Origin of the sequence: Bradyrhizobium cosmicum, assembly GCF_032290525.1 — a bacterium.
Classification (GTDB): Bacteria; Pseudomonadota; Alphaproteobacteria; order Rhizobiales; family Xanthobacteraceae; genus Bradyrhizobium; species Bradyrhizobium cosmicum_A.
This window is the reverse complement of sequence record NZ_JASXTA010000002.1, coordinates 282,785-393,086: the sequence shown is the minus strand read 5'-3', so window position 1 is coordinate 393,086 and position 110,302 is coordinate 282,785. Positions and strand designations below refer to the sequence as shown.

Here is a 110,302-nt window from a genome sequence, read left to right as displayed (position 1 = left end):
GCAAATCCGGCAACACGCGCGTGCGCTTCAACATCGAGACCAAGATCGATCCGAACCATCCGGACGAAACGCTCGATCCGCAAGGTTTTGTTGCAAAACTGCTCGCCGTGATCGCGTTCGAAAAGTTTTCCGACCGCGTCATGATCCAGTCGTTCGACTGGCGGACCCTGCAGCTCGTCCAGCAGCAGGCGCCGAGCATCCCGACGGTGTATCTGACGCTCCAGCGCGGCTCGGGGCAGACCGTGGCACTCGACAAGGCCACCAGCTGGACGGCGGGGTTCAATCCAGCCGATCACGGCGGCTCGCTGCCGCGGACGATCAAGGCTGCGGGCGGCACGGTCTGGTCGCCCTATTTCGGCGATGTGACCGAGACGCTGATCGCGGAAGCCCATGCGCTCGACCTGCGCGTCGTGGTGTGGACGGTCAACAAGCGTGAAGACATGGCGCGCATGATCGAGATCGGCGTCGACGGCATCATCTCGGACCGGCCGGACCTGCTGCGAGAGGTCGCGGGCGAGAAGGGAATTGCGTTGCCGGCGGGAACGCCGGTTGTGCCGTAAGCCTTGGTCTCGTGTCCCGGACGCGGCGCGGCATGAAATGACGCGACGCAGAGCCGGGACCCGGAAGCTATGGGCCCCGGCTCTGCACGCACCGCTGAAGAAGCGCTGCGCTGCGTCGGGGGCACGAGAGCATTGGCGGCGCGAAGCCTACTCCCCGTCCCTCAGGCGCCGATACAGCGCGCCCAGGATATTGGAATAATCGTCGGTCCAGACCCGCACCCTGTCGTCGGCTTCGGTCCGCTCCCATGATTTGGAGGCGGCGAGCCGGCCGATATCGGCCTCCTCGCGCGCGGAGATGACGACGTCGGTCGAGAAGATGTAATCCCCGTCGCGCCCGGAATCCTCGTTGAAGACCCAGCTCTTCAGATCGTTGGCGTCGGCGATGCCGACCACGACGGTTTCCAGATCGAGGTGCCGGTTGGAGACGTGCATCACCACGGCGCCGTGCGGCGCCAGCTTGTCCTTGTAGATCTTCATCGCCTGTTCGGTGGCGAGATGGATCGGGATCGCATCCGATGAATAGGCATCGACGATGATCAGGTCATAAGCGCCATCCGGCTCCTTCGCGAAGGTGAGGCGGGCGTCGCCGATCACCGGCTTCAGACCCGGCATGCAGCTCGAGATGTAGCGGAAGTTCTTCGGGTCGCTCGCCGCGTCGACCATGGACTGGTCGATCTCGAAGAAGGTCCAGTTCTCGCCCGGCTCGGCGGCGCAGGCGAGCGTGCCGGAGCCAACGCCGATCGCGGCGACCTTCAGCGGCGCGCCCTTGCGCTCGCGGATCGCGGTGACGGCCTGACCGATGCCGCCGTCCTTGTGATAATAGGTGATCGGCTCGGGGCGGCCGGTAACCGGCGTGCCGTCATTGTTGCGGAAGCGCTCGGCGCCGTGAATGGTGGTGCCGTGCATCAGCACGTGGAAATAGCCGCCGGGCGTCACCACGATCTTGTGCACGCCGAAAAAGCTGCGCACCGTGGTGACGCGGCCTTCGTCCGCCGGGTAGATCCGGATCAGCGCCAGCGCGAGCACGACGGTGGCAAAGATCTTCCAGCGATCGGCATTGAGCGCGAGCGCCAGCAGTGCCGCGAACACACCGACGGCGCCGGCGACCCAGACGCGGTGATCCTCAAACCAGGTCGAGAGATTGCCGGTCGAATAGGACGGCGCAACGAGTGCTACTGCGAGCACCGCAAGCCCCAGCCAGTACCATTTGGCGATATTGGCCAGGCGCTCATTCGCGGACGGCCGGCACAGCGCGGCGAGCGCGACCAGGATCGGGTATTCGGCGATCCACGAGAAGGTGAATGGGGCAACGAGACCAGCAAAGAGACCGCCGACCATGCCGCCGAATGACAGCGCGACATAGAAGCCGGTGAGATATCTGGCGGCCGGCCGTGTCCGCGCCAGCTCGCCATGGCAGGCCATGGCGATAACGAAGAAGCACAATTGGTGGCCGCCGAGGGTCAGCAGCAGATTCCGCTCGCCGCCGAAGGCGAGCAGCAAGATGACGCCCGCGATCGCGACCGGCTGGAGCATCAGCATCCATTTGTGCGGCAGCAGCGGCCGCGACTGGAACACCACGACCCAGGTCAACAGGTACAGCGAGAGCGGCAGCACCCACAAAAGCGGCGCCGCCGCGACATCGGTCGAGATGTGCGCGGTCACGGCGATGAGCAGGCCGGACGGCACCGCGGCGAGGAAGATCCAGCGCAGCCGCGTCACCATATCAGGCGCGGGCGCGTTAACGTCCTCGGTTTGTGCGTCCGCCAGGAGAAGCTTCGGCGATCGCAGCAGCAGCACGCCGCAGGCGGCAATCAGGACGATCAGAAGGCCGTAGCCGCCGGTCCAGAGCCGGTTCTGCGTGTGCAGCGTGAATACCGGCTCCAGCAGGAACGGATAGGACAGCAGCGCGAGGAAGCTGCCGATGTTGGAGGACGCATAGAGAAAGTAGGGATCATGCCCGGCCGGATGGCCGGTGCGGACGAACCAGGCTTGCAGCAGCGGATTGTTGGCGGCGAGCGCAAAGAACGGCAGACCGATCGAGACCACGAACAGGCCGAGCAGCCAGACTGCATAGCCGGAAGCCGGCGGCTCGCCATAAGCAGTGGCGATACCGAGCGGCAGCGTGGCGAAGGCGAGGACGAGCAACACGAGATGCACCACCACCGGAACGATGCGGTTCCGGACCTGCATCAAGAGATGCGCATAGGCGTAGCCCGCCAGCAGCAGCGACTGGAAGAACACCATCGCCACCGACCACACCGCCGGCGAGCCGCCGAGCCGCGGCAGCACCATCTTCGTGAACAGCGGCTGCACCGAGAACAGCAGCAGTGCGCTGACGAAGATCGCGGCGGTGTAGACCGTCAGCAGCAACCGGTTGCGTGACGCGGACGGTTGCTCCGTGGCGGGTTGCACGATCGAATCCATGGAAGCTCCGGCTTAAGCCCCGGCGGGCGCCGGACGCGCGCAATGGAGCACAAGGCGCCTGAACGGGCAATAAAGGGGGTCGTGATGTTGCAGCGAGAAATGCCTGATATAGAGATGTCATTCCGAGGCGTCTCGAAGAGGCGAACCCGGAACCTCGAGATTCCGGGTTCGATGCTGCGCATCGCCCCGGAATGACGCCAGGGAAATCATGAGCGAAACCGACGTCGTCATCATCGGCGCTGGCCATAACGGCCTCACCTGCGCGGCCTATCTCGCGATGGCGGGACTGCGAGTGCGCGTGGTCGAGCGCCGCAAGGTGGTCGGCGGAGCCGCGGTCACCGAAGAGTTCCATCCGGGCTTCCGCAATTCGGTCGCAGCTTACACCGTGAGCCTGCTCAATCCGCAGGTGGCCCGCGACCTCAAGCTCGCCGAGCAGGGCCTGCGGATCGTCGAGCGGCGCGCGCAGAATTTCCTGCCCGCACCCGACGGCAGTTATCTCCTCACCGGCGAGGGGCGGACGAAAGCGGCCGTCGCGCGGCAGAGCCAACATGATGCAGACGCGCTCGACGGCTTCTCGCGCGAGCTGGAAGACATCGCCGACGTGCTCAGGCAGTTCGTGCTGCGCGCGCCGCCGAACCTGCTTGCCGGCATCGGCACGGCCGCAATCCGCGAGGCCGTGAACGCGCTCCAGAGCGCCAACATCCTGCGCGGGCTCACGCTGGAGAGAAGCCGCAGCCTGCTCGATCTCTTCACCCGCTCGGCCGGCGAGATGCTGGACGAGCGCTTCGAGCACGATCTGGTCAAGGCGCTGTTCGGCTTCGATGCCATTGTCGGCAATTACGCCAGCCCCTACGCGGCGGGCTCGGCCTACGTGATGCTGCACCATGCCTTCGGTGAAGTGAACGGCAAGAAAGGCGTCTGGGGTCACGCCATCGGCGGCATGGGTGCGATCACGCAGGCGATGGCGCGCGCCGCGCGCGACCGCGGGGTCGCGATCGACATCGATGCCGGCGTGCGCGAGGTGATCGTCGAGCGCGACCGCGCCGTCGGCGTGGTGCTGGAGAACGGCGCGACCATTCGAGCCAAATACGTCGCGGCCAACGTCAATCCAAAGCTGCTCTACACGCGGCTGATCGCAGCCGACGCCCTGCCGGCGGACTTCCTCGCCCGCATCCGACACTGGAAGAACGGCTCCGGCACCTTCCGCATGAACGTGGCGCTGGATCGCCTGCCCTCCTTCACCGCGCTGCCCGGCGAGGGCGATCATCTCACCTCCGGCATCATCCTGGCGCCCGATCTCGGCTACATGGACCGCGCGTACCTCGATGCGCGGGCGCAGGGCTGGAGCCGCGAACCTGTCGTCGAGGTGCTGATCCCCTCCACGCTCGACGACACGCTCGCGCCCACCGGCAAGCATGTCGCGAGCCTGTTCTGCCAGCACGTCGCGCCTGAACTGCCGGACGGCAAGTCGTGGGACGACCATCGCGAGGAGGTCGCCGATCTCATGATCGCGACGGTGGACAAATACGCGCCGGGCTTTGCAACGAGCGTGCTCGGCCGCCAGATCCTCTCGCCGCTCGACCTCGAGCGGCAGTTCGGGCTGCTAGGGGGCGACATCTTCCACGGCGCGCTGACGCTCAATCAGCTGTTCTCGGCGCGACCGATGCTGGGCCATGCCGATTATCGTGGGCCCCTGAAGGGGCTCTATCATTGCGGCTCCGGCGCCCACCCCGGCGGCGGCGTCACCGGCGCCCCCGGCCACAACGCCGCGCAGGCGATCCTGAGGGATCACCGCAGCCTATTCGGCAGCCGTGGATAGGTCTGTGGATACGTTGTGGGCAGGCTGTCGAGAAGCCTGTGGCAAAGCGGAGGGCGCCCAAGCCAGGCCGACCTGGAGATCCTGGGGAGATGCCGGTGGAGAACCGCAGGGATCAGCTGGGGATAAGCCTGTGAGCAGCCCTGAACAAACCGGCGGACGGCCTGTGGACACCGCCTGAGGCGCCGCCCGCCAAAACGACATCGCCCGCCAGGGGCAATTCCCGTGCGGGCGATCGTCTGGAAACAGCCTCTGAAGAAAAACAGCCTCCGCTGGGAAATGGAGGGCGGAAATTACTTCAAGGAGGTGCTAATCGAACCAAACTTGTCGTTCAGGCTGGTGCCCAGGCTGTTCACCACGGTGATGATCGCCAGCGCGATACCCGCTGCGATCAGGCCGTATTCGATCGCGGTTGCACCTGACTCGTCCGACCAGAACTTCAAAACCATGCGCTTCAAGACTCGCCTCCGTTTCAATTCAAAGATGCGTTGGCTGGATCCAACACCCGCAAACGTACGGGACACAACCTGCGGCCGGGTTAACTCGGGAACTGCAAGTTGTCGGAAAATTGGGAACAAAAGTTCCAAGGATTGAATGTAACGGAACCCTAGAATGCAGCTCTCCCCCACCCATCGTGCCAGCTTTTCAATCGGCAGCGAGGCCGCGGCCAGGCGCGTCGTCGATGTTCTTACGGAGGTCTTTTTCGATGGCGATACGGCAGTCGCCGCCTTTGAACGAGCGGATGGACAATGGGACGTCACGCTCCATTTCGCCGAGGCGCCCGACCAGGCATGGCTGCGCGAACTCGTTGCAACTTCAGCAGGAAATGAGATCGCCGACACGCTTCTGTTCGACATCGTCGAGGCCAGGGACTGGGTCAAGGCGAGCCTTGAGGATCTGGTCCCGGTGCCGGCCGGCCGTTTCGTCGTGCACGGCAGCCACGACCGCGACCGTGTGGCGCCGAACAAGCTCGCCATCGAGATCGAGGCGGCGCTTGCCTTCGGCACCGGCCATCACGGCACGACGCGTGGCTGTTTACTGCTGCTTGACCATGTCCTGAAGAGCTCCCGGCCGAGGCGCCTCCTCGACCTCGGTACCGGCACAGGTGTGCTGGGCATCGCCGCAGCGAAGGCCCTGCATCGCGCGGTGCTCGCCTCGGACATCGACCCGCCTTCGGTGCGGGTGGCGGCCGGGAATGCGACGCTGAACGAGGTCGGCAACCGGGTCCGGGTGATCCGCGCCACCGGCTTCGCTGCGCCGGATTTTGCCAGATGCGGCCGGTTCGACCTGGTGCTCGCCAATATTCTTGCCAACCCGTTAAGGCAATTGGCCGGCCCGATGGTACGGCATCTCGCCCCCGGCGCCCATGTCATCCTCTCGGGCCTGTTGACCCACCAGGCTCCCGCCGTGGTCGCCGCCTACCGCGCCCGCGGCCTCGTGCCGCTGCGGCACCTGCGAATCGAGGAGTGGAGCAGCTTGTTGCTGAAGAAGGTGGAGTGAGCGAGATGGTGGGCACGGCGCATTGCGCCTTTGCCCACCCTCCGGCATCGCCGATGTGGCGCTACGATGTGGCGCTACTTGGCCTCTTTCTCGTCACCCATCTTCGCTGAGCGCAAGGCACGTCTCGCGCGACGCGCGGCAAGACGGTCGATCATCTGGCTGATGAGACCGCGTGGCTTCTTCGGTATCGTCGCGGCCGGGGCGCGTCGCGCCGGCGGCGAAATCTTCTCAAACGTGAACGCCGGCATCGTGTGTCCCCTCGCCGTTGAGATGAACCACTTGCTCGAATTTTCCTGTTATCCGGACGAAGCGCAACTGCCGCATCCCGCACTCCACTCAATTCGAATGGAACTTATTCAAGCACAGTCCGTGCCAGATGCGACCTCAAATGCGTCTACATTGCGGACTGATCCTCATGATCCTAAAGTGATCCACCATGTTCGAAGCGCACTTTCAGACATTCGAGGAGCCCGAGGCCGGCGTCGCGTTGACGGCGCGGCTTGCCGCGCTCCGTGAAGAACTCGCCCGCCGCAAGCTGACCGGCTTCGTTATTCCGCGCGCCGACCAGCAGCAGAACGAATATGTTGCGCCCTCGGAAGAGCGGCTGGCCTGGCTGACCGGCTTTACCGGTTCGGCGGGATTGGCGGTGGTGCTGACGCACGAGGCCGCGGTCTTCGTCGACGGCCGCTATACGCTTCAGGCGCCCAAGCAGGTCGATACGAAAGCCTGGGCGGTGGAACCGCTGGTCGATCCGCCGCCGGAAAGCTGGGTGTCGACGCACCTCAAACCCGGCGACCGCCTCGGATTTGATCCGTGGCTGCACACGTCTTCGGCAGCCGAGCGCCTGTCTGCCGCCTGCACCAAGGCCGGCGCCGAGCTGGTCGCGGTCGACAGCAATCCGGTCGACGCGATCTGGCAAGACCGGCCGCAGCCGCCGCTCGCGCCAGTCGCGGTGCATAGCCTGCAAAATGCCGGGGTCGCCGAGGCCGACAAGCTGGTGCAGATCAAGAGCGAGATCGACAAGCTCGGCGTCGAGGCGCTGGTGCTGTCCGACAGCCATGCCGTGGCCTGGACCTTCAACATCCGTGGCGCCGACGTCGCCCATACGCCGCTGCCGCTGTCCTATGCGCTGGTGCCGAAGGACGGCCGTCCCACCATCTTCATCGATCATCGAAAACTCTCCAACCTCTCGCGCGACCATCTCGAGCAGTCCGCCGACGTGCGCGAGCCCGATGCGATGGCACCGACACTGATGGCGCTGGCGACAGGCGGCGCGGCCATCGCACTGGACAATGCCACCGCCGCCGACGCGCTCAGCCGGTTGATCGCGAGCGCCGGCGGCAAGCCGGTCCGCGGCAGCGATCCGATTGCACTGCTCAAGGCGGTCAAGAACCCGACCGAAATCAAGGGCACGCGGACGGCGCACCGGCGCGATGCGGTGGCGCTGGCGCGCTTCCTCGCCTTCATCGACCGTGAGGCGCCAAGCGGCAAGCTCACCGAGATCGACGCCGTCGAGGCGCTCGAGACGTTCCGCCGCGACACCGGTGCACTGAAGGACGTGTCGTTCCCGACCATCTCGGGCACCGGCCCGAACGGCGCCATCGTGCACTACCGCGTCACCCGCAAGAGCAACCGGCGGATCGCGCCCGGCGATCTCTTGCTGATCGATTCCGGCGCGCAATATGAAGACGGCACCACCGACGTCACCCGCACCATGGCCGTGGGCGAGCCGACGGCCGAGATGCGCGACCGCTTCACCCGCGTCCTGCGCGGCCACATCGCGATCGCGCGCGCAGTGTTTCCGGACGGCACCAATGGTGCCCAACTCGACACGCTGGCGCGGCAATATCTCTGGGCCGCCGGCGTCGATTTCGAGCACGGCACCGGCCACGGCGTCGGCAGTTATCTCTCGGTCCACGAAGGGCCCGCGCGGATTTCAAAGCTCGGCACCACGCCGCTGAAGCGCGGCATGATCCTGTCCAACGAGCCGGGCTACTACAAGACCGACAGCTTCGGCATCCGCATCGAGAACCTCGAGCTGGTGGTCGCCGCCGACATCGAGGGCGCCGAGAAGCCGATGAACGCGTTCGAGACGCTGACCCTGGCGCCGATCGATCGCCGCCTGATCGAGGTTGCGATGCTGAGCCGTGACGAGCTCGACTGGCTCAACGCCTACCATGCCCGCGTGCGAGCCGAGGTGCGGCCGGCGCTGGACGAGGCGACCAGGGCGTGGCTCGACCAGGCGACGGCGGAGCTGCAATAGCGCCGCGCATGGCGCTACGCGATTTGCGCAAGGCTGTTCCTGCACAATGACTGTCATGCCCCGCGCAGGCGGGGCATCCAGTACGCCGCGGCCTCCCGAGTCAGTCACTACTGCCTCTGGAATACTGGATTCCCCGCTTTCGCGGGGAATGACAGCGGAGGCCGGGGCGCTTATTCGCACCGTCATCATAACCGTCCCGGAATCCGTATAGCGGCATTCCGAAACGCCGATATCGGTCTTGCGCGAGCACGCTACAGTCCGATTCGGATTTCAGCGAGACGGACACGCGTGCACGGCATGATCAGCAGGCCGCCGGGAGCGGCGACCAACCTCGCGACGTCGCGCGTGGTGTTGCTGCTGCTGGTCGTGATGACCGGGATCGCGCCGATCTCGCTCTATATGTTGGTTCCGGCGCTGCCGGTGCTGGCGACAACATTCAGCAGCGACATCTCGATCGCGCAGATGACGGTGTCGCTCTATATGGTCGGCATCGCGCTGTCGCAGCTGATCATGGGGCCGCTGTCGGATCGCTTCGGGCGGCGCCCTGTGCTGCTCGGCGGGCTTGCGCTGATGGTCGTGGCCAGCGTTGCCTGCATCTTCGCGCAAAGCCTGCCGCAACTGATCGCCGCGCGCTTCTTCCAGGCGCTGGGCGGCGCTGCCGGCATGGTGGTGAGCCGCGCCATCATCCGCGACATCTACGAGCGCGACCGCGTCGCCTCGATGATCAGCCTCGTCATCGCCGCCCTGATGATCGGGCAGATGGTGTCGCCGCTGACCGGCGGCCTGATCGAGACCGCGTTCGGCTGGCGCGCGATCTTCTACGCCATCACCATCGGCGCGATCGCGGTCGCCGTCGGCATCGCGGTGGCACTGCCGGAGACACGCCGCACCCGCGCTGCCGGCAGCGGCTTTCGCGGCGACGTCGACATGCTGATCAGAAACCGCGCCTTCGTCGGCTATGTGATGTGCCAGGTGCTGGCCTCGCAGATCATCTTCACCTTTGCCGGCGGCGGGCCCTACATCGTGGTGACGCAAATGGGCCGGACCAGCGCCGAATACGGCGCGTGGTTCGCGACGTCAGGCTTTGCCTATCTCGTCGGCAATCTGCTCTGCGTGCGCTTTGCCCCCAGGCATTCGCTGGAGAAGCTGATCTGGTTCGGGCTGGCCCTTCAGCTCGGCGGCAGCCTGCTGAACCTGCTGTGGAGTTTTGCCGGTTGGAACGAGGCGCCCGCCTGGCTGTTCGGCACGCAGATGATCGTGATGGCCGGCAACGCCTTCGTGATGGCGAACTCAGCGGCCGGCGCAATCAGCATCCGCCCTGAAGCCGCGGGCACCGCGTCGGGCGCGATGGGCTTCCTCCAGCAGGGCATCGGCGCCTTGATGTCGCAATTCGGCGCCTATCTCGGCGGCCACTCCGCAACGACGCTGCCGCTGACCTCCGCGGTGCTCGCCATCTCGCTGCTCTGCGCCTGCATGATGATCTTCGTCGTCCCCCGCCGCGAGGTGGTCGTCAGCGAGACGCTGATCGAGCGGGCGGAAGAGGAAGAGAGCGGGATGATGTGAGGGGGCGGGACGCGTCAACAATCGCAGTGTCATGCCCGCGAAGGCGGGCGTCCAGTACGCCGCGCCTCTCGGTCCTATCACAGCTGTCTCGGAGTACTGGATCGCCCGGTCAAGCCGGGCGATGACAGCAGAGTAAAAGGCGCGAACGCCTCCTCACTCCCCGATCAGCTTCAGCCACTCGTCCTCGGTCAGCACCTGGACACCGTGCTTGTTGGCCTCGGCAAGCTTCGAGCCGGCGCCGGGGCCGGCGACGACGAGGTCGGTCTTTTTCGACACCGAGCCCGACACCTTGGCGCCAAGCCGCTCCGCGGTCGCCTTGGCCTCGTCGCGCGTCATCTTCTCCAGCGAGCCCGTGAACACCACCGTCTTGCCGGCAACGGCCGAATTGCTCTTCGGCTTCTCGGCATCGACGATCTCGACTTCCCCGGTCAGGCGCTCGACGATGCCGCGATTGTGGCTCTCGCCGAAATAATCGGCGATGCTCTTGATCACGGTGTCGCCGATCTGGTCCAGCGCGTCCATCTCGGCGATCGCCTCCTCGTCGCCCTTGGTGACCTTCAGGCAGGCGTCATGGAAGGCGTCCCACGAGCCGTAGCCGCGCGCCAGCGCCAGCGCCGTGGTCTCGCCGACATGGCGCATGCCGAGTGCATAGATGAAGCGCTCCAGCGCGATCCTGCGCCGGCTCTCGATGGCGCCGAACAGGTTGCGCACCGAGGTCGCGCCGTAACCCTCGATCTCCTCGAGCTTGAGTTTTGAATTGCGCTTCTCCAGCGTGAAGATGTCGGCGGGCTCCTTCACCCATCCTTCGTCGAAGAAGTACTGAAGCTGCTTCTCGCCGAGCCCGTCGATGTCGAAGGCGCGGCGCGACACGAACAGCTTGAGGTGCTCGATCTTTTGATAGGGGCAGGCGAATTCGCCGGTGCAGCGGGCACGCGAGCCCTCCTCGCCGGTTGCCGTCTCCTCGCGCGTGACGTCGGTATGCAGCGGACACGGGCATTTCTTCGGGAAGTGGAATTCCCTGGCGCTCTTCGGCCGCTTGTCGAGGACGACGTCGACCACCTGCGGAATGACGTCGCCGGCGCGCTGGATCACGACGGTGTCGCCGATCCTGATGTCGCGGCCCTCGCGCAGCACTTCGCCCTTGTTGCCGATACCCTTGATGTAGTCCTCGTTGTGCAGCGTGACGTTCTGCACGATCACGCCGCCGACGCCGACCGGCTCGAGCTTGCCGACCGGCGTGAACGAGCCGGTGCGGCCGACCTGGATCTCGATGTCACGCAGCACCGTCATGGCGCGCTCGGCCGGGAATTTGTGGGCGATGCCCCAGCGCGGCGTGCGCGAGACGAAGCCGAGGCGCTCCTGCCAGTCGATGCGATCGACCTTGTAGACGACACCGTCGATGTCGTAGTCGAGCCTGGCGCGCTGCTCCTCGATTCCATGATGGAAGGCGAGCAGCTCCTCGACGGAGTGACAGAGTTTCGTCAGCGGATTGGTCTTGAAGCCGCAGCGCTCGAACCAGCCGATCATGCCGCTCTGCGTCCCCTCCGGCATCGCGCTCATCTCGCCCCAGGCATAGGCGAAGAAGCCGAGCGGGCGCGAAGCGGTGATGGTTGGATCCTTCTGCCGCAGCGAGCCTGCAGCCGAGTTGCGCGGATTTGCGAAAATGGTGCCGCCTTCCGCCTTCTGCCGCTCGTTGAGCGCGAGGAACGCCTTCTTGGTCATGTAGACCTCGCCGCGCACTTCGCAGATATCGGGGACGTTGCGGCCCTTCAGCTTCTGCGGCACGTCTTCGAGCGTTCGGATGTTGGCGGTGACGTCTTCGCCGACCGCGCCGTCGCCGCGGGTCGCCGCGGTGACGAGCTCGCCGCCCTCGTAGCGCAGCGACATCGACAGGCCGTCGATCTTCGGTTCGGCAGAGAAGTTCACCTTGTCGTCGTCGAGCTTCAGGAAGCGCACGATGCGGCCGATGAAGTCGCGCACGTCCTCCTCGGCAAAGGCGTTGTCGAGCGACAGCATCGGAACGGAGTGCCGCACCTTCTTGAAGCGGCCCGACGGCGCCGCTCCGACCTTCTGAGAGGGCGATTCCGCGCTGACGAATTCAGGAAAGCGCTTTTCGATCGCATTGAGGCGCTGGCGCAGCGCGTCGTATTCGGCGTCCGTGACGCTGGGCGCGTCGTCCTGATAGTAGCGCTCGTTGTGCCCCTCGATTTCGAGCGCGAGCCGCATGTGCTCGACCTTGGCTTGCGCCTTGGTGAGCTCGGCGACGTCGCGAGGCGGTGTGGCTTTGGATTTTGCTGCTCTTGCCATTATACTTATGGTTGTATCTCGTCGTTCCGGGATGGTCCGAAGGACCAGACCCGGAACCTCGAGATTCCAGGCTCGCTCTTCGTGCACTCCGGAATGACAATTGAGAAAGGCTCGGGAGTCATGGCGTATTACGTCTATATCCTAGCAAGCCGGCGCGACGGAGCAATCTATGTGGGCGTCACCAATGACCTCATACGTCGTGTCTATGAGCATCAAATCAAAGCCGTTCCGGGCTTCACGGCGAAATACAACATCACTCGGCTGGTTTGGTTCGAGGCTTATGATGATCCAGTCTCGGCGATAACGCGCGAAATACAGCTGAAGAAGTGGAAGCGCACATGGAAGATTCAACTGATCGAGAAAGACAATCCGAAATGGGATGATCGTTACGAGTCGATCTGCAATTAACTCCGTCATTCCGGAGGCCGGCCCGCAAGGCCGAACTCGAATCTCGAGGTTCCGGGTTCGATGCTTCGCATCGCCCCGGAAAGACAAACCTAAGCCGTCGCCGCCTTCAGCAGCCGGTCCGCGGCTGCCCTCGCCTCCGCCGTGATCTCGGCGCCGGCGAGCATGCGGGCGATTTCCTCGCGGCGGTGGTCGGCGGCCAATGCGTTGACGCGGGTGGCGACGCGCTTGCCCTTGTCCAGCGCGTCCTTGGAGATCAAGAGATGCTGGTCGGCGCGGGCGGCGACCTGCGGGGCGTGGGTCACGGCCATCACCTGAACCTTGCCGGCGAGCCGCGCCAGCCGCCCGCCGATGGCATCCGCGACCGCGCCGCCGACGCCGGTGTCGATCTCGTCGAACACGAGCGTCGGCGCCGAGCCGCGATCGGACAGCACGACCTTGAGCGCCAGCAGGAAGCGCGACAGCTCGCCGCCGGAGGCGACCTTCATCATCGGACCCGGCTTGGTGCCCGGATTGGTCTGCACCCAGAACTCGACGCGGTCGAACCCTTGCGGGCCTGGAGCGGCCTCGTCGGTTGTGACCTGGGTCATGAATTTCGCGCGTTCGAGCTTGAGCGGCGCGAGCTCGGCATTGACGGCCTTGTTGAGCTTCTCGGCCGATTTCTGCCGCGCCAGCGACAGCTTCTTGGCGGCGGCGGCATAGCGCGCATCGGCCTCGATCGCGGCCTGCTCCAGCTTTTTCAGACGCGAGGCGCCGGCATCGATCAGAACGACGTCGGCAGCATATTTGGCGGCGAGCGCGGCGAGCCCGTCCACCGGCGTCGAATATTTGCGCGAGGCGGCGCGCAGCGCGAACAGCCGCTCCTCGATGCGTTCGAGCTCGGCCGGATCGAAGTCGGTTGCGGCCAGCGCCGCCAGAAGATGCTGGTCGGCTTCCTCCAGCGCGTTGATCGCGGTGTCGATCGCCCTCACGGCGGGCTCGACCAGCGCCGGCGAATTGACGCCGCGGCGCTCCAGCCGGCGCACCGCCGCCGACAGCGTCGCGACCGGCGAATGATGGCCGCCGACGGCCTCCTGCGCCTCGCGCAGATCGGAGGCGATCTTCTCGCCCTGCATCATGGTGGTACGGCGCGAGGCCAGCGAGGTCTCCTCGCCGTCCTTGGGCGCGAGCTGCTTCAGTTCGTCGGAGGCGTGGCGCAGATAGTCGGCCTCGCGCGCGGCGCGCTCCATGCCGGCGCGATGCTCCTCAAGCGCGGTGTTGGCGGTCCGGCGGGCGTCCCAGAGCGTTTCCACGGCCGTAACGTCCTTTTCCAGGCCGGCAAAGGCGTCGAGCAGGCGGCGGTGGGTGGCGGCATCGACCAGCGCGCGTTCGTCATGCTGGCCGTGGATCTCGACCAGGGCGGCGCCGACCGCCTTCAGGGTCTGCACGCTGATCGACTGATCGTTGATGAAGGCGCGGGTGCGACCGTCTGCAAGCTGCACCCGGCGCAGGATCATCTCGCCGGTATCGTCCAAACCGTTCTCGGCGAGGATCTTCGCCGCGGGGTGATTTTTGGGGATATCGAACACGGCAGTGACCTGCCCCTGCTCCGCGCCATGACGCACGAGACCGGCGTCGCCGCGGCCGCCGAGCGCCAGTGCAAAGGCATCGAGCAGGATGGATTTGCCCGCACCGGTCTCGCCGGTCAAAACCGCAAGACCAGTGGCGAATTCGATATCGAGCCGTTCGATCAGGACGATGTCACGGATCGACAGACGCGCCAGCATGGAACCAGATTTCCTAGCCGAGACCCATTTTCTTGAAGGTCCGGCTAATCCAGGACCCCTGATTCTCGCTCGGTTCGAGACCGCCGGATTTTACAAGATTATAGGCGTCCTTGTACCAGCGGCTGTCAGGAAAATTGTGCCCGAGCACGGCCGCCGCGGTCTGCGCCTCGCCGACGATGCCGATCGCCATATAGGCCTCGGTGAGACGGAACAGCGCCTCCTCGACGTGGCGGGTGGTCTGGTACTGCGTGACGACGGCCTTGTAGCGATTGATCGCGGCCGTGTAGTCCCGCTTCTGCATGTAGTAGCGGCCGACGTTCATTTCCTTGCCGGCGAGCTGGTCGCGCGCGCCCTCGATCTTGGCCTTGGCCGAGGTCGCATATTCCGAGTTCGGATATTTGCGGTTCACCTCTTCCAGCGCGGCGATCGCCTTCTCGGTGCGGGCCTGGTCGCGGCTGATGTCGGGGATCTGGTCGTAATGGGAGGCGGCGATCAAATACTGCGCATAGGCCGCGTCGGGGCTGCCCGGATGCAGCGTGACGTAGCGGGTGGCGGCGCCGATGCAGCCGTCATAATCGCCGCCCTGGTAGGACGCATAGGCCGACATCAGCAGCGATTTGCGGGCCCAGTCGGAATAGGGATGCTGGCGGTCGACCTCTTCGAACTTCTTGTTCGCCGCCTTCATGTCCTTCTTCTCGTTCATGAGGTACAGGCCCTCATTGTAGATCTTGTCGGCGGGCTCCTCGGCGAAGGTGTCGTCCTTGGCGGTGAACTTGTCCCAGAGCGCGCCGGTGCCGCAGCCGGCCAGCGGCAGCGCGAGCATGATGAAGGTGGCAGCGTGAAGCAGCCCACGGACTCGAGACGAGACCGGGAGATATCCGCGCGTCATACGCTGTGCCGACATGAGTTTAAGCCCTGACGCCCTGTAATGCGGTGTCCGCCAGCCCATGAACCCCGTCACGGGCGCGAAATGTAACCGTGGTGCCTGCCATGCGACCACGCCGGTGTAACCGAAAAACGATCTTGAACCAACCGGATAGGCAGGCATTTCGCCCGGATTAAGGCGAACGCGCCGCAATCCTACCCGATCATCGTTACCAGGAGTTTCCCGGAGAAAGCCGCCGAGCGCCAGCGGTAACGGGTCGTCCGTTCAGGACACATCCGGCCCATAGGCCGCGGCGATCCGGCCGCCGACGATGCCACGACCGGTTTCGGCCACCGGACGCGTGGTGCGGCGGGCCGCCTCGCCTTCGACCACCCGCCAGGCGGTACGGTCGGCGAGCAGCGCGGTCAGGACGGCATGGTTGAGCTTGTGGCCGCCACGCACCGAGCGGTAGGCGCCGAGCAGCGGCAGGCCGGCCAGCGCGAGGTCGCCGATCGCGTCCAGCACCTTGTGGCGGGCGCATTCGTCGGCGTAGCGCAGGCCCTCGGTGTTGAGCAGCCGCTCGTCGTCGAACACGACGGTGTTGTCGAAGGAGGCGCCGAGCGCGTAGCCCGCGCTCCAGAGCCGGGCGACGTCGCACATCAGGCCGAAAGTCCGGGCACGGCCGACTTCGCGGCGGAAGCGTTCCGGGCTCAGGTCGAAGCCGTAGCTCTGCTGACCGATGACGGGATTGCTGAAGTCGATCTCGACCTCGGCGCGGAACCCGTCGGCGTAGGGCCGGATCTCGCCGAAGGAGTCGCCGATCTTGACCGAGATCGGCTTCAAAACCTGAATGAAACGGCGCTGCGCCGGCTGGCTGACGATGCCGGCCTGGTCGATCGCCGCAATGAAGGCCGCGGCGCTGCCGTCCATGATCGGCACTTCCGGACCGTCGATCTCGATGGTGGCGTTGTCGACGCCCATGCCCCGTAGCGCAGCCAGCACGTGCTCGGCCGTGGATACCAGTGGGCCGCTGCGATCGCCGAGGACGGTGGCGAATTCGGTCGCGATCACCTGATCGGCGGTCGCCTGAACTTCGCGGTCACTTCCCTCAAGTCCGGTGCGGACAAAAATAAAACCCGCGTCGACAGGCGCAGGCCCAAGGGTGAGGGTGACGGGAAGACCGGAATGAACGCCCACGCCTGCCACAGAGGCTTGCGCACGAAGCGTTGTTTGCCGGCTAAATTTCATCAGGAACCGCCCCACTACGACCCAACGCGACTTATACTAGACCCGCCCGGCCGGCCAGTGCCGACGCTTCGCGAATCCGTATCCCCAAGTCACGGGCAAACCATAGTCACTGCCCCAAACAGCGCCAACTCACGCTTTTTTACCGATTGTTACCCCAAACCCGCCGTATTCGCGCCAAGGCTTAACCAAATTGCGCCGGGGTTTGGACTGTCATCGGCAGTTTTTACTGAACCATGGAATGCGTAATTAATGATTTAAAATCAGTTATTTGCCTGCGCAATCCGGGTATGCACGGGACCAAAAGAAAGGTCCCGGCAAGCTTCCCGCCGGGACCTTTTTTCGTCTGCCTTATTGTAACAATCCTCAGGTCGCCTGGCGCCGCAGGAAGGCCGGGATATCAAGATGGTCGTCACCCTGTGGCGCCGGCGCAACAGGAGTCGGACGGCCATGCACGTCCAGGCCCTGAGGCGCGGGGCGGCGGGCATACTCAGATACCGGCTCACTGGCCGCGATCTGTTGCGCCACGCTCTTCTGCGGACGGCGCTCGGGCAGCGGCGGCATCGCGGGACCAGCGGTGCGGGCGGCGACCGGCGGCTCGCTCTCCTCGTCACGGCGGCCGAGGCCGACATTGGCGAGACGCTGGAGCAGCGACAGGCGGCTCTTTTGCGGGGTCTCTTCTTCAACCTCACCGCGGGCCTGGCGAAGCTCGGCCTGGGCCGGCATCGGCAGTTCCTCGATCCGCGGCATCCGCGGTGCACGGACCGGCGCACGCTCGGCCTGCGGCGGGATGAAGGTGTCCGGCGTCATCGGCTCCTGCATCGCGAGCGGGGCCATGTCAGGCTCCGGGAACAGCGTGGGCTTCTGCGCGATCGGGCGCACCGTGACGTCGCCATAGGTCTGCATCGGCGCGGGCGCCTGCGGAACCTCGGCAACGGCAGCCGCAATGGCGGCAAGCGCGGCGCGCTCGACGTTCTGACGCGGCGCGACAGGGACGGTACCCGGAGCCGATGCTGCGGCCGGGATCTGCGCTTCCAGCTTCTGGGCGCGCTCGGCCATGCGTTGGTTGTCGGCGCGCAGACGCGCGGTCAGGTCGGCGAGACGGCTCTCGGCGACGGCCGCCGGAGCGGCCGGAGCCTGCTGCACCTGCGGCGGCGCCGCATTCGCAACCGGAGCGCTGGTGGCCTGGGTGTTGCGGGCGATCGCAGCCTGCTCGATTCCTGTGGCGACGACCGAAACGCGGATCAGGCCGTCGAGCGCTTCGTCGAAGGTGGCGCCGACGATGATGTTGGCGTCCTGGTCGACTTCCTCGCGGATGCGGGTCGCGGCTTCGTCGACCTCGAACAGCGTGAGGTCCTTGCCGCCGGTGATGGAGATGAGGAGGCCCTTGGCACCCTTCATCGAGCTGTCGTCGATCAGCGGGTTGGCGATCGCGGCTTCAGCGGCGGTCAGCGCGCGCTTGTCGCCGGAGGCCTCGCCGGTGCCCATCATGGCCTTGCCCATCTCCTTCATCACCGCTCTCACGTCGGCGAAGTCGAGGTTGATCAGGCCTTCCTTGACCATCAGGTCGGTGATGCAGGCAACCCCAGAGTAGAGCACCTGGTCGGCCATCGCGAAGGCGTCGGCGAAGGTGGTCTTCTCGTTTGCAACCCGGAACAGGTTCTGGTTCGGGATGATCAGCAGCGTGTCGACCACCTTGTGAAGCTCGTTGATGCCGGCTTCAGCGGTGCGCATGCGGCGGCCGCCCTCGAAATGGAACGGCTTGGTCACGACGCCGACGGTGAGGATGCCCATGTCACGCGCGGTCTTGGCGATGACGGGGGCTGCACCGGTGCCGGTGCCGCCGCCCATGCCGGCGGTGACGAACACCATGTTGGCGCCGGAGAGATGGTCGCGCAGTTCGTCGATCACCTCTTCGGCCGCCGCCGCGCCGACGTTCGGCTGCGAACCCGCGCCGAGGCCCTGCGTGACCGCCGTACCCATCTGCACGATGCGCTGCGCCTTCGACATCGTCAGCGCCTGCGCGTCGGTGTTGGCGACCACGAAGTCGACGCCCTGGAGGCCCGCCGTGATCATGTTGTTGACGGCGTTGCCACCGGCGCCGCCGACGCCGAACACGGTGATCCGGGGCTTCAGTTCGTGAATATCAGGAGCATTGATGCTGATGGTCATGTTTGCCTCTCGATCACGCGCGCGTGGGTTCGCCCCGGCCGTCGGCCGCGGGAGTTGGTGAAAGTCGGGAATTGCGGAAATGAGTCATCAGAAGCCCTCGCGTAGCCATCGTCCGACCTTTCCAAAATAGCCGCCCGTTCCTGTCTTGACCTGCTGCCGCGTATGCCGCGGTTCGACATGTTCGTGGTGAACATATTGCGGGTAGACAAGGAGCCCGGCCGGCACCGCGAACGCGGCGTTCTTCGCCTCGTTGGGCAGCCGGCCGAAACCGAGTGGACGTCCGACCCGCACGGGCCGGCCGAGTATCTGGGTGCCGAGTTCGACGAGACCGGTGAGCTGCGAGGCACCGCCCGACAGCACGACGCGGCCGTTGGGCTCTGAGGCGAAGGGCGAATCCTTCAGCTTGTCCCGAACCATTTCGAAGACTTCCTCGGCACGGTGCTTGACGATGTTGGCGATGGTCGCGCGGGAGACGATCTGCGGCAGATCCTGCTCGTCACCGGCTGTCGGTACAGACATCAGCTCACGCGAGTCCGATCCGCCGGTGATGACGGTCCCGTATAACGTCTTGATTCGCTCGGCATCGGCAATGGTCGCGGAGAGTCCGCGCGCCAGATCCATCGTGATGTGTTGCCCGCCGACAGCAAAACCCGCCGCATGGACGAAGCGGCCGCCGGCATAGACCGCGATCGTGGTGGTGCCCGCGCCCATCTCGACGACGGCAGCGCCGAGATCGGCCTCGTCGTCGGTCAGCACCGACAGGCCGGCCACATAGGGGCTCGCCGCCATGGCTTCGACATTGATGTGGCAGCGCTCCACCGCCAGCATCAGGTTCCGCGCCACGGTGGCATCGCAGGTGACGACGTTCATGTCGACGCCGAACTGATGGGCGACCATGCCGCGCGGATCGCGGATGCCCTTGGCGCCGTCGAGCGTGTAGCCGACCGGCAGCGCGTGCAGCACGGTGCGACCCTCGCCGGTGGCGTGACGCATGCCGGTGGAGGTGACGCGGCTGACGTCGGCCGGGGTCACCGCGCCACCGCGGATGTCGGCGGCAGCTTCGACCAGCTGGCCGGAGAGCCGGCCGCCGGACACCGACAGCAGCACGGATTCGACCCGTACCTTGGCCATTTTCTCGGCAAGCCCGACGGCCTGGCGCACCGCCTGCTCGCATTCGCCGAGATCGACGACCGCGCCGGCCTTCATGCCGCGCGACTGGATCTGGCTGTAGCCGATCAGCTCCACTGCATGGGTACGGCCGCGCAGCGCGTCGCTCGGTGCCGACGGCTTCAGCCGCGCGATCATGCAGGCGATCTTGCTGGTGCCGATGTCGAGGCAGGCGACGAGGCCGCTGCGCTTGTGCGACATCGGGCGTGTCTTCGGCGTCTGGGTGCGATCAAGACCGGTCATGCGGCGTCCCCGGCCTTCTTTTTCTTCTTGTCCTTGAACAGGTCCTCGCGCGCCTTGGCGGCGTCTTCGGACAGCTGCACCACCAGACGATCGGGCAGGCGCATGTCGACGGCGACGATGTCGCGGGAGAACAGCCTGTCCTCCTTGTCGAGCCTGGACAGCATCGCCAGCGCATTGCCGACGTCCTGCTCGGGCAGGCGGATGTCGAGACCGTCCTTGAGCCTCAGGTTCCAGCGCCGCTCGCCGACATAGATCGCGGCCTTGGTCACCGAATTGACCTGCGGATAGCGCGCCAGCAGGGCCAGGAAATCGCGGGCCTGGGTGTCGGCGCCCTTGCCGACCACCAGCGGCAGCGACAGGAACCGGCGCGAGACGTAGGGCTCGAGCAGGGCGCCGTCGTCGGCGATGACGGAGAGCCGGCCGGCCTCCTGCCACAGCGCGAACGCCTGCCGCTCGGTGATGTCGATCATGAGCCGGCCCGGATAGAGCTTCAGCACGGTCGCATCCGCGATCCAGGGATTGGCCTTGAGCTTCTCGCGCACGACATCGGCGTCGAGGAACAGCAGCGAGGAACGGCCGCTGACGCCGCCGATCGCGAGGATCTCGTCCTGGGTCAGCTGCTTGCGGCCGTTGATCGCGACGGAGGTGATGCGGAAGCCGGCGGAATTGGCCAGCGCGTTGCGGGCGTCGCTGACCGCGGTGACGAAATCCTGGAGATGGCCACCCTTGACGATGCCGAAGCCGCAGCTTGCAACCAGCAGCAGCACGGTCATGGTGATCCCGACCCGGCGTGGCAGATAGCGCTCGACCAGCGCGACCACGCGCGGCGGCGGCTCGCGCTCGATGACGGGCTTGGCCTTGGCCTTGATCCTGTCCTTGGCGGCAGCGCGCTTCGCGTGAAGCTTTTCCTGGCGCTTGTCCTGCACCCACTCGCGCAGAAGCACGACCGCTCCGATAGCGGCCGCCTTCAGGTCAGCTTGGGGCCTCAGCGATCTGAAAATCGATCGGGTGAGGCTTCCTGCACGATCCATTGCACGAGCTCGTCAACAGTTTTCCCGCGACACCGCGCGGGTCCTGGCGAATCTGACGTCTCGGTCTTGCCGGGCCGGGTGCTGGTCTTCAACAGAAGAAGCCTCTCCCGTTCAAAGCGTTCGCTGGAGGTGACGTCACCCAAAGCAGCTCGCGCGCCGGCAGCCAAAACGCCATATGCGCCGCCAGCGTTAACCTTCGGATGTCCTGGTAAACAAAAGGTAAACTTCGTTAACGCGGGATGCGTTTTGCCCAGGCGAGTGAGGCATTTATGCCGCGATGTCCGGCATTTTACCGGATTTGGAGCCCAAAGCGGGCCGTTTCGCCGGTTTGGCCGTTAACCAGTCCTAACTATTTTCGCGACGCCCGCTCGGCGAGCTCGACCAGGCCACGCAGGAAGTCGGCGAAGGCGATGCCCTCGGCTTTCAGCGCCTTGGGGTAGAGCGAGGACTTGGTCAGCCCGGGCAGCGTGTTGGTTTCGAGGTAGACGAGGCCCTTGTCGGAGACGATGAAGTCCGACCGCGAATAGCCGGTGCAGGACATCGCGCGATGCGCCAGCATCGCCTGCTCCTTGAGTGCGGCGGTGATCTCAGGGGCGAAACGGCCCGGACAGATTTCCTGCGTGGTACTCAGCAGATATTTTGCGGCGTAGTCGAAGTTGCCCTCGCCCGGAATGATCTCGATCGGCGGCAGCGCGATGATCGAGCCATCGGTGCGCTCCAGCACGCCGCAGGTCGCTTCGACACCGGCGATGTAGGGCTCGATCACATACTCTTCGTGCTTCGCCGCATTGCGGACGGCGACGATATCTTGCCTGGCGTTGACGAAGATCAGGCCATAGCTCGAGCCGTCGCGCGCCGGCTTTGCGATCAGCCTTCCATATTCGGCGAAGGCCTCGTCGATGTCATCAAGCGCAACGTTTGCCGGCGCCGTCACGCCGCCGAGCGCCGCGAAATGCTTGGCCGCGATCTTGTCGAAGGCGAGATGCGAGGAGGCCGAGCCCGATCCGGTAAACGGCACACCGCGCGCCTCGCACATCAGCTGCAATTCGCCGTTCTCGGCACGTCCGCCGTGGAGGCCCAGCACCAGCACGCGATCTTCCGCCCTGGCCTGATCCAACGCCTGCGCCAGCGGAATGCCTGATGTGCCCGGCTTGAACTCGTCCTCGAACGGACGGGCATGCTCGAGCAGCTGCTTTGACTGCACGACATGCACCTTGTCCTCGACGTCCCACCACCAGAGATCGGCCTCGGGCAACGCCTGATGCAGCGCCTGGGCAGAGGCGACCGAAACCAGACGCTCCCGGTTGGAGCCGCCGAACAAGATGGTGATGCGCATGTTCTCTCGCCGCCTTCGAAGTTAGCCGGGAATCCCGATCCGCTTGATTTCCCAGTGTAGCTCAATTCCGGAATTTGCCTTTACCCGTTCGCGCACGGTCTCGCCCAGCGTCTCGATGTCGTGCGCGGTGGCGTCCCCGGTGTTGATCAGGAAATTGCAGTGCATCTCGGAGACCTTGGCACCGCCGATGCGCAGGCCGCGGCAGCCAGCAGCGTCGACCAGCCTCCAGGCGGAATGGCCGGGCGGGTTCTTGAAGGTCGACCCGCCAGTCTTTTCGCGGATCGGCTGCGCGGTCTCGCGGTGGCTCTGCACCTCCGCCATGCGCGCGCGGATCGCATCCGTGTCCCTGATCTCGCCGCGAAAGCGCGCGGAGGTGAAGATGACGGACGGATCGGCGCCGCTATTGCGGTAGACGAATTTCATGTCGGCATTAGAGAAGATTTGCTTGCTGCCGTCGCGACCGACGCCCTTCGCCTCGACCAGCACGTCCTTGGTCTCGCCGCCATTGGCACCCGCATTCATGCGCAGCGCGCCGCCGATGGTGCCGGGAATGCCGAAGTAGAATTCGAGCCCGCCGATATTGGCACCGGCCGCCACTTCCGCCACGCGCTTGTCGAGCGCGGCTGCGCCCGCGGCGACGATGTCGCCGCTCGCGCTCGCCTCGCCGAAGGCGCGCGGCGCGAGACGGATCACGACGCCCGCGATGCCGCCGTCGCGCACGATCAGGTTGGAGCCGACACCCACGACATAGACGGGGATGTCGGAATCAAGATGCGCAAGGAAATAAGCGAGATCGTCCTCGTCCGCCGGCGTGAACAGCACCTGCGCGGGACCGCCGACGCGAAACCAGGTCAGCTCGGCGAGCGACTGGTTGCCGAGAAGCCGGCCGCGCAGGTCTGGCATTGCGGCTTTGAGCGCGGGTGTGATGTCGGGGAAGCTCATGCCGCGTCCTCAAGTGAGGGAGGCACAATCTCTCCGTTCCCTCCCCTCTTATGGGGGAGGGTCAGGGAGGGGGGTAGCCCCAAGCGAGATCGGAGTTCGTGGCTACCCCTCTCCCCCGCCCTCCCCCACAAGGGGGGAGGGAGCGCAGTTTGCCGCGGGGCGAATTGCGTGATCCCCATACGCGTGCTCACCCCAGTGCCTTCAATTCACCGGGCAATGCATACGCCCATTGCGTGATGTTGCCGGCGCCCAGGCACACGACGAGATCGCCGGACTTCGCCACACCCTTGACGATGCCCGCGAGATCCGACGCCGCCGGCAGCGGGATCACCTCGCGGTGGCCGTGGCCGCGCAGACCCGAGACGAAATGATCGCGATCGATGCCTTCGATCGGCGCCTCGCCGGCGGCATAGACCTCGGCGACGACCACCGTATCGGCGTCGTTGAAGCAGGTGCAGAAATCCTCGAACAGCGATTGCAGGCGTGTGTAACGATGCGGCTGCACCACGGCGATGACCTTGCCGTTGCTGGATTCCCGCGCCGCCTTCAGCACCGCCGCGATCTCCACGGGGTGATGGCCGTAATCGTCGATCACGGTGACGCCGTTCCATTCGCCGGTCTTGGTGAAGCGGCGCTTGACGCCGCCGAAGCCGGCGATCGCCCTGCGGATCGCCTCAACCGACACGCCGAGCTCGCGCGCGACTGCAATCGCGGCCGTCGCGTTCGAAGCATTGTGACGCCCCGGCATCGGCAGCATCAGATCAGGAATCTCGTGCACGGCGCCGGTCTTGCGGTCGCGGAATGCGACCTTGAACTTGGAGCCACCGCCCATCGGGGTCAGATCGACGAACCGCACATCGGCCTGCGGATTCTCGCCATAGGTGATGATGCGACGATCCTCGATCTTGCCAACGAGACTTTGCACGACGGGATGATCGATGCACATCACGGCAAAGCCGTAGAACGGCAGGTTCTCGACGAAATGGCGGAAGGCGTCCTGCACGGCGTCGAAAGTCTTGAAGTGGTCGAGATGCTCGGGATCGACATTGGTGACGATGGCGACATCGGTCGGCAGCTTCAGGAACGTGCCGTCGCTCTCGTCGGCCTCCACCACCATCCAGTCCCCTGCACCCAGACGCGCATTGGAGCCGTAGGCGTTGATGATGCCGCCATTGATGACGGTGGGATCGAGGCCACCGGCATCGAGCAGCGTCGCGACCATCGTGGTTGTCGTGGTCTTGCCGTGGGTGCCGGCGATCGCGACGCAGCTTTTGAGCCGCATCAGCTCGGCCAGCATCTCGGCGCGGCGGACCACGGGAATGCGCCGTTCGCGCGCCGCTATCAATTCGGGATTGTCGCGCTTGATCGCGGTGGACACGACGACGACCTCGGCGCCATCGACATTCTCGCTCTTGTGGCCGACCGAGACTTTGGCGCCCTTCTTGCGCAGCCGATCGAGATTGTAATTGTCGGAGGCGTCCGAGCCCTGCACGGCATAGCCGAGATTGACCAGCACCTCGGCAATCCCGCTCATGCCGATCCCGCCGATCCCGACGAAGTGGATGGGTCCGATCTCGCGCGGCAGTCGCATGGCGTATCCCGTAGTTCCCTCGTCATGCCCGGGCCTGTCCCGGGCATCCACGAATCTTTACCACTTCTTGCAAGACGTGGATGGCCGGGACAAGCCCGGCCATGACGGCAAAAGTAGGAAATCTGGCCGGCTTCGCGTCAGATTCCGGCCACCTTGACCACCAGATCGGCCAGCCGCTCGGCGGCATCGAGCCGGCCGGCACCGCGGGCGGCCTCGGCCATCGTGGCAAGGCGGGCGGGCTCGGCGGCGAAGCCCGAGATCTCGGACGCCAAACGATCCGGGGTGAACTCGGTCTGCGGAATACGGATGGCGCCATCGACCTTGGCCAGCACACCGGCGTTGGCGAACTGGTCCTGGTCGATCGAGCCCGGCAGCGGCACCAGGATCGAAGGCCGTCCGATCGCGGCGAGCTCGGCGACGGTGCCGGCACCGGAGCGCGACACCACGAGGTGGTTGGAGGCGAGCCGCGCCGGCAGATCGGTGAAGAACGGCGCGAGCTCGGCTTTGATCTTGAGCTTGTCGCAGACGGCGCGCACGCGGGTCATGTCCTCGTCGCGGACCTGCTGGGTGAGGATCAGCCGGCCCCACAGCGCGGGCTCGAGCCGCTCGATCGCACCGGGCACGATGTCGGCCATGATGCGCGCGCCCTGGCTACCGCCGACGACGAGTAGGCGCAGCGGCCCGTTCGTTTCAGGCGCGGCATATTTGACGGCCGCCGCAGCGAGGATCGCCGGCCGCATCGGCGTACCGACGGTGGTGGTCTTAGCCGATAGCGCCGGATCGCGGTCGAGCACGCCAGGCAGCGACGTCGCGATGGCGCGGACGCGGCCGGACAGGAACCGATTGGCGCGGCCGAGCACGGCATTGGCGTCGTGGATGATGCCGGGCACGCCGGCGAATTTTGCGGCAACCAGCGGCGGCAGCGTCGGGTAGCCGCCGAAACCGACGACGGCAACAGGCTTCAACTGCTTGATCAGGCGATACGCGGAGAGCGTGCCGGCGGCCAATGTGAGGCCGGCATAGGCGAGTTGGAGCGGATTGCGGCCGCGCGCGGTCTCGCTTCGAACGACGTCGATCATGTCCTTGCTGAACAGCCCGCTATAGCGTAGCGCGCGCTCGTCCGTGACAAGGCGCACGCGAAAGCCGCGCCGGATCAATTCGACGCCGAGCGCCTCGGCCGGAAACAGATGGCCGCCGGTGCCGCCCGCGGCGAGAAGAATCAGGGGGGACGTGTCCATGAATGCCCTTTTACAAGGCCTTTGCCGTCATTGCGAGCCGGTGCTCGTGCCCCGGGCGCAGCGCAGCGCGCCCCTGGCGATGCGAAGCATCGTCCAGTGCGGCGTGGTGCGCTGCTGAACCGGGGCCCACTGTTGCGGCATTCTGGGTCCCGGATCTGCGCTCCGCTTCGCTGCGCTTGTCCGGGACACGCAATCACGCGTAGCTGCGCATCGCCTCGGCACGGCCGCTTGCCTCGACCTCGGTACGCGGGCGCAGCCGCGTCAGCGCCAGCATCATGCCGACGCCGTAGGCGAGCGACACGATCGAAGAGCCGCCATAGGAGACGAACGGCAGCGTCATGCCCTTGGCGGGGATGAGCTGGAGGTTGACCGACATGTTGATGGCGGCCTGCACGCCGAACAGGATCGCAAGACCCGAAGCGGCGAAGCGCGAGAACATGTCCTCATTGGCATAGGCGCGCGACAGCGTGCGGATCACGACGAAGGCGAACAGCGCCAGCATCGCAAGGCACAGGATGATGCCGAACTCTTCGGCGGCGACCGCGAACACGAAGTCGGTGTGACTGTCCGGCAGGCTGCGCTTGGCGATGCCCTCGCCCGGTCCGAGGCCGAACCAGCCGCCGTTGTAGAACGCTTCCATGGCGGTATCGACCTGGAAGGTGTCGCCCGAAGCCGGGTTCATGAAGCGCTTGATGCGTCCTGCCACGTGAGGAACAAAGAGATAGGCGCTAAACAGGCCGGCGGCGCCGAGGCCGGCGAGCCCGAATACCCAGATCATGCGCATGCCCGCGATGAAGAACAGCGAGCCCCACACCATCAGGATCAGCATGGTCTGGCCGAAGTCAGGCTCCATGACGAGAAGCGAGACCAGCATCAACAGCAGCACCAGCGCCATCGAGGTCGCCGGCATCTCCGGCCGCTTGGTGGATTCGGCGAACAGCCAGGCCGCGATCACGACGAACGACGGCTTTGCGATTTCGGAGGCCTGGATGTTGAGGCCGAGCAGCGTGATCCAGCGCCGCGAGCCCTTCACCTCGGGGCCGATCGCGAGCGTCAGCACGATCAGGACGATGCTGGCCGCGAAGATGATCAGGGCGGAGCGGCGGATCGCGCGCGGCGACAGGAAGGACACCCCGAGCAGCACCAGGCAGGACGGCACCAGGAACAGCACGTGGCGGCTGAAGAAGTGGAAGGGATCAAGCCCGATGCGGGTCGCAACCGGCGGGCTCGCCGCCAGCGACAGGATCACCCCGGTCAGCATCAGCGCCAGGATAGCGCCCATCAGCGGCTTGTCGACGGTCCACCACCACTCGGAAAAGGGGGTGCGTTCTTCACGGGAGAGCATGGGCGGCCGCTTTCGGACAGAGGTCGGTCCATTGGTCGCCGAGGTTGGTTACCGGGAGGTTAAGGAGACGCGGATGTTTTTGGGGGATAGAGGGAAAGCGCCACCTCAAACGCTCGTCATGCCCCGCGAAGGCGGGGCATCCAGTACGCCCCGGCTTCTCGGCTCAAGCACCGTCTCTGGAATACTGGGTCGCCCGGTCAAGCCGGGCGACGACAGCGGAGAGAAAAGGCCGCGAAACGCCCCTCACACCACCGGCTTCACACCCGGCAGCGCCTGCACGAGTTCGCGGAACTTGGTGCCGCGGATCTCGAAGTTGCGGTACTGGTCGAAGGAGGCGCAGGCCGGTGACAGCAGCACGACGGCGTCAGTGAGGCCGGAGGCTTCCGCATCGCGCGCGGCGTGTTCGACCGCGACGTCGAGTGTCTGGCTGATCTCGTGCGCCACCTGGGCGCCCAGCGTACCGGAAAATTCCTGCGCGGCCTCGCCGATCAGATAGGCCTTGCGGATGCGCGGGAAGAAGGAGGTCAGGCCAGTGATGCCGCCCGCCTTCGGCTTGCCGCCGGCGATCCAGAAAATGTCGGCGAAGGACGACAGCGCATGCGCTGTGGCATCCGCATTCGTGCCCTTGGAGTCGTTGACGAACAGCACGTTGTCGCGACGGCCGACCTGCTCCATGCGGTGCGCGAGGCCGGGAAAGCTGCGTAGGCCGTTCTGGAGCACATCGAGGCTGATGCTCATCGCAAGCGCGGCAGCGGCGGCGCAGGCGGCGTTCTGCGCATTGTGCAGGCCGCGCAGCGAGCCAATGCCGCCGAGCTTTGCGACCTCGCTCCTCGCACCGCCCGCGGTGCGCACGATGGCGCCGTGCTCGACATGGATGCCGCTCGCCAGCGGGTTCTTGACCGAGATCCGCACCACGTTCTTGCCGGCGCGATCGAGCCGGTCGGCGATGTCGCGGCAAAAGCCGTCATCGACGCCGACGATCGCGGTGCCGCCGGATTGCACGCCGGCGACGAGGCGTTCCTTCACCGCGGCGTAATGCGCGATGGTGCCGTGACGGTCGATGTGGTCTTCGCTGACGTTGAGCAAGATGCCGACGGAGGGATCGAGCGAGGGCGTGAGGTCGATCTGGTAGGACGACATTTCGATGACGTGGACGCGGCCCATGCCTGGCTGCTCCAGCGACAGGATCGCGGTGCCGATATTGCCGCCCATCTGGGTGTCGTAACCAGCCACTTTCGTCAGATGCGCGATCAGCGCCGTCGTGGTCGATTTGCCGTTGGTGCCGGTGATGGCGACGAACGGCGCGTCCGGCGCATGCCGCCGCCGCTCCCGGCAGAACAGCTCGATGTCGCCGATCACCTCGACACCCGCCTCGCGCGCCTTCAGCACGCTCCAGTGCGGCGACGGATGGGTCAGCGGCACGCCGGGTGCAAGCACCAGCGCAGCGAAATTCGCCCAGGAGACGCTGCGCAAATCCGCGGTGATGAAGCCGGCCTGCGCCGCCTTCGCGACGTTCTCGCCATTGTCGTCGGCTGCGATCACCTCGGCGCCGCCGGCCTTCAGCGCGTGGCAGGAGGCGAGCCCCGAGCCGCCGAGACCGAACACCGCGACCGTTTTGCCGGCGAAGGATGTGACCGGGATCATCTAGCGATCACCGCAGCTTCAGCGTCGACAGGCCGGCGAGCGCCAGCATTACCGAGATGATCCAGAACCGGATCACGATCTGCGGCTCGGTCCAGCCGAGTTGCTCGAAATGGTGATGGATCGGCGCCATGCGGAAGATGCGTTTTCCGGTGAACTTGAACGACACCACCTGCACGATGACGGAGACCGCCTCCAGCACGAACAAGCCGCCGATCACCGCGAGCACGATCTCGTGCTTCACCGCGACCGCGATCGCACCCAGCATGCCGCCGAGCGCGAGCGAGCCGGTGTCGCCCATGAAGATCGAGGCCGGCGGCGCGTTGAACCAGAGGAAGCCGAGGCCGGCGCCCAGCAGCGCGCCGCAGAGCACCGCGAGCTCGCCGGTGCCGGCGACATATTTAATCTGAAGGTATTCAGCGAACACCGCGTTGCCGGCGAGATAGGCGATCATGGCGAAGCTCGCGGTCGCGATCATCACGGGCACGATGGCAAGGCCGTCGAGACCGTCGGTGAGGTTCACTGCATTGCCGGCGCCGACGATGACGAAGGCGCCGAACACGACGAAGAACCAGCCGAAATGCAGCACGGTGTCCTTCAGGAAAGGAACCGTCAGCGCGGTCGATGCCGGATCGCGGTTCAGCCGCACCAGCGCATAACAGGCGACCAGCGCGATCGCCGCCTCGATCAGCAGGCGAAGCTTGCCGCCGAACCCGCTCGTGGTCTGCTTGGTCACCTTGAGGTAATCGTCATAGAAGCCGACGAAGCCGAAGCCGAGCGTCACCGCCAGCACAATCCAGACATAGGGGTTGAGCGGATTGGCCCAGAGCACCGTGCCCACCGTGAGGCCGGACAGGATCATCAGCCCGCCCATCGTGGGCGTGCCCTTCTTGGCGAGATGCGACTGCGGGCCATCGGTCCGGATCGGTTGGCCCTTGCCCTGGCGAATGCGCAGGTGATCGATGATCCAGGGCCCGAACAGGAACACGAACAGCGCGCCGGTGACGACCGCGCCGCCGGTGCGGAAAGTGATGTAACGGAAGACGTTCAGGAAGGTGCGAACGGCACCGAAACCCGGAAATGTGTTGGAAAGCTCGATCAGCCAGTAAAACATTCAGACGGTCCTATGGCGCCTTTGCACGTGCCTTTGATCTTGATCCTGATCTTGGCGTGCCTCACGCGCATTCGCTGGTCTTCATCATGGAGGTCGGGCGACCTCTGGGAAAACGGTCGGCTTCGCGCCGCAAGGTGGGATTCGGGAACAGCGCCTTCCAAGCAGTTTACGCCTTTGCCTGCAAGGCGGCCACTAGGCCCGGCACAAACTTGTTGACCCAGAACATCTTCTTGCTGCCCTTGACAACCACGACATCGCCTGCCCTCAGCAGATCTGCGATCTCGCCCGGCTTCAGCGTGGCGGGATCGTCGTGCCAGCCGAGAGCCTTGCCAGCCGGCAATGCGTCGTAGAGGTGGCGCATCAGGGGGCCGACGCAGTAGGCGCCGTCGATGCCTTCGAGATGCCTGACGAGGCCGGTGTGATAGCCGGGCGCGTCATCGCCGAGCTCCAGCATGTCGCCGAGCACCGCAATGCGGCGACCGCCGCTCATGTTGCGGGCCAGGAGGCTTTGCAGCGCCGCAGCCACGCTGGCCGGATTGCCGTTGAAGCTGTCGTCGATCACGATGACGCCGCCGATCGCCTGCTCGACGCCGCGACCGGTCATGATGCCGACCCGGTCGAGCTTGATCGCAAGCGTCGCCGCATCGAGGTTCGCCGCGCGGATCGCAGCGAGCGCGGCGAGCGCATTCTGGACGCGGTGCGGCGCGCCGGGCGTCAGGCTGAAGGCGATCTCCTTCTTGCCGATCATGGCCACGACCTGCCAGCCCTCGCCATGCGGCGCGTGCGCGACCTCGTGCACCTCGGCTTTCTCGCCGAAGCGCACCACCTTGCCCTTCCACTCGGACGCCTTGAGCCCGGCGGGCAGCACCAGCACGCCGTCCCCGGGCAGGCCGAGCGCGATCGACACCTTCTCGCGCCTGATGGCTTCGAGCGAACCGAGCTTTTCCAGATGCACGGGCTGGACGTTGACGACGAGCGCGACGGTCGGCCGCGTCAACTCGCTGAGCCGCGCGATCTCACCTTGCTGGTTCATGCCCATCTCGACGACCCAGAGACTGGCGTTGGGCCTGGCATTGCAGAGCGTCAGCGGCACGCCCCAGAAATTGTTGAAGCTCGACGGGCTCGCATAGGCGTTGGGATAGGCCGCGAGGAATTCCTTGGTGCTGGTCTTGCCGGCGCTGCCGGTGAGCCCGATCACCGGCCCGTTGAAACGCGCACGTGCGGCGCGCGCAAGGCCCCACAGGCCGTCGATCAGCGTGTCTTTCACGACGATCTGGGGAATGCGGATGCCGGCGATCTCGTGCGGCACGATCATCGCCACCGCGCCCGAGGCTTCCGCCTTGTCGGCGAATTCCCAGCCGTCGCGCGCGCTGGCGAAGGCCGAGACGAAGCCGCCACTCGGCGTGCCGCTCAGCGCGACGAACAGGCTGCCCGGCTTCACCAGGCGGCTGTCCTGGGTGACGAAATCGATCGGCGTGTCCGGGAACGATCCGGCGACGCCCAGCGCGCGCGCCACTTCGGCCACCGTCCATATTGGCGCGCTCATGCAACCCTCGACGCTAATGCGGCCGCAACCGCCTCATGATCACTGAAGGGCAGCACCTGGCCACCGACGATCTGCCCGGTCTCGTGTCCCTTGCCGGCGACGAGCAGCGCATCGCCTTCCTGAAGTTCCTCGATCGCGGTTCGAATTGCCGCGGCACGGTCGCCGATCTCGCGGGCGCCTTTTGCAGTTGCGAGGATTTCGGCACGAATGATTTCAGGCTTCTCGCTACGCGGATTGTCGTCGGTGATGATGATTCCGTCGGCATTCTCGGCCGCGATATCGCCCATGATCGGACGCTTGCCGGCATCGCGGTCACCGCCGGCGCCGAACACGACGATCAGCCTGCGCTTCGCGTAGGGCCGCAGCGCCTGCAGCGCCTTCGCCAGCGCGTCGGGCTTGTGCGCGTAGTCGACGAAGATCGGCGCGCCGTTGCGCTCGCCGACGCGCTCGAGCCGGCCCTTGGCGCCTTCGAGATGCTCCAGGCTCGCAAACACGTTGGCGGTATCGCTGCCGGTGCCGATGGCAAGTCCGGCCGACACCAGCGCGTTCTCGATCTGGAATTCGCCGACCAGCGGCAGCCGGACGGCATAGCGCTTGCCGCGATGCTCGACGTCGAGCTTTTGCGAGAAACCCTCGACCTCGGCGCCGGCGAGACGAATGCCCTCGCCCGCCCCGTCGCCGCTGCGACCAACCGCCATCACGCGCAGGCCGCGCGCCTTGGCGGTCTCGATCGCTTCCGCCGAGCAATCATGATCAGCCGAGATCACGGCGGCTCCATCAGGCGAAACCAATTCACGGAACAGCCGGAGCTTGGCCGCGAGATAATGCGCGACGGTCGGATGGTAATCCATGTGATCGCGCGAGAGATTGGTGAAGCCGCCCGCCGAAACGCGCACGCCATCGACGCGATACTGGTCGAGCCCGTGAGAAGAGGCCTCGAAGGCGAGATGCGTCACACCTTCGCGCGCGATCTCGTCGAGCTGCCGGTGCAGCGCGATCGGATCCGGGGTCGTCAACGAGCCGTACACCGTGCGCTTCGGCGAGACGAGACCGATGGTGCCGATGCTGGCGGAGGCATGTCCCAGCCGCTCCCAGATCTGGCGCGTGAACGCCGCAACCGAGGTCTTGCCGCTGGTGCCGGTCACCGCGGCAATCGTTGCGGGCTGCGCGGGGAAGAATTTCGCCGCAGCCAGCGCCAGCGCGCGGCGCGGATTGGCCACCGCGACGAACGGCACCTTGCTGCCGTCGGGCGCATGGTCGCCGACCACGGCCACCGCACCGGCGGCGATCGCGGCATCGACGAAGCGCGCGCCGTCGGTTTTTGCGCCGGCGAGCGCGAAGAAGAGATCGCCGGGCTTGACCACGCGGCTGTCGAGCGCAAGGCCGGTTACCTCGAGCGCCGCGACGGCGGGCTCGATCGCGGCATCATTGCCAAGGGCATCTTGGCCAAGGAGATCGCGCAGCTTCATGGTTGTCCAGTCGACATGCCGTGCCGGAAAGCCGAATCGTCGCAAAAGCCCCGACTCAGCCGCGGCAACGGCCCACCCGTTTGATTACTGGGTTGTCCTGGATGCTGCAAGAATAAGGCGCTCGGACGGCGGCAGGTCGAACCTCGGCTCGACGCCCAAAAGTGGCGCGATCCGCTCGATCACCTTGCCGCCGGTCGGCACCGCGTTCCAGCCCGAGGTGATGAAACCCTTGGTTTCGGGAATCGCCTGCGGCTCGTCCAGCATGATCAGGATCTGATACTTCGGATCGTCGCAGGGCATGATCGCGGTGAACGAGTTCAGCACACGCTTCTTGGCATAGCGGCCGTTGATGACTTTCTCGGATGTGCCGGTCTTGCCGCCGACATAGTAGCCCTTGACGTCGGCGGTCTTGGCGGTGCCGATTTCGGCATTGAGCCGCATCAGGAACCGCATCTTGTCGCTGGTCTCCTGCTTGACGACGCGCTTGGCCATCGCCGCCGCTTCGGACTCGCTGCGCTTCATGAAGGTCGGCGGAATCAAATAGCCGCCGTTCACCAGCGCGTTGATGCCCATCACCGCCTGGAGCGGCGCCACCGACATGCCCTGGCCGAACGCGATGGTCACCGTGTTCAGCTCGCCCCAGCGGCGCGGTATCAGCGGCGCCGCGCTCTCCGGCAGCTCGGTGCGCAGCCGCGTCAACTGGCCCATCTTGGCGAGGAACGCCTTGTGCGCCTCGACGCCCTGGCCGAGCGCGATACGCGCGGCGCCGATGTTGGACGAGAAAGTGAACACTTCCTTGGTGTTGATGAAACGTCCGAGCGGGTGGCTGTCGTGGATGGTGAACTTGCCGTAGTGCAGGTTGCCGCGCGCATCCCACGACGAGTTCAGATTGATCTTGCCGGAATCGAGCGCCATCGCCAGCGTGAACGCCTTGAAGGTCGAGCCCATCTCGTAGACGCCGGTGGTCAGGCGGTTGATGCGGTCGGGGTCGTGCGCTTCCTTCGGGTTGTTGGGATCGAAATCCGGCAGAGAGACCATCGCCACGATCTCGCCGGTCTTGACGTTGGACACGATGCCGGAGGCCGCCTTGGCGTGGAACTTGTCCTTGGCCTTCAAGAGCTCGTCGCGCAGCGCGTGCTCGACGCGCAGATCGATCGAGAGCTCGATCGGCTTCTGCAGCCGGTCGGTGGCAAAGCCGGCACGGTGGAGATCGGCGAGCCCCTGATTGTCGAGCCACTTCTCCATGCCGGCGATGCCCTGGTTGTCGATGTTGACGAGACCGATGAGGTGGGCGACCTCGTTGCCGGTCGGATAGACGCGCTTGTTCTCGCGCAGGAAGCCGATGCCGGGAATGCCGAGCTTGTGGATGTCCTGCTGCTGCTTCGCCGTGACCTCGCGCTTGAGCCAGACGAAGCCCTTGCGCGTCTTCAGGCGCTCGCGCACCTCGGCTTCGTCGAGATCGGGCACGGTCGCGGTCAGCAGCTCGATCGCCTCGTCCTTGTCGATGATGCGGCGCGGCTCGCCGAACAGGCTCGACGCCTTGACGTCGGTAGCGAGAATCGCGCCATTGCGGTCGACGATGTCGGGGCGCGCGGTCGCAACCACCTCTTGCGCCGCGGCGCGGCGGGCGCCGTGGGCATCGGCGCCGATCGCGAACATCACGAGGCGGCCGCCGATCAGGAGATAGACCGAGGCAAAGGCGAGCATCGCAAGGCCAACGCGCGCGCGGGCCTTCGCGGCGCGGTCGACATTGCGCCCGTAGAGCAGGCTGCGGATCAGGCGCTGACGCCAAGGCTCCGTCGGCTTTTCAATGGGTTTTGCAGGCATCGCAGAACTCATTGCTTGTCCTCGGGCTGAGGCACGGAGCCCGTCACGGTGTCAGGATCGCTCGCCGCTTCGATGGTGTTGAGCATGGCCCCGATCGGGTCGGGCTCGCCCGGCCTGAACATCCGGGGCGGACGCTCCGGCAGGTTCTTCAGCGAATCATATTGCGTGCCGTTGACCGGCCTCAGCGGCAGATGCCGCTCGGACAGGCCCTGCAGGCGCAGGGGCGCGTCGAGCCTTGCCCATTCGGAGCGGAGCGAGGCGATCGCATCGCGCTGCTCGCGGATCTCCGCGTGCAGCCGCAGCACCTTCTCGGTGCGGGCCGTCGAATCCATCTTGATCCGGTAGACATGGGCCGCCGCGAAGATCAGCGCGCCGATGACGAGGAGGTGGATGAAACGCATGCGCTAGCCTCCCCTCATCACGTCGGAGAGCTTTGGCCAGGACGAGGCCTCATCATCCCTGTGCGCCGGCGCGTCGGTACGCTCGGCGGCGCGCAGCTTTGCGGACCGCGCGCGCGGATTGCTTGCGACCTCCTGTTCGCCAGCGATGACAGGCCGCCGTGTCAGCAGCTGGAAGCTCGGCGGGACTTGCGCCACTTCCGGCAGATGCCGCGAGCCGCCCCCGGTCTTGCTGCGCTCGGCGAGGAAGGTCTTGACGATACGGTCTTCCAGCGAATGGAACGAGACGACGACGAGCCGTCCGCCCGGCTTGAGCACGCGCTCGGCGGCAGCGAGCGCGGTCTGAAGCTCCTCGAGCTCTTCGTTGACGAAGATGCGCAGGGCCTGGAACGTCCGCGTCGCGGGATGGATATCGCCGGGCTTGGAGCGCACCACCCTGCCGACGAGATCGGCGAGCGCGCGCGTGGTCGTGAACGGCGTCTCCTGCCGGTCCGCGACGATGGCGCGGGCGATGCGGCGCGAATGCCGCTCTTCGCCAAAGAGATAGATGATGTCGGCAAGATCGCCTTCCGAGGCACGCGCAACGACATCGGCGGCGGTCGGGCCGGCCTGCCCCATCCGCATGTCGAGCGGACCGTCGAGGCGGAACGAGAAGCCGCGGGCCGCCTGGTCGAGCTGCATCGAGGACACCCCGACATCCATCACGACGCCGTCAACGCCATCGACACCTTGCGCCGCGCAGACCTCGGCGAGATTGGAGAAGCGGTCCTCGACCAGCGTCAGCCGGCCGGCGGAGCGTTCGACCAGCTCGGCACCACCAGCGATCGCGGTGCGGTCGCGATCGATCGCGATCAGGCGGGTTCCGGGCACATCGAGGATGGCGCGGCTGTAGCCGCCGGCGCCGAAGGTGGCATCGACATAGATCCCGCCCGCATGCGGTGCGAGATGATCGACGGCCTCACGGCCAAGAACGGGGATGTGCGGAGCCGAGCTCATGCGCCAAGCCTGCCGAACGTCCATGCGCAACCGGGGACGAACAAGCCCATAACGCCTCGAATAATTCCGCGTCGCGGCGGTTCCACGACAAAGCCCTCGTCCAGCATGGTTACCTAGCCCGGTCATCCCGGGCGGCAAACCCAGTGTTCCCAGTGGAATTTGTCGGGCAGCCATGGGATTTCGAGCCAAAATACGCTTTGGCCGCCTCCGGACGCGGGTCGGCTCTTCATCTCTCAGTAACGGCCCTTAGCGTTAAGAAAGCGTTGATCGGCTCGTTGCAAGTCGAAAAGGTGATGGGCTGGTGATGCCACATCCACACACATGCGCCAAAATGCATCCGTTAACCGCGACGCGCGATTGCGCGCGCCGGAGGGTAAAGGAATAGTAAAGAGAAGGGCTTGGCCCACCCTCTGTCCGACTTGAGCTGCCTATGTCGCCCGGTTCGTCCACGCCGTCTGGATCTGATTCGAAGCGTCAACGCGTTCTCCCGGTTCCCAAGGCCGCGGCGAGCACGCGGACGTTCGAGCCGGATTCCTCGATCGCTTCCGACATCATCCCCTCGCCAAACCATGGCGAGCGCAGCAAGGGACGACAGCCGGACATGATCGTGCTGCACTACACCGGCATGCCCGATGTCGAGGGTGCGCTGGCGCGGCTGTGCACGGCCGGTACCGAGGTGTCCGCGCATTACGTCGTGCTGGAGGACGGCCGGATCGTGCAATGCGTGCCCGAAGCCAGGCGCGCCTGGCACGCCGGCGTCTCGTCCTGGGCCGGCGAGGACGACATCAACTCCTGCTCGATCGGCATCGAGATCATCAATCGCGGCCACGACTGGGGCTATCCGGAATATCCGTTGCGCCAGATCGCCGCCGTGATCGCACTGTGCCGCGGCATCATGCTCCGCCGCAAGGTGCCCGCACACCGGGTGCTCGGCCATTCCGACGTCGCCCCCGCGCGCAAGAAGGATCCCGGCGAGAAATTCCCATGGCATTCGCTGGCCAATTCCGGCGTCGGTCACTGGGTGACGCCCGCCCCTGTCGTGCGCGGCGAGAGCCTGATGCTCGGCACCATCAGCGACGAGGTGCTGAACCTGCAGCAGGCGCTCGCCCGATACGGCTACGGCGTTCCCCTCACCGGCAAATACGACGCCGCGACGATGGAAGTCGTCACCGCCTTCCAGCGCCATTTCCGCCCCGCGCGGCTCGATGGGGTTGCTGATCACTCGACGCTCTCGACCTTGCAGGCGCTGCTGGCGAGCTTGCCGGCGGAGGGGACGGCGGTCGCGTCGAAGTGACGACGAGGCTTGCGCCACTCTCGTGTCCCGGACGCGCGAAGCGCGAGCCCGGACCCAGTCGGCGACAAGATCCGCGATGGTGAGATGGACCCCGGCTCTGCAGCGCATCGCTGAAGGGGCGCTGCGCTGCGTCCGGGGCACGAGAGGCCTACTCCATCTCCTTCATCCGCCGCGCATAAAGCCTACGCAACGGCTCCAACTGCGTCGCTTCCGTTGCCGCAATATACGCCTCGCGCGCTTCGTCCTTTCGCCCCAGCCGCCGCAGCAAATCCGCGCGCACCGCGGGCAACAGCTCGTAGCCACGAAGCTCACCGCGCGCGGCGGTCGCATCGACGAGATCGAGCGCGCGCGCCGGACCGTCGACCATCGACACCGCCGCGGCGTGGTTGAGCTCGATCACCGGCGACGGGCTGATGCGCAGCAGCACCTGGTAGAGGCCGGCGATCTGCGGCCAATCGGTCTCCTCGAAGCTCGGCGCACGCGCATGCAGCGCAGCGATCGCGGCCTGCACCGCATAGGGCTGCGGCCGGCCCGGCACGCGCAGCGCGTCGTCCACCATCCTCAAACCCTGCTCGATCTGCGCGCGATCCCACAGCGACCGGTCCTGCTCTTCGAGCAGCACGATGTCGCCCGCCGACGTCTCGCGCCCGGCACGGCGCGCATCGTGCAGCAGCATCAGGGCCAGCAGGCCCTTGATGCCGGTGCGATCGGGCATCAACCGGTCGAGCAGGCGCCCGAGCCGGATCGCCTCGACCGCGAGATCGGGCCGCATCAGATCCGAACCAGACGTCGCAACATAACCTTCGGTGAAGACGAGATAGATCACGGCGAGCACGCCATCGAGCCGCGGCGTCAGCGCGTCGCGCTCGGGCACCTCATAGGGAATGCCGGCGAGGCGGATCTTCTGCTTGGCGCGGACGAGGCGCTGCGCCATCGCCTCCTCACCGACGAGGAAGGCGCGGGCGACCTGTGCGGTCGACAGGCCGCAGACGGTGCGCAGCGTCAGCGCGACCTGGACCTCGGGCGCGAATGCAGGATGGCAGCAGGTGAAGATCAGCCGCAGCATATCGTCGTCGAGCGTGCCCGGCGGCTCGTCGGGTGCTTGCGCGTTCAGCTCGAGCTCTTGCACCAGCGCCTGCTGCTTAGCGCGGAAGACGATCTGGCGGCGGACGCGGTCGATCGCCTTGTGCTTGGCGACGTTGACCAGCCAAGCGCGCGGATTGCCGGGGACCTCGCACGCCGGCCAGCGCTCCAGTGCCACCGCGAAGGCATCCTGGAGCGCGTCCTCGGCGAGATCGAAATCGCCGACGAGACGGATCAGCGTGGCCAGCGCCCGCCCCGTCTCGTCGCGGAAGATCTTTTCGATTTTGCCGGGGGTCATGCGCCGAAGCGCGGCCAAGCCGTCACTTGTCGTACACCCAGATCGGCCGCACCTCGATTGAGCCGATCCGCGCGCTCGGAATCCGCGCCGCGATCTCGATCGCCGCGTTGAGATCCTTGGCCTCGACCAGATAGTAGCCGCCGAGTTGCTCGCGCGTCTCCGCGAACGGGCCGTCGGTCGTCAGCGTCTTGCCGTCGCGCACGCGCACCGTCGTCGCGGTCGTGGTCGGCTGCAGCCGGTCGCCGGCCTTGAAATTGCCGCTCTGAATGATGGACTGGGTGAAGGTCTGATATTCCGCCGTCATCTGCTGGCCGACCGCCGGACGCATGTTCGCGTACTCGGCCTCGTTCTGATAGATCATCAGCAAATACTGCATCGCTTAGCTCCTGTTGCACGGCTGGATCGCCGACATGCAGTCGAACGGGGCACGCTCCCAACGACATCTTCAGGATAAATTATTTGCAGGCCGCGCGCGCGGCGATCTCCGCTTGACGGAACCGTCACAAATGCCCCATGCCTTATCAGTCAGTCGGCCGGACGGCCGCTCCGGCAAGTGCCGAAAGGCCGCCGGGGAGGAAAGTCCGGGCTCCCTTGACATACGGTGCCGGATAACGTCCGGCGAGGGTGACCTTAGGGAAAGTGCCACAGAGAACGAACCGCCCGCCGACGCCCCTAACGGGGCTATGGCGAGGTAAGGGTGAAAAGGTGCGGTAAGAGCGCACCGCGGCGCCGGCAACGGGGCCGGCATGGTAAACCCCACCGGGAGCAAAACCGAATAGGGACGGCGTAGCGGGCTGTTCGCGAAAGCGATAACGCCGCGGGGCGATGTCAGGCCCGCCGTCCGGGTAGGTTGCTCGAGGCCATGTGCAAACATGGTCCCAGAGGAATGGCCGTCACGTATCGTTCGCGCAAGCGGACGGTGCCCTACAGAACCCGGCTTACAGGCCGGCTGATGCTCTAAAGCGTTTTCGAGCGGAGTGGTTTTCCGGTTCGCGAAGAGAACGCGTCTTACTAACGAAGTGACGAGGGGTTCGATGCTGACCGCATCGGGCCCCTCACCATTTCGGCCCCTCTGTCATTCCGGGGCGCGATGAAGTCGCGAACTAGGATGCGCAATTGCGCATCTGAGAATCCATTCATCCACCAACTCTGTCGCCCGATGGATTCCGGGCTCTCGCTTCGCGAGCCCCGGAACCACATCCGTGGGTCAGGCCACGATCTCGTTCAACACCTTCATCAACGCCTCCGACGCGGTGACATTCGGCGCATGACTCGCATCGAGTTCGAGATAGCGCCAGCCATCCTCGCTCTTCGTCCGCTTCGCAAATTGCCCGAACACGTCGCCCGGCGGAATGCGCGTGCAGTAGATGTAGCTGCGCGGCACCGCCGGCTCGCCGTGCTCGAGTCTCAAGCTCGTCTCGAAGCATTTGACCGGCATCGCGACGCGGCGCGCGTTGAGCCAATCGAGATCGGCCTGCGGCGTGTCCGGCGGCGGCGGGTTCGGCGGGACGCGGTAGCCGTCGCCGGAGCCTGCAGCCCTGCGCATCGGCTCGCGCCCACCCTCGTGGAGATCGAACAGAGACTGCCCGTCGCGCGGCACGAAGGCGTCGAGATAGATCAGCTGCGACACCCGTTCGCGCGCGCGGTCGGCGACACCGGTCGCGACCATGCCGCCATAGCTGTGGCCGAGCAGCACGATGTCGCGGAGGTCCTCGAATTCGATGACGTTGAGGATGTCCCGGATATGCGTCTCGAGATCGATCGAAGGACTTGCCAGATGCGCGCGCTCGCCGAGACCGGTATAGGTCGGCGCCACCAGGCGGTGGCCGGCCTGCGCCATCAGCGGATGCATTTTCTTCCAGGCCCATCCGCCGGACCAGGCGCCGTGACAGAGCAGGAAAGTCTTGGGCGAATGTGCGGCCATCGGCGTTTCCATCGTTCTTGTTGGTACGATGGAGTGTAGCGGCCGGCCGCGCGATGTGAACGCGCCCCGCTCAGGCGGCGCGCGTGTCCGCCTTCACCAGCACCGGCGCAAGCTCGCCGGCCTCGCGCCGCAGCTTGCCCGCTTCAAAGCCGTGCATGCCGATCTGCCATTGCAGCCCGACGATGGCGCCCTTGGTCGGTTGCAGCAGCGCGAGCGAAGCGAACAGCGTCACCGGCAGCCACACCGCCAGTTGCAGCCACACCGCCGGCGCATAGGCGGTCTCGACCGCGAGGATCGCCGGCACCACGAGATGGCCGACCACGACCATCACGAGATAAGCCGGAAAGTCATCGGCTCGCTGGTGCAACAGTTCCTCGCCGCAATGATCGCAAGCGTCGGCCACCTTCAGGAAACGGCCGAACATGTGTCCTTCGCCGCAGTTCGGGCACTTGCCCAAAAAGCCGCGCCACATCGCCTTCGCCAGAGAGACTGAACCGATTGCCATGACCGCACCTCTTCCTTTTCGCTGATCCATACAATACTATCTTGCATCCATACATTCAAAGGATATGGACTTAAATTGCATGGGTTGGACCCCTACAATCTCGGAGCTGAGTGGCCCGCGCTACCAGCGCATCGTCGACGCCATGGAGGCCGACATCGCCGCGGGCCGGCTGGTGCGCGGCCAGCAATTGCCGACCCAGCGCGCACTCGCGAAAGCGCTCGGCATCGACCTCACCACGGTGACGCGCGCCTACACCGAGGCGCGGCGCCGGGGCATCATGGAAGCCCGGGTCGGACAGGGCTCGTTCGTGTCGGAGACCAGCGCGCGCCGCGCGGCCGACCTGCCGCATCCGGTCGCCATCGATCTCTCGATGAACGTGCCTCCGCATCCGCTGGAGGCGCAGTTCGACGAGCGGATCATCGCCGGAATGGAAGCGATCCGCGCGCAATCCGGCCTGACCACGTATCTCAACTACCAGCCGCCCGGCGGCAGCGCGCACGAGCGCGAGGTCGCGGCGCGCTGGATGCGCGCACGCGTTCCGCACGCGCAAGCCGACAGGCTCGTGATCTTTCCCGGCGCGCAGACGATCCTGTTCAACCTGCTCGCCCATCTCGCGCGGCCGGGCGACGTCGTGCTGACCGAAGCCCTCACCTTCCCCGGCATCAAGGCCGCCGCGGCGCGGCTCGGCGTCAGGCTCGTGAGCGTCGCCATGGATGACGGCGGCATCCTGCCCGATGCGCTGGCGAAGGCCTGCCGCGCGCATAGCCCGAAGGCCGTCTACCTCATTCCGACGCTGCACAACCCGACCACCGCGACGCTGTCTGCCGAGCGCCGCAGCGCGATCGCCGGGATCATTGGCAATGCCAACACGATTCTGATCGAGGACGACGCCTACGGCCTGCTCGACCGCTCGGCATCGCCGATCGCCAATCACATTCCCGAGCGGACCTATCTTGCAACCACGCTGTCGAAATGCATTGCCCCGGCTTTGCGTGTTGCCTATCTCGTGACGCCCGACAGCGCCGCGCAGCAGGCCATGCGGACCTGCCTGCAGGCGACGGTGCAGATGCCCGCGCCGCTGATGGTCGCGCTGGTGACCCACTGGATCGAGACCGGCATTGCCGATCGCATCATCACCGCCATTCGCAACGAGGCCGTCGGCCGCCAGCAGCTCGCGCAACGCGCGTTGAAAGGCTTTCAATTCCTTGCAAGACCCGCCGCTCATCATCTGTGGCTGCGGCTGCCGGAAAGCCGCCCCGAAATCGCGGCTCACCTGTTGCGGAATGGACTCGCAGTCGTTGCCGGCGATGCCTTCACCGTGGACGGCACACCGCCGCATGCGGCGCGCGTCTCGCTCGGCGCAGCGCGCAACCGAGCGGAATTGACCGAAGCGCTACGCATTCTGGTCGGCGCGCTGCACAGGCCTGCCGACACCAGGCAGATTGTCTAGAGCATGATCCGGAAAAGCGTGCAGCGGTTTTCCGACAAGATCATGCTCAAACGATAAGCAAAATTATTGATGCTGACGGCGATGGCGGGGACGAACGACCGGCCTCACGCCTGACGGATAGGCCGCATAGGCCTCGCTCGGTGCCACCGTCTCGCCACGGGCTGCGCGTCCCGCCGGCGTGAGCTGACCGCCGTTGAGCACGTCACGGTCGGGATGCGCGGCCTGATAGGCCGCGGGCTCGGAAAACTGTGCCTGTGCCATCGTCGGCATCAGGGCCGCTGCCGACAGCAGCGCGGCCGCGACAGCGATCTTCGTACGGGTCATGGTGGTTCTCCATCATCTCATTCGAGGACAGGCCAGTCGGAGCGCATCAGGGCGTCGGGCGTAGCCCCACATTGAAGTACGACCGTCATGTAGGCCTGTCTTTCGCGAACGCCCGGCCGCGGGGGATCACGCTTGCGTGCGGTACGGAATTGACCTCCACGGCCGCGGCTGTGCTATGCGGTCCGTGGCGATCAACAGTTCGGGATCGCCCGTTGCGACAAGGACAATCGGTTGGAAACGCTCACCTACGTGCTGCTCCTGCTCGGCGCGCTGGCCGGCGGCTTCGTCTCGGGCCTGGCCGGCTTCGGTACGGCGCTGATGGCGCTCGGCATCTGGCTCTACGTGCTGCCGCCTTCGCTCGCGGTGCCCCTGGTGCTGATCTGCTCGGTGATCGCGCAGACCTCGACGCTGCCGTCGATGTGGAAGAGCTTTGACCTGTCGCTGGTGTGGCCGTTCCTGATCGGAGGACTGATCGGCGTGCCGCTCGGAACCATGATGGTGGCCTCGGCCGATCCAAACGTATTCAAGCTGAGCGTCGGCGTGCTGATCCTGATCTTTTCGACGGCTCTCTATCTCAACAAGAAGCCGCTCGCCGTCACGTTCGGCGGCCGCATCGCCGACGGCGCGATTGGCTTTGCCGGCGGAATTCTTGGCGGCCTCGCCGGCCTGTCCGGACCGCTGCCGATCCTGTGGGCCAACATCCGTGGCTGGAACAAGCACGAGCGGCGCGGCATCTTCCAGCTCTTCAATTTCACGGTGCTCGCCACCGCACTGGTGCTGCAGACGGCCTCGGGCCTGGTCGAATTCAAGGTAGTCTGGCTCGCAGCTGTCGCCTTTCCGGGGACGCTGATCGGCGCATGGGCCGGCGCGCGCGTCTATCACGCGTTGAACGACAAGCATTTCGGCGACGTCGTGCTCGGCCTGTTATTCCTGTCGGGCCTTACCCTCGTCTGGAACAGCGTCGGCGCGCTTTAAACCTCAGCCTTCTTCGCAGCCAGCGCCATGCCGCCGGCAACGCCGACGCCGAGCACGTAGATCCAGCCCGACGTGAAGTCGAACAGATGCGAGTTGAGCAGCGAGGACAGCATGTTCTGTACCACGACCAGTAGGCCGATCCAGCAGGCCAGCCCTTCGCCGCGGAACATCAAGAGGTGCGCGAACCACAGCGCGTAGAGGATCAGCACGCCGACGAGGCCCCACTGCACGGCATTGCTGAGCGTCTGGTTGTGCGGGTTGCTGACGATCTCGCCGCGCAGCGGGTCGATCTCCGCATCGACGGCTGCGCTGGCGAACAGGCCCCGGATCGAGCCGGTGCCATGACCGATCAGCGGCGCATCGGCGATGAAGCGCAGGGATTTTCGCCAGTATTCGAGGCGCGAGCCCATGCCGCTGACGTCGTTGCCGACGATGCTCGCGTGATAGTCGCCGTTGAACTTGGCGACCGTCATGCGCAGAGGCGGAGAGATGTTCCACAGCAGGACCGCCAGTATCCCCGTCGCGCCGACGGCGGCGAGCGCCAGGCGCCAGCGCAGATGCAGCAGCGCGAACACCACGACCAGCACCGGCAACGTCACCAGCGCCGTGCGCGACACCACAACGAACATCATGTTGCCGAGGAAGCAGATCGCCAGTACGGCGAACAGCGCCGCGATCCGAACGCGGCCCTGCCGAACCAGCGCCACGACCGGATAGACCAGCGCGAGCGCACAGAGCGCGAACTCCTGGCTCTGGTCGATATAGTTGCGCACCGCGATCCCGCTTTCGGCCTTGTAGGGCCCGCGCGACAAATAAGGCTTCAGTGACAGGTTGGGGTCGATCGCCACCGTGAAGGAGTACAGCATCAGCAGGGCGCAGGACGCCAGGAACGCCGAAAACACCCAGTGGCCGTAGGGCCAGCGTTCGAACTGGTAGATCAGCAGCGGAATCACCAGCAGCTTTGCCGGCGGCCCGATCGCATGGATCCGCTCCGGCCAGGGCGCATCCGACCAGAGCGCGCCGACGGCAGCGAGGGCGACCAGCGCGATCGGCAGCAGGCAGATCGGACGGAGCAGCGAGCGTGGGAATTCGCGCAGATCGACGAACGCAAAGGCAATCAGCCAGGGTATGAGCGCAAAAGTCAGTCCGGTTGTCGTCCATGGCAGCAGCAGCGCGATCAGCGCAACGAAGCGGGCCGGCGTGCGATAGCGCGCCGCCCAGATCGCGGCGAGCGTGGAGGCCGGCCGCGGTTCGTTCGTCACTCCGGTCATTCAGCCCTTCTGCGGCACACCATCCCCAAAGGACCCTAGCCGGAGCCACGGGGATGGAACAAGCTGTTGCTACGCAGGCTCGCGGGCAAGAGGCGCGATCGGTTGGAGCCCCGCCGGCTCTGCAGCCTTCCTCAGCGGCACCCCAAGGCGTTTTCTGAACTCGCGGCGCAGCAGCCACAGGCTCAGGCCCGCCTGCAGCGTGGTCGCCACGATCGACAGGTACCAGACATACTCCATGTGAAAGCCCGGTCGCGTCGAGAGCCAGATCGCCGGCAGCGAATAGGTCAACACGCGCGTCGCCGAACTCACGAGCACCGGCTTGGTGTTGCCGAGGCCCTGGAACATGCTCGAGCAGGTGAAGATCAGGCCCTGCGCGACCATGTTGAGCGAGATGATCCGCAAGAACAGGTAGGCGATCGCCATCGTCTCCGGGTCGTTGGAGAACCCGGCGAGCAGCAGTTGCGGCTTCGACTGCGCGAGGAGCAGGAAGGCGATCATCACGACACTGGTGATCAGCACGGACTTGACGAAGGTCTCACGCACGCGCGCGCCGTTGCCGGCGCCGAAATTCTGGCCGGCGATCGGCCCGGCCGCCAACGCGACCGCGAGCGCAGGCATCTGGATCAGGCCGAGCATCCGCTGCCCGATGCCGAAGCCAGCCTGCGCCGCCGCGCCGAAATCACTCAGCACGTAATAGACCACCGCCATGAAGGTGAACATCATCGCGAACTCGCCGCCGGCCGGCAGGCCGACATTGAGGATGCGCATCAGATGACGCGGCTGCGGACGCCACTGCGCCGGATTGAAGGCGACATAACGCTCGACCCTGCGGAAATAGACAAGCAGCATCAGGGCGCCGATGCCGACCGCGATCGAGCTCGCCAGTCCCGCGCCGGCGACGCCGAGCGCGTAGCCGGTGCCCAAACCCGAGATCAGCACCGGCGCCAGCGCGATGTTGATGATAACAGCGACGACGCGCACCAGCATGGCGGGACGCACGATGCCGGTCGCGCGCAGCGCGGATGCAATCACTTGCATGACGAACTCCAGGGCGAGCGCCGGCATGAACCACAACAGGTACGTGGTTCCCGCCTCGATCGTGGCCTGGTCGGCGGCGATCGAACGCATATAGAAGCGCGACAGCGCCGCTCCCGCGACCAGGGTCAACACGCCGAACAGCACCGACAGCGCGACTGCCTGGTTGAAGATCAGATTGGCGTCCGCCCGATCCTTGCGTCCCACGGCATGCGCGACCAGCGCCACCGTGCCGACGCCGAGCACCTGCAGCAGCGCGTTGACGAGAAAGCCGGCGTTGCCGGCCGCGGCGACACCCGCAACGGCGGCATCGCCGAGGCCCGAAACGAAATACAGATCGACCAGCTGGCAGACCATGATCGAGATCATGCCGGCCATGATCGGCGGCGACATGACCAGGATGTGTCTCACGATGGAGCCGTCTGTCAGGTCCTTCATGTCATGCCATCCTCTGGCGGCGTGGCGTCGGGACGTTCGCCTCGATGCCGACGCGCCATTCCTCTTCCTATTCCGCCGCCACGACGCGCCCGAGCTCCACCACCTGGCGCTCGAACAGGCCGCGATAGAGGCCCCCTGGCTTGCCCGCGAGCACGGCATGAGTGCCCTGCTCGACGATCTCGCCGCGGTCGAACACCAGGATGCGGTCGAGGCTCTTCACCGTCGACAGCCGGTGCGCGATCACGATCGAGGTGCGGCCCCTCATCAGGCGTTCCATCGCCTGCTGGATCAGCGCCTCCGATTCCGAATCGAGGCTCGAGGTCGCCTCGTCCAGGATCAGCACCGGCGCATCGGCGAGGAACGCGCGCGCCAGCGCCACGCGCTGCCGCTCGCCGCCCGACAGCTTCACGCCGCGCTCGCCGACCAGCGTGCCGTAGCCCTTCGGCAGGCGCAGGATGAAGTCGTGCGCGTTCGCCAGTCGCGCCGCCTGCTCGATCGCCTCCAGGCTGGCGCCGGGCCGGCCATAGCCGATGTTCTCGGCGAGCGAGCGGTGAAACAGGATCGGGTCCTGCTGCACGATCGCGATCTGGCTGCGCAGCGACTGCTGCGTCGCCTTCGCGACGTCCTGCCCGTCGATCAGCACGCGACCATCCGAGACGTCGTAGAGCCGCTGCACCAGCTTGACGAAGGTCGTCTTGCCGGAGCCGGAGCGGCCGACCAGGCCGACGCGTTCGCCGGCGCGGATCGTCAGCGACAGCCCGTCATACAGCGGCGCGCGATGGCCGCCATAATGGAACGTGACGTCGTCGAACACGATCTCGCCGCCCTCCATCGCGATCGGCCGCGCCTCGGCCGCGTCCGCAATGCCGATCGGCTCGCCGTGGATCGCCACCAGCTCCTCCATGTCGTTGACCGAGCGCTGCAGGTTGTTGATGTGCATGCCGACGTCACGCAAGTACGCGTGGATGACGTAGTAGCTCGTCAGCACATAAGTGACGTCGCCGGGCGAAGCATGCCCGGACATCCACAGCAGCACCGACCCGCCGATCACGGAGGCACGCAGGCACAGCAGCAGCGAAAGCTGCGACATGGCCGTGTAGTTGTAGCGAAACCAGGTCCGCCGCACCCGCACGCGCCAGCGGTTGATGACGCGGGCGAGCCGGCCATCCTCGCGCGCCTCGGCGCCGAAGGATTTCACCACGGCGTTGCAGGTCAGCGCATCCGCCAGCGTGCCGCCGACCTTGGTGTCCCAGGCATTGGAGACACGCGCGGCCGGCGCGATGTAGCGCGTCGAGAACAGCACCGTCATCGTGACATAGGCGAGCGCGCCGAGCGCGATCACCACGCCGAGCGATGTCCAGTGAACGCCGAGCAGGATCATCGATCCGATCAGCACGACCAGCGAGGGCAGCAGCGCCAGCAGGATGGTGTCGTTGAGCAGGTCGAGCGCCCACATGCCGCGCGTGATCTTGCGCACGGTGGAGCCGGCGAGGAGTTGGCGTGCCAGTCGGTCGAGAAGCGCTGCACGCGCATGAACGCGTCCTGCGCGACCTCGGACATGATCTTCAGCGTGAACGGCACGATGACCTGTAGCCCTGCGAGCCGCAGCACCATCGAGGCCGCGCCGAGCGCCACGATCGCGCCGAATGCGACCAGCGCCGTATGGCGCGCGTCGGGATCGGACGGCCCGCGCGTCAGCGCATCGATCAGGTGTCCCGAGAAAACGGGCATGAACAGGTCGGCGGCCGTCGCACCGAGCAGGCTGCCCACGATGACGAACATGCGCCCCGGCTGCTTCAGCCAGTGCCGGAACACGAAGGGCAGCACCACGCGTATCGCCGCGGGCTTCTTTGACAGAGCGGTCATGACATCATCCGGCCGCTTGTGACGCGGGCCGGCTCCATCGATGGACGCAAGCCGGCCGCGAGGACCGGGACGGCGTCACTTGAGACTGATTTTGACTTGGGAAGCGGAGCGATCGGGACTTGGAGCCCAATCGAAACTGGCGGAAAGGACCTCTAGGAGGTCGAGCAGGTACCGAGCCAGAACATCATCGAGCGCGGGCGTGCGATCTGCGAAAGCGACGAAATCATGCAAATCCCTCCCCGGTTTCGATGAACAAGGTGCGCTTTATAGATGTGTCGTTTCCGATTTGCAACGGGGCTGCCGCGAGATCACGGACGAGTGTTGCAATTTGGTGCGGGTCGCCACTTCACACTCCGCTGTCATTCCCCGCGAAGGCGGGGAATCCAGTACGCCGCGGCTTCTCGGTTCTAGCCGCGCCATCCCTGCGTACTGGATCGCCCGGTCAAGGCCGGGCGATGACAGGGAGTATGTGGACAGTTCAGTGCGCGTCGCCGCTGGCCATCGAGGCCGGCTTGTTCAGCAGCGTGACCAGCAGGCTGAGGCCGAGATAAAACAGCGTCAGCACGAAGAAGGCATCGCCAAAGCTCATCACCACGGCCTGGCGGTGCACGATCTGGCTGAGCTGCTTCATCGCCATCAGCGCGGAATCGCCGAGCCCCTGGAACTTCTGCGTCAGCATCGTCAGAGTTTCGGTCGCGGTGGCGTTGCCCCAGGTCACGCGCTCCTGGAGGCGCGTGATGTGCAAATCGGTGCGGTCGTTGAGCACGGTGTTGATGACGGCGAGGCCCACAGCACCACCGAGATTGCGCATCAGGTTGAACAGGCCGCTCGCGTTCTTCACCCTGTCGGGCGCCAGCGTGCCGAGCGCGATGTTGTTGGTCGGCACCATCGCGAACATCATGCCGATGCCGCGCAGGATCTGCGGCACCAGCAGCTCGTAGAAATCGTAGTCGCGCGTGATCCAGGTCATCTGATAGGAGCCGATTGCGAACACGATCAGGCCGAACGCGATCATGTAGCGCATGTCGAGCTTGACCATGAGGCGGCCGACCAGCGGCGCGACCAGGAACATGGTGATGCCCGAGACGAACATGGTCTCGCCGATCATCAGCGCGCTGTAGCCGCGCACCTCGGCGAGATAGCGCGGATAGATGTAGGTCAGGCCGTAGAGGCCGATGCCGATGCAAAACTGCAGGACGCAGCCGATCGCGAAATTGCGGTTGGAGAAGGTGCGCAAATTGACGATCGGCTCGGCTGCCGTGAACACGCGCCAGAAGAAGGCGATCGCCGAGATCGCGCAGATCCAGGCGCAGATCGCCACAGAGGTGTCCTGCATCCATTCATGGAGCGGACCTTCTTCCAGCACATATTCCAGCGTGCCGAGGAAGCCGGCCATGAACAGCAGGCCCCACCAGTCGAAGCGGTCGAGCAATTCGAAATGCGGCTCGTCGAAATCGACCAGCGCCAGCACGCCGATGGTGATGCCGATGCCGGGCACGACGTTGATGAAGAACAGCCAGTTCCACGACATCAGGTCGGTGATATAGCCGCCGACCGTCGGACCGATTGTGGGCGCCAGGGTCGCGACGAGCCCGATGATGGGGCCGACGATGTGGAATTTGGACCGCGGGAACACGGTGTAGGCCGAGGCGAACACCGTCGGGATCATGCCGGCGCCGAGGAAACCCTGCAGCGCGCGCCAGAGGATCATCTCCTCGATCGTGGTGGCGAAACCGCAGAGCAGGCTCGATACGGTGAAGCCCGCGGCCGAGATCGCGAACAGCAGCCGCGTGCCGAAAGCGCGCGACAGGAATCCCGACAGCGGGATCGCGATCACTTCGGCGATCAGGTAGGCGGTCTGGACCCAGGCGACCTCGCTGGAGCTTGCCGACAATCCGGCCTGGATTTCGCTCAAGGACGCCGAGACGATCTGGATGTCCAGGATCGACATGAACATCCCGAACACCATGATGATGAAGGCGAACAGCCGCTTCGGCGCGATGCGCTCCGAAGCGGCGTCCGCCATCATGGCGGGGGGAGCAGTGGTGGCGTTCGCCATGGTCTGACCTCGCAGCGCTCAGAGGGCGCGCTTACTGCGGATGGACCGTGGTGGGATCGTCGAGATCGATCTCGCTGTCGGCGTCGGCCGCGCCCTTGTTGGTATCGACGGTCGCGTAGACCGACATGCCGGCGCGGAGCAGATTCTGCTTGGCGACCGACTTCGGCACGCGGATGCGAACCGGCACGCGCTGCACGATCTTGGTGAAGTTGCCGGTCGCGTTGTCGGGCGGCAGCAGCGTGAACACCGAGCCGGAGCCCGCCGCGATGCTGTCGACGACGCCCGAGAACTTGCGCATGCCATACGCATCAACCTTGATCGTCACGGGCTGGCCGGGACGGATGCGCTTGAGCTGGGTTTCCTTGAAATTGGCGTCGATATAGACGTTGTCGAGCGGGACGACATTGCCGAGACGCTGGCCGACCGCGACGAAGTCGCCGGTGCTGACCAGACGGTTCGAGAACGTGCCGTCGACCGGCGCACGCACCGCGGTGAAGGCAAGGTCGCGCTCGGCCCTGGCGAGCGAGGTCTTGAGCTCGGCGAGTTGCGCCTGCGCTTCGGCCTGCTGCGCCTTGGCGACGTCGACATTGCTGACGGCGACGTCGTAGGCGGCCTGCGCGGCCTTGACCGCGGCGGCGCCCTGGTCGCGTCCGGCCTCCGAGGTCTCGAACACAGCACGCGAGGCGAAGCCCTTGCTGTTCAGCGCCTGCTGGCGCTCATAGTCGAGATCGGCGCGCCTGAGGCCGGCTTCGGCGGAGACGAGTTGCGCCCTGGCCTGTGCGACTTGGCTGTCGAGCGCGGCGACCTGGCGGCCGATGCGATCGATGGTGGCCTGCTGGGTCGCGATCCTGGTCGCGGCGGCATCGACCGCGATCCTGTAATCGCCGTCGTCGATACGGAGGACGATGTCGCCCGCGCGCACGGTCGTGTTGTCGCCGGCGAGGATCGAGGAGATGTGGCCGGCAACGCGTGCGCCCAGCATGGTGTTGTTGGCACGGACATAGGCGTCGTCGGTGGAGACGTAGAAGCGGCCGATCAGCGTGTAATAGCCGGCATAGCTTGCAGCCGCGAGCGCCAGCACGAGGCCGACGCCCATCAGGACGAATTTGCGCTTGCCCGATTTTGGCGTAGCGGCGGCGACGGGCGCGTCCGGCGCAGGTGCGGCCGGCTTGTCGGTCACGGGCTTCTCCGGCGCCTCATTGGTGCGGCGCTTGGTTTCCTCGGCCACATGAGAGCGCAACTGGTCGGCAAGGGCGACAGGTTTCTCGGTCGCAGCTTCACCGCCCGCCTGCTCCGGCGTCGTCTCCACCGCTTCCTGGCGAAGGACGCGCGCAGCCTGGTCTCTCGATACGGCCATAACGGCCTCCCCAATAAAAAGGCGCGACCAAGGACGGCCGTCCTGCGGCCGTTCCCCCTCGCTCATCCCAAATATCATTGACCGAACGGTTCGGTCAATATAGATAATATTCCCAGGAGGACCCTACTGGCCCGAATCCTTTATTTGCGTTTCATGGTTCGGCACCCCGTCCAGAAACCTTCCGAGACCCTGAACCAATGGTTGTAGCCGGCCGCGAACGTCTGAACGTCATCCAGGAGGAGGACAGCTCAAAGCGCCGCCAGATTCTCGACGGCGCCCGCAAGGTGTTCATGGATCTGGGTTTTGACGGCGCCAGCATGGGCGAGATCGCGCGTGCGGCACAGGTCTCGAAGGGCACGCTCTACGTCTACTTCGCCGACAAATGCGCGCTGTTCGAATCCATCCTCGAGCAGGAGGCGCTCCAGTACGGCCAGGTCGTGTTCAATTTCGATCCCGCGCGCGACGCCGAGACCACGCTGAAGGATTTCGGCCGGGCCTACATCCATCTGCTCTGCCGGCCCGGCGGCGGATCGGCGATCCGCACCGTGATGGCGATCGCCGAGCGCATGCCCGATGTCGGCCGCCGCTACTATGCGCGGGTGCTGGACAAGACCATCAACCGCCTCTCCGAGTATCTCAAAATCCATGCCGCCTCCGGCGATCTCGAGATCGGCGATTGCGACCTTGCAGCGTCGCAGTTCATGGAACTGTGCAAGGCCTCGCTGTTCCTGCCCTTCGTGTTCCAGGCCGCGCCCGCACCGTCGGAAGAGCGCATGACCGAAGTGGTCGACAGCGCGGCGCGGATGTTCCTGGCGGCGTACCGGGCGAAGTAACGGCAAGCGGGCCGCGCGTTGCGCGGGCCGGCCCACGGCGCTATTTTTGGGCCATGTCTCGTGATCTTCGCCCGCCCGTCGATATCCTCCATTATGAGATCGTCCAGGAACAGGCCTCTGCGCTTGGACGGATGGGCCGCGCGCTCGAACAGGCCCTCGCGCGTCTGCGCGAATTCGACGCCGCCCACGCCCATCCGGAGGTGCCGGCCGCGATGCAACCGGCCAGGCGCAAGCTGGTGATGGAAGCCGGCCAGGCGCTGTGGATGCTCGTGGTGCAACGTGAGGCGACCGGCTTGCGCGACAGCCGCCATATCATGCGGACCTACAACGTCCCGGGTGAGGTGCAGCTATGCATGGGGCTGGTCCCCGCACCGTCGAAGCCGACCTCGAAATGATTTTCCAGTAGAGCTACGCCCCGATCTCTTCCAGTCTGCGCCAGCCGTGCACGATTTGCCGCCCCTCCCGCGCGAACGCAAAGCAATTGCCGCCACCGGCGGGTTGATCGTGGACGCGAGCGATGGGATGGCCGGCATAGTGGCAGAACAGCAGCGTGCCGACCGCGCCGTGACCGACGAAGAGAACATCGCCGGGACGATTGCGCGCCAGCACCGCCTCGGCCTCGCGCACGATGCGCGCCTGTGCGTCGATGGCGCGCTCCCAGCCGCGGACGATGAGATGCGGCTCCGCGAAAAACTGATCGGCGACCTGCTCGAATTCCGCCGGCTTCAAAAAGCCGGTCGCCGAGCGGTCGTTTTCATGCATCGCCACCCGGATCTCGATCATGATGCCGAGCCGGCCTGCGATGATCTCCGCGGTCTCGAGCGCCTTGCGTTCGCCGCTGGCGACGATCTGCGTGGTGCGCGTGAGCCAGCTCGCGTTCACAAGCGCTTCGGTCCGCGTTCGGCCGATCGGGCTCAGGCCCCATTGCGGCACGGGCACATCAGGATCGATTTGCACCTGCGGGTGGGTGAGATAGCGGACGATATCGGCGGACATCTCAATCGTCCGCGTACTCTTCTTCTTCCCGCTTCTGCGCGGCGCTCTTGCGGCCGAGCGAGCCGGTCACGGAGGGATCGCGCGCATTCGCGTACGGCCTGCGCGACTGCGCGCGCCCGGCGACCTCGTCGCCGGAGACAGCGGCCGGCTGGCAGATCAGGCGGCGGCTGGCGCGGCGCATCAGGTCCACGTGAATGTGGTCGTAATGATGGACGTTGGAGCCGGGCGCCAGCACCGTGGTGAAATGCGCGCACGCCCCCGACTGCACGTCGCGCAGAAAGCCCTGCTCTTCCGGCATGCCGCGCCAGCCGTCCTTCACGGTGATGCGGCGGCCGTCGGCGAGCACGAAGGCGGAAATGTCGAGCGCGTTGCCGAAGGCGTGCTCGGAGATATGGGCATGCGAGTTGCCGTTCATGCCGCGGCAGGAATAGGCGGAGATCTGCTTGATCTCGGCGACGCGGGTGCCGAACCAGCGCATCGCCGATGGCTGCACGGTGTCGGCGAGCCAGCGGTCGAGCTCGGACACGATCGGACAGGCCAGCGTCGCGGTCGGCTTGATGGCAACGGGGCCGACGGCGGTGACGGGATTGCCCTGCGCCGGGCCGAGGCGCGGCAATTGTTGCTGCGTGGGCGCCTGCGAATACGGCGCCGGCCGCGCCGGATAGCTCGGCGCATTCATGTAGCGCGCGGCGCCCGCAGCATCGGTGCCATCGGGCGGCAAGTCGATCTCGTCGTCCTGCTGAGCCACGCCGGGCGCGTTCAGCGACATCGGACCGGGTGAGTTGCCATAGCCGGAAGGCTGACGCACCGCGCTCTCGGGATAGTTCGGCTGCTGCGGATACGAGGACGCCGAAGTGTTCCGGCTCTGCGGATAATTCGACCGTGGCTGCGTCACCGGCCAGCGCGGCTGGTTGCCGATGCTGCCGGGCGGGCGCAGTTCCTCATCGGCAAAACCGTAGCTGCTCGAGGCTTCGCCGAGCGCTGCGACCTTCAGCGGAAACTCCGCGCCGCATTGGCCGGGGCCGGAGATCGGATCGATGCGGACGATGTCCGCGCTCTCCTTGACCGCGCCCGATTTCAGGCATGCGGCTTCGGCCTCGGCCCGCCACGGTTCACGTTCGGCCTGGAAGAAGCCGCGTCCGCAACCCGCTAGCGAAACAAGGACGATGGAGCCGACGAGATACAAACGAACTCCGCGCGTCATGCACGCAGGTTCGGTGAATTTACTTAAAGACTCTTCAACGTGTTGATTTCAGTGTTCTTTAACCATACCGGCCCGCACAAGGGTCCACCGCCGGCATGAGCGGCAGCAAGGCTGACTTTTTCGGAAAGAGACTCTCTGTTAACCATGATGGTCGTCCGCGCCGCGCAGGATCAGCGGGAGCATCCCAGGGAGCAACGTCATGACGTTCGCCGGGAGACTGAGCGTGATTGCCGCCTACCTCGCAATGGCCTTTGTCGGCGCCATCGTGCTCGGAATGATCTAGAGATTTCAGCGACTGCGTCGAGCGCCGCGCTCCACTTTCCCGCAAGAGGACTGAAGCGGTGCGCATGCGAATGACTACGACCGCGCGCCCCATTGCCGCGAGGTCGTGATCAGCTTCTCCCGCCGCTCGTCGAGCCGCCTCCAGTCGTTGCCGGAGCACCAGAAGCGGCCGATCGCGCAGGCCTCCACGTGGAGTTTGCCGGAGGCCTTCAGCGTCATCGTTGCATAATAGGTGTTGTTGCTGGAGCGGCTGTAGATGCTGCCGGTCCAGACGTCGTGCGTTTTCGGCTTCATGTTGACGAGCACGCTCTCGCCCCGGCTCGACGCGTCCGTCAGCGCGAAGCCGCACAGTGCGGGGCCGCAGCGTTCGATGCGAACCGTGCCCCTGGCGCCCGGGCTCTCCCATTCGCCGAGCGGCGAATAGGCCGGTTCGTCGTCGCTGCGCTGTGCGATCGGTGCCGTTGGCTTGATCTCAGGCGGCGGGGCGACAACCGGCACCTCCAGGCGCGGCGGATCCAGGCGTTGCAGGTCAACCTGCGGCGGATTGGGGCTCAGCGCCTCGACTCTCGGTGCCTCCCGTCTTGGGGCCGGCGCCGGCACGACGGGCTGCGACGCCGCCGCAGCAAGGGCGGGGATTGACTGCGCCGGCGATGCGACGACGGTCGCCTGTGGCGGCCGGACCGGAGCGGCCGGACAGGCCGGCTGCGGCGCCTGGACGAGCGGCGCGGGCGGCGGTGCGGGTGCCGTGCCGACGTCTTGCGTCGGCCGCAGGCTGCGATTGGACACCGAAACACAGGAAGCAGACCGGCAATTGCGCGGCGCTTCGACATGGAACCGGTGGCCGCCGATCGAGAAGGTGTACGAGCCGGCCTGGGCTGCGGGCGCCATCATCATCAGTGCGATCAATGTGCCAAGCGATGTCCGAAGCCGCGTCATCGGCGCCTCCCTCTGTCGCGACGAGGTTAGGCGGGATGAACCACGGCTGAATGTGCGCTGCGTCACCCTGGGCAGACGAGAGCCGTTGTGACGTCCATCACGGAAGGCCGGACGTAGCCGGCATAGGGTCGGACCACGCTTCATCCACCAGCGACACCAGCCCATACCGGGACCACAGAATTTTCAGAGGTTGTCATGAACAAGCTCACCATCGCCGCCACCGCGCTCTTCCTCGCCTCGACCGCCGCAGCCCATGCCGGCAGTTCGATCTCGTTCCAGATCGAAGGCCAGCAGATCCGCATCGAGACGCCGCGCAACTGCGCTTCGCTCAATTGCGTGACCATCGTCGCGCCGGGCCTGTCCGACAAGCCGATCAAGCTGAACAACATCAACCTCAAGGGCCTCGGCTCCAAAGACTTTGGCTCGAAGGACGATGACGTCGACAATACGCCGGCTCCAGCCACCACCGCGCAGCCCGCCCCGGCTCCGGTGCAGCAGCAGCCCGTGCACGCGACCGCGCCGGCCGCCCCCGCGATCGCTGCTCCCGCTCCGGCGACGACGGTTGCGGCCGCTCCGTCCGTCGGCTTCGACAACACGACGCAGCCCGCGCCCGTTGCGGCTCCTGCCCCTGTCGCTGCGCCTGCTCCCGTCGCCGTTGCGCCTGCTCCGGTTGCCGCCGCGCCTGTGGCGGTTGCCAACACGCCGATCGGGATCTGGGCGACCGAAGAGAACAAGGGCAACGTCCGTGTCGAGCAGTGCGGCGCCAATCTCTGCGGCTATGCCGTGAAGTCCAACGAGCGCATCCTGATCAACATGAAGCCCGAGGGCTCCAAGTGGAGCGGCCGCATCCACGATCCCAACTCCGGCCGCAACTACGACTCGACCATCGCGATGAAAGGCCCGAATGCAATGCGCGTGCAGGGCTGCGCCTTTGGCGGCATGTTCTGCGGCGGCCAGACCTGGAAGCGCGTGAGCTGACGCCGAGGGCGTCATCCCGTGCTGTCGTCATCCCGGGCGATGCAAAGCATCGACCCGGGATCTCGCGCGACAGGCTCGCTCCCCTCACCCTGAGGAGCCTGCGCAGCAGGCGTCTCGAAGGGAGAGGCCCGGATCGAGAGCTGGGCCCGCATGGTTCTCGCGGCGATACGAAGTATCGTCCGCTGGACGCGCGCAAGGGCGCGCTCCTCACCATGAGGGGGAAGCTGTTCATCCGTCATTCAGCTCACCCCCGCTGATATCGGCCGATCTCGCCTCGCGTTTCTCACCGGGACATCCTCGTGACTTCATTGGTGGCTTGGCGCCGCTTCGTGCTTACGCTTGTGCTGCTGGCGTCGCCGCTGGCCGGCGCGAGCGTGGTATTCGCATCCGATGCAATCGAGCTTGCGCAGGCGCAGCCACAAGCGCAGCCAACGCCCGCCCCCTCCCCGACGCCGTCGCCTTCGCCGGCTCCCGCGGCAGACGCGCAACCCGCCGCCGTCGAGCCGATCGGCAACGTCGCGACCGTGACGGGGATCGCGACCGTGATCCGCGACAGGAATTCCTATCCCCTGCACGTGCGCGACGACATCTATCTCAACGACGTCGTGCAGACCTCTTCGAACTCCTCGCTCGGCATCACCTTCAACGACGCGACCACGTTCAATCTTTCCGCCAGCGCCAGGATCACCATCGACAATTACGTCTACGAGGACGGCGGCAAGCAGAACGCAGGCGTCTTCGACATCGGCAAGGGCACGGTCGCCTTCGTCGCGGCGGCGGTGGCGAAGACCGGCGACATGAAGATCACGACACCGACGGCAACGCTCGGCATCCGCGGCACCACCGGCGTCGTCAACGTGCCCGAAGGCGCGGCGGCGAACAGGACGAGCAACGTCAACATCAAGCTCTATCCCGATGCCGACGGCCGGGTCGGGCACATCGACGTCGACGACCGCAGCAGCGGCACGCGTCTCGGCGCGCTGACGCAAGCCGCGAGCGGTTTTGCGATCCGGCCGGGCGCGGCCGCTGCCGGCGGCATGCGCTTTGCCGCCGTGCCGATCACGATTCCCGCGCAGCAGATCGCGCGCGACCGCGGCTTCGTCAGCCAGGTGCACCTGGCGCAGACCACGGGCCGGCAGATCGTCACCGAGCAGCGCGACTTCCGCCGCGCCAATCCGGCCGCGAGCCCGCGCATCCCGCGGCCATTTCAGCAGCAATTGCGGCCGAACACGCCGCCGGGTCAGCAGCCGCAGCGGCCGAACGGCCAGAACAACGGTCCGGGCCAGCAGCAGCCTGGTGCGCCGAACCGGCAAGGCGCACAGCCGCCGCAGCCCCAGGGCGGCGCGGCGCAGCCGGGCGCGGCGCGCGCGGGCCAGCGCCAGCAACAACCAGGTCGGCAGTAAGGTTCGGGACAACCAGCAAGCGCACCGCGCACCGGACACGGCACACAGCCCGGCGGCGCGCCGCAGACGCAACGACAGCGAAACGGGCATATCCCGGCGCAGCCCGGAGGAGTTGTGCCGCCGCAACCGGGCACGACACCGCAGCCGCAATCGCCGCGCTCGGGATTACCGCCTGGCCAGCTGCCCGCGGCTCAGCACCCAGGCGGCATGCAGCGCCCGGGCGGATTGCAGCAGCGCCTCCCCGCCGCGCAACGCCCTGCGACACCACGAAGGCCGACGTCCGCTCCGAAGGAGGAGAAAGGACGGCGATGACTTCTTCCTTGTCCCTCGTGAGTGAGAGGAGACAGGAGGAAAGAAGTTCGTCATTGCGAGCGCAGCCACGCCTTCACCTTTTGCAACAGACCGTGGCGCAGCTCATCGACCGACGCTTCGGCCGGGGTCAGCGTCTGCAAGGCTGCATCGACGTCGTCGCTCGCCGGCCGCGGCTCGGGTGCGGGCGACGATGCAAGGCCCGCCGCCGCAATCGCGATCGGGCCGACCTGTGTCAGGAACGTGCGCTCATATTCGCGCGACAGCCGCGCGAGCGCATCGTCCAGCGTCAGCCAGTCGACCGCCTTGATGTCGCTCATCAGCTTGCGGACGGGACCGCCCTCGGCTTCCATCCGCCAGAAATGCACGGCCTTCGAACGCCCGCCCGACTGATAGACCAGCGTGCCCAAGAATTCGTGGATGGCGACGTTGTGGCCGGTCTCTTCCAGCACCTCGCGATGCGCGGCGTCCCTGGGCGTCTCGCCGTCGTCGAGCTTGCCTTTGGGCAAGACCCATTCGTTGCGTTTGCGCTGGCGTACGACCGCGATCAGCGGCGGCGCACTCCGCCGCAGCACAATACCACCCGCCGCCATGACCGGCGCCCGCGCCATCACAAAATCCGTAAAATTGTCCCCGCTGACCATATAGGCCGCGGGGACGGTGGATTGAAGGCTACTTTCTTCGCAGCAGCGCCTGCCCCGCACGGATGCGCGTGCCCTCGGCGATGCCATTGCAGAAGGTGAAATCGCCGGGCGCCAGGATGATGATGGTCGAGCCGTGCTCGAACCAGCCGAGCTCCTCGCCCTTGCTCACGTTGACATCGCAGGGAAAATTGACGGGGCCGCGTGTCTGCGCGTTCAGCACCATGTCGAGGAAGTGCAACCGGATGCTCGCAACCAGGATCGCAGCAACCGGCACGAGCGTCACCGCCTCGCCGGTCGACAGATGCGTGCGGATCACCGCGCGCTCGTTCTTGCAGAACAGGCGCTCGACCCTCTTCAAGGCGATCGGGTTGACGTTCCAGACGTCGCCATGGATCAGCGTGACGCGTTCGATATGCGCGTCATAGGGCGCGTGGAATCGGTGATACATGCTCGAGGTCAGCCGCAGCGTGACGAACGAGCCGTTGCGGTGCTGGTCGACCAGCGCGGAATCGCCGACGAGGTCGAGCAGCGAATAGGGCGCGCCCTTGACCTGGAACAGCTCGGTGTCGGCGATCCGGCCGTGGGCCCCGACGATGCCGTCCGACGGGCTAGCGACGACGGAAGGGTCCGGATCGAACGGCCGCAGGCCCGGCTTGAGCTCCCGGGTGAAGCAGTCGTGCAGGCTTTTGAAATGCGTTTTCTGCGCCTCCGACAGGTCGAGGTCGGAGAACAGTTTCCACAGCGCGATCGAGAAATCCCGCACCAGCGGATTCTCGATCTTGGAGAACCGGCCCATGAAGCGGGTCAGGGCCGCGCGTGGGATGCGGTTGGTCAACAGGAAGTTGAGGTCTTCCTGCTGGGTGAAAGAGGCGATGACGGCTTTGACTGTCATGAATCTGTCAGCTCGCAGTATTAGCGCTTGTTGTCATGGAAACGACACTCCCGATTCTCTCATTTTCCGTGGCCGCCGCAGCGTCCGCTGCCGCCGCCTTCCCGAAGCTCAAGGCGCGGCTCGAATTGTCCCGCGCCAAGCACCGCTCTCTCGCCGGGCACTCCAAGATGTCGCGCCGGGTGGCCAAGCTGCTCCCGTTTTACGAGTTCGAGGGCGACACATATTTCGGCTGCGACGGCGCGCCTGATAACGTGGTGACGCAGCGCAAGGAGGCCTTCTTCCGCCTCGCCGATCTCTACGCCAAGCGTTACCCCAAGGGCCGCGCGATGACGAAGGAAGCGGCGGAGAAGATTTCCGACCTGCACTTCACCGAGACCTACCGCGTGCCGTTCCAGTTCTCGCGCCTCGTCCGCGAGCATCTGGGCACCTCGACCTTCATGGAGTCCTCGAGCGGCGTTACCGTCACGGATGTCGACGGCAACACCTCCTACGACCTCACCGGGTCCTACGGCGTCAACATCTTCGGCAACGACTTCTACAAGGAGTGCATCGAGGGATCCGAGAAGCGCGCGCACGCGCTCGGCCCGGTGCTCGGCCCCTATCATCCCGTCATCCTCGATAACGTGGCGCGGCTCTGCCAAATCTCGGGCCTCGACGAAGTCTCGTTCCACATGTCCGGCACCGAAGCCGTGATGCAGGCGGTGCGGCTCGCGCGCTACCACACCAAGCGCTCGCATCTGGTTCGCTTTGCCGGCGCCTATCACGGCTGGTGGGGCGACGTGCAGCCCGGCGTCGGCAATCCGATTCCCGCGCACGAGACCTACACCCTCGCCGAGATGTCCGAGAAGACGCTGCACGTGCTGCGCACGCGCAAGGACATCGCCTGCGTGCTGGTCAATCCGCTGCAGGGGCTGCATCCCAACGGCAACGCCCCCGGCGATTCCTCGCTGGTCGACTCGTCGCGCGGCGGTCATTTCGACCGGGCGGCCCACACCCAGTGGCTGAAGAAGCTGCGCGAGGTCTGCACCGAGCGCGGCATCGTGCTGATCTTCGACGAGGTCTTCGTCGGCTTCCGTCTCGCTGCCGGCGGCGCCCAGGAGTACTTCGGCGTCAAGGCCGACATGGTGACCTACGGCAAGAGTCTCGCCGGCGGCCTGCCGGTCGGCGTGGTCTGCGGCAAACGCGAGCTGATGCGCCGCTTCCGCGACGACCGTCCCGCCGACATCTGCTTCGCGCGCGGCACCTTCAACTCGCACCCGTATGTCATGACGGCGATGGACGAGTTCCTGAGCCGTCTCGCCAGTCCGAACTTCCGCGCCATCTATGACGGGCTCGACGCCACCTGGAACGGCCGCGCGCAAAAGCTCAACCAGATGATGAGCGATGCCGGCCTGCCGGTGCGGTTCGCCAATTTCTCGTCGATCTGGACTGTGAAATACACCACGCCGTCCCGCTACAACTGGATGCTGCAATATTACCTGCGCGCCGAGGGCCTGGCGCTGAGCTGGGTCGGCACCGGCCGGCTGATCTTCAGCCTGAACTACACCGACGCCGACTTCACCGAAGTCGCCGAACGCTTCGTCCGCGCGGCCGACAAGATGAAGGCCGACGGCTTCTGGTGGCACGACGGCGTGCTCACCAACAAGAACATCAAGCGGCAGATTTTGAAAGAGATGCTGGCCAAGCGCTTCGGGCGCTGAGGCCGGCCCTCTCCACGCAACCACTGTCATTCCGGGGCGGCTCGAAGAGCCGAACCCGGAATCTCGAGATTCTCTGGTGCGGGAGCCCGCACCATAGTTCGATGCTGCGCATCGCCCCGGAATGACTGCGTCTGTGGCGGCGCTCAATCCCACGCCCCCGCACGCGGGGAGAGGCGAAGAAGGCTCCAAGACGTGTATGCCCGGCACGAGGCCGGGCATGACGCAACCATCAGACATCGGAGTGTTGGCTAAGAGCGCGCTCAGGCGTGCTGCTCCTCGAGCGTGGGCTCGGAGATGAGGCCCAGCGTGTGCTCGGGGTTGAGGTGCAGGCCGGGGTCCATCAGTTCGCCGCGCATCAGGGCGAGCGGCGCGCTGCGATAAAGCATCAGATCGTGGAAGGGGTCGGTCAGGATCTTGGTCATCCAGACGAGGCCGGTCTCGACGTCGCGGATGAAGAACAAGTGCACGGTGCGGAACAACAGACCACCGCCGCCGACCACGAGCCAGATCTTGGCCACCTGCCGCATGAAGTCGGTCGCGCTCGCCCAGGGCGTGAACAGGCCAAACAGCGTGGGGTCGGCGAGCAGCACCAGCGGCGATGCCGCCCAGATCGACATCAGCACCACCTTGCGCTGAAGGTTGTAGCCGACCTTGATCTCTTCCTTGTGCTCGTGCGTCGCCTGGTTGATGTGGTCATAACCGTGCGGCTCGAAGAAGAAGTGACCGGCCTGGCGCGAGGTCATCGAGACCAGCCAGCCGACCAGCGCGGAGATCACGGGATCGACGAACAGCCAGACATAGGCAAACAGGAAGCTCGCCGCGCTGACGAAGTGCAGGCTCTGATTGATGCGGCTGTGGTGATAGTAGCGATGGTCGTCCCAGCGCTGGATCCGCAGCTGCTCGAGATAATTCTTGATCATGCTCTCCCCCAAAATGCTTTCGGGTTCAGGATTGACAGGGATTCGATGTACGCCGTGTGACATCATCATTTTGTCATGTGACGATGTGCAGCGGCGCGATGACGCACGCGAACGCGAAGTCGCAGCTCAAGCCGCCTTGGCGACGTCGACCTTGCGGAAGCGCACCAGCGAGAAATGACCGAGCGGCGGAATCAGGCGGCGCTCCGCGAGTTCGATGCCGTTGGCACCGGCGAGCCACTTGGCATAGCGCGACCAGGCGAACTCGGCGGTGCGGAAGCCGAGCGGACGCACCACCGGCTGGAGCTTCTGCTCGATGAAGCGGCGCATGCCGGTGTCGGCGCTGACGCGGGTGAGGATGATCAGCTCGCCGCCGGGGCGCAGCACGCGGGCGAACTCGTCGAGCGCGACTTCCGGGTTCGGCACGGCGGTGACGACATATTGCGCCATCACCACGTCGAAGGAATTGTCGGGGAATTCGAGCTTCTCGGCGTCCATCACCGCGAGCCCTTCGACGTTCTTCAGATTGCCCTCGGCAACGCGCTGACGCGCCTTGTCGAGCATCGCTTCCGAAATGTCGGTGCCGAAGATGCGCAGATGCGGCGCGTAGAGCGGCAGCGAGATGCCGGTGCCGACGCCGACCTCGAGCACGCGGCCGCCGATCTTGTTGGTGGCGGCGATCGCGGCCTGCCGGCCCTTGGCGAACACACCGCCGAACACGAGATCGTAGACCGGTGCCCAGCGGTCATAGGCCTGCTCGACCGTGCCGCGGGTGAGGTCAAGCTGCTGGGTGCCGTCAAGGTTCATGATCTTAGCCATCGATGAGGTTCTCGCTGTGGTTCAAATGAAAGGTCAACCGCGCACCGGCCGCCGCGCCATGCGAGGCGAGGCGCGCAAGACGCGGCTAGGCTGAAGCGACGTGAGGTTTCCAACGAACTGGCGTGCGCTGTTCTCCCAGGAGCGCTCCAGCGCGAAGTTGCGGCAGGTCTCGCGCGACATGGTCAGTGCGCGCAGGCACGCGGTGCGCAGATCATGGTCGATCGCGCCGATCGGGTGACCGGCGATGACATCCTTCGGGCCCGTGACCGGAAACGCCGCAACCGGCGTGCCGCAGGCGAGCGCCTCGAGCTGCACCACACCGAAGGTATCGGTCAGGCTCGGGAACACGAACACGTCGGCGGCGGCGAGATGCGCGGTGAGATCCCCGCCCTTTTTCTCGCCGAGAAAGACGGCCTCCGGATATTTCTTCTCGAGCGCCGCCTTCTGCGGCCCGTCGCCGACGACGACCTTGGTGCCGGGCAGGTCGAGCGCGAGGAACGCTTCGAGATTCTTCTCCACCGCGACGCGGCCCATCGTCATGAAGATCGGGCCCGGCAGGTCCAGCCTGGCGGGCGCGTCAGGGTGGAACAGCTCTGTGTTGACGCCGCGCGTCCAGAAGCCGAGCCGCTTGAAGCCGCGCTCGGACAGCTCCTGTCGCAGCGAGGGCGTCGCCACCATGGTCATCGCGGCGGCATCGTGGAAGTGGCGCAGCACGGCATAGCCGACGGCGCCGGGAATGCCGGTCCGCACCGAGACGTATTCCGGAAAGCGCGTCGTGTAGGAGGTGGTGAAGGCAAGGCCGTTACGGCGGCAATAGGCCCGCGCGGCCCAGCCGATCGGCCCCTCGGTCGCGATGTGCAACGCTTCCGGCGCCGCCTTCTCGATCCGCCGCGCGATCTCTTTGCGGTTCGGCAACGCGATGCGTAGGCCCGGATAGGTCGGCAGCGGCCATGACCGAAAGCCGTCCGGGGTGAGGAAGTCGATCTCGACGTCGAGGGCCTTGGCCGCATTCGCCAACGAGGTCAGCGTCCGGACCACACCGTTGACCTGCGGATGCCAGGCGTCAGTCGCGATTAATACCCGCATGGGGAAATCCGGGAGTTTGATGATTCTCAGGCATCGACCATCAACGAAGGATATTTCAGGCGTGTGACGTCACAGAAGTGTCGGCCGACTGTTTTGTTCGTTAACGGACCCCTGCGGCCACGAAACTGTCATGAAACAATCCTTGCCGCCATGAAGCCGTTTTCGGTTTTCCGCGCAAACGTCCCGAAACGTTTTGCCGTTAGTGATCCAGGCAACAGAGCACCGCCAAGCGGTGCCACGGTGGCCAAGACCACCGAGCAAACAGGGGCGACAAATGATCAATCTGGACAGGTTCAAGACGTTTTCGCGCGCCGTTGCTTTTAGCGCAGTTGCGGTCTCGGCGATCGCGTTTGCAGATGCGGCCAAGGCCGCGCCGGTGCAGCTCTTCCCGTTCTTCCAGCCGCTGCCGCCGATTACCGCGCCGCAGCCGATGCAGCCCTATCAGCCTTACCAGGCAACGCCGTATCAGACTGAGCCGTCCGAGGACCAGGACGCGGTCGAGATGCCGGCACGCTTCCGCCGCCAGACCGTCTCCTACGCGACGCGCGAAGCGCCGGGCACCATCATCATCGATACGCCCAACACCTATCTCTACTACGTGCTTGGTAACGGCCAGGCGCTGCGCTACGGCATCGGCGTCGGCCGCGACGGCTTCACCTGGTCCGGCGTCCAGTCAGTGACCCGCAAGGCCGAGTGGCCGGCCTGGACGCCGCCGCCGGAAATGATCGCGCGCCAGCCCTATCTGCCACGCCACATGGCCGGCGGCCCCGGCAACCCGCTGGGGGCCCGCGCCATGTATCTCGGCGGCACCATCTACCGCATCCACGGCACCAACGCGCCCGACACCATCGGCAAGCGCGTCTCCTCCGGCTGCATCCGCCTGACCAACGACGACGTCACCGACCTCTACTCCCGGGTCAACGTCGGCACCAAGGTGATCGTGCTGCCGATGAACGAGCGGCGGGCGGAGCTCGGAACTGCGACGCGCTAAGCGACAGGACATTGTGACGCAAACGGCCCCGGAACCCACCGGGGCCGTTTTCGTTTGCCCTCGGCATCCCGATGCGCGCGCCTGCTGCGGCGCGATCCCCGATGGAGGCGCAAATGCAATCACGTCCGCAAACGCCGCAAGGCCCATGCCTGTGCGCGATCGCTGGCGCCGGCGCACTGACGCTGCTGCTGTCCGCACCCTCCTCGCTCGCACAGCAGCCGGCGAGCGACGACGCAGCACGGCAGGCTTTCAACAATTCCTGCCGCACCTGCCACTCGGTGAACGAAGGCGACAATCGCCTGGGCCCCAATCTCAACAAGATCGTCGGACGCAAGGCCGGCTCGCTGCCGAACTACAACTACTCGCCGTCGATGAAAGAAGCCGGCTTCGATTGGGACCAGGACAAGCTCACCCGCTTCATGATCAAGCCGGACGAGGTCGTATCCGGCAACAAGATGCAGCCGTACGGCGGCATCTCGGCGGAGGAAGCGGCGAAGGTGGTTGCTTATTTGCAGACGGCGGCGAGCTCACAGTAACGGCTCCGCCAGAGGCGGAGCCGTATTCATCTGCATCCGTGGCCATCCATGCTCACCGCGCGCCGTCCGCACCTCGCCATTCCGAGATCAGCCTCAGCCACGCTGCCGAATGAAACGCGCTCATCAGCAGATACATCGGCACCATCCCGCCAAGCAGCGAACTGTGGCTGGTCGAGCAGAGCATGTCGGCCGTGTCGCCGCCGAGCGCGGCGGTCAGCACGGCCATGAGTGCGAACGTCGGCGTGGCCGCAAGGCCGAGCCATCTGGCGAGGTGGCGCGCGGCCACCACGCCAGCACGGCCGCCACCGATGGCCGTGCTGATGGGATAAGACACGCTCATCCGCCCGCCTCGCGCAGCGCCTTCTCGCCGGCCGTCGACACTTCGACCCACCTCTTGTCGGGTGCTGCACCCTCGACATAGCTGTCGTGCCAGTTCCACCATTTGTAGGTCGGCGTCTGCGGATAGCCTTTTGGCGAATCCTCCCAGACCTCCTGCCGGCCGAGCGGCGTGATGTCGAGGTAGTTCCAGGTGCCGCCCATCTGCTCGTCGCCGCGGCTCTTGACGAAATAGGTGCGGAAGATCCGGTCGCCATCGCGGTAGAACACGTTGGTGCCGTGCCATTCGTCGACGCCGAAATCGGCGTCAAAACTGTCGGTCACGGTGACCCACGGCATGGTCCAGCCCATCCGCTTCTTCAGCCTGATGATGTCGGCCTGCGGTGCGCGCGAGGCGAACACGAGCGTGGTATCGCGGGCGTTCAGGTGCGCGACATGGGCGACCTGGTCGGCCACCATCGAGCAGCCGCGGCAGGCATGATCGGGCCAGCCGAACACGCCGGGCTCGAAGAAGGCGCGGTAGACGATCAACTGCCGCCGGCCCTGGAACAGATCGGCCAGACTGACCTTGCCGCCGGGTCCCTCGAACGCATAGGTTTTGGTGACTTCCATCCAGGGCATGCGCCGGCGTTCGGCGGCCAGGGCGTCGCGGGCACGGGTATGCGCCTTTTCCTTCACGAGCAGTTGCTGACGGGCGGCCTCCCAGTCCCGCGGCGACACCACCGGCGGTGTTTGCATGGCGGCCTGTCCGTTAGTTCCTGCGTTGTCAGCTGATGTCATCATGGCTCTCCAAACCTCTTGCTTGGACGGTCGCTCTGCGTCTGGCTATGGCAGACGCGGAACCGCTCGTCCCTCACCGCACATCGTCGGTGGTGGACTATTTCTGGCACCGGACGGCTGCGCGGTGGGAGTAACAAGTGTGGCGGGATCTTTATGGAGTCGCTGATCACGGCCGCGGCGCGGGCGTTAGAGGCCGGCGATCCGCTCGGCGCGCTGAACCGCGTTGCGCTGCGCAACGATGCGCCGTCGCTGGCGCTGCGCGGCATCGCGATGGCGCAGCTCGGCGATCTCGCGAAAGCGAAGATGCTGCTGCGAAGCGCTGCGCGCGCGTTCGGTCCGCTAGAAGCGGTGGCACGCGCAAGATGCGTGGTGGCCGAAGCCGAGATCGCGCTCGTCTCGCGCGACCTGGGCTGGCCGGTGAAGTCGCTCGCCGCCGCGCGGGCGACGCTCGAACGACACGGCGATCTCGCCAACGCCGCGCATGCGGGCCATATCGAGGCGCGCCGCCTCCTGCTCGTCGGGCGCCTCGACGAGGCCGAGCGGACGCTGGCCGAGCTCAGCCCCGCCCCGCTTCCGCCTGCCTCTCAGGTCGTTCGCGAGCTCGTGGTCGCCGGCATCGCCATCAGGCGGCTCAGAACGAACGACGCGCGCGCGGCGCTTAGCCGTGCGGCGCAGGCCGCCCGGCTGGCGAACATCCCGGCGCTCGCAGCCGAGGTCGACAGCGCTATCCTCATTCTCGACACGCCGGCGGCGCGCCTGATCGCGCGCGGCAGCGAACACCCGTTGCTGCTCGGAGAGGTCGAAAGACTGGCGACCTCGACAGCGCTCGTCGTCGATACCTTCCATCATGTCGTGCGCAGGCAGGGCGTTGTCGTATCGCTCGGAACGCGGCCGGTGCTGTTTGCGCTGGCCCGCCTGCTGGCGCAGGCCTGGCCCGCCGATGTCTCGCGCGAGGCCCTGATATCAGGCGCGTTCCGGGCGAAGCACGCCGATGAATCGCATCGCGCGCGGTTGCGTGTCGAGATCGGGCGGCTCCGCGCCGAGCTCGAGCCGCTGGCCGAAATCAGCGCGACGAAGCAGGGTTTTGTGCTGGCACCGCGGCAGACGCGCGACGTCATCGTGCTGGCGCGGCCGGTCGAGGAGAAGCACGCCAATGTCCTCGCCTTCCTGTCCGATGGCGAGCCGTGGTCGAGCTCGGCGCTCGCGCTGGCGCTTGGGGCCAGCGCGCGCACGGTGCAGCGGGCGCTCGACGAGCTGGCCCGATCGAACAAGGTGCAGTCGTTCGGACACGGCCGCGCACGGCGCTGGATGACGCCACCTGTGCCGGGTTTCCCGACAGGCTTGTTACTCCCCGGGCCGCTGCTGAAGACCTAAGGTGCGAATCCTCACCAGGGAGCGACCGCATGAAACGTTCAGCCGCCGAGATTGTCAGGGAGTACGGACCATTTGCGGGCGTCGAGGCCGTGCATGGCGTCACCTATGACGGCACCCATGTCTGGTTCGCATCCGGCGACAAGTTAAATGCGGTCGATCCGGACAGCGGCAGGATCGCACGCTCCCTCGACGTCGCCGCACATGCGGGAACGGCGTTCGACGGCCGGCACCTGTTCCAGATCGCCGAGGATCGCATCCAGAAGATCGACGCGGCGACCGGCAAGGTGGTCAGCACGATTCCGGCGCCCGGCGGCGGCGGTGACTCTGGATTGGCCTGGGCCGAGGGTTCGCTCTGGGTCGGTCAGTATCGCGAGCGCAAGATCCATCAGGTCGATCCCCAGACGGGGACGGTGCTCCGCACCATCGAAAGCAAGCGCTTCGTCACCGGCGTGACCTGGGTCGACGGCGAGCTCTGGCATGGCACCTGGGAGGGCGAGGAGAGCGACGTGCGGCGGATCGACCCTGAGACGGGCAAGGTGCTGGAGCAGCTCGACCTGCCAGCGGGGACGATGGTTTCAGGGTTGGAGTCCGACGGCGGCGATCGCTTGTTCTGCGGTGGCGGAAGCGCCGGCAAGGTGAGAGCGGTGCGCCGGCCCCGGCGCGGCTAGATGCACGATGACGCATGCGCGGCAACGGCGCGTTCGCAGCCGTTAACCTGTCCGCCCCAATTTCACCCCACCGGTACGCTCTAGCGCCCTCCTCGCCCGCCCTGTAAAATCCCCGACGGGCGGCTTGGGGGAATGATGCGACTTGCGTTGAATGTGAAGACTGTCCTGATCGCCGTCGCGGTGCTCGCGGCGTCGTTCTTCATCAGCTTGAAGGCGATGGACTGGCTGTCGCCGCGCGCGACCAATTCCGCGCCGCCGGTCGCGCAATTGCCGCCGCTGCCCCCCGTGGCGAAGAGCTCGATCGTGGTGGCGCCGGTTGCCATCGCGGTGTCGGCGATCCGGGACCAGGCCGAGAAGGCCGCCCCGCGCAATTTCGCCGGCAAGGCCGACAACCCGATCTCGCAGATCCTGGAGAACGCCGACATCGGCTGGTCCGCCGTGCGCGGGCCAATGGCGGCGGCCGGCGACAAGGACGTGCTGACGATCTCGACGCCGCTCACCGGCAAGCTGAACGTGACGGGATCGCTGTCATCGAAAGCCACCGGCGCGCTCGGCGACGCCCTCGGCGGCGTGCTCGGCGGCGACGCGGCGAAACGGATCGGCGCGGTCAACATCAAGAATTTGAACGCCAACGCCGAGATCAAGGGCAATGTGATCGTCACCTCGCGCCCGAAGCTCGCCGCCAACTGGCATCTCGAACCCAATCTCGGCGCCCAGGTCAATCTCGGCGACACCAATCTCGCCGTCGCCGGCGCCAAGGTCAACGTGCCGGCGCAGGTGAAGCCGCTGATCGACAAGAACGTCGGCGAGCAGATCAACATCGTCTCCGAGCGCATCCGCAACGATCCGTCGCTGCGCGAGAACGCGAAGCTGCAATGGGCCAAGGCCTGCCGCTCGATCGCGCTGCAAGGCTCGGGCGCCTCGGCCGCGCTGCCGCCGCTGTGGTTGGAGATGAAGCCGATCCGCGCCATCGCGGCACAGCCGCGCGTCGACGCACAGAACGTGACGCTGCTGCTCGGGCTCGAGCTCGAGACGCGCGTGACCTCGACGCAGACCAAGCCGGATTGTCCGTTCCCCGACAAGATCTCGATCATGCCGCCGACCGGCACCGGCGTGAACATCGGCGTGCCGATCGACGTGCCCTTCACCGAGATCAACAAGCTGATCGCGGCGCAGATGGTCGGCCACACCTATCCTGAGGACGGCTCGGGTCCGGTCGACGTCACCGTGAAGAGCGTGAACGTCGTTCCTTCCGGCGAGCGGCTGCTGATCTCGCTCCTTGTGCGCGCCAAGGAGAAGAAGAGCTGGCTCGGCCTCGGCGCGGAAGCGACCGTGCACATCTGGGGCCGTCCGATGCTCGACCAGGCGCAGCAGACGCTGCGGCTCGCCGACATCCAGCTCGCGGTGGAATCCGAGGCCGCCTTCGGCCTGCTGGGAGCCGCGGCGCGCGCGGTGGTGCCGCAGATGCAGCAGGTGCTGGTGCAGAAGGCGACGCTCGACCTGAAGCCGATCGCCGCCAACGCGCGCGAGAAGATCGCGGCCGCGATCGCCGACTACCAGAGGAGCGAGGACGGCCTCAAGGTCGATGCCAGGATCGACAGCCTGACCCTCGCCGACATCGCCTTCGATTCCAGGACGCTGCGCGTTGTCGCGGAAGCCGGCGGCACGCTGAACGTGTCGGTGTCGAAGCTGCCGTAGACGCAGCGCCCTTCACGCACCGAACCAATGCGCCCCGTCGCGGGCGCCGCTGGCATTCTCGCCGGAGGGTGCTAAGCTGTTCCTCGCAACCTCGGACGAGGTCCTGACAGCATCGGTGCTGATGACGCGAGGAAATATGGAAGCCGGCATGGTCACGTCTGCGCCGGCACTGGTGCGCTTTTCCGGCATTCAGAAGACCTATGATGGCGAGCATCTCGTGGTGAAGAACCTCGATCTCGATATCAGGAAGGGCGAGTTCGTCACCCTGCTTGGCCCGTCGGGCTCGGGCAAGACGACCACGCTGATGATGCTGGCCGGCTTCGAGGTTCCGACCCAGGGCGAGATCTACCTCGCGGACCGGCCGATCAAGAACGTGCCGCCGCATAAGCGCGACATCGGCATGGTGTTCCAGAACTATGCCTTGTTTCCGCACCTGACGATCGCGGAGAACATCGCCTTCCCGCTGTCCGTTCGCAACACGAACAAGGCGGACGCGCAGGAGCGCGTCAGGGCCGCGTTGCGCATGATCAAGATGGAAACTCTGGCGCACCGGCGTCCCGGGCAATTGTCCGGCGGTCAGCAGCAGCGCGTGGCGCTGGCGCGCGCGCTGGTTTTCAATCCGCAACTCGTGCTGATGGACGAACCGCTGGGCGCCCTGGACAAGCGCCTGCGGGAGCAGATGCAACTGGAGATCAAGCAGCTGCACGAGACGATGGGCATCACGATCGTCTATGTCACCCACGATCAGAGTGAAGCACTCACCATGTCGGACCGCATCGCCGTGTTCAACGACGGCATCGTGCAGCAGATCGACAGGCCCGATGCGCTGTACGAGCATCCGGTGAACAGCTTCGTCGCCCATTTCATCGGCGAGAACAACGTGCTGGCCGGCACCGTCGAGACGGTCGACAAGCAATACTGCCGCGTCGCGCTGGCCGGTGGCGGCACCGTGACCGCACGGGCGGTCAACGTAGCAGGCGCGGGCGCGTCGACCTCGCTGTCGGTGCGGCCGGAGCGGATCGCCATCATCCCGAACGGCGTCTCCAGCGACGGACCGAACCGGCTGCCGGCCAGGGTGCAAAACAGCATCTATCTCGGCGACCACGCGCTGGCCGTTCTCGATGTCGCCGGTAATGCCGAGTTCATGGTCAAACTTCCGCCGGGGGCGCATGACGGACTGCGACATGGTGAAAGCGTATTCATCACCTTCCGTCCCGAGGACTGCCTGGCCCTCGATCCCGTCTGATCCGGACCGCATCGATCAACCTCAACGCAATGCAGATGAAGAAGGAACAAGGACCATGCTGAAGCGCAAAACTGGCGGGATTGCTCTGGGGTTCGCCGCGGCGTTTGGCGCCAGCGCTGCGCTGGCGACAGTCGCGCAGGCGCGTGACCTCACCGTCGTGTCGTGGGGCGGTGCCTATCAGGATGCGCAGAAGAAGGTCTATTTCGAGCCGTTCAAGAAGGCAGCCGGCGCTCCGATGAACGACGAGTCCTGGGATGGCGGTGTCGGCGTGTTGCGCGCCAAGGTGCAGGGTGGCGCCGCCACCTGGGACGTCGTCCAGGTCGAGAGCGACGAACTCGCGGTCGGCTGCGAGGAAGGCCTGTTCGAGAAGCTGGATTATTCCAGGATCGGCGGCGAGGCGGCCTATATTCCGCCGTCGGTCAATCCCTGCGGCGTCGGCGCCATCCTCTACGATTTCGTTCTCGGCTACGACAAGGACAAGCTGAAGCAGGCCCCGAGCGGCTGGGCCGATTTCTTCGACACCAAGGCAATTCCGGGCAAGCGCGCCCTGCGTCAGGGCCCGAAGACGACGCTGGAGATCGCCCTCATGGCCGACGGCGTGGCGCCAAAGGACGTCTACAAGGTGCTGGCGACCGACGAGGGCGTCGAGCGCGCGTTCAAGAAGCTGGACACCATCAAGGGCGACATCGTCTGGTGGAAGGCCGGCGCCCAGCCGCCGCAATTGCTCGCCTCCGGCGAGGTGGTGATGACCTCGGTCTACAACGGCCGCATCGACACCGCGAACAAGAACGACAAGAAGAACTTCGGCATGGTGTGGGACGGAGCGCTCTTCACCCTCGACAGCTGGGTCATCCTGAAGGGGAGCCCGAACAAGGACGCCGCCTACAAGTTCCTGGACTTCGTCGGCAAGGCGGAGAACCAGTCCAAATTGTCGGAGAACATTGCCTACGGCACCTCGAACAAGGACGCAGCCGCTCTGCTCGCGCCCGCCGTTCTGAAGGACCTTCCGACAGCGCCCGACAACATCAAAAACGCGGTCGAGATCAACGTTGGCTTCTGGCTCGAGAACATCGACCGCCTGACCGAGCGCTTCAACAAATGGGCCGCGAAATAGCGGGCCTCGTAGCCGTGTGCGGCGCAGGTCGAGGGAAAAGCCTGGCAGATAGCTCGCCCGCGACGCATCCTTCGAGACGCCCGCCTCCGGCGGGCCCTCAGGATGAGGTCTGAGTCTGTGGCAGCGGCTTTACAGACACCAAAGTGGAGGAGCCTCATCCTGAGGAGACCGCCACCGGGTCCGCGCAAAGCGCGGCCCGATGACAGGCTCCGCGGTCGTCTCGAAGGACGAGGCGCGCGCTCAGACAGCTCCAAAACACCATATGCGATCGCCCTCCCCGCAATGGCGAAGGATGTCCGGCCAAAGAAGCTCTCGTCATGACGGCAGCGTCCCTGACCGAGACCGAAGTGCCGCTCAAGCGCCGCCTGAAGCGTGCGGAGCGGACACGCCAGTTCAAGGCATTGGCACTGGTGCTGCCGCTTCTGCTGTTTCTGCTCTTCACCTTCGCAGGGCCGATCGCCGGCATGCTGTGGCGCGCGGTCGACGACCATGAAGTGCGTCAGGTCCTGCCGCAGACCGTCGTTGCTCTCGCCGACTGGGACGGCAAGGACCTGCCGGACGAAAGAGCGTATGCGGCGCTGGCAGGTGACATCCTGGCGGCGCGAGCCTCCGGCACCATCGCCATCGCGGCCAAGCGGCTCAATTACGCCCTGAACGGCTTCCGCACGATCCTGACCAGTACGGCACGCAATCTGAAGGCGGTGCCGGAAGCAGGCATGGCCAGGGAAACACTTGGCAAGATCAACCCGGCCTGGCGCGAGCGCACCACCTGGACCACGATCAAGAACGCCAGTGGCCCGGTGACCGGCTTCTATCTTCTGTCGGCGCTCGATCTGACGCGGAACGCGGACGGCGCGATCGTCGCAGCTCCGCCGGATCAGGCCATCTACCGCGACGTTTTCGCCCGCACCTTCCTCATCAGCCTCAGCGTCACGACGCTGTGCCTGATCCTTGGCTTTCCGGTCGCCTATTTGCTGGCGACGCTGCCGCCGGGCCGGTCGAACCTGCTGATGATCTTCGTCCTGCTGCCGTTCTGGACGTCGCTTCTGGTGCGAACCTGCGCCTGGATCGTTCTGTTGCAGAGCAAAGGGGTCGTGAATGACAGCCTGCTCTGGCTTGGCATCATCGACGCGCCGCTGCGCCTGATCTACAATCGCTTCGGTGTCTGCGTGGCGATGACCCACGTTCTGCTGCCGTTCATGATCCTGCCGCTGTACAGCAGCATGAAGGCGATCTCGCCTGCTTACATGCGCGCCGCCGCCTCGCTCGGTGCGCCGCCGGTCACCGCCTTCCTGCGGATCTACCTGCCTCAAACTCTGCCCGGTATCGGCGCGGGAGGCCTGCTCGTCTTCATCCTTGCGCTCGGCTACTACATCACACCGGCACTCGTTGGGGGCGCCGCCGATCAGATGATCAGCTATTTCATCGCGCTCTACACCACCGAGACGGCCAATTGGGGCCTCGCTTCGGCTTTGGGTGCTGTGCTGCTGCTGGCCACTGTTCTGCTCGCTCTCGTCTACGGCAAGCTGGTGCAGGGGCAGCATGTCACCGGAGGAATGAAGAATTGAGCGACAATGCCTCCCTCCGCACGCCCAGCCAGCGCATCGTGTGGGCCGCGACGATCGCCATCTCCACCCTGGTGTTCATTTTCCTGATCGCGCCGATCCTGGCGATCATGCCGCTGTCCTTCAGCTCGGGCTCCTACCTGACCTATCCGCTGCCGGGCCTCTCCTTGCGCTGGTACGACGACTTCATCAACTCGTCGCGCTGGATGAATTCGCTGAAGAACAGCATGATCATCGGGGTCGCCTCGACGCTGCTGTCCATGCTTCTCGGCACGCTGGCCGCGCTGGGGCTGGCGCAGTGGAAGAGCCGATTCAAGCCGCTGGTGCTGGCTTTCGTGCTGTCGCCGGTCGTCGTGCCCGGTGTCATCACCGCGGTCGGTCTGTATTTCTTCTTCGCGCCGATCGGACTGACCGGCAGCTATCTCGGCCTGATCCTGGCCCACACTGCGCTGGCGACGCCGTTCGTGGTGATCACGGTCGGCGCGACGCTGCAAAGCTTCGACACCAACCTGGCACGCGCTGCCGCCTCACTCGGCGCCTCGCCGCTTGACGCGTTCCGCCGCGTGATCCTGCCGCTGATCCTGCCTGGCCTCGCCTCGGGCGCGCTGTTCGCCTTCGCGACCAGCTTCGATGAGGTGGTGATCGTGCTGTTCATGGCAGGTCCCGAGCAGCGCACCCTGCCGCGCGAGATGTTCAGCGGCATCCGCGAGAACATCAGTCCGACCATCACGGCAGCGGCGGTCGTTCTGACGACGGTATCGGTGATCCTCCTCGCTACCCTGGAAGGCCTGCGCCGACGCAACGAACGGCTCAAGGGCAGTAGCGCCTGACCGGCGGCGTTATTGCTGCGAAGCGAAGCTTCGTCGGTTCGCTGCCCGCGATGACGAAAAGACACGACGGCGCGCCCGGTGAAGACCGGGCGCGCCTGGTTTAGGCCGTCACGCGAACTGCACTACTCCGAGTACTTGAACTCGGGCATGTTCTTCAGCTCGTCCTTGCTCGCGTTGAACACGGCGTGGTCCGGATACCACTTCGAGGCCGACGATGTAGTGGTCGTCGCGGGCCTGTCGGTACCGGTCGCAGCGCCCGTCGTCGTGGATGCCGGGGGCTTGGCGCCCGGATTCGTGCCGGCGCCGGTGTAGGCCACAGCCTCGTTGACGAACTTCAGCTTCTCGTAGGGCACGGCGACCAGATGCTCGCCCATGCCGAGGAAGCCACCGACGCCGATCACAGCGATCTTGATGGCACCGCTCTTGTCCATCAGGAGATCGTTGATCGAGCCGATGTTCTCGTTGGCCTCATTGTAGACCTTCACGCCCGACATTTTCGACACGCGCCATTCATTGGACGCCGTGGTGATCGTCGTGGTGGCGCTCGGCGCCTTGTCGGTGGTGGCGGTCGGCGATTGCGCGAACGCGACGGTCGCAAATAGTGCGGTGCCGGCAAGGCCGGCCGCGATCGATTTCATCAACATCGTTGTCCTCTCCTTCGGCAGAAAACTCGTGTGGAGAGAACAGCCCCGATCACGTGCAGTTCCTGTGATGCGGCAATTTCGTCGCGCCATTGTGGCGCTGCATTGCGGGAGTTCCTAGCTCGCGCTGGAACGTTCCGGGGTGCACAGTTCCCGGCCCGACGATCATGCGCCCCGGGTGAAGCACGTTCGCGGCGGGGAACGCGCCCACCTGCGTCGCACAGGTCAGCTCTTGTAGTCGATCAGAAGTGCCGAAAAATCCGGGCCCTTCGATGAGCTGCCGCTCGCGCCATAGGACGATGCCGACGATTGCGACTGCTGGAGCGCCTGGACGAATTGCTGGAGGATCGCGGCCGTCGTCGAGACGCTCGACGCGCTGCTGGTCGAATCCGTGGCCGGCGACGAATCCGAGGAGCCGTCGTCCGGCGGCGGACCGGGCGGTGGTCCACCCGCGCCGCCGGGACCATTGGCGAAAGCGGACTGAAACACGTTCTTCAGCGCGTCGGCCTGGTCCGAGGTCAGCGTGCCGTTCGACACCTCGTTGGAAATGAGATCGTCGATCTTCGACTGCATGTCGTCCTTGGAGGGACGCGTGCCGCTCGACCGGTCGCTGGACCGGCTCGACTGCAAGGCCGTGTCGATGTCGGTCAGCGCCGTCGAGAGCGCCGACTGGTCCGACGACGAGAGGGTGCCGGCGGAAACTTCCGATTGCAATTCCTGCTGCAGCCGTTGCAGGGGCGACTGGTGGTTACCGGCGGGGGCCGCCGAAATCGAGGTCATGATGGCTCCGTGGCTCTTGTGGGGTTTCGTGCGGGTTTCTTATGTGACGCCGCCACGGTATGGTTAGCGGCCTTAACGAGACCTTGTTGCTGTCCGGTCTGGCTATTGCCGGGCGTTGCCTCCCTGCGGACGGAAACAATCTGAAATAAAATCTTCGCCATTTGGCCCCAATCTGGGACAAACAAAGCGCATGGCCATTCTCAATCCCAACATCCTTGTCGTCGAGGATGACCGCGAAACCCGGACGCTGGTTGCGAAGTACCTCCGCAACAATGCCTGCAACGTCACCGCTGTGAGCGATGGCCGCGAGATGTCTCGCGCTTTGGCCGATCATCGCGTCGACCGCATCATCCTCGACGTCATGCTGCCCGGCGAGGACGGCTTGAGCCTGTGCCGCAAGGTGCGCTCGGAGGCGCAGACGCCGATCATCATGCTGACCGCGCGCGGTGAGGACGTCGATCGCATCGTCGGCCTCGAGATGGGCGCGGACGACTATCTACCAAAGCCCTTCAATCCGCGCGAGCTGCTCGCGCGCATCAACGCCGTGTTGCGCCGCCAGGCCGCCGCGCAAACCGCGAGCTCGATCGAGGGGGCCTCTGCGCTCGTCTTCGAAGGCTGGCGCATCGACCTGCGCCTGCGCGAGCTGCGCAATCCGGAAGGGGCGCGCGTCGCGGTGACCAGCGCCGAGTTCGACCTGCTGCGGACGTTCTGCGAACGGCCCGGCCGCGTGCTGTCGCGCGACAGCCTGCTCGACCTCACGCAAGGCCGCAACACCGGCTCGTTCGAACGTTCGATCGACGTTCTGGTCAGCCGCATCCGCCGCAAGATCGAGCCCAATCCGGCCGACCCCACCATCATCAAGACGGTGCGCTCCGGCGGCTATCTGTTCACGCCAAGAACTGAAGCTGCCGGGACTGAAGCAGCGAGCAACGAAGCGATCGCGGCGCCCCTGGGCAGCTGACGGAACACCGACGATGAAGCCGTTCGGGTTCTTCCACCTCAAGAGCATCGGCGGACAGATCGCCGCGCTGGTGGTGGCGTCGATCGTCGCGCTGCATCTGATCCTCACCGTCAGCTTCCTGATCAGCCGGCCGGACCGCGCCGAGCGGCCGCCTGACAGCGCGCATCAACTCGCGGACGCGGCCCTCCTGCTGAGCGGCGCCGAGGCGAGCGAGCGGCCGCGAATCCTCGCCGATATCGTGCGCGCGTTTCCGAAGGCCGGCATCGAGCTGCTCGCGCCGGGGACCGCCTCCGTCGCGAAGGACGGCGACGACCAGCACGTGCACAATGTACGCCGGCATCTCGGCCATCAGTACAAGGTGCTCGCGCTCGCGCCGCAGGATGGGCACAAGGTCGCGGTCCAGTTGCCGGACGGCACCATGATCGCGGGCCGGGTCGAGCAGAGACCGTACCCGCCACGGTTCTGGGGCGGCGTCTGGATCACGCTGCTGTTCGCGCTGATCAGCGTCACCATGCTCGGCCTGTGGGCGGCCTACGCGCTGGCCGCACCGCTGTCGTCCTTCGCCAAGGCGGCCGAGAATTTCAGCCTCGACGGGGCGGCAGATCCGCTGCCCGAGCGCGGCCCCGAAGAGATCCGCTCGGTGGCGCGCGCCCTGAACCGCATGCACGAGCGGATCGCGCGGCTGATGTCGGACCGCACCAGGATGCTGGCTGCGATCAGCCACGATCTGCGCACGCCGATCACGCGGCTGCGCCTGCGCGCAGAATTCATCGAGGACGAGGGCAATCGCAAGCGCATGCTGATCGATCTCGACCAGATGCGCGCGATGCTGGAAAGCGTGCTGTCGCTGCTGCGCAACGATCGCAAGGTCGAGGCGGTGACGCTGGTCGACATTGCCAGCACGCTTCAGCTCATCGCCGACCAGTTCGGCGACATGGGTCATGTCGTGCACTACGAAGGCCCGCTATCTGCAACCGCCGCAGTGCGCCCCGACGATCTGCATCGCGGCGTCACCAATCTCGTCGAGAACGCGGTGCGCTTCGGCGCCGAGATAACGATCCGTCTCGATATGTCGGGCACCAGGCTCGTCATCGACGTCGAGGATGACGGCCCCGGCATTTCGGATGCGCGCAAGCAGGAGATGCTGGAGCCGTTCGTGCGCGGCGACGAGGCGCGCACCATGGACGAGTCCACCGGCTTCGGCCTCGGCCTCTCGATCGCGCGCGCGGTTGCGCTCGCCCATGGCGGCGAGCTGTCGCTGCACGACCGCGCGCCGCACGGGCTGATCGTGCGGATGCAATTGCCGGTATGCAGCAGCCGCGGCTGGCTGCCTGATCCTTCGCTTCAGGCCGCGAGCGGCGGATGCTCGACGACGATCTCGGCGAAGATCGCGATCGCCTCGAAGCGATAGTTGCAGGCGCGGCAAGTCCAGAGATAGGAGATGCGCCCCTCGCCCGGCTCGATCCAGTCAGGCTGCGGGATCGGCGTGCCGCATTGGGCACAGGGGTTCTGCCTGGGGATGTCGCCGAAATGTGCCTTGGCCATGCTTGGTTTTGTCATGGCACCTCTCCCGATTTGCGGTGTCTTGTTACTCGCTTTTGCCCACCCGCGCGAATAGACAGTCTTGCTGCCGCGATGGGCCGTCCGCCTGAGGGAGCCCGTACACGAGCATTGAGTCGCAACAGCGGCCCTGCACCGCGATAACGCTAACGGCGGCGTTTGGTCACATCATTGCCGCGTTCGGGAGGCCTAACGGCAGCCGGGCGCAGGTCACTCAGGGGACCTCAGGGATATCTGATGAAAATTTTACGCATCGCCGCGCTGCTCGCGGCCGGACTGATTTTGCCGCAGGCCGCCCTCGCGGGCGAAGCCGAGTACGCCGAGATGGTGGCGATGCATGCGCGCGCCAACGGCGTGCCGGAGGCGCTGGTGCATCGCGTCATCATGCGCGAGAGCCGCTATCAGCCGGGTCTCGTCGGCCGCGGCGGCACCATCGGCCTGATGCAGATCAAGCTCGCGACCGCCCGCGGGGTCGGCTACACCGGCGATGCCGCCGGCCTGCGCGATCCCAACACCAATCTCACCTACGCGGTGAAATATCTCGCCGGCGCCTATCACGCCGCCAACGGCGACCACACTAGAGCCGTGCGTTATTTCGCGGGCGGCTATTACTACGCGGCAAAGCGGCAGCGGCAGGAAGCCGTGCAGGTCGCCAATGTGGGCGAGACCAATATGGGCGGCGCCTGGCTGGAGCCGAACGGCAATCCGCAGCCGATGTTTAGCGCCCCGCCGCACAGGAAGCTGGCCCAGCGGGTCCGCAATGCGCGGGCGCAGGTTCCCGGCAACATGCGTTGACACAGGCCGCCACTGGCCTACATTAGAGCCGTTCCGAGGGGTGCTCCGAGGAGGAGCTGAGATACCGCTAAATGGGCAAACCCGCCCAGGACCGCGGTGACCCTTTGAACCTGATCCGGGTCATGCCGGCGAAGGGACAGGGATGTTGCAGACGACCAAGCGACCGGATTCCCCGGTATCCATCATCGGCGCAGGCATCGCAGGCGCCTGGCAGGCGCTGTTGTTCGCGCAGGCCGGCCACGCCGTGATCCTGCACGAGCGCGGTGACGCCGCCATGACCGATTCGACCAGCCATTGGGCCGGCGGCATGCTGGCGCCCTGGTGCGAGGCGGAGGTCGCCGAGCCCATCATCTCCAGGCTCGGCCAGCGTTCCCTCGATATCTGGCGTCGCGAACTGCCTGACACCCCCTTCAACGGCTCGCTGGTCGTCGCCCATCCGCGCGAGCGCAACGATTTCGAGCGCTTTGCCCGGATGACCGAAGGCCATCGCCGGCTCGATGCCGCCGGCCTCGCCGAGCTCGAGCCGTCGCTGGAGGGCCGTTTTCGCGATGCGCTGTTCTTCCCGACCGAGGGCCATGTCGAGCCGCGCCTCGTGCTGCCGAAGCTGCACGACCGCATCCGGGCTGCCGGCGGCACCATCAAATTTTCCAGCGACGTCGTCGCGAAGGATCTCGACGGCATCGTGATCGACTGCCGCGGCCTTGCCGCGCGCGACGAGGAGCCGGAGCTTCGCGGCGTCAAGGGCGAGATGATCCTGATCGAGACCGGCGAGGTGCAGCTCGCACGCCCGGTGCGGCTGATCCATCCGCGCTGGCCGCTCTACGTGATCCCCCGCGAGCAAAACCTGTTCATGCTGGGCGCAACCTCGATCGAGGCCGAGGACACCGGCGTCAGCGTCCGCTCCGCGCTGGAGCTGCTCGGCGCGGCCTACGCCGTGCATCCGGCTTTCGGCGAAGCGCGCATCGTCGAATTCGGCTCGGGCCTACGTCCGGCTTTTCCCGACAACCTGCCGCGCATCGGCATTCGCGGCGGCCAGATCAGCGTGAACGGGCTCTACCGCCACGGCTTCCTGATCGCGCCGGCGCTCGCCGAGCTGACGCTGCAATACGTCCAGCGCGGCCAGATCGACAATGAGGTGATGCAATGCGCGTGATCGTCAATGGCGAGCAGCGCGAGATTAATTCCGCGAGCGTGGACGCGCTGCTCAGCGAGCTCGATTACGAGGGCTCCCATTTCGCGATCGCGCTCAATTACGATGTCGTGCCGAAAAGCCGCTGGGCCGCGACCCATCTTAGGGACGGCGACGAGATCGAAATCATCACGCCGCGGCAGGGAGGGTGAGGACATATGATCTCACCAAACACTCCGCTGTCATCGCCCGGCTTGACCGGGCGATCCAGTACGCCGCGGCTTCACGATTCCAGCCGCACGGCCGCGGCGTACTGGATCCCCGCCGGAGCCTGTCATCGGGCTCGCCGAAGGCGAGACCCGGTGGCGGGGATGACAGCGTCAATCATGGAGACACCTCCCACATGGTGACCTTCTACGGCAAAACCTTCCCGTCCCGACTGCTGATCGGCAGCGCGCTCTATCCCTCGCCGGCGATCATGCAGGCCGCGATCCGCGCCTCGGGCTCCAACATCGTCACCGTGTCGCTGCGGCGCGAGGCCGCCGGCGGCAAGACCGGCGACGCGTTCTGGAAGCTGATCCGCGAGCTCGACGTCACCGTGCTGCCGAACACCGCCGGCTGTCGCAGCGTTCGCGAAGCGGTGACCACCGCAAAGCTCGCACGCGAGCTGTTCGGCACGTCCTGGATCAAGCTGGAAGTCATCGCCGACAACGACACGCTGCAGCCCGACGTCGTCGGCCTCGTCGAGGCCGCTTCCATCCTGATCAAGGACGGCTTTGAAGTCTTCCCCTATTGCACCGAGGACCTCTCGGTCGCGAACCGCCTGGTCGATGCCGGCTGCAAGGTGGTGATGCCGTGGGCCGCCCCCATCGGCAGCGCCAAGGGCATCACCAACCGCGACGCACTCAAACTGATGCGCGAGCGGCTGCCCGACATCACGCTGGTGGTCGACGCCGGCTTAGGGGCGCCCTCGCACGCGGCGCACGCGCTCGAGCTCGGCTATGACGCCGTGCTGCTCAACACCGCCATCGCAAAGGCCGCCGATCCCGTCGCGATGGCGAACGCCTTCCGCCTCGGCTGTGATGCCGGCCGCACCGCTTATGAAGCCGGGCTGATGAACGCCCGCGACTTCGCCTCCCCCTCCACCCCTGTCGTTGGGACCCCATTCTGGCATGCCGTATCCTGATCGCTTCTATCCCGTCGTCGACAGCCTCGCCTGGGTCGAGCGCCTGACCAGGCTCGGCGTCGGCACGATTCAATTGCGCGCAAAGGACCTCGACGACGCGCAGGCCTTGCAGATCGTCACCGACGCGCTGGCGATCACCGAGGGCACGCAGGCAAAACTGGTCGTGAACGACTATTGGCGCGCCGCAGTCGTCGCCGGCGCAAAATATCTGCATCTCGGCCAGGAGGACCTCGCCGATGCCGACCTCAAGGCCATCCGCGAAGCCGGCCTCTCTCTCGGCATCTCCACCCATGACGACGCCGAGCTTGAAACCGCGCTCGCCGCAAAGCCCGACTACGTCGCGCTGGGCCCGATCTTCTTCACCACGTTGAAGTCGATGCGCTTCGAGCCGCAAGGCATTCCGAAGATCACGGAATGGAAGCAGCGCATCGGCAGCATCCCGCTGGTTGCGATCGGCGGCATCAAGTTCGAGCACGCTGCGGAGATCTTCGCCGCGGGCGCCGATTCCATCGCCGTGGTCAGCGATGTCACGCAACATCCCGACCCTGATGCACGGGTGCGGCAATGGCTTAGCCTGTCCGCGGAGGCGGCGTGATGCGCCTCGCCCTCTCATCCCACACTCCGCCGTCATCGCCCGGCTTGACCGGGCGATCCAGTACGCCGCAGCCTCTCCGTGTCCCATCAAGGCCTCTGGAATACTGGATCCCCGCTTTCGCGGGGATGACAGCGGCAATTGTCTCTCGCGCAGCGATGCCAACGAACTGAATTTAAGGAGGATCCCATGAACATCCGCTCCAATCCCGAAAAAACCGTCCCCGCCGTCACCACCGGCCCGCTGCCCTCGTCGCGAAAAATCTTCGCCTCGCCCGATGCCGCCCCCGATCTGCGCGTGCCCCTGCGCGAAATCATCCTCTCCGAGGGCGCGGGCGAGCCGAACCTGCCGGTGTACGACACCTCCGGCCCCTACACCGACCCGAGCGTGACCATCGACGTCAACGCCGGCCTCGCCCGCGGCCGCAAACAGTGGGTGCTGGAGCGCGGCGGCGTCGAGGAATATGACGGCCGCCAGATCAAGCCGGAGGACAATGGCAGCGTCTCCACCGACAAGGCCGCGCGCGCCTTCTCGGCCTATCACAAGCCGCTGCGCGGCCTCGACGGCCACAAGATCACCCAGCTCGAATTCGCCCGCGCCGGCATCATCACCAAGGAGATGATCTACGTCGCCGCCCGCGAAAACCTCGGCCGCAAAGAACAGCTCGAGCGCGCCGAGGCAGCCCTCGCCGACGGCGAGAGCTTTGGCGCTGCGGTCCCCGCCTTCATCACGCCGGAGTTCGTCCGCTCCGAGATCGCGCGCGGCCGCGCCATCATCCCCTGCAACATCAACCACTCAGAACTCGAGCCGATGATCATCGGCCGCAACTTTCTGACCAAGATCAACGCCAATATCGGCAACTCGGCGGTGACGTCGTCGGTCGAGGAAGAGGTCGAGAAGATGGTGTGGGCGATCCGCTGGGGCGCCGACACCGTGATGGACCTCTCGACGGGCCGCAACATCCACACCACCCGCGAATGGATTTTGCGTAATTCGCCGGTGCCGATCGGCACCGTTCCGATCTATCAGGCGCTGGAGAAGTGCAACGGCGATCCGGTGCAGCTGACCTGGGAGCTCTACAAGGACACGCTGATCGAGCAGTGCGAGCAGGGCGTCGACTATTTCACCATCCACGCCGGCGTGCGCCTGCAATACATCCACCTCACCGCCAGCCGCGTCACCGGTATTGTTTCGCGCGGCGGCTCGATCATGGCGAAGTGGTGCCTGGCGCATCACAAGGAGAGCTTCCTCTACACCCATTTCGACGAGATCTGCGACCTCATGCGCAAGTATGACGTCTCGTTCTCGCTCGGCGACGGCCTGCGCCCGGGCTCGATCGCCGATGCCAACGACCGCGCACAGTTCGCGGAGCTGGAGACGCTCGGCGAGCTGACCAAGATCGCGTGGGACAAGGGCTGCCAGGTCATGATCGAGGGCCCCGGCCACGTGCCGATGCACAAGATCAAGATCAACATGGACAAGCAGCTCAAGGAGTGCGGCGAGGCGCCGTTCTACACCCTCGGGCCCCTGACCACCGACATCGCGCCGGGCTACGACCACATTACGTCAGGCATTGGAGCTGCCATGATCGGCTGGTTCGGCTGCGCCATGCTCTGCTACGTCACGCCGAAGGAGCATCTCGGCCTGCCCGACCGCAACGACGTCAAGGTCGGCGTCATCACCTACAAGATCGCAGCCCACGCCTCCGATCTCGCCAAGGGCCACCCGGCCGCCCAGCTGCGCGACGACGCGCTCTCCCGCGCCCGTTTCGACTTCCGCTGGAGCGACCAGTTCAACCTCGGCCTCGATCCCGAAACCGCCAAGAACTTCCACGACGAGACCCTGCCGAAGGAAGCCCACAAGGTCGCCCATTTCTGCTCGATGTGCGGCCCAAAATTCTGCTCGATGAAGATCACGCAGGACGTGCGGGATTACGCGGCGACGCTGAACGATCCGAACTCGATCGGGATGTCGCTGAGCGGGACGGCCGAGGACGGCATGGCCAAGATGAGTGCGAAGTTCAAGGAGATGGGGAGCAGCGTTTACCTGGATGCGGAGAAGGTGAAGGAGAGCAATCGGGTGCTTTCATAGCTGCTCCCTTTCTAGTAGAATGCGACGCGTTGCGATTGTGAGGAAAGATCGCTGGACACGTATTTGCAGATAGCCAAGTGGGTCTTAGAGGCTGAGCGGCGACCGCTCAGCCCTAGGACGATATTGACTGCTGCCTACCACCGCGGATTAGTTCCCAAACATCTGCACGGCCAGACTCAACATAAGACGTTGCAGGCGCGAATTTCCGAGGACATCGTCGATCGCCGTGAGAGCAGTCTATTCTTCCGCACCGAGCCTGGGAAATTTTTCCTACGTCGCTTTCTCACCGATCAAAGTGTTCCCGAAGAATTCCGGACGGTATTTCCTACGAGACGGCGCATACGCGAGTTGGTGCGTGGACCGGCTCTAGCGGTTGAGCATCAACGTCTAAGTCGTATAGCCAAGCGAAACGTCCCGATTGCTTGGAAGAAGGTTTTGGGAATCCTGAACCGGGATCATTATTGCTACGGCGATCCCCGTAGATGCTACGGTAATTTGCCTTGATCGAAAGGCCAGCAAGTGCCTCACGAACGCTCCGACGAGTCTCCAGGAACTCTGAGTCTTCCATATCACCTGAGATCGAAATCAGATCGATTTCCTTACCCGATGCGAATGCTCTCCCCGAGATATTCTTGACAAAGGTCGTCCAGATCAGGCTTGGCGGCATTAGGTCTATCAACGCTGACCCGACCTTCTGACCATTCCGATATACCTCGATATCATCCATGATCATCGGACCGGCACCATCGTTTCGCAAACGAACAAAAAGGTTCTCTTCGTAGTCCCCCATGCTGATGCTTCCGATGGGCATGAGGGTCTTGCGATAATGGATTCGCTGCCAACGCATGTTTATAACGGCGATTAGAATGGATTTGGTTGAAGCGATTGTCGCAACGATCGCCGTAAGGCCGGTCACGGTGTCTTTGTTCTGACCAACCCATACAGCAAAATTATTCATGACCCCGCCCCCAAGGTACCAGCAACATCTATTTAACGGGAAACGAGCGGTCTTAGCAACCTTCCCGCGAGCGTGAGTGTTGAGATGAGCGCTTCGTCGGCGAGCGTGCTATTCCACCGCCTTCCCGATCAACTCCTTCCTAACCTCCGCCTCGTCTTCGTCGGCACCGCCGCCAGCACGCGTTCGGCCGAGCTCGGGCACTACTACGCCCATCCCGGCAACCGCTTCTGGCGCGCGATCCATGAGGCCGGTATCACGCTGCGGCGCTATCAGCCGGGCGAATTCGCGGCCCTGATCGAACTCGGGATCGGCTTCACCGATCTCTCCAAGTCGGGCGCCTCGACAAATTCGTCGTCCACGATTATTCTGTCTGCATGAACATCGTTCGTCGCACGCTGAATATCGACGCCGACACCGATGCGCGTTTGCGCGAGATGGCCGATGAGCGCGGGCAGGATATCGCCGCGGTGCTCGCGGAAGCCGTGGCGCTGCTCGATTCCGTGGTCGATATCGCCGGCCCCGACATCGGTGAGGATCGCCGCCGGCTGGATGATTTCAGAAAGACCCGCGCCGCCGTGCCGCTCGACGAGGTAAAGGACTGGGTCGCGAGCTGGGGTTCGGCGCAGGAGCTGCCACGCCCGGCGGCGCGCAGGATCGGATGATCCTGCTCTCGCCCGACGCCGTTGAGGACGTCGAGCGATTGCGCCTGTTTCTCGATCAACATAGTCCGGGCGCAGCATAACGCGCGCTGGCGTCGATCTGGCGGGCGATCGAGCGGCTGCAGGAATTTCCCAATCTGGGAATGCCGACGGGAGATGCCGAGCTTCGCCAGATCGTGGTCCGCTTTGGCGCCTCCGGCTACATCGTTCGGTATGCCGTGCTGGCGGAGGCGCAAGACATCCTGATCACGCGGATATGGCATGGCCGCGAAGCCCGCAAGACCGACGAATGAGCGTAGCGACGGACGATTGACTTGCCTGAAACCCATCGCCTCCCCGATGAGCTCCGTCCCAACCTCCGCCTCGTCTTCGTCGGCACCGCCGCCTCGATGCGCTCGGCCGAACTCGGGCACTACTACGCCCATCCCGGCAACCGCTTCTGGCGTGCGATCCATGAGGCCGGCATCACGCCGCGGCGCTATCAGCCAAGCGAGTTCGCCGCGCTGATCGAGCTCGGGATCGGCTTCACGGATCTGTCCAAGTCGGGCGCCGGGATGGATCACCAGATCGCGATTGAGACGATCGACGTGCCGGGGTTCAGGGCCAAGATGGAAAAGTATCGGCCGAGAACGATTGCGTTCACGAGCAAGAAGGCGGCGAGCTTGTACTACGGCAGGGGGTCGAGCGGAATTGCGCTAGGGCGGCAGCCGCGCGACAGAAGCTTGCCGGAGATCTTCGTACTGCCCTCGCCGTCGGGTGCCGCATCCGGTCATTGGACGCTGGAGCCATGGCGGGAGCTTGCCGCGTGGATCAAATCGTAGAATGGGTCACCGATAGCGGCCCACACTCAGCCGTCGTCCCGGCGCAGGCCGGGACCCATACCGCCAGGGAGAAGTTTAGCGAAGACTCGTCGTTTGGTACTGCGACTACCCTGAACCGATGAATTCCGCGGTATGGGTCCCGGCGTTCGCCGGGACGACACTGTGCGTTCGGCAACACGGCGCTGTCAAAATACGACCCCGAAGCTGTCGCACACCAACTCGCCCATTCGTCCTTTGGACACAAGCCGCCACCACCCCGGAGACTCACATGTCCCCCACCATCACCGCCTTCGAAAGCTCGCCCGACCGCGGCAAGGGGCAGGCGCGCGACATGCGGGTGCGCTGGGCGCTGGAAGAAGTCGGGCAGTCCTACGACGTCCGTCTCGTCACGTTCGCCGCGATGAAGCAGCCCGCCCACCTCGCGTTGCATCCGTTCGGGCAGATTCCAACCTACGAGGACGGCGATCTCGCTTTGTTCGAGACCGGAGCGATCGTGCTGCACATCGCCGAGCGCCATGCCGGGTTGCTGCCGCAGGACGCAAATGCCAGAAGCCGCGCGATCGGATGGATGTTTGCCGCGCTGAACACGCTGGAGCCGCCGATCGTCGAGCTCGGGATGGCGATGCTGTTCGAGCGCGACAAGAGCTGGTACGAGGCGCGCCTGCCGATGCTCAGGGATCGCGTCCGCACCAGGCTCGGCGAATTGTCCCGCCGTCTCGGCGACGCCGACTGGCTCGACGGCGCGTTCAGCGCCGGCGATCTCATGATGGTGACGGTGCTGCGCCGGTTGCACACGTCGGGTCTGCTGGATGAGTATCCTGATGTCTCTGACTATGTCGCACGCGGCGAGGCGCGGCCGGCGTTCCTGCGCGCGTTCGATGCGCAGCTGGCGGTGTTCAAGGCTGCGACTTCGTAGCCCGGATGGAGCGCAGCGCAATCCGGGACCACTGTCCCGCATTCCGCTTTGCTCCATGCGGGCTACGGGGCCTCTCTCGCCCGCTCACTGAAACCGATAACTCACCCCGAACGTCGCCAGATGCGTCCGCATCGCGACGTCGTATGTCTCGACGGACGGATTGAACTCCGCCCGGCTGCTCGACCTTGCAACGGTGAAGGCCGTCTTGCCGTAGTCGGCGTAGCGATATTCGGCGCGCGCCAGCCAGTTGCCCCACAATCCGGTCTCGAGGCCGGCCCCTAACGTCCAGCCGGTCTTCGTGGTGGACTGGCTGATGATCCCCGGCGCCAGGGCGAAGAATCCGGTGCAGTTGGCGCTGACGCAGGTCGAGGTCAGCTCGAAGTTCTGCCAGGCCACGCCGCCGGTTGCATAGAGCATGGTCTGCGGGCTGACGAGAGTGCCGCCGCGCAGGCGCAAGGACGCGTCCCAGCGGCTGCGGATCGACAGGCTTTCGCCGGGCGACTGGGAATCGGCCAGATGGATGCTGGTAAAACCTTCGCGCGTGGTGGTGCGGTCGGCGAAGCCAAGATCGCCCTCGACGCCCCCTGTCCATTGCGGGGCGAGTTGCCAGAGATAGCCGGCATAGGGGCTGGCGCGGAACGCCGTGTTGTCCATCGGGCGGGTGTTGGCGCGGCCCGCGAGAACATCGTCCGTGAAGCCGCCGACCGATTCCGACGTCGCGGTGAGATCGGCATGCGTGGCGCGCGCGCCGAGGCCGAGGCCGACATAAGCCCCGGTCCATGAGGGAAGGATCGCGGCCCGCGCTTGCAGCGGATGCGAGCGGCCGCCGATGACGGGCTCGCCGAAGTTCCAGGCGAGGCCGACGCTCGCAATGTGCGTCCGCAGCTTGGTATCGAAATTGTCGACCGTGAGCGCGGGTCCCGCTGCCGTCCTCGCTCGCGCGATCACCATCTGTGTGGTGCCGAAATCGGCATAGCGATATTCGGCACGCAGCAGCCAATTGCCCCACAGCGCGGTCTCGATGCCGCCGCCGAGCGTCCAGCCGGTCCTGGTCGCGGAGTTCGAGACCGATGCGGGTGTCGCATCGTTGCAGGTCCCGCTGACGCAAAGCGAGGTGACGTCGAAGTGCTGCCAGGCAAGGCCGGAGGTCACATAGGCCAGCGTCGACGGCGTCAGCAGATGGCCGGCGCGGCCGCGCAGGCTCGCGTCCCAGCCCGATTTGACCGACAGGCTGTCGACCGCGAAGGTGGACGAGCCGGCCCGCGGCGAGGCGCGAAATCCGGGCAGCGCGGTGTTCTGATCACTGATGCCGACATCGCCTTCGACGCCGACGACCCAGCTGGGAGAGACCTGCCAGTTGTATCCGGCATAGGGATTGACGCGAAAGCCGGTGCCGTCGAACGGCTGGGTGAGCACAGCTCCGTTCAGGTCACGGGCAACGCCGTCCTGCAGCACGGAGGTGGTGGTTATATCGGCCTGCGTCGATCGATAGCCGAGGCCGAGGCCGGCGTAGAAGCCGGTCCATGACGACGCCACCAGCGGCGGCGCCTTGGTGAACGGCTTTGCCGCGAGGTCCGCCGCCTGCACCGGTCCTGCGAAGGCCAGCCCGGCCAGAAGCGCGCTGCCGCGAAGCAATCGCGGCATGTTTCGGCGGATCGATGAACGTCGCATGTGGGGCCCTGCTGCAAGAATTTCAGGGCCGAATCCATAGTTCGAATGGGCGACGCCACGCGTCCTCCGATCGAAGGAGCTCGCGCACAAGGCGCCGGCCTGTTGCAAGCGGGCCACTGCGGCGATACGACTCCAGGCGGAAGGGAGCCGCCCATGCTGACCCTCTACTCCTACCCAAGACTGTTCGGCGTCGCCGACAACAACGGCTACGGCCTCAAGGTCTACGCCTTCTTCAAGCTCGCGGGCGTGCCGTTCGAGCACGAGCACGTCTTCGATGCCTCCACAGCGCCGCGCGGACAGCTGCCTTACATCGTCGACGACGGCGAGACCGTCGGCGACAGCGAGACGATCATCGCGCATGTGATCGCAAAGCATCTGCTCACCATCGATGCCCTGCTCTCACCGGAGCAGCGGCGGACCAATCATCTCATTACGCGCATGCTCGACGATCTCTACTGGGTAATGTCGTATTCGCGCTGGAAGGACGAGCGCTTCTATCCGGCGTTCCGCGACGCCTTCATCGCGCAACATCCGCAAATCAACGCGGCCGGATTCGAGAAGGCCAAGGCCTACAATTCGCAGCGCTATCATTTCCAGGGCATCGGCCGCTACACGCCCGACCAGGCTTACGCGCGAGGGATCGCCGATTTGCAGGTGCTGGCGGAGATCGTGCCGGCGGCAGGCTTCGTCCACGGCGCCGCGCCGACCAGCTGTGATGCCGGCATCTACGGTTTTGTCGCCAACATCTATTACTTCCCGATTCCGACGCCGCTGAAGGCGTTCGTCGATGCACACGGAAATCTCGTCGCGCATTGCGAGAGGATTCATGAGTTGGTGACGGGAGCGTAGCTCAACCCGTCATTGCGAGCGGAGCGAAGCAATCCAGAATCCTGTCGCGGCGACGGTCTGGATTGCTTCGCTACGCTCGCAATGACGACGCTGAAGCAGCCTGCCTACCGCATCGTGATCGCGAGCCCGCTGAGATCCGCATTCGCCATCAGGCCGACCTGCGTGCCGGACAGCTCCAGCACGGCGCCCTTCTGGTTGGTCAGCACGATGGCACGCGCGCCGCGGCCTACCGCGATGCCGGCACCGGCAGCACCATAGACGCCGGCGACGTCCGAGGGCCGGTTGATGTTTGAGACGCGGCCACGCAGCACGGTCTTGGAGCCGCCGAAGACGAAACCGTAGTCGAGCCCGCCGGTCGAGAGCGAATAGGCGCGACCGCGGAAGTTCAGCACGCCGGAGCCGCCGGAACCGCCGATGATCCAGCCCGCCTTGTAGATCGTCAGCACCACGGTGCCGCCGTCGGCCATGGCCGAGGTCGAGAGGCCGGCCAGCGCGGCAAGGCCGACCAGCGCGGCGCGAAGAGTGGTGGCGATCTTCATGGAGTATCTCCGGGGGCTATTTTCAAGGGGGAAACGAATCAGACGGGGTCAATCTATCCGATCGATCGGGGCGGCAACATGATGACGCGTGAGGCGCGTCTGTAGCAACGCACTCAACTGTCATCGCCCGGTTTAACCGGGCGATCCAGTATTCCAGAGGCGTCCGTGATCGAACCGAGAGGACACGGCGTACTGGATGCCCCGGTCGAGCCGGGGCATGACAGCCGAGTTTGGTGTTGCACACCGACCATCGCCACCATGCCATCCTGCCCCTGTTTTGCCCGACGGAGCAACTGAATATTTTGTTTTTACCGAATTATAAAAAGTTCAATGATTCCTGCGCGATGCCTACTGTGCATGGGGTTGTTTTCGCATTTTTTGTTTTGAGCGGACCGCGGCGGCCGCTACGCTCATGCTCCTGCGACCGTCCCCGAGGTGATCCCATGCCGATCCAGCATTTCGCGCCCCCGCCGCACGTCAAGGCGCCGCCGCTGTCCTTTGCGACCCGCGTCGGCGACCTGCTGTTCGTCTCCGGCATTCCCGGCTTCGACGCCAATGGCGCGCTGCCGGACGGCTTCGAGGCGCAGTTCGCCAACGTCGTCGTCAACATCAAGCGCGTGCTGGACGAGGCCGGCGCGACGTTCCGCGACCTCGCCAAGGTCAATGTGCTCTTGACCCGCGCCTCCGATGTCGCCGCGATGAATGCGCTCTATGCCGGTGCGTTCGGCCCGCCGCCTTATCCTGCACGCACAACATGCGTGGTGCAGGCGCTGCCCGATCCGAAGATGCTGATCGAGATCGAGGCGGTGGCCTCGCTTTCGAAGTGAGCCGCGCCGTGTGACTTGCAGAGCACTTGGCCCAACCAAGTGCTCCGAGCCGTCTGACATATCCGTGAACGGCCGCTCCCCGGCTTGCAAAGGACCTGCTTTTACCGCACGAATTTTCGGGTCACACGTTCCCCACAAGGAGATACTTCATGCGTCGCGTTCTCGCCCTCTGTGCCGTTGCCGGCATCGCTTCGTCCGTGTTCGCCGCGCCGGCCTCGGCGGCGGTCGGCTATTACGTGATCCGCTGGGACAACACCGGCATCTGCCAGGTCTGGAACGAGGACCTGAAGTACAAGCCGTTCCAGTTTGGCGTGTCGACCTACAAGGTCGTCAGCAAGCCGCTGCCGACCTTCACCGCGGCCTCGGAGCTCCAGATCAAGCTGCGCGCCGAGCGCAAATGCACGCTCTAGGCGTCACGCGACAGATCTGATTTCGAGGGCGGGCCGCACGAGCGGTCCGCCCTTTTCCTTTGCGGGCATGTCTCATCTTTGTCAGGCGAAATCAGCCGTCTCCGGCGTGCGCGGTTTGAACCTGACGGGCGTGCGGATCTACTCACATCTTGTCCGGGGCGCATCCCCAAAAGCGTCCCGCACCACCCCTCCCCTCATTGTCGGGAGGCGCATCACAACTTTCATTTGAGGAGCTGAACATGCGTCGTATCTCCGTGCTGTGCGCAGCCGTGGGTCTTGCCATTGCCGCCTTCGCAGCCACGAGCCAGGCCGAAGCCGGCTATCATCTGATCCGCTGGCAGAACGGCGGCTTCTGTCAGATCTGGGACGAGAGCCTCCCGACCACGCCGTGGCCCTCCGACTACACCCGTCTCAGCGCGAGCGTGCCGAGCTTCGGCGACGCGCTCATGCTGAAGGACGCGGCGTTGAAGGACGGCCACTGCAGCTGGTAGGAATTCGATCGGCGGACGACAAGGACCGGGCAAGGATGCGACGCTAGCATCCTTGCCCGGTCGCGTTTCCCGCCAGTCATTGCGGGATTCATCGATGCGCACGCCGACGACAACAGCAACAATTTTGGCCGCTTCGCTCCTGCTCGCAGCAACGGCGCGGGCGCAGGCCCCGGAATCCTTCCGCGTGATCTCGCCGATCTTCGGCCAGCTCGTCGCTTTCACGATGCCCGTGCGTTTCGTCGGGGTGTTCGAGAACACCAAGGGCGGCCACTACATCCGCGAGGCCGTGCTCAAGGGCGAGACGCCCGAGCGCTGGACCCAGATGATCACGGTGACGGGCGAGAAGGGCATGACGCTGACGCCCAGCGCGACGCCCGAGAAACTCGCAGGCTCGATCGCTGGCGGCTTCAGATCGGCCTGCCCCGACAGTTTTGCGGCGCAGCCGCTCGGCCCCATGACATTTGGCCGCTTCGAGGGTTTCGCGGCCATCATCGGCTGCGGCCGGATCGACAGCGGCCCCACGCGCCACAGCGAGACCGCGCTCCTGATCGCGCTGAAGGGCACGACCGACTACTACACGATCCAATGGGCCGAGCGCGGCCCGGAGACGGACGAACCTCCAGTCAGGGATCAACGCTGGCACACGCGCCTGAGCGATCTCAACCCGATCGCCCTCTGCCCGATCGTTGCAGGGGAAGCTGCGCCCTATCCGAGCTGCGTCAACAAGAACTGATCGCCCTCAGGCGTCCTTGTGGGCACCGGGATGGATCAACAAGTCCCGCGCGGCGGCGAGGTCGATGAAGGCTTCGGCACTGCCGCCGCGGTCGGGATGCATGCCTTTGGCGGCGCGGCGATAGGCCTGGTTGATGTCCTCGCAGGTGAGCTGCACGGCGAGCGGCAGGCCGAGCGTCTTGCGAGCGCGATCCTCGCTGGAGAGTTTTTTCGGCATGGCGTTGCGGCGACCGAAGCGCGGTGCGGTGAGATCGTGGACGACATCGAGGATCACGCCAACGCGGCGCTGGGCCGCCAGCGCGACGCTGTAGTGGTCATTGCCCGTGGCCTGACGCAGTACCGGAAGGGCCTGCTCGGCCGCCTGGCGTAGCACGGCCTCGGTACTCATCCGCGCGATCTCGGCCGCGAGCCGTCCAGCCTCGGCCCAATCGGCAGACTCCGCAGACCGCAGGCGCTCGAGCGCCAATTTCCAGGATTCAAGCCGTTCCATCATGCGCGCAACGTTTAGCAATGCGAACCAGTATGCCAAGGCGGCCGTTTCCGACCCCTTAATTTCGAGTTAGCCTTTCATGAAACTTAGAAACGAAATCGGGAGGAAATTGTCATGGCATTGCTCGCAAACCACATCGCCGTCGTCACGGGCGCCGGTTCCGGCATCGGCCGGGCGATCGCGGCCGGCTACGCCCGCGAGGGCGCGCAAGTGGTGCTGCTCGACGTCAACTCAGACACCGTCGCGGAGGCCGCGCAGGACATCCGCAAGGCCGGCGGCAAGGCCGAGAGCTTTGCGCTGGACGTGACCAGGCGCGACGATTGCTTCGCGCTGGCCAGGCAGGTCGCCGACAAGGTCGGGCAGGTCTCGATCCTCGTCAACAATGCCGGCATCACCCGCCGCAACGCCTTCACCGCTGATACTGAGACCGTGGCGAAGGACTGGAACGACATTATCTCGCTCAACCTCAACGGCGTCTTCAACATGACGCAGGCGTTCCTCGCGCCGCTACGCGCAGCCAGGGGCCGCATCGTCAACATCGGTTCGATCCAGTCGTTCGTGCATCTGCGCACGCCGAGCTCGGCGGCCTACACCACCTCGAAGCACGGCGTGCTTGGCTTCACCAAGGCCCTTGCGGCCGAACTCGGCAAGGAAGGCGTGCGCGTCAACGCGATCGGGCCCGGCTTCATCGAGACCAACATCAACGCCAATGTGCGCGCGACCAACCCGGCACTGGTGCAAGCCTTTGTCGATCACACCCCGCTGGCGCGCACCGGCAAGCCCGAGGACATCGTCGGGCCCGCGATCTTCCTGGCGTCGGACCTCTCGGCTTACGTCACGGGAACGATCGTGATGGTGGACGGCGGGTATCGGACGGTGTGAGCGGGCGACGCGATGCGGACCGAGACCGGCCGCATCGCTATGCATCTCGTGCCAATCGCGGCCACTCCGCGGCATTCTTGAGGTCATCTGGTGCAATCGCCTTCGATTAACTTTTCATTAACCAAACCCGCCCACCGTAGATCTACGGCTTGGGGGTCGTTTGTTCTCGATCGCTTCCAAAGATGGAAGCGGGCGTTGATCGGGAGGTGTGTTGATGACCACTGTTCATGTCGCCGCGTCCGAGCCGGGCGCGCAATTCCTTAGCCCTGACCAGATCGTTCCGCTGTTGATCGGCGCGACCGTCGACGAGGTCGAGCGCGAGCTCGTGCTCCAGACCCTGGCGCGCTGCGACGGCAACCGCACGCGCGCATCGCGCGTGCTCGGCCTGTCGGTGCGCACACTGCGCAACAAGATCAGGATCTATGCGGCGTCCGGCATCGAAGTGCCGGCGTATCAAGACTAGCGCGTGACGTGCCGCCGATTGATGTTGATCGAGCCCCGCGCAATGCCCGCCGGAATTGCTGATGTCGTCAAACGCCGCTAAGTAGCTTGCTTCCGGTCAAGGGAGCAGTGACGTGGCGGACGAACAGAAACGGCAGGGACCGCAAGGTCCGCGCGGGCGACAGGGCGAGCCGGGACGGCCGGGGCCGCAGGGTCATCCGGGCAAGCGGGGGCCGGACGGCGCGCGCGGCAAGCCGGGACCGACAGGCAAGCCGGGGCCGGCCGGAAAGCCAGGACCGCAAGGCAAGGCCGGCCTGCCAGGCAAGCCGGGCGAAGCCGGTCCGCGGGGAGCAGTCGGACCGCAGGGTCCCGCCGGCCCGCAAGGACCGCGCGGCGAGGCCGGACCGCCCGGCCAACTGCCGTCGATCGAGCAGGTGCTGCCGTGGCTGGATCAGCTCTTCGACGCCTGGGACGAACGCCGCCGCCAGCGCGAGCGTGAAGCTGCCGAGCGCGAGGCGCTCGAGGCCGCCGTGCGGGAGACCGACGAGGCGCACGCCGATAACGGGAGCGACGACGGCGAAGGCGACGATCACAGGAAAAAGAAGAAAAAGAAGAAGCACGGCCACTAGGATTAGCAGCGTGGCCTACTTCGCCTGATCCTCGCGTCGCGGCAGCATGCCCATGCGCTCGAACTGCCAGCGCATCGCGCGATACCAGAGATAGCCGACCAGCGTGCCGAGCAGCGTCAGGACGACGAGGTTGACGCTGCTGTAAGAGCCGCTCCACCACATCATCCATGCGGTCCACAGCACCGTGAAGGTCACGGCACCTGCCTTGAGGGGAAGAAGGGGGCGGCTCATGGTCGTGCTCCGGGCTGTCAAAACCCCGGCGGACATCATCGCAAGTCGAATCCGCTCTCACCGTGAGCCAGGTCACGGAACGGACTTTCGAGCTGGCGACTAACCGAACCGCAGCCGCGAGCGCTCCTTGGCCTTCTCCGCCTCGACCTCACGGTCACGCGCCGGCGCATGGGTGTGCAGTGAAATCAGCAGCTTTCGCGCGGCCTCCGAGACTTCCGCCACCGCGCGCTCGAAGGCCTCCTCATTGGCCTGCGACGGCTTGTTGAAACCGGATAGTTTTCGCACGAACTGGAGCGCGCTTGCGTGGATCTCGTCCTCCGTCGCCGGCGGCTCGAAGTTGAACAGTGTCTTGATGTTGCGGCACATGCACCTTTCTCCCGATGTTTCCTTCTAAGACGATCGGCGGCACCTAAATCCTACAAGTTCCACACCGGCGAAACCATGGCGGAGCTGAAGCTGCACTACACCACCGTCGGCGAGCCCGGCGGCCAACCGGTGCTGGTGTTGCACGGCACCGGCGGCCCGGGCGCGAGCATGCTGTCGGCTGCCTTTGCCGGCGAGCTGTTCGGGCCGGGCCAGCCGCTCGATGCGTCCAAATACTATATCATCGTTCCCGACAGTATCGGCCACGGCAAGTCGTCAAAGCCGTCCGACGGCATGACGACGGGCTTCCCGAAATATGATTACGACGACATGGTCGAGGCGCAGTATCGCCTGGTGACGGAAGGCCTCGGCGTCAAGCATCTGCGGCTCGTGATCGGCAATTCGATGGGCGGCATGCACACCTGGCTGTGGGGCGAGAAATATCCGAAAGCGATGGACGCTCTGGTGCCGATGGCCTCGCAGCCGACCGAGATGGCGTCACGCAACTGGATGCTGCGGCGGATCATGCTCGATACCATCCGCAACGATCCCGGCTACGCTGGCGGCAACTACACCAGTCAGCCGCGCATGATGAAATACGCCATCACCGCCTACGGCATCGCCAGCATCGGCGGCACGCTGGCCTATCAGCACCAGGCGCCAACCGCGGCGAAGGCCGACAAGATCGTCGACGAGCGGCTGGCGATGCCGATCACGGCGGATGCCAACGACTTCGTCTATCAATGGGAGTCCTCGCGCGACTACAATGCCAGCGAGAAGCTGGAGCAGATCGAGGCCTCGCTGCTGCTGATCAATTCCGCCGACGACGAGCGCAACCCGCCCGAGACCGGCATCACGGATGCTGCGATGAAGCGGATCAAGAACGGCAAGCTGTATCTGATCCCTGCAAGCACGGAAACGCGCGGTCACGGCACCACCAGCAACGCGAAATTCTACGCCGAGCATATCAGGCAATTGCTGCAAACCGCGCCGCAGCGGACGATGTAGCAGGGCAGACCGCTCCTATCGCAACGCATCAAACGCGGCGCCTCTGCCGCCGCATATTATTTGAGCATGCAATGCACCGATAGCTCGGGCTTAATCGCGTCAACGATACGAATCGACCGCGATGGAGGACTCGCATGCACAGACTCGCGCTGTGCGTCTGGCTGGCCGCGACGATGGCACTGACGAACGCCGCGTTCGCGTTCGACAACGGCCAATATGACCACGTTCCGCCCGACATCCGCGCCTGGTTCAAGAGCGTGATCGCGCCGAACGGTGTGCCCTGCTGCGACATCTCCGACGGCCATCGCACCGACTACGATGTGCGGGGCGGCGCCTATTGGGTGCCGATCGAAGGACAATGGATGGAGGTGCCCGAACGCGCCATCATCCGCGATCGCGGCAATCCGGTCGGCCAAGCCGTCGTGTGGTACGTCCGCCACCGCGGCACCGTCATCATCAGTTGCTTCGTGCCGGCGGACGCGGTGTAGGTCTTGATGGATTCCATTGGCTGGAGCCGGCTCGATCGGATAAGTTGGTGCCACGTTGATGTGGAGGCACGCCGTTGACCGACCTTTGCCCCGAAGACCTCGCCACCATCTATGCGAAGCCGACCCCGCGCGTCATCGCGAAGGCGCGTCCCGCGATCGATGCGCACGCAAAGAAGTTCATCGAGATGTCGCCGTTCTGCGTGCTCGCGACGTCAGGCACCGACGGCAGCGTCGATGCCTCGCCGCGCGGCGGCGGCACCGGCTTCGTCCACGTCGCTGGCCCCAATCAATTGCTGATGCCCGACCGCGCCGGCAACAACCGGATCGACAGTTTCCGCAACGTCGTCGAAGGCTCCGGCTTCGTGCATCTGTTGTTCTTCGTCCCGGGGATCGACGAGACGCTGCGCGTCGGCGGACGCGGCACGCTGTCGGCCGACCCGGACCTGCTGGCATCGATGGTGGAGTTCGGCAAGCCGCCACGCGCGGTGCTGAATGTCGCCGTCAGCGAAGTCTATTTCCACTGCGGCAAGGCGCTGATGCGCTCAAAACTGTGGTCGCCCGAGAAGGTGCAGCGCTCGGTGATGCCGAGCATCGTCGAGATCATCCACGAGCAGACCAGTCTCGGTGAGCCGCAGAGCCAGGAGATCGTGGAAGAGCTCTACAAGACGCAGTTGTAGCCGGCGCGACAATCACGGTGTCGTCCCGGACAAGCGAAGCGCAGATCCGGGACTCAGGGAGATGTTTGTTGCGCGGTACCAGCCGCGTCGCGCCACGGATCAATTCCGCGGTATGGGGAGTGTGTCGTAGACGCCGGAGCTCAGTGCCCCTCACCCTCGAGCCCGCCGACGTGCTTCTGGGTGTAGAGCTCGAGACCGATGCGGCCGATCAGGTCGAGCTGGGTTTCGAGGAAGTCAATGTGGTGCTCCTCGTCGCTCATCAGCTTCTCGAACAGGTCGCGCGTGACGTAGTCCTTGACGCCGTGGCAGTAGGTCGCCGCCTCCTGGTACAGCGCCCGCGCGCTCATCTCGGCGGCGAGATCGCACTCGATGATCTCCTTGACGTTCTGGCCGATGCGCAGGGGATCAAGCACCTGCATGTTGGGAAAACCGTCGAAGAACAGGATGCGCGCGGTGAGCTTGTCGGCGTGTTCCATCTCCTCGATGGACTCCTTGCGCCAGACCTTGGCCATGTCCAGGAGGCCCCAATTGTCGAGGAAGCGGTAGTGCAGCCAGTACTGGTTGATCGCAGTCAGCTCGTGACGCAGTGACTTGTTGAGATACTCGATGACTTTTGCGTCGCCCTGCATGGTTCACTCCAGCTCTTGCAGTCCAAATCGGCCCTAAACCGAATTTAGAATCTTTCTAAATGAATTTGGGGACGAGGGCAATCGGCCGCGGGGATGCAGCCGGGGAAAAGCTCAGCCGAGGTCAGAGAAGTTTTCAGCAGGCGGCGAGGGCGAACTGGGCGGGCTCAGCCGTCTCGTCGTTGGCGGCCACGGTGTGGCCGTGGGGACAGCCGGCGCAGCAGGACTTGGCACAGGGGCCAAGCGCTTCGTCGATGATGCTCTTGATCGTCCGGGCGCAGCGGCCGCATTCGGCGCTACAGCCGAGGCATCCATAGATTTGCTTGGCATGGCGCACAGCGTCGTCGGACTCGGCGACGGCGGCGCGGATGTCGTCATCGCTCAGCACGTTACAGGAACAAACGATCATGGAAGCGGCAGGCCCTTCGGTGATGCGCGATCATCGATATTTAAAGGGCCGTCCGGATGCAAAGGGAAAAGTCGATATTTGAAGCTATTCCAAACTGGCCGGAAAACAGCCTAGAACGGCTCTAAAATAGGGACTTGCGCTGGATCAAGATTGCGGCGGACCTAGTCGCCGCCTCCACCACCATCGCCCCCGCCTCCGCAATCCCCACTACCGCTATCGCTGCTGGAACAGCTGCCGCTGCCGGTCGAGCTTCCCGAACTGTCGCTGGAAAACCAGCTCCCCAGCGAGAAGCCGCCGCTCGTTCCTGAATAGCTGTCGCCGCCACCGCTTCCGTCACCACCCGCTCCTGCGCGCGAGCGCCGGCCGCGGTTCTGGAGATGGGTGATCCAGCCGTAGCCGATCGCGAAGACGATCCCGGCCGCGATCAATGCATTTACCAGAGCGTTGCCCATCATCGCCTCCCTGGCGGGCCGTGGTCCATATCAATTGGTCGCGCCCGGCAAAGGTGCCGTTCATTGATCATTCAAACGAAGTATGGAACTCTGCTCCCAAAGAGTTCCAGCGTGTTTGTGCGAAAGGTCAAGCCAATGAAGAAGTCGCTCCTGGCAGTTGCGGTCGCTGCCGTCGCCACCCTAGCCGTTGCGGCCGGAACACCGGCCCATGCGCAGCGCGGCGTCGCTGCGGGCGTGGCGGCCGGGATCATCGGCGGCGCCATTGTCGGCGGCGCACTCGCCTCTCCGTATTATTACGGACCTGGCCCCGGTTATTATGAACCCGGCTACTACCCGCCCCGCTATTACGCCCCGAGCCCCGGCTATGTCGCCGACGACTATTACGGCGGCGGCTGCGTCTGGCAGAAGCAGCGCTTCTGGGACGGCTATGCCTGGCGTGTCCGCCGCGTCAGGGTCTGCGGCTGACGCGACGAGTCGGTTCACTACGGATGCGCCGTTCATCTCCGGGCCTGAAAAAGACCGCTTTTTCTCGTCACAGCTCCGTGTGCGTTTACCGTGGGTTGACCATTTGCGCGCTTCCTAGCTGCAAGGCCAATTCCATCAGAGTGTGCGTGAACCTTTGAAACCCGGACGCTCCTAACAAGGGACGTCCATCTCCCAGGAGAGCCAAGAGCATGAAGAAGACTTTTGTTGCCGCCCTCACGGTTGCGACGATCGCCGGTTCGCTGGTGACCGCCACTCCGTCCGCGCAGGCCCATGACGGTGTCGGTGTCGGCATCGCGGCCGGCCTCATCGGCGGCGCCATCGTCGGCGGCGCCATCGCGTCGAGCCGTCCCGCCTATGGCGGCCCCGTCTATGTCGCCGAGCCCGGCCCGCCGCCCCCGCCCTGCTACTGGCAGCGCCAGCGCTACTGGGACGGCTACGGCTGGATCGTTCGCCCGGTCCGCGTTTGCTACTGATCTGATCGCCGGGCGCTCATGAGCGCCGAGATCGAAGCCCGGCCGAGACCATCGGCCGGGCTTTTTTCTTTGGCGACGAGCTGAGTTCGCTACCGCGCCGCCTGGATCGAGCGCAGCACCTCTTCGCTCGGCCAGCAATCGACCTTCAGCCCCACCGACTTCTGATAGGCACCGAGCGCGGCGCGCGTCTGCATGCCGGCCTTGCCGTCGATCTTGTCCTTGTAGAGCCCGACGCGGGTCAGTCCGCGCTGCATGGCCTCGACATCCCTGGTGCGCAACTGCTTGGAGGCCGACCACGGTGTCGCGAACGGTTGGGAGTTCGTCATGCGGTCGCTGAGGTGGCCGACGAACAGCACGTAGAGATCGGAGAAATTGTATTCCTTGATGACGAAGTAGTTCTTCGTGGTCAGGAACGATGGACCGTAGATGCCTTCCGGCTGCAGCAGCGAGGCCGGCTGCGCCTGCTCGGCCGCGCTCAGCTTCTGTCCGCGCGCCGGCACAAAGCCCTCACGCAGCCATTGGCCGATCGGCTTTGTTACCTCCGGCACGCCCGTGGTGCAGTCGACCTTCACCGGAGCCTGCACCTCGTAGGCCCAGCGCACACCACTCTGCCAGCCCTTGTTGACGAGCTGCTGCGCAGCGGAGGCCAGCGCGTCCGGCACCGAATGCCAGATGTCGGTGCGACCGTCGCCGTCGAAATCGACACCGTGCTTGTAATATTCGGACGGCAGAAACTGCGTGAGCCCGGTGGCGCCGGCCCAGGACGAGCGCATGTCCTTGCGGGTCACCACGCCCTCGCCGAGGATCTTCAGCGAGAGGATGAACTCGTTGCGATAGGTGTCCTTGCGACGTCCGACATAGGCCTGCGTCGCCAGCACGCGGACGAGATCGTAAGGCAACGTGTAGCGGCCGTAATCGGTCTCGCGGCCCCAGATCGCCAGCATAACGGTGGCGGGCACGCCAGACGTCTTCTCGATCTCGCTGAGCGCCGGTCGATATTTTTGCAGCAGCCTCTGCCCCTCGCCCGCAAGCCGCGTGATCGAAGCTTCCTTGACGTAGTCGGCGGGCACCTGCACGAACTCGGCCTGCGACGGCGCGCCGGTCGCGGGCCGTCCCGGCAGGATCAAATCAGGCAGCTTGTAATCAGGCTCGAGCCCGCGCGTCTGTTGCTCGAACGTCGCACGCGACACGCCGGCGGCCTGCGCCTCCGGCCAGAGCGAGGCGATGAACTGCGCGAAGGCCGGATCGGCGGCGCGGGCGGGCGACCAGCCGCAGGTGACCATGATCACCGCAGCGATGAGCGCCCGTCGCATCATGCCGCCGTCACCGCGTCAGCTTCTTGTACTTCACGCGGTGCGGGATGATGCTGTCCTGGCCGAGCCGGCGCATCTTGTCCTTCTCGTAGTCCTGGAAGTTGCCTTCGAACCATTCGACATGGCTGTCGCCTTCGAAGGCCAGGATGTGGGTCGCGATGCGGTCGAGGAACCAGCGATCATGGCTGATGATGACGGCGCAGCCGGCGAAATCCTCCAGCGCCTCTTCGAGCGCGCGCAGCGTATCGACGTCGAGGTCGTTGGTCGGCTCGTCGAGGAGCAGGACGTTGGCGCCGGACTTCAACATCTTGGCGAGATGGACGCGGTTGCGTTCACCGCCGGAGAGCGCGCCGACCTTCTTCTGCTGGTCGGCGCCCTTGAAGTTGAACGCCGAGCAATAGCCGCGCGAGTTCACTTCCTTCTTGCCGAGCAGGATCAGTTCGTTGCCGCCGGAGATCTCCTCCCAGACGTTCTTGCTGCCGTCGAGCGCGTCGCGCGACTGATCGACATAGCCGAGATGCACGGTCTCGCCGACGGTGATCGTGCCCTTGTCCGGCGTTTCCTGCTTGGTGATCATCTTGAACAGCGTGGTCTTGCCGGCGCCGTTGGCACCGATCACACCGACGATGCCGCCGGGCGGCAGCTTGAAGGTGAGATCGTCGATCAGCAGACGATCGCCAAAGCCTTTGCTGAGGCCTTCGAAATCGACCACGTTGGCACCGAGCCGCTCGGCGACGGGAATGATGATCTGCGCAGTCTGGGTCTGCTTCTCGCTCGCCTGCTTGAGCAGATCCTCGTAGCGTTGGTAACGCGCCTTGGACTTGGCCTGACGCGCCTTCGGCGACGAGGCGACCCACTCCTGCTCGCGGGCGAGCGTCTTCTGGTGCGCGGCGTCCTCGCGTCCCTCCTGCTCGAGCCGCTTCTGCTTCTGCACCAACCAGGACGAGTAGTTGCCCTCGTAGGGAATGCCCTTGCCGCGATCGAGCTCGAGAATCCAGCTCGTGACGTTGTCGAGGAAGTAGCGATCATGGGTGACGATCAGGATTGCGCCGGGATAGTTGCGCAAATGGCCTTCGAGCCAAGACACCGACTCGGCGTCGAGATGGTTGGTCGGCTCGTCCAGCAGCAACAGCTCGGGTTGGTCGAGCAGCAGCTTGCACAGCGCGACGCGGCGGCGTTCACCACCCGAGAGTTTGGTCACATCGGCATCGTCCGGCGGGCACCGTAGCGCGTCCATCGCCTGATCGACCTTGCTGTCGAGATCCCAGAGGCCCTGGGCCTCGATCTCGTCCTGCAGCTTGGTCATCTCGTCGGCCGTCTCCTCGGAATAATTCATCGCCAGCTCGTTGTAGCGATCGAGGATGGCCTTCTGCTTGGCGACGCCCAGCATGACGTTTTCGCGCACGGAGAGTGTCGCATCCAGATGCGGCTCCTGCTCGAGGTAGCCGACGCGGGCGCCCTGGGCGACCCACGCCTCGCCGTTATATTCCTTGTCGAGGCCTGCCATGATCCTTAGCAGCGTCGACTTGCCCGAACCGTTGACGCCGAGCACGCCGATCTTGGCGTCCGGATAGAAGCTCAGATGGATGTTATCGAGCACCTTCCGGGTCGGGTAGCTCTTGGTCAGGCCCTGCATGAAATAGATGAACTGGCGCGCCATCGGTCCCGTGAAACCTTCGATTTGAGGAAATTTGCTTGCCGCCGATGTAGCGATCCCGCCCCCAAAGGGCAATGTTTTCCCTCCGTTCACCACGGATGAATACCGGGCGGACACCATCCGGACGCAGATCCGGACAATTGAAACCATTTTTTAATAAAGCCGGCCAAAGCTCGGTCTTGCGCTGAAACAAGCGCCACCCGCGCAGAATGAGCGGGGAGCACAGCGAGGCCCATCATGGCTTTGATCGAGACCCACTCTTTTCCCGTTCCGGCCGAAGCCGGAAACGCGTCAGGATTCGCGTCCGAGGTCAGGGGCTTCTGGAAACGCTTCTTCGCCACCGCCTTCAATCCCTACCGGCCCGAGTTGCACTACATGCGCGGTCCCGGCCCCGCCTGGCGCGCCAAGCACGGCATGGATGCGCCGCTCCGGCTCAAGCCCCGGGACCTCTGACCTCTTTTCACCTGTCGGATTTTTGAAGTCGCGAACGGCTTGCGCATGGTCCTGATTGCGCGCAACCATGGCCTGGTTCCACCTTCCGCCATGGATGAACGCTGATGACGCGGCTGCGCTGTGCAATCCTCGACGACTATTTCAACCTCGCCCTCGACGTCGCCGACTGGCAAAGGCTGTCCGACCGCGTCGACGTCGCCGTGTTCAGCCATCCCTTCGCCTCGGAGCAGGCCGCGGCTAGCGCGCTCGCCCACTTCGAGATCGTCTGCGCGATGCGCGAGCGCACCGCGTTCCCGAAGCACCTGTTCGAGAGCTTGCCGAAGCTGAAGCTGCTGCTGACGTCAGGCATGCGAAACGCCGCGATCGACATGGAAGCCGCGAAGGCGCGTGGCGTCACCATCGGCGGCACGCAATATTCACGCGATCCGACCGCGCCGCTCACCATGGGCCTGATCCTGGAACTGACCCGCGGCATCGGCCGCGAGAATGCGCGCATGCATGCCGGCGAGCCGTGGCAGACCTTTGCCGGCGTCGAGATCGAGGGAATGACGCTCGGCGTCGTCGGGCTCGGCAAGCTCGGCAGCAAGATGGCCGGCATCGCAAAAGCATTCGGTATGAACGTGATCGCCTGGAGCCCGAACCTGACGCCGGAGAAGTGTGCGGCCGCCGGCGTCGGCTACGCCAGCAAGGAGGATCTGTTCGCCAAGGCCGACATCATCACCATCCATGTGGTGCTGAGCGAGCGTTCGCGCGGGCTGGTCGGAGCATCCGATCTCGCGCGGATGAAGCCGACGGCCTTCCTCGTCAACACCGCGCGCGGGCCGATCGTGGACGAGCAGGCGCTGCTCGAGGCCCTGCAGCAGCGGAAGATCGCAGGCGCCGGCCTGGATGTGTTCTCGATCGAGCCGCTGCCGGTCGATCATCCCTTCCGCAAGCTCGACAATCTCGTGCTGACGCCGCATCTCGGCTACGCGACCGAGGACGGCTTGCGCATCCATTACGGCCAGATGGTCGAGGCGATCGACGCCTTCATCAAGGGCAATGAGCTGCCGCGCAAGCTGGCCTGACACGAAGCAAGCTGGCCTGAAAGGAAGAAGGGCGCGCCGGTTGCACGCCCTTTCGCAATCTGAATCGTCTGGAAGCAATCAGCGCACGGTGACCGGCGCGGGCAGCGGCGGCACCACGGTCGGCTGGGTACCCGGGACCGGGCCGGCCTGAGCGGCCATCGGAGCCGGACCAGCGGCGCCCGGCGTCGGCGCAGCGGACGCCGTCGCCGTTCCCGGCGGCGGGCCACCGGGCATCACGACGACGCGGGTGCCGACCTTGACGCGATCGAACAGGTCGGAGACGTCCTCGTTAAGCATGCCGATACAGCCGGACGACACGAACTTGCCGATGGTCGAGGGCTGGTTGGTGCCGTGGATGCGGTAGACGGTCGAGCCGAGATACATCGCGCGGGCGCCGAGCGGATTGCCGGGGCCGCCGGCCATGAAGCGCGGCAGGTAGGGCTGGCGCTCGATCATCTCGGTCGGCGGATGCCAATCCGGCCACTCGGCCTTGCGTGTGATCTTCTGCACGCCGGTCCAGGTGAAACCGTCGCGGCCGACGCGGACGCCATAGCGGATCGCACGGCCATTGCCGAGCACGTAATAGAGGTAGGTGTTTGGGGTATCGACGATGAGCGTTCCAGCCGGCTCCTTGGTCGCCAGCGAGACTTCCTGGCGGCGCAGGTTCTGCGGCAACTGCGCGGGAGCCGCGTCAGGCTGCTCCTCGGGCGGCAGCGAAGCGATCGCCATCGGCCGGCCATCGGCACCGACGGGCGGCTGGCCCGACTGAACCGTTCCGGTCGCAGCGGGACCGCCGATAGCCTCCGGCGGACGCAGGCCATCCCTGCCGGGTGCCTGAGCCGGACGATCGGCATAGATCACCGCAGGCGGAGCCGCGGGGCGGCCGTAGCGGGGATCGTCGGGCGACATCACAGGGCCCTGAGGCGGCACGGCCGAATAGACCGGAGCGCCGGCCGGACGGCCATAACGCGGATCATCCGGCGACATCACCGGCCCCTGCGGCGGAGCGGCGGAGTAGACCGGGGGGCCGGCCGGGCGGCCGTAACGCGGATCGTCGATCGGACCGGGCGGCGGCAACGAGGCCTGCGGCATCGCGTCGTCGTCATCTTCCAGCGCGTCGAAACTCGGCGTGCGGTCACCGGGGCGATATTCAGCCGGGGCGCCGTAACTCGGCGCCTGCTGGACCGGATAGCTCTGGGCCTGTGCGAGCGAGGTTCCCGCCGCAGCGACCGTTGCGGCAGCGCATATCGTCAGAAAATGTTTGATCATCATCGCTCTTGTATAGACCCCGGGCCCCGTCCGGACCGTTAACGGCCAGATGACCGAAGATAGCGGCACATTCAAGACATTACAGGCGATTTGTGCCTGCTTCGGCGATTTGTGATGCAGGCGCACACCGTTGCCCCGTTGCATCACGGGGCAGAAATCGGATCAAGCCGTAGATGACCGGAGTCTTCGGCCCGGTTTTTTAAGGAACGGCGCAGAAGCGTTGCGATATGTTCGAATCAGCCTGATTCGCCTCCGCTTTGAGCTTCCATTCCCGCGCGGCGAATGCGGCAATCAGTACCGTCACCGCGTTCAGATGGCTCATGGGCCCTGGCCACCACGCCGCCGGGGCGGAAATTTGTAACCTGTCCGATGCTTCCCGGCTTTCGCTTCCTGTTTGCCGCGATCCTGCTGTCAGCCTCCATCCTCGTGTTCGGCCTCGGCGCCGCCGCATTGCTGCGGGCGACCCATGAGCAGTATGTCAGCAACCCCTCCTGGCGGAACGGCCCGCAGGAGCAGGTGTTTGCGCAAGCCGCCGGGCCGGCCCAGCCGGTGCTCGCGGTTTTGCGGGCCGAGCCGGAGGTCGCGGAGCCCGCGCCGTCGGTGCGCGACCTGATCCCGACCATAGGGCTGCCAGCGAGTGAGCCCGAGCCGGTCGCTGCGGTGACGAGCGAGACCGATGGGCAGCCACAGGTCGCGGAGGCCGCCCCGACTGCCGAACTGGCCAGCACCAACACCACGACGGAAGCCGCAGCGCCGGCGCCCGCCGACACGCTCAGTCCGGCCGACACCACAGCCACCATCCCCGACGCCAGGCCCGCCTCGACAGAGACGACGATCGCTACGGCATCGGCCGTGCCCGATACGTCCGCGGGCAAGCTCGCCGCGCTGAACGAACCGGCGATCACGGCCGCGAAGGATGCTCCAGCGAAGGTCAAGGCCGACACCAGCACGCCGGACAGCAAGGCGATCAAGCGCAAGGCGAAGGCGAAGAAACGCCACCGCATCGTCCGGCGTCCGCCGCCTCAGCAGCTACAGCAGCAGCTCGATCCGTTTGGACAGCAGACCACGCTCAGCACGACAACCGCGCGGACGCGCCAGTAGTTGGCTCACGCCGGCCCGGTCGCGATCGGCGGACCGTTCTCCTGGCCCCATTCCGACCACGAGCCGTCGTAGAGCGCGGTGTCGGTGATCCCCAAGCGATAGAGCGCGAGCGTCAGCACGCCGGCCGACACGCCCGAGCCGCAGCTCGTCACGATCGGCGCATCGAGCTTGACGCCGGCGCCGGTGAAGGCGGCGCGCAACTCCTCGAGCGGCTTCATCGTGCCGGTCGCAGCGTCGAACAGCAGATTGTAGGGCACGTTGCGCGCGCCGGGAATGTGGCCGGAGCGGATGCCCGCGCGCGGCTCGGGGGCACGGCCTTCGAAGCGATCGGCAGCGCGCGCGTCGATCACCTGCTCCTTGCGGCTTTCAACGTTGGCGACAAGTTGCTGCATG

General features: G+C 65.5%; 107 protein-coding genes, 1 other RNA gene, 5 pseudogenes and 1 riboswitch (2 of these 114 cut by a window edge). Of the genes and pseudogenes, 54 read left to right on the top strand and 59 right to left on the bottom strand.

Annotated elements, in window-relative coordinates:
* Positions 1–560: the 3' portion of a glycerophosphodiester phosphodiesterase gene (locus tag QSV46_RS05595; protein ID WP_314947608.1), read on the top strand. It extends 424 nt beyond the left edge of the window; 560 of the gene's 984 nt are visible here — the last part of the coding sequence; the start codon falls outside the window, past its left edge; it ends in the stop codon at positions 558–560.
* A gap of 147 nt (positions 561–707) precedes the next feature.
* Here QSV46_RS05595 and QSV46_RS05590 read toward each other — a convergent pair whose 3' ends face one another.
* Positions 708–2,984 carry a fused MFS/spermidine synthase gene (locus QSV46_RS05590; protein WP_314947606.1) on the bottom strand — a complete coding sequence of 759 codons (2,277 nt, stop codon included), beginning with the start codon at positions 2,982–2,984 and terminating at the stop codon, positions 708–710.
* Between the two features lie 208 nt (positions 2,985–3,192).
* Here QSV46_RS05590 and QSV46_RS05585 point away from each other — a divergent pair, with 208 nt between their 5' ends.
* A complete protein-coding gene (locus tag QSV46_RS05585) occupies positions 3,193–4,803 on the top strand; it encodes an NAD(P)/FAD-dependent oxidoreductase (protein ID WP_314947603.1) in 1,611 nt (536 codons plus the stop codon).
* Positions 4,804–5,093: 290 nt separating this feature from the next.
* Here QSV46_RS05585 and QSV46_RS05580 read toward each other — a convergent pair whose 3' ends face one another.
* On the bottom strand, positions 5,094–5,249 hold the full coding sequence (locus QSV46_RS05580) for a Flp family type IVb pilin (protein WP_409997144.1): 156 nt from the start codon (positions 5,247–5,249) through the stop codon (positions 5,094–5,096).
* Positions 5,250–5,412: 163 nt separating this feature from the next.
* Here QSV46_RS05580 and QSV46_RS05575 point away from each other — a divergent pair, with 163 nt between their 5' ends.
* The gene (locus QSV46_RS05575; RefSeq protein WP_314947597.1) at positions 5,413–6,300 is read left to right on the top strand and encodes a 50S ribosomal protein L11 methyltransferase; all 888 of its coding nucleotides are present in this window, start codon (positions 5,413–5,415) and stop codon (positions 6,298–6,300) included.
* A gap of 74 nt (positions 6,301–6,374) precedes the next feature.
* On the opposite strand, the gene QSV46_RS05570 is transcribed toward QSV46_RS05575, so the two are convergent.
* The gene (locus QSV46_RS05570) at positions 6,375–6,548 is read right to left on the bottom strand and encodes a hypothetical protein (RefSeq protein WP_314947595.1); all 174 of its coding nucleotides are present in this window, start codon (positions 6,546–6,548) and stop codon (positions 6,375–6,377) included.
* A gap of 188 nt (positions 6,549–6,736) precedes the next feature.
* Here QSV46_RS05570 and QSV46_RS05565 point away from each other — a divergent pair, with 188 nt between their 5' ends.
* Positions 6,737–8,563, top strand: coding sequence for an aminopeptidase P family protein (locus QSV46_RS05565; RefSeq protein WP_314947592.1), 1,827 nt, complete (start codon positions 6,737–6,739; stop codon positions 8,561–8,563).
* A gap of 288 nt (positions 8,564–8,851) precedes the next feature.
* Positions 8,852–10,126 carry a multidrug effflux MFS transporter gene (locus tag QSV46_RS05560; RefSeq protein WP_314947591.1) on the top strand — a complete coding sequence of 425 codons (1,275 nt, stop codon included), beginning with the start codon at positions 8,852–8,854 and terminating at the stop codon, positions 10,124–10,126.
* Between the two features lie 153 nt (positions 10,127–10,279).
* On the opposite strand, the gene ligA is transcribed toward QSV46_RS05560, so the two are convergent.
* A complete protein-coding gene (ligA, locus tag QSV46_RS05555; protein ID WP_314947588.1) occupies positions 10,280–12,433 on the bottom strand; it encodes an NAD-dependent DNA ligase LigA in 2,154 nt (717 codons plus the stop codon).
* Positions 12,434–12,553: 120 nt separating this feature from the next.
* Between ligA and QSV46_RS05550 the strand changes: the two genes are divergently transcribed.
* Entirely contained in the window at positions 12,554–12,841 is a 288-nt protein-coding gene (locus QSV46_RS05550; protein ID WP_314947585.1) for a GIY-YIG nuclease family protein, read from the top strand.
* 89 nt (positions 12,842–12,930) lie between these two features.
* Here QSV46_RS05550 and recN read toward each other — a convergent pair whose 3' ends face one another.
* From recN to rsmH, 18 genes are all read right to left on the bottom strand, one after another.
* A complete protein-coding gene (recN, locus tag QSV46_RS05545; protein WP_314947583.1) occupies positions 12,931–14,604 on the bottom strand; it encodes a DNA repair protein RecN in 1,674 nt (557 codons plus the stop codon).
* Positions 14,605–14,617: 13 nt separating this feature from the next.
* Positions 14,618–15,508 carry an outer membrane protein assembly factor BamD gene (locus tag QSV46_RS05540; protein ID WP_314947581.1) on the bottom strand — a complete coding sequence of 297 codons (891 nt, stop codon included), beginning with the start codon at positions 15,506–15,508 and terminating at the stop codon, positions 14,618–14,620.
* A 246-nt stretch (positions 15,509–15,754) separates the two neighbouring features.
* Positions 15,755–16,717 carry a UDP-3-O-acyl-N-acetylglucosamine deacetylase gene (lpxC, locus tag QSV46_RS05535; protein ID WP_314947579.1) on the bottom strand — a complete coding sequence of 321 codons (963 nt, stop codon included), beginning with the start codon at positions 16,715–16,717 and terminating at the stop codon, positions 15,755–15,757.
* 363 nt (positions 16,718–17,080) lie between these two features.
* Complete coding sequence (ftsZ, locus tag QSV46_RS05530) at positions 17,081–18,886, bottom strand: cell division protein FtsZ (protein ID WP_314947577.1); 1,806 nt, start codon at positions 18,884–18,886, stop codon at positions 17,081–17,083.
* Positions 18,887–18,973: 87 nt separating this feature from the next.
* Complete coding sequence (ftsA, locus tag QSV46_RS05525) at positions 18,974–20,296, bottom strand: cell division protein FtsA (protein WP_314947573.1); 1,323 nt, start codon at positions 20,294–20,296, stop codon at positions 18,974–18,976.
* Positions 20,293–21,327: a cell division protein FtsQ/DivIB gene (locus QSV46_RS05520; protein ID WP_314947570.1), complete on the bottom strand. Its 1,035-nt coding sequence runs from the start codon at positions 21,325–21,327 to the stop codon at positions 20,293–20,295. The genes ftsA and QSV46_RS05520 overlap by 4 nt, the downstream gene beginning before the upstream one ends.
* Positions 21,328–21,676: 349 nt before the next feature.
* On the bottom strand, positions 21,677–22,663 hold the full coding sequence (locus QSV46_RS05515) for a D-alanine--D-alanine ligase (protein WP_314947568.1): 987 nt from the start codon (positions 22,661–22,663) through the stop codon (positions 21,677–21,679).
* Between the two features lie 21 nt (positions 22,664–22,684).
* Positions 22,685–23,605 carry a UDP-N-acetylmuramate dehydrogenase gene (murB, locus tag QSV46_RS05510; RefSeq protein WP_314947566.1) on the bottom strand — a complete coding sequence of 307 codons (921 nt, stop codon included), beginning with the start codon at positions 23,603–23,605 and terminating at the stop codon, positions 22,685–22,687.
* Between the two features lie 187 nt (positions 23,606–23,792).
* On the bottom strand, positions 23,793–25,196 hold the full coding sequence (gene murC, locus QSV46_RS05505) for a UDP-N-acetylmuramate--L-alanine ligase (protein ID WP_314947563.1): 1,404 nt from the start codon (positions 25,194–25,196) through the stop codon (positions 23,793–23,795).
* A 137-nt stretch (positions 25,197–25,333) separates the two neighbouring features.
* Positions 25,334–26,434, bottom strand: a complete 1,101-nt coding sequence (gene murG / locus QSV46_RS05500; protein ID WP_314947561.1) for an undecaprenyldiphospho-muramoylpentapeptide beta-N-acetylglucosaminyltransferase — start codon at positions 26,432–26,434, stop codon at positions 25,334–25,336.
* A 193-nt stretch (positions 26,435–26,627) separates the two neighbouring features.
* A complete protein-coding gene (gene ftsW, locus QSV46_RS05495; protein ID WP_314947557.1) occupies positions 26,628–27,779 on the bottom strand; it encodes a putative lipid II flippase FtsW in 1,152 nt (383 codons plus the stop codon).
* Positions 27,780–28,022: 243 nt separating this feature from the next.
* A complete protein-coding gene (gene murD, locus QSV46_RS05490) occupies positions 28,023–29,423 on the bottom strand; it encodes a UDP-N-acetylmuramoyl-L-alanine--D-glutamate ligase (protein WP_314947554.1) in 1,401 nt (466 codons plus the stop codon).
* A gap of 7 nt (positions 29,424–29,430) precedes the next feature.
* Complete coding sequence (mraY, locus tag QSV46_RS05485) at positions 29,431–30,534, bottom strand: phospho-N-acetylmuramoyl-pentapeptide-transferase (RefSeq protein WP_314947553.1); 1,104 nt, start codon at positions 30,532–30,534, stop codon at positions 29,431–29,433.
* A gap of 166 nt (positions 30,535–30,700) precedes the next feature.
* Positions 30,701–32,080: a UDP-N-acetylmuramoyl-tripeptide--D-alanyl-D-alanine ligase gene (murF, locus tag QSV46_RS05480; RefSeq protein ID WP_314947550.1), complete on the bottom strand. Its 1,380-nt coding sequence runs from the start codon at positions 32,078–32,080 to the stop codon at positions 30,701–30,703.
* Positions 32,077–33,549, bottom strand: coding sequence for a UDP-N-acetylmuramoyl-L-alanyl-D-glutamate--2,6-diaminopimelate ligase (locus tag QSV46_RS05475; protein ID WP_314947547.1), 1,473 nt, complete (start codon positions 33,547–33,549; stop codon positions 32,077–32,079). The genes murF and QSV46_RS05475 overlap by 4 nt, the downstream gene beginning before the upstream one ends.
* A gap of 84 nt (positions 33,550–33,633) precedes the next feature.
* Positions 33,634–35,388, bottom strand: a complete 1,755-nt coding sequence (locus tag QSV46_RS05470) for a penicillin-binding protein 2 (RefSeq protein WP_314947544.1) — start codon at positions 35,386–35,388, stop codon at positions 33,634–33,636.
* Entirely contained in the window at positions 35,385–35,777 is a 393-nt protein-coding gene (locus QSV46_RS05465) for a hypothetical protein (RefSeq protein WP_314947541.1), read from the bottom strand. Before QSV46_RS05465 ends, QSV46_RS05470 begins: the two co-directional genes overlap by 4 nt.
* Before the next feature lie 3 nt (positions 35,778–35,780).
* Positions 35,781–36,770, bottom strand: a complete 990-nt coding sequence (gene rsmH / locus QSV46_RS05460) for a 16S rRNA (cytosine(1402)-N(4))-methyltransferase RsmH (RefSeq protein WP_314947539.1) — start codon at positions 36,768–36,770, stop codon at positions 35,781–35,783.
* 430 nt (positions 36,771–37,200) lie between these two features.
* On the opposite strand from rsmH, the gene QSV46_RS05455 reads away from it, so the two are divergent.
* On the top strand, positions 37,201–38,064 hold the full coding sequence (locus QSV46_RS05455; RefSeq protein WP_314947537.1) for an N-acetylmuramoyl-L-alanine amidase: 864 nt from the start codon (positions 37,201–37,203) through the stop codon (positions 38,062–38,064).
* 148 nt (positions 38,065–38,212) lie between these two features.
* Here the strand turns inward: QSV46_RS05455 and QSV46_RS05450 are convergent, their stop codons facing one another.
* Positions 38,213–39,445: an RNA polymerase sigma factor gene (locus QSV46_RS05450; RefSeq protein WP_314947536.1), complete on the bottom strand. Its 1,233-nt coding sequence runs from the start codon at positions 39,443–39,445 to the stop codon at positions 38,213–38,215.
* A 22-nt stretch (positions 39,446–39,467) separates the two neighbouring features.
* Positions 39,468–39,821: a YciI family protein gene (locus QSV46_RS05445; protein WP_314947533.1), complete on the bottom strand. Its 354-nt coding sequence runs from the start codon at positions 39,819–39,821 to the stop codon at positions 39,468–39,470.
* Between the two features lie 149 nt (positions 39,822–39,970).
* Between QSV46_RS05445 and rnpB the strand changes: the two genes are divergently transcribed.
* Positions 39,971–40,402, top strand: an RNA gene (rnpB, locus tag QSV46_RS05440) — RNase P RNA component class A.
* Between the two features lie 250 nt (positions 40,403–40,652).
* Here the strand turns inward: rnpB and QSV46_RS05435 are convergent.
* Together QSV46_RS05435 and QSV46_RS05430 are read right to left on the bottom strand one after the other, a co-directional pair.
* Complete coding sequence (locus tag QSV46_RS05435) at positions 40,653–41,369, bottom strand: alpha/beta hydrolase (protein ID WP_314947530.1); 717 nt, start codon at positions 41,367–41,369, stop codon at positions 40,653–40,655.
* Positions 41,370–41,439: 70 nt separating this feature from the next.
* A complete protein-coding gene (locus QSV46_RS05430; protein ID WP_409997141.1) occupies positions 41,440–41,904 on the bottom strand; it encodes a DUF983 domain-containing protein in 465 nt (154 codons plus the stop codon).
* A gap of 49 nt (positions 41,905–41,953) precedes the next feature.
* Here QSV46_RS05430 and QSV46_RS05425 point away from each other — a divergent pair, with 49 nt between their 5' ends.
* Positions 41,954–43,324, top strand: a complete 1,371-nt coding sequence (locus QSV46_RS05425; RefSeq protein ID WP_314947525.1) for a PLP-dependent aminotransferase family protein — start codon at positions 41,954–41,956, stop codon at positions 43,322–43,324.
* 63 nt (positions 43,325–43,387) lie between these two features.
* On the opposite strand, the gene QSV46_RS05420 is transcribed toward QSV46_RS05425, so the two are convergent.
* Entirely contained in the window at positions 43,388–43,648 is a 261-nt protein-coding gene (locus QSV46_RS05420; RefSeq protein ID WP_314947524.1) for a hypothetical protein, read from the bottom strand.
* A gap of 231 nt (positions 43,649–43,879) precedes the next feature.
* On the opposite strand from QSV46_RS05420, the gene QSV46_RS05415 reads away from it, so the two are divergent.
* Complete coding sequence (locus tag QSV46_RS05415) at positions 43,880–44,623, top strand: sulfite exporter TauE/SafE family protein (RefSeq protein ID WP_314947522.1); 744 nt, start codon at positions 43,880–43,882, stop codon at positions 44,621–44,623.
* Here the strand turns inward: QSV46_RS05415 and QSV46_RS05410 are convergent.
* From QSV46_RS05410 to QSV46_RS05390, 5 genes and pseudogenes are all read right to left on the bottom strand, one after another.
* Entirely contained in the window at positions 44,620–45,894 is a 1,275-nt protein-coding gene (locus tag QSV46_RS05410) for an O-antigen ligase family protein (protein ID WP_314947518.1), read from the bottom strand. The two genes, QSV46_RS05415 and QSV46_RS05410, sit on opposite strands and share 4 nt — an antisense overlap.
* Before the next feature lie 69 nt (positions 45,895–45,963).
* A complete protein-coding gene (locus QSV46_RS05405; protein ID WP_314947515.1) occupies positions 45,964–47,367 on the bottom strand; it encodes an MATE family efflux transporter in 1,404 nt (467 codons plus the stop codon).
* 67 nt (positions 47,368–47,434) lie between these two features.
* Positions 47,435–49,233 (bottom strand): annotated as a pseudogene (locus tag QSV46_RS05400) (ABC transporter ATP-binding protein).
* 478 nt (positions 49,234–49,711) lie between these two features.
* Entirely contained in the window at positions 49,712–51,292 is a 1,581-nt protein-coding gene (locus tag QSV46_RS05395; RefSeq protein WP_314947512.1) for a DHA2 family efflux MFS transporter permease subunit, read from the bottom strand.
* 31 nt (positions 51,293–51,323) lie between these two features.
* Complete coding sequence (locus QSV46_RS05390) at positions 51,324–52,649, bottom strand: HlyD family secretion protein (protein ID WP_314947508.1); 1,326 nt, start codon at positions 52,647–52,649, stop codon at positions 51,324–51,326.
* A gap of 197 nt (positions 52,650–52,846) precedes the next feature.
* Between QSV46_RS05390 and QSV46_RS05385 the strand changes: the two genes are divergently transcribed.
* Both QSV46_RS05385 and QSV46_RS05380 read left to right on the top strand, forming a co-directional pair.
* The gene (locus QSV46_RS05385; RefSeq protein ID WP_314947505.1) at positions 52,847–53,482 is read left to right on the top strand and encodes a TetR/AcrR family transcriptional regulator; all 636 of its coding nucleotides are present in this window, start codon (positions 52,847–52,849) and stop codon (positions 53,480–53,482) included.
* A 53-nt stretch (positions 53,483–53,535) separates the two neighbouring features.
* The gene (locus QSV46_RS05380) at positions 53,536–53,877 is read left to right on the top strand and encodes a DUF6665 family protein (protein WP_314947502.1); all 342 of its coding nucleotides are present in this window, start codon (positions 53,536–53,538) and stop codon (positions 53,875–53,877) included.
* Between the two features lie 13 nt (positions 53,878–53,890).
* Here the strand turns inward: QSV46_RS05380 and QSV46_RS05375 are convergent, their stop codons facing one another.
* From QSV46_RS05375 to QSV46_RS05365, 3 genes are all read right to left on the bottom strand, one after another.
* Positions 53,891–54,478 carry a histidine phosphatase family protein gene (locus QSV46_RS05375; RefSeq protein WP_314947500.1) on the bottom strand — a complete coding sequence of 196 codons (588 nt, stop codon included), beginning with the start codon at positions 54,476–54,478 and terminating at the stop codon, positions 53,891–53,893.
* Position 54,479: 1 nt separating this feature from the next.
* Entirely contained in the window at positions 54,480–55,682 is a 1,203-nt protein-coding gene (locus QSV46_RS05370; protein ID WP_314947497.1) for an extensin family protein, read from the bottom strand.
* A 357-nt stretch (positions 55,683–56,039) separates the two neighbouring features.
* Complete coding sequence (locus tag QSV46_RS05365) at positions 56,040–56,900, bottom strand: DUF2147 domain-containing protein (RefSeq protein WP_314947495.1); 861 nt, start codon at positions 56,898–56,900, stop codon at positions 56,040–56,042.
* Between the two features lie 195 nt (positions 56,901–57,095).
* On the opposite strand from QSV46_RS05365, the gene QSV46_RS05360 reads away from it, so the two are divergent.
* Together QSV46_RS05360 and QSV46_RS05355 are read left to right on the top strand one after the other, a co-directional pair.
* Positions 57,096–57,878 carry a DUF2147 domain-containing protein gene (locus tag QSV46_RS05360; protein ID WP_314947493.1) on the top strand — a complete coding sequence of 261 codons (783 nt, stop codon included), beginning with the start codon at positions 57,096–57,098 and terminating at the stop codon, positions 57,876–57,878.
* Between the two features lie 308 nt (positions 57,879–58,186).
* Positions 58,187–59,593, top strand: a pseudogene (locus QSV46_RS05355) (FecR domain-containing protein).
* 50 nt (positions 59,594–59,643) lie between these two features.
* Here QSV46_RS05355 and QSV46_RS05350 read toward each other — a convergent pair.
* Positions 59,644–60,201: an NUDIX hydrolase gene (locus QSV46_RS05350; protein WP_314947491.1), complete on the bottom strand. Its 558-nt coding sequence runs from the start codon at positions 60,199–60,201 to the stop codon at positions 59,644–59,646.
* A 61-nt stretch (positions 60,202–60,262) separates the two neighbouring features.
* Positions 60,263–61,126 carry an archaetidylserine decarboxylase gene (gene asd / locus QSV46_RS05345; protein ID WP_314947488.1) on the bottom strand — a complete coding sequence of 288 codons (864 nt, stop codon included), beginning with the start codon at positions 61,124–61,126 and terminating at the stop codon, positions 60,263–60,265.
* A gap of 35 nt (positions 61,127–61,161) precedes the next feature.
* Between asd and QSV46_RS05340 the strand changes: the two genes are divergently transcribed.
* Entirely contained in the window at positions 61,162–62,826 is a 1,665-nt protein-coding gene (locus tag QSV46_RS05340) for an aminotransferase class III-fold pyridoxal phosphate-dependent enzyme (protein ID WP_314947485.1), read from the top strand.
* 260 nt (positions 62,827–63,086) lie between these two features.
* On the opposite strand, the gene QSV46_RS05335 is transcribed toward QSV46_RS05340, so the two are convergent.
* From QSV46_RS05335 to QSV46_RS05325, 3 genes are all read right to left on the bottom strand, one after another.
* On the bottom strand, positions 63,087–63,746 hold the full coding sequence (locus QSV46_RS05335; protein ID WP_314947483.1) for a hypothetical protein: 660 nt from the start codon (positions 63,744–63,746) through the stop codon (positions 63,087–63,089).
* A 126-nt stretch (positions 63,747–63,872) separates the two neighbouring features.
* The gene (locus tag QSV46_RS05330; protein WP_314947480.1) at positions 63,873–64,562 is read right to left on the bottom strand and encodes a class I SAM-dependent methyltransferase; all 690 of its coding nucleotides are present in this window, start codon (positions 64,560–64,562) and stop codon (positions 63,873–63,875) included.
* A gap of 33 nt (positions 64,563–64,595) precedes the next feature.
* Complete coding sequence (locus QSV46_RS05325; RefSeq protein ID WP_314947477.1) at positions 64,596–65,648, bottom strand: glycosyltransferase family 1 protein; 1,053 nt, start codon at positions 65,646–65,648, stop codon at positions 64,596–64,598.
* 274 nt (positions 65,649–65,922) lie between these two features.
* On the opposite strand from QSV46_RS05325, the gene QSV46_RS05320 reads away from it, so the two are divergent.
* Together QSV46_RS05320 and QSV46_RS05315 are read left to right on the top strand one after the other, a co-directional pair.
* Positions 65,923–66,639 (top strand): L,D-transpeptidase, encoded by a 717-nt coding sequence (locus QSV46_RS05320; RefSeq protein ID WP_314947475.1) that lies wholly within the window; start codon positions 65,923–65,925, stop codon positions 66,637–66,639.
* Positions 66,640–66,752: 113 nt separating this feature from the next.
* Positions 66,753–67,175 (top strand): c-type cytochrome, encoded by a 423-nt coding sequence (locus QSV46_RS05315; protein ID WP_314947474.1) that lies wholly within the window; start codon positions 66,753–66,755, stop codon positions 67,173–67,175.
* 52 nt (positions 67,176–67,227) lie between these two features.
* Here QSV46_RS05315 and QSV46_RS05310 read toward each other — a convergent pair whose 3' ends face one another.
* Positions 67,228–67,515, bottom strand: a complete 288-nt coding sequence (locus tag QSV46_RS05310) for a hypothetical protein (RefSeq protein WP_314947472.1) — start codon at positions 67,513–67,515, stop codon at positions 67,228–67,230.
* Positions 67,512–68,294 carry a DUF899 domain-containing protein gene (locus tag QSV46_RS05305; RefSeq protein WP_314947469.1) on the bottom strand — a complete coding sequence of 261 codons (783 nt, stop codon included), beginning with the start codon at positions 68,292–68,294 and terminating at the stop codon, positions 67,512–67,514. Before QSV46_RS05305 ends, QSV46_RS05310 begins: the two co-directional genes overlap by 4 nt.
* Positions 68,295–68,444: 150 nt before the next feature.
* Between QSV46_RS05305 and QSV46_RS05300 the strand changes: the two genes are divergently transcribed.
* From QSV46_RS05300 to QSV46_RS05270, 7 genes are all read left to right on the top strand, one after another.
* Positions 68,445–69,665, top strand: coding sequence for a helix-turn-helix domain-containing protein (locus QSV46_RS05300; protein WP_314947466.1), 1,221 nt, complete (start codon positions 68,445–68,447; stop codon positions 69,663–69,665).
* A gap of 29 nt (positions 69,666–69,694) precedes the next feature.
* A complete protein-coding gene (locus QSV46_RS05295) occupies positions 69,695–70,333 on the top strand; it encodes a glutamine cyclotransferase (protein WP_314947463.1) in 639 nt (212 codons plus the stop codon).
* Between the two features lie 135 nt (positions 70,334–70,468).
* Positions 70,469–72,031 carry a DUF4403 family protein gene (locus QSV46_RS05290; protein ID WP_314947970.1) on the top strand — a complete coding sequence of 521 codons (1,563 nt, stop codon included), beginning with the start codon at positions 70,469–70,471 and terminating at the stop codon, positions 72,029–72,031.
* 136 nt (positions 72,032–72,167) lie between these two features.
* Positions 72,168–73,277: an ABC transporter ATP-binding protein gene (locus tag QSV46_RS05285; RefSeq protein WP_314947967.1), complete on the top strand. Its 1,110-nt coding sequence runs from the start codon at positions 72,168–72,170 to the stop codon at positions 73,275–73,277.
* A gap of 55 nt (positions 73,278–73,332) precedes the next feature.
* A complete protein-coding gene (locus QSV46_RS05280) occupies positions 73,333–74,391 on the top strand; it encodes an ABC transporter substrate-binding protein (protein WP_314947460.1) in 1,059 nt (352 codons plus the stop codon).
* A gap of 317 nt (positions 74,392–74,708) precedes the next feature.
* Positions 74,709–75,959, top strand: a complete 1,251-nt coding sequence (locus QSV46_RS05275) for an ABC transporter permease (RefSeq protein ID WP_314947456.1) — start codon at positions 74,709–74,711, stop codon at positions 75,957–75,959.
* Positions 75,956–76,786, top strand: a complete 831-nt coding sequence (locus QSV46_RS05270; protein WP_314947453.1) for an ABC transporter permease — start codon at positions 75,956–75,958, stop codon at positions 76,784–76,786. Before QSV46_RS05275 ends, QSV46_RS05270 begins: the two co-directional genes overlap by 4 nt.
* Before the next feature lie 122 nt (positions 76,787–76,908).
* Here QSV46_RS05270 and QSV46_RS05265 read toward each other — a convergent pair whose 3' ends face one another.
* Positions 76,909–77,430, bottom strand: a complete 522-nt coding sequence (locus QSV46_RS05265; RefSeq protein ID WP_314947451.1) for a PRC-barrel domain-containing protein — start codon at positions 77,428–77,430, stop codon at positions 76,909–76,911.
* 222 nt (positions 77,431–77,652) lie between these two features.
* Positions 77,653–78,207, bottom strand: a complete 555-nt coding sequence (locus QSV46_RS05260) for a hypothetical protein (RefSeq protein WP_314947448.1) — start codon at positions 78,205–78,207, stop codon at positions 77,653–77,655.
* Positions 78,208–78,397: 190 nt separating this feature from the next.
* On the opposite strand from QSV46_RS05260, the gene QSV46_RS05255 reads away from it, so the two are divergent.
* Both QSV46_RS05255 and QSV46_RS05250 read left to right on the top strand, forming a co-directional pair.
* Positions 78,398–79,168, top strand: coding sequence for a response regulator (locus QSV46_RS05255; protein ID WP_314947445.1), 771 nt, complete (start codon positions 78,398–78,400; stop codon positions 79,166–79,168).
* Between the two features lie 13 nt (positions 79,169–79,181).
* Positions 79,182–80,503, top strand: a pseudogene (locus QSV46_RS05250) (ATP-binding protein).
* Positions 80,504–80,512: 9 nt separating this feature from the next.
* On the opposite strand, the gene QSV46_RS05245 reads toward QSV46_RS05250, so the two are convergent.
* Positions 80,513–80,728 carry a hypothetical protein gene (locus tag QSV46_RS05245; RefSeq protein WP_314947442.1) on the bottom strand — a complete coding sequence of 72 codons (216 nt, stop codon included), beginning with the start codon at positions 80,726–80,728 and terminating at the stop codon, positions 80,513–80,515.
* Between the two features lie 237 nt (positions 80,729–80,965).
* Between QSV46_RS05245 and QSV46_RS05240 the strand changes: the two genes are divergently transcribed.
* From QSV46_RS05240 to QSV46_RS41365, 7 genes and pseudogenes are all read left to right on the top strand, one after another.
* Positions 80,966–81,523: a lytic transglycosylase domain-containing protein gene (locus QSV46_RS05240; protein WP_314947440.1), complete on the top strand. Its 558-nt coding sequence runs from the start codon at positions 80,966–80,968 to the stop codon at positions 81,521–81,523.
* Positions 81,524–81,549: 26 nt separating this feature from the next.
* Positions 81,550–81,678: riboswitch (TPP riboswitch) on the top strand.
* A complete protein-coding gene (locus QSV46_RS05235; RefSeq protein WP_314947438.1) occupies positions 81,666–82,676 on the top strand; it encodes an FAD-dependent oxidoreductase in 1,011 nt (336 codons plus the stop codon). It overlaps the preceding riboswitch by 13 nt.
* Positions 82,667–82,864: a sulfur carrier protein ThiS gene (gene thiS / locus QSV46_RS05230; protein ID WP_314947437.1), complete on the top strand. Its 198-nt coding sequence runs from the start codon at positions 82,667–82,669 to the stop codon at positions 82,862–82,864. The genes QSV46_RS05235 and thiS overlap by 10 nt, the downstream gene beginning before the upstream one ends.
* A gap of 191 nt (positions 82,865–83,055) precedes the next feature.
* Positions 83,056–83,838 (top strand): thiazole synthase, encoded by a 783-nt coding sequence (locus tag QSV46_RS05225; RefSeq protein WP_314947435.1) that lies wholly within the window; start codon positions 83,056–83,058, stop codon positions 83,836–83,838.
* Positions 83,825–84,433 carry a thiamine phosphate synthase gene (locus QSV46_RS05220; protein ID WP_314947433.1) on the top strand — a complete coding sequence of 203 codons (609 nt, stop codon included), beginning with the start codon at positions 83,825–83,827 and terminating at the stop codon, positions 84,431–84,433. The genes QSV46_RS05225 and QSV46_RS05220 overlap by 14 nt, the downstream gene beginning before the upstream one ends.
* Before the next feature lie 186 nt (positions 84,434–84,619).
* On the top strand, positions 84,620–86,521 hold the full coding sequence (thiC, locus tag QSV46_RS05215) for a phosphomethylpyrimidine synthase ThiC (protein ID WP_314947431.1): 1,902 nt from the start codon (positions 84,620–84,622) through the stop codon (positions 86,519–86,521).
* 63 nt (positions 86,522–86,584) lie between these two features.
* A pseudogene (locus tag QSV46_RS41365) lies at positions 86,585–86,791 on the top strand (HTH domain-containing protein); the annotation flags it as partial.
* A gap of 55 nt (positions 86,792–86,846) precedes the next feature.
* On the opposite strand, the gene QSV46_RS05210 reads toward QSV46_RS41365, so the two are convergent.
* Positions 86,847–87,479: a hypothetical protein gene (locus QSV46_RS05210; protein WP_314947428.1), complete on the bottom strand. Its 633-nt coding sequence runs from the start codon at positions 87,477–87,479 to the stop codon at positions 86,847–86,849.
* Between the two features lie 84 nt (positions 87,480–87,563).
* On the opposite strand from QSV46_RS05210, the pseudogene QSV46_RS05205 reads away from it, so the two are divergent.
* The 5 genes and pseudogenes from QSV46_RS05205 to QSV46_RS05185 all read left to right on the top strand — a co-directional run.
* Positions 87,564–87,818, top strand: a pseudogene (locus tag QSV46_RS05205) (mismatch-specific DNA-glycosylase); the annotation flags it as partial.
* A gap of 35 nt (positions 87,819–87,853) precedes the next feature.
* The gene (locus tag QSV46_RS05200) at positions 87,854–88,141 is read left to right on the top strand and encodes a hypothetical protein (RefSeq protein ID WP_314947425.1); all 288 of its coding nucleotides are present in this window, start codon (positions 87,854–87,856) and stop codon (positions 88,139–88,141) included.
* A gap of 86 nt (positions 88,142–88,227) precedes the next feature.
* Positions 88,228–88,431, top strand: a complete 204-nt coding sequence (locus tag QSV46_RS05195; RefSeq protein ID WP_314947964.1) for a type II toxin-antitoxin system RelE/ParE family toxin — start codon at positions 88,228–88,230, stop codon at positions 88,429–88,431.
* Between the two features lie 21 nt (positions 88,432–88,452).
* Positions 88,453–88,959, top strand: coding sequence for a mismatch-specific DNA-glycosylase (locus QSV46_RS05190; protein ID WP_314947420.1), 507 nt, complete (start codon positions 88,453–88,455; stop codon positions 88,957–88,959).
* A gap of 268 nt (positions 88,960–89,227) precedes the next feature.
* Entirely contained in the window at positions 89,228–89,875 is a 648-nt protein-coding gene (locus tag QSV46_RS05185; RefSeq protein WP_314947418.1) for a glutathione S-transferase family protein, read from the top strand.
* 84 nt (positions 89,876–89,959) lie between these two features.
* Here the strand turns inward: QSV46_RS05185 and QSV46_RS05180 are convergent, their stop codons facing one another.
* Positions 89,960–91,519, bottom strand: a complete 1,560-nt coding sequence (locus QSV46_RS05180) for an outer membrane protein (RefSeq protein WP_314947416.1) — start codon at positions 91,517–91,519, stop codon at positions 89,960–89,962.
* 180 nt (positions 91,520–91,699) lie between these two features.
* Here QSV46_RS05180 and QSV46_RS05175 point away from each other — a divergent pair, with 180 nt between their 5' ends.
* Complete coding sequence (locus QSV46_RS05175) at positions 91,700–92,395, top strand: glutathione S-transferase family protein (RefSeq protein WP_314947414.1); 696 nt, start codon at positions 91,700–91,702, stop codon at positions 92,393–92,395.
* Between the two features lie 104 nt (positions 92,396–92,499).
* Here the strand turns inward: QSV46_RS05175 and QSV46_RS05170 are convergent, their stop codons facing one another.
* Positions 92,500–92,934 (bottom strand): hypothetical protein, encoded by a 435-nt coding sequence (locus QSV46_RS05170; protein WP_314947412.1) that lies wholly within the window; start codon positions 92,932–92,934, stop codon positions 92,500–92,502.
* Between the two features lie 443 nt (positions 92,935–93,377).
* On the opposite strand from QSV46_RS05170, the gene QSV46_RS05165 reads away from it, so the two are divergent.
* The 4 genes from QSV46_RS05165 (at position 93,378) to QSV46_RS05150 (ending at position 95,395) form a co-directional block, all read left to right on the top strand.
* Positions 93,378–93,761 (top strand): RidA family protein, encoded by a 384-nt coding sequence (locus QSV46_RS05165; RefSeq protein ID WP_314947411.1) that lies wholly within the window; start codon positions 93,378–93,380, stop codon positions 93,759–93,761.
* A 149-nt stretch (positions 93,762–93,910) separates the two neighbouring features.
* The gene (locus tag QSV46_RS05160; RefSeq protein WP_314947409.1) at positions 93,911–94,171 is read left to right on the top strand and encodes a hypothetical protein; all 261 of its coding nucleotides are present in this window, start codon (positions 93,911–93,913) and stop codon (positions 94,169–94,171) included.
* A gap of 239 nt (positions 94,172–94,410) precedes the next feature.
* Entirely contained in the window at positions 94,411–94,662 is a 252-nt protein-coding gene (locus QSV46_RS05155; protein WP_314947407.1) for a hypothetical protein, read from the top strand.
* Positions 94,663–94,756: 94 nt separating this feature from the next.
* Positions 94,757–95,395, top strand: a complete 639-nt coding sequence (locus tag QSV46_RS05150; protein ID WP_314947405.1) for a hypothetical protein — start codon at positions 94,757–94,759, stop codon at positions 95,393–95,395.
* Positions 95,396–95,401: 6 nt separating this feature from the next.
* Here the strand turns inward: QSV46_RS05150 and QSV46_RS05145 are convergent, their stop codons facing one another.
* Positions 95,402–95,887 (bottom strand): J domain-containing protein, encoded by a 486-nt coding sequence (locus QSV46_RS05145; protein WP_314947403.1) that lies wholly within the window; start codon positions 95,885–95,887, stop codon positions 95,402–95,404.
* A 111-nt stretch (positions 95,888–95,998) separates the two neighbouring features.
* Between QSV46_RS05145 and QSV46_RS05140 the strand changes: the two genes are divergently transcribed.
* The 3 genes from QSV46_RS05140 to QSV46_RS05130 all read left to right on the top strand — a co-directional run bounded on the left by QSV46_RS05140 (position 95,999) and on the right by QSV46_RS05130 (position 97,836).
* Positions 95,999–96,766, top strand: a complete 768-nt coding sequence (locus QSV46_RS05140) for a 3-oxoacyl-ACP reductase FabG (protein ID WP_314947400.1) — start codon at positions 95,999–96,001, stop codon at positions 96,764–96,766.
* Between the two features lie 214 nt (positions 96,767–96,980).
* Complete coding sequence (locus tag QSV46_RS05135) at positions 96,981–97,229, top strand: helix-turn-helix domain-containing protein (RefSeq protein WP_314947397.1); 249 nt, start codon at positions 96,981–96,983, stop codon at positions 97,227–97,229.
* 112 nt (positions 97,230–97,341) lie between these two features.
* Complete coding sequence (locus tag QSV46_RS05130) at positions 97,342–97,836, top strand: collagen-like protein (RefSeq protein WP_314947394.1); 495 nt, start codon at positions 97,342–97,344, stop codon at positions 97,834–97,836.
* Between the two features lie 15 nt (positions 97,837–97,851).
* On the opposite strand, the gene QSV46_RS05125 is transcribed toward QSV46_RS05130, so the two are convergent.
* Both QSV46_RS05125 and QSV46_RS05120 read right to left on the bottom strand, forming a co-directional pair.
* A complete protein-coding gene (locus tag QSV46_RS05125; RefSeq protein ID WP_314947391.1) occupies positions 97,852–98,067 on the bottom strand; it encodes a hypothetical protein in 216 nt (71 codons plus the stop codon).
* Between the two features lie 99 nt (positions 98,068–98,166).
* Positions 98,167–98,433 carry a DUF2277 domain-containing protein gene (locus QSV46_RS05120; RefSeq protein WP_314947388.1) on the bottom strand — a complete coding sequence of 89 codons (267 nt, stop codon included), beginning with the start codon at positions 98,431–98,433 and terminating at the stop codon, positions 98,167–98,169.
* Between QSV46_RS05120 and QSV46_RS05115 the strand changes: the two genes are divergently transcribed.
* The 3 genes from QSV46_RS05115 to QSV46_RS05105 all read left to right on the top strand — a co-directional run bounded on the left by QSV46_RS05115 (position 98,356) and on the right by QSV46_RS05105 (position 100,603).
* A complete protein-coding gene (locus tag QSV46_RS05115) occupies positions 98,356–99,438 on the top strand; it encodes an alpha/beta fold hydrolase (protein WP_409997143.1) in 1,083 nt (360 codons plus the stop codon). The genes QSV46_RS05120 and QSV46_RS05115 overlap by 78 nt on opposite strands.
* A 134-nt stretch (positions 99,439–99,572) precedes the next feature.
* The gene (locus tag QSV46_RS05110) at positions 99,573–99,926 is read left to right on the top strand and encodes a hypothetical protein (protein WP_314947387.1); all 354 of its coding nucleotides are present in this window, start codon (positions 99,573–99,575) and stop codon (positions 99,924–99,926) included.
* A 74-nt stretch (positions 99,927–100,000) separates the two neighbouring features.
* On the top strand, positions 100,001–100,603 hold the full coding sequence (locus tag QSV46_RS05105) for an MSMEG_1061 family FMN-dependent PPOX-type flavoprotein (RefSeq protein WP_314947385.1): 603 nt from the start codon (positions 100,001–100,003) through the stop codon (positions 100,601–100,603).
* A gap of 140 nt (positions 100,604–100,743) precedes the next feature.
* Here the strand turns inward: QSV46_RS05105 and bfr are convergent, their stop codons facing one another.
* The 3 genes from bfr to QSV46_RS05090 all read right to left on the bottom strand — a co-directional run bounded on the left by bfr (position 100,744) and on the right by QSV46_RS05090 (position 102,090).
* On the bottom strand, positions 100,744–101,232 hold the full coding sequence (gene bfr, locus QSV46_RS05100; RefSeq protein ID WP_314947383.1) for a bacterioferritin: 489 nt from the start codon (positions 101,230–101,232) through the stop codon (positions 100,744–100,746).
* Positions 101,233–101,365: 133 nt separating this feature from the next.
* Positions 101,366–101,638 (bottom strand): bacterioferritin-associated ferredoxin, encoded by a 273-nt coding sequence (locus QSV46_RS05095; protein ID WP_314947381.1) that lies wholly within the window; start codon positions 101,636–101,638, stop codon positions 101,366–101,368.
* Between the two features lie 161 nt (positions 101,639–101,799).
* Positions 101,800–102,090, bottom strand: coding sequence for a hypothetical protein (locus QSV46_RS05090; protein ID WP_409997140.1), 291 nt, complete (start codon positions 102,088–102,090; stop codon positions 101,800–101,802).
* Positions 102,091–102,225: 135 nt separating this feature from the next.
* Between QSV46_RS05090 and QSV46_RS05085 the strand changes: the two genes are divergently transcribed.
* A complete protein-coding gene (locus QSV46_RS05085; protein WP_314947376.1) occupies positions 102,226–102,555 on the top strand; it encodes a hypothetical protein in 330 nt (109 codons plus the stop codon).
* Positions 102,556–102,764: 209 nt separating this feature from the next.
* Positions 102,765–103,049: a hypothetical protein gene (locus tag QSV46_RS05080; protein WP_314947374.1), complete on the top strand. Its 285-nt coding sequence runs from the start codon at positions 102,765–102,767 to the stop codon at positions 103,047–103,049.
* Between the two features lie 89 nt (positions 103,050–103,138).
* On the opposite strand, the gene QSV46_RS05075 is transcribed toward QSV46_RS05080, so the two are convergent.
* Together QSV46_RS05075 and ettA are read right to left on the bottom strand one after the other, a co-directional pair.
* Positions 103,139–104,365: a lytic murein transglycosylase gene (locus QSV46_RS05075; protein ID WP_314947371.1), complete on the bottom strand. Its 1,227-nt coding sequence runs from the start codon at positions 104,363–104,365 to the stop codon at positions 103,139–103,141.
* A gap of 7 nt (positions 104,366–104,372) precedes the next feature.
* Complete coding sequence (gene ettA, locus QSV46_RS05070) at positions 104,373–106,022, bottom strand: energy-dependent translational throttle protein EttA (RefSeq protein ID WP_314947369.1); 1,650 nt, start codon at positions 106,020–106,022, stop codon at positions 104,373–104,375.
* 234 nt (positions 106,023–106,256) lie between these two features.
* Between ettA and QSV46_RS05065 the strand changes: the two genes are divergently transcribed.
* Together QSV46_RS05065 and QSV46_RS05060 are read left to right on the top strand one after the other, a co-directional pair.
* A complete protein-coding gene (locus QSV46_RS05065; RefSeq protein WP_314947368.1) occupies positions 106,257–106,472 on the top strand; it encodes a hypothetical protein in 216 nt (71 codons plus the stop codon).
* 104 nt (positions 106,473–106,576) lie between these two features.
* On the top strand, positions 106,577–107,539 hold the full coding sequence (locus tag QSV46_RS05060) for a D-2-hydroxyacid dehydrogenase family protein (RefSeq protein WP_314947365.1): 963 nt from the start codon (positions 106,577–106,579) through the stop codon (positions 107,537–107,539).
* Between the two features lie 78 nt (positions 107,540–107,617).
* Here QSV46_RS05060 and QSV46_RS05055 read toward each other — a convergent pair whose 3' ends face one another.
* Together QSV46_RS05055 and QSV46_RS05050 are read right to left on the bottom strand one after the other, a co-directional pair.
* On the bottom strand, positions 107,618–108,808 hold the full coding sequence (locus tag QSV46_RS05055) for a L,D-transpeptidase (RefSeq protein WP_314947361.1): 1,191 nt from the start codon (positions 108,806–108,808) through the stop codon (positions 107,618–107,620).
* Between the two features lie 199 nt (positions 108,809–109,007).
* Entirely contained in the window at positions 109,008–109,130 is a 123-nt protein-coding gene (locus QSV46_RS05050; RefSeq protein ID WP_314947358.1) for a hypothetical protein, read from the bottom strand.
* Between the two features lie 47 nt (positions 109,131–109,177).
* Between QSV46_RS05050 and QSV46_RS05045 the strand changes: the two genes are divergently transcribed.
* Complete coding sequence (locus tag QSV46_RS05045; RefSeq protein WP_314947356.1) at positions 109,178–109,909, top strand: hypothetical protein; 732 nt, start codon at positions 109,178–109,180, stop codon at positions 109,907–109,909.
* Between the two features lie 5 nt (positions 109,910–109,914).
* On the opposite strand, the gene sseA is transcribed toward QSV46_RS05045, so the two are convergent.
* Positions 109,915–110,302: the end of a 3-mercaptopyruvate sulfurtransferase gene (gene sseA / locus QSV46_RS05040; protein WP_314947353.1), read on the bottom strand. It continues 464 nt past the right edge of the window; 388 of the gene's 852 nt are visible here — the last part of the coding sequence; its start codon lies off the right edge, out of view; the stop codon is at positions 109,915–109,917.

What these genes read in the sequence shown, in the direction of transcription:
- QSV46_RS05590 (WP_314947606.1), bottom strand. Translation starts at nt 2,984, where the DNA reads ATGGATTCGATCGTGCAACCCGCCACGGAGCAACCGTCCGCGTCACGC.
- QSV46_RS05585 (WP_314947603.1), top strand. Translation starts at nt 3,193, where the DNA reads ATGAGCGAAACCGACGTCGTCATCATCGGCGCTGGCCATAACGGCCTC.
- QSV46_RS05580 (WP_409997144.1), bottom strand. Translation starts at nt 5,249, where the DNA reads ATGGTTTTGAAGTTCTGGTCGGACGAGTCAGGTGCAACCGCGATCGAA.
- QSV46_RS05575 (WP_314947597.1), top strand. Translation starts at nt 5,413, where the DNA reads ATGCAGCTCTCCCCCACCCATCGTGCCAGCTTTTCAATCGGCAGCGAG.
- QSV46_RS05570 (WP_314947595.1), bottom strand. Translation starts at nt 6,548, where the DNA reads ATGCCGGCGTTCACGTTTGAGAAGATTTCGCCGCCGGCGCGACGCGCC.
- QSV46_RS05565 (WP_314947592.1), top strand. Translation starts at nt 6,737, where the DNA reads ATGTTCGAAGCGCACTTTCAGACATTCGAGGAGCCCGAGGCCGGCGTC.
- ligA (WP_314947588.1), bottom strand. Translation starts at nt 12,433, where the DNA reads ATGGCAAGAGCAGCAAAATCCAAAGCCACACCGCCTCGCGACGTCGCC.
- QSV46_RS05550 (WP_314947585.1), top strand. Translation starts at nt 12,554, where the DNA reads ATGGCGTATTACGTCTATATCCTAGCAAGCCGGCGCGACGGAGCAATC.
- recN (WP_314947583.1), bottom strand. Translation starts at nt 14,604, where the DNA reads ATGCTGGCGCGTCTGTCGATCCGTGACATCGTCCTGATCGAACGGCTC.
- QSV46_RS05540 (WP_314947581.1), bottom strand. Translation starts at nt 15,508, where the DNA reads ATGTCGGCACAGCGTATGACGCGCGGATATCTCCCGGTCTCGTCTCGA.
- lpxC (WP_314947579.1), bottom strand. Translation starts at nt 16,717, where the DNA reads ATGAAATTTAGCCGGCAAACAACGCTTCGTGCGCAAGCCTCTGTGGCA.
- ftsZ (WP_314947577.1), bottom strand. Translation starts at nt 18,886, where the DNA reads ATGACCATCAGCATCAATGCTCCTGATATTCACGAACTGAAGCCCCGG.
- ftsA (WP_314947573.1), bottom strand. Translation starts at nt 20,296, where the DNA reads ATGACCGGTCTTGATCGCACCCAGACGCCGAAGACACGCCCGATGTCG.
- QSV46_RS05520 (WP_314947570.1), bottom strand. Translation starts at nt 21,327, where the DNA reads ATGGATCGTGCAGGAAGCCTCACCCGATCGATTTTCAGATCGCTGAGG.
- QSV46_RS05515 (WP_314947568.1), bottom strand. Translation starts at nt 22,663, where the DNA reads ATGCGCATCACCATCTTGTTCGGCGGCTCCAACCGGGAGCGTCTGGTT.
- murB (WP_314947566.1), bottom strand. Translation starts at nt 23,605, where the DNA reads ATGAGCTTCCCCGACATCACACCCGCGCTCAAAGCCGCAATGCCAGAC.
- murC (WP_314947563.1), bottom strand. Translation starts at nt 25,196, where the DNA reads ATGCGACTGCCGCGCGAGATCGGACCCATCCACTTCGTCGGGATCGGC.
- murG (WP_314947561.1), bottom strand. Translation starts at nt 26,434, where the DNA reads ATGGACACGTCCCCCCTGATTCTTCTCGCCGCGGGCGGCACCGGCGGC.
- ftsW (WP_314947557.1), bottom strand. Translation starts at nt 27,779, where the DNA reads ATGCTCTCCCGTGAAGAACGCACCCCCTTTTCCGAGTGGTGGTGGACC.
- murD (WP_314947554.1), bottom strand. Translation starts at nt 29,423, where the DNA reads ATGATCCCGGTCACATCCTTCGCCGGCAAAACGGTCGCGGTGTTCGGT.
- mraY (WP_314947553.1), bottom strand. Translation starts at nt 30,534, where the DNA reads ATGTTTTACTGGCTGATCGAGCTTTCCAACACATTTCCGGGTTTCGGT.
- murF (WP_314947550.1), bottom strand. Translation starts at nt 32,080, where the DNA reads ATGAGCGCGCCAATATGGACGGTGGCCGAAGTGGCGCGCGCGCTGGGC.
- QSV46_RS05475 (WP_314947547.1), bottom strand. Translation starts at nt 33,549, where the DNA reads ATGAAGCTGCGCGATCTCCTTGGCCAAGATGCCCTTGGCAATGATGCC.
- QSV46_RS05470 (WP_314947544.1), bottom strand. Translation starts at nt 35,388, where the DNA reads ATGAGTTCTGCGATGCCTGCAAAACCCATTGAAAAGCCGACGGAGCCT.
- QSV46_RS05465 (WP_314947541.1), bottom strand. Translation starts at nt 35,777, where the DNA reads ATGCGTTTCATCCACCTCCTCGTCATCGGCGCGCTGATCTTCGCGGCG.
- rsmH (WP_314947539.1), bottom strand. Translation starts at nt 36,770, where the DNA reads ATGAGCTCGGCTCCGCACATCCCCGTTCTTGGCCGTGAGGCCGTCGAT.
- QSV46_RS05455 (WP_314947537.1), top strand. Translation starts at nt 37,201, where the DNA reads ATGTCGCCCGGTTCGTCCACGCCGTCTGGATCTGATTCGAAGCGTCAA.
- QSV46_RS05450 (WP_314947536.1), bottom strand. Translation starts at nt 39,445, where the DNA reads ATGACCCCCGGCAAAATCGAAAAGATCTTCCGCGACGAGACGGGGCGG.
- QSV46_RS05445 (WP_314947533.1), bottom strand. Translation starts at nt 39,821, where the DNA reads ATGCAGTATTTGCTGATGATCTATCAGAACGAGGCCGAGTACGCGAAC.
- QSV46_RS05435 (WP_314947530.1), bottom strand. Translation starts at nt 41,369, where the DNA reads ATGGCCGCACATTCGCCCAAGACTTTCCTGCTCTGTCACGGCGCCTGG.
- QSV46_RS05430 (WP_409997141.1), bottom strand. Translation starts at nt 41,904, where the DNA reads ATGGATCAGCGAAAAGGAAGAGGTGCGGTCATGGCAATCGGTTCAGTC.
- QSV46_RS05425 (WP_314947525.1), top strand. Translation starts at nt 41,954, where the DNA reads ATGGGTTGGACCCCTACAATCTCGGAGCTGAGTGGCCCGCGCTACCAG.
- QSV46_RS05420 (WP_314947524.1), bottom strand. Translation starts at nt 43,648, where the DNA reads ATGACCCGTACGAAGATCGCTGTCGCGGCCGCGCTGCTGTCGGCAGCG.
- QSV46_RS05410 (WP_314947518.1), bottom strand. Translation starts at nt 45,894, where the DNA reads ATGACCGGAGTGACGAACGAACCGCGGCCGGCCTCCACGCTCGCCGCG.
- QSV46_RS05405 (WP_314947515.1), bottom strand. Translation starts at nt 47,367, where the DNA reads ATGAAGGACCTGACAGACGGCTCCATCGTGAGACACATCCTGGTCATG.
- QSV46_RS05395 (WP_314947512.1), bottom strand. Translation starts at nt 51,292, where the DNA reads ATGGCGAACGCCACCACTGCTCCCCCCGCCATGATGGCGGACGCCGCT.
- QSV46_RS05390 (WP_314947508.1), bottom strand. Translation starts at nt 52,649, where the DNA reads ATGGCCGTATCGAGAGACCAGGCTGCGCGCGTCCTTCGCCAGGAAGCG.
- QSV46_RS05385 (WP_314947505.1), top strand. Translation starts at nt 52,847, where the DNA reads ATGGTTGTAGCCGGCCGCGAACGTCTGAACGTCATCCAGGAGGAGGAC.
- QSV46_RS05380 (WP_314947502.1), top strand. Translation starts at nt 53,536, where the DNA reads ATGTCTCGTGATCTTCGCCCGCCCGTCGATATCCTCCATTATGAGATC.
- QSV46_RS05375 (WP_314947500.1), bottom strand. Translation starts at nt 54,478, where the DNA reads ATGTCCGCCGATATCGTCCGCTATCTCACCCACCCGCAGGTGCAAATC.
- QSV46_RS05370 (WP_314947497.1), bottom strand. Translation starts at nt 55,682, where the DNA reads ATGACGCGCGGAGTTCGTTTGTATCTCGTCGGCTCCATCGTCCTTGTT.
- QSV46_RS05365 (WP_314947495.1), bottom strand. Translation starts at nt 56,900, where the DNA reads ATGACGCGGCTTCGGACATCGCTTGGCACATTGATCGCACTGATGATG.
- QSV46_RS05360 (WP_314947493.1), top strand. Translation starts at nt 57,096, where the DNA reads ATGAACAAGCTCACCATCGCCGCCACCGCGCTCTTCCTCGCCTCGACC.
- QSV46_RS05350 (WP_314947491.1), bottom strand. Translation starts at nt 60,201, where the DNA reads ATGGCGCGGGCGCCGGTCATGGCGGCGGGTGGTATTGTGCTGCGGCGG.
- asd (WP_314947488.1), bottom strand. Translation starts at nt 61,126, where the DNA reads ATGACAGTCAAAGCCGTCATCGCCTCTTTCACCCAGCAGGAAGACCTC.
- QSV46_RS05340 (WP_314947485.1), top strand. Translation starts at nt 61,162, where the DNA reads ATGGAAACGACACTCCCGATTCTCTCATTTTCCGTGGCCGCCGCAGCG.
- QSV46_RS05335 (WP_314947483.1), bottom strand. Translation starts at nt 63,746, where the DNA reads ATGATCAAGAATTATCTCGAGCAGCTGCGGATCCAGCGCTGGGACGAC.
- QSV46_RS05330 (WP_314947480.1), bottom strand. Translation starts at nt 64,562, where the DNA reads ATGGCTAAGATCATGAACCTTGACGGCACCCAGCAGCTTGACCTCACC.
- QSV46_RS05325 (WP_314947477.1), bottom strand. Translation starts at nt 65,648, where the DNA reads ATGCGGGTATTAATCGCGACTGACGCCTGGCATCCGCAGGTCAACGGT.
- QSV46_RS05320 (WP_314947475.1), top strand. Translation starts at nt 65,923, where the DNA reads ATGATCAATCTGGACAGGTTCAAGACGTTTTCGCGCGCCGTTGCTTTT.
- QSV46_RS05315 (WP_314947474.1), top strand. Translation starts at nt 66,753, where the DNA reads ATGCAATCACGTCCGCAAACGCCGCAAGGCCCATGCCTGTGCGCGATC.
- QSV46_RS05310 (WP_314947472.1), bottom strand. Translation starts at nt 67,515, where the DNA reads ATGAGCGTGTCTTATCCCATCAGCACGGCCATCGGTGGCGGCCGTGCT.
- QSV46_RS05305 (WP_314947469.1), bottom strand. Translation starts at nt 68,294, where the DNA reads ATGATGACATCAGCTGACAACGCAGGAACTAACGGACAGGCCGCCATG.
- QSV46_RS05300 (WP_314947466.1), top strand. Translation starts at nt 68,445, where the DNA reads ATGGAGTCGCTGATCACGGCCGCGGCGCGGGCGTTAGAGGCCGGCGAT.
- QSV46_RS05295 (WP_314947463.1), top strand. Translation starts at nt 69,695, where the DNA reads ATGAAACGTTCAGCCGCCGAGATTGTCAGGGAGTACGGACCATTTGCG.
- QSV46_RS05290 (WP_314947970.1), top strand. Translation starts at nt 70,469, where the DNA reads ATGCGACTTGCGTTGAATGTGAAGACTGTCCTGATCGCCGTCGCGGTG.
- QSV46_RS05285 (WP_314947967.1), top strand. Translation starts at nt 72,168, where the DNA reads ATGGAAGCCGGCATGGTCACGTCTGCGCCGGCACTGGTGCGCTTTTCC.
- QSV46_RS05280 (WP_314947460.1), top strand. Translation starts at nt 73,333, where the DNA reads ATGCTGAAGCGCAAAACTGGCGGGATTGCTCTGGGGTTCGCCGCGGCG.
- QSV46_RS05275 (WP_314947456.1), top strand. Translation starts at nt 74,709, where the DNA reads ATGACGGCAGCGTCCCTGACCGAGACCGAAGTGCCGCTCAAGCGCCGC.
- QSV46_RS05265 (WP_314947451.1), bottom strand. Translation starts at nt 77,430, where the DNA reads ATGTTGATGAAATCGATCGCGGCCGGCCTTGCCGGCACCGCACTATTT.
- QSV46_RS05260 (WP_314947448.1), bottom strand. Translation starts at nt 78,207, where the DNA reads ATGACCTCGATTTCGGCGGCCCCCGCCGGTAACCACCAGTCGCCCCTG.
- QSV46_RS05255 (WP_314947445.1), top strand. Translation starts at nt 78,398, where the DNA reads ATGGCCATTCTCAATCCCAACATCCTTGTCGTCGAGGATGACCGCGAA.
- QSV46_RS05245 (WP_314947442.1), bottom strand. Translation starts at nt 80,728, where the DNA reads ATGACAAAACCAAGCATGGCCAAGGCACATTTCGGCGACATCCCCAGG.
- QSV46_RS05240 (WP_314947440.1), top strand. Translation starts at nt 80,966, where the DNA reads ATGAAAATTTTACGCATCGCCGCGCTGCTCGCGGCCGGACTGATTTTG.
- QSV46_RS05235 (WP_314947438.1), top strand. Translation starts at nt 81,666, where the DNA reads ATGTTGCAGACGACCAAGCGACCGGATTCCCCGGTATCCATCATCGGC.
- thiS (WP_314947437.1), top strand. Translation starts at nt 82,667, where the DNA reads ATGCGCGTGATCGTCAATGGCGAGCAGCGCGAGATTAATTCCGCGAGC.
- QSV46_RS05225 (WP_314947435.1), top strand. Translation starts at nt 83,056, where the DNA reads ATGGTGACCTTCTACGGCAAAACCTTCCCGTCCCGACTGCTGATCGGC.
- QSV46_RS05220 (WP_314947433.1), top strand. Translation starts at nt 83,825, where the DNA reads ATGCCGTATCCTGATCGCTTCTATCCCGTCGTCGACAGCCTCGCCTGG.
- thiC (WP_314947431.1), top strand. Translation starts at nt 84,620, where the DNA reads ATGAACATCCGCTCCAATCCCGAAAAAACCGTCCCCGCCGTCACCACC.
- QSV46_RS05210 (WP_314947428.1), bottom strand. Translation starts at nt 87,479, where the DNA reads ATGAATAATTTTGCTGTATGGGTTGGTCAGAACAAAGACACCGTGACC.
- QSV46_RS05200 (WP_314947425.1), top strand. Translation starts at nt 87,854, where the DNA reads ATGAACATCGTTCGTCGCACGCTGAATATCGACGCCGACACCGATGCG.
- QSV46_RS05185 (WP_314947418.1), top strand. Translation starts at nt 89,228, where the DNA reads ATGTCCCCCACCATCACCGCCTTCGAAAGCTCGCCCGACCGCGGCAAG.
- QSV46_RS05180 (WP_314947416.1), bottom strand. Translation starts at nt 91,519, where the DNA reads ATGCCGCGATTGCTTCGCGGCAGCGCGCTTCTGGCCGGGCTGGCCTTC.
- QSV46_RS05175 (WP_314947414.1), top strand. Translation starts at nt 91,700, where the DNA reads ATGCTGACCCTCTACTCCTACCCAAGACTGTTCGGCGTCGCCGACAAC.
- QSV46_RS05170 (WP_314947412.1), bottom strand. Translation starts at nt 92,934, where the DNA reads ATGAAGATCGCCACCACTCTTCGCGCCGCGCTGGTCGGCCTTGCCGCG.
- QSV46_RS05165 (WP_314947411.1), top strand. Translation starts at nt 93,378, where the DNA reads ATGCCGATCCAGCATTTCGCGCCCCCGCCGCACGTCAAGGCGCCGCCG.
- QSV46_RS05160 (WP_314947409.1), top strand. Translation starts at nt 93,911, where the DNA reads ATGCGTCGCGTTCTCGCCCTCTGTGCCGTTGCCGGCATCGCTTCGTCC.
- QSV46_RS05155 (WP_314947407.1), top strand. Translation starts at nt 94,411, where the DNA reads ATGCGTCGTATCTCCGTGCTGTGCGCAGCCGTGGGTCTTGCCATTGCC.
- QSV46_RS05150 (WP_314947405.1), top strand. Translation starts at nt 94,757, where the DNA reads ATGCGCACGCCGACGACAACAGCAACAATTTTGGCCGCTTCGCTCCTG.
- QSV46_RS05145 (WP_314947403.1), bottom strand. Translation starts at nt 95,887, where the DNA reads ATGATGGAACGGCTTGAATCCTGGAAATTGGCGCTCGAGCGCCTGCGG.
- QSV46_RS05140 (WP_314947400.1), top strand. Translation starts at nt 95,999, where the DNA reads ATGGCATTGCTCGCAAACCACATCGCCGTCGTCACGGGCGCCGGTTCC.
- QSV46_RS05135 (WP_314947397.1), top strand. Translation starts at nt 96,981, where the DNA reads ATGACCACTGTTCATGTCGCCGCGTCCGAGCCGGGCGCGCAATTCCTT.
- QSV46_RS05125 (WP_314947391.1), bottom strand. Translation starts at nt 98,067, where the DNA reads ATGAGCCGCCCCCTTCTTCCCCTCAAGGCAGGTGCCGTGACCTTCACG.
- QSV46_RS05120 (WP_314947388.1), bottom strand. Translation starts at nt 98,433, where the DNA reads ATGTGCCGCAACATCAAGACACTGTTCAACTTCGAGCCGCCGGCGACG.
- QSV46_RS05110 (WP_314947387.1), top strand. Translation starts at nt 99,573, where the DNA reads ATGCACAGACTCGCGCTGTGCGTCTGGCTGGCCGCGACGATGGCACTG.
- bfr (WP_314947383.1), bottom strand. Translation starts at nt 101,232, where the DNA reads ATGCAGGGCGACGCAAAAGTCATCGAGTATCTCAACAAGTCACTGCGT.
- QSV46_RS05095 (WP_314947381.1), bottom strand. Translation starts at nt 101,638, where the DNA reads ATGATCGTTTGTTCCTGTAACGTGCTGAGCGATGACGACATCCGCGCC.
- QSV46_RS05090 (WP_409997140.1), bottom strand. Translation starts at nt 102,090, where the DNA reads ATGGGCAACGCTCTGGTAAATGCATTGATCGCGGCCGGGATCGTCTTC.
- QSV46_RS05085 (WP_314947376.1), top strand. Translation starts at nt 102,226, where the DNA reads ATGAAGAAGTCGCTCCTGGCAGTTGCGGTCGCTGCCGTCGCCACCCTA.
- QSV46_RS05080 (WP_314947374.1), top strand. Translation starts at nt 102,765, where the DNA reads ATGAAGAAGACTTTTGTTGCCGCCCTCACGGTTGCGACGATCGCCGGT.
- QSV46_RS05075 (WP_314947371.1), bottom strand. Translation starts at nt 104,365, where the DNA reads ATGATGCGACGGGCGCTCATCGCTGCGGTGATCATGGTCACCTGCGGC.
- ettA (WP_314947369.1), bottom strand. Translation starts at nt 106,022, where the DNA reads ATGGCGCGCCAGTTCATCTATTTCATGCAGGGCCTGACCAAGAGCTAC.
- QSV46_RS05065 (WP_314947368.1), top strand. Translation starts at nt 106,257, where the DNA reads ATGGCTTTGATCGAGACCCACTCTTTTCCCGTTCCGGCCGAAGCCGGA.
- QSV46_RS05060 (WP_314947365.1), top strand. Translation starts at nt 106,577, where the DNA reads ATGACGCGGCTGCGCTGTGCAATCCTCGACGACTATTTCAACCTCGCC.
- QSV46_RS05055 (WP_314947361.1), bottom strand. Translation starts at nt 108,808, where the DNA reads ATGATCAAACATTTTCTGACGATATGCGCTGCCGCAACGGTCGCTGCG.
- QSV46_RS05050 (WP_314947358.1), bottom strand. Translation starts at nt 109,130, where the DNA reads ATGAGCCATCTGAACGCGGTGACGGTACTGATTGCCGCATTCGCCGCG.
- QSV46_RS05045 (WP_314947356.1), top strand. Translation starts at nt 109,178, where the DNA reads ATGCTTCCCGGCTTTCGCTTCCTGTTTGCCGCGATCCTGCTGTCAGCC.